Origin of the sequence: Burkholderia metallica, from assembly GCF_902832845.1 — a bacterium.
GTDB classification, from domain to species: domain Bacteria; phylum Pseudomonadota; class Gammaproteobacteria; order Burkholderiales; family Burkholderiaceae; genus Burkholderia; species Burkholderia metallica.
The window spans coordinates 519,045-623,771 of sequence record NZ_CADFDB010000002.1 but is presented as its reverse complement, the minus strand read 5'-3'; the positions used below and the strand labels follow the sequence as shown (position 1 = coordinate 623,771).

At 66.1% G+C, this 104,727-nt stretch carries 91 protein-coding genes and 4 pseudogenes; 56 read left to right on the top strand and 39 right to left on the bottom strand.

The window, feature by feature from the left end; translation table 11 throughout:
* The 6 genes and pseudogenes from HWX08_RS10105 to HWX08_RS10085 form a co-directional block, all read left to right on the top strand.
* Positions 1 to 286, top strand: a pseudogene (locus tag HWX08_RS10105) (catalase/peroxidase HPI); the annotation flags it as partial.
* A 120-nt stretch (positions 287 to 406) separates the two neighbouring features.
* Positions 407 to 803: pseudogene (locus HWX08_RS34765) on the top strand (error-prone DNA polymerase); the annotation flags it as partial.
* 224 nt (positions 804 to 1,027) lie between these two features.
* Positions 1,028 to 2,107, top strand: coding sequence for a lipid II-degrading bacteriocin (locus HWX08_RS10100; protein WP_174922720.1), 1,080 nt, complete (start codon positions 1,028 to 1,030; stop codon positions 2,105 to 2,107).
* Between the two features lie 28 nt (positions 2,108 to 2,135).
* Complete coding sequence (locus HWX08_RS34350; protein WP_244122689.1) at positions 2,136 to 2,525, top strand: hypothetical protein; 390 nt, start codon at positions 2,136 to 2,138, stop codon at positions 2,523 to 2,525.
* 23 nt (positions 2,526 to 2,548) lie between these two features.
* Positions 2,549 to 2,641 (top strand): annotated as a pseudogene (locus tag HWX08_RS34345) (H-NS family nucleoid-associated regulatory protein); the annotation flags it as partial.
* A 332-nt stretch (positions 2,642 to 2,973) separates the two neighbouring features.
* Positions 2,974 to 4,392: a glycosyltransferase family 9 protein gene (locus HWX08_RS10085; protein ID WP_174922718.1), complete on the top strand. Its 1,419-nt coding sequence runs from the start codon at positions 2,974 to 2,976 to the stop codon at positions 4,390 to 4,392.
* A gap of 157 nt (positions 4,393 to 4,549) precedes the next feature.
* Here HWX08_RS10085 and HWX08_RS34595 read toward each other — a convergent pair whose 3' ends face one another.
* A complete protein-coding gene (locus HWX08_RS34595) occupies positions 4,550 to 5,584 on the bottom strand; it encodes a methyl-accepting chemotaxis protein (protein ID WP_174922717.1) in 1,035 nt (344 codons plus the stop codon).
* A 675-nt stretch (positions 5,585 to 6,259) separates the two neighbouring features.
* Here HWX08_RS34595 and HWX08_RS10075 point away from each other — a divergent pair.
* The 3 genes from HWX08_RS10075 to HWX08_RS10065 all read left to right on the top strand — a co-directional run bounded on the left by HWX08_RS10075 (position 6,260) and on the right by HWX08_RS10065 (position 9,825).
* Positions 6,260 to 7,354, top strand: coding sequence for a DUF4062 domain-containing protein (locus HWX08_RS10075; RefSeq protein WP_208454948.1), 1,095 nt, complete (start codon positions 6,260 to 6,262; stop codon positions 7,352 to 7,354).
* Between the two features lie 341 nt (positions 7,355 to 7,695).
* Complete coding sequence (locus HWX08_RS10070; RefSeq protein WP_174922716.1) at positions 7,696 to 9,348, top strand: trimethylamine N-oxide permease; 1,653 nt, start codon at positions 7,696 to 7,698, stop codon at positions 9,346 to 9,348.
* Positions 9,349 to 9,606: 258 nt separating this feature from the next.
* Positions 9,607 to 9,825 (top strand): hypothetical protein, encoded by a 219-nt coding sequence (locus tag HWX08_RS10065; RefSeq protein WP_174922715.1) that lies wholly within the window; start codon positions 9,607 to 9,609, stop codon positions 9,823 to 9,825.
* A gap of 168 nt (positions 9,826 to 9,993) precedes the next feature.
* Here the strand turns inward: HWX08_RS10065 and HWX08_RS10060 are convergent, their stop codons facing one another.
* The 3 genes from HWX08_RS10060 to HWX08_RS10050 all read right to left on the bottom strand — a co-directional run bounded on the left by HWX08_RS10060 (position 9,994) and on the right by HWX08_RS10050 (position 11,832).
* Positions 9,994 to 10,284 (bottom strand): pentapeptide MXKDX repeat protein, encoded by a 291-nt coding sequence (locus HWX08_RS10060; RefSeq protein ID WP_174922714.1) that lies wholly within the window; start codon positions 10,282 to 10,284, stop codon positions 9,994 to 9,996.
* A 119-nt stretch (positions 10,285 to 10,403) separates the two neighbouring features.
* Entirely contained in the window at positions 10,404 to 11,183 is a 780-nt protein-coding gene (locus tag HWX08_RS10055; protein WP_174922713.1) for a molybdopterin-dependent oxidoreductase, read from the bottom strand.
* A 10-nt stretch (positions 11,184 to 11,193) separates the two neighbouring features.
* Positions 11,194 to 11,832: a cytochrome b/b6 domain-containing protein gene (locus HWX08_RS10050; protein ID WP_174922712.1), complete on the bottom strand. Its 639-nt coding sequence runs from the start codon at positions 11,830 to 11,832 to the stop codon at positions 11,194 to 11,196.
* Positions 11,833 to 12,220: 388 nt separating this feature from the next.
* On the opposite strand from HWX08_RS10050, the gene HWX08_RS10045 reads away from it, so the two are divergent.
* The 9 genes from HWX08_RS10045 (at position 12,221) to HWX08_RS10005 (ending at position 24,068) form a co-directional block, all read left to right on the top strand.
* Positions 12,221 to 13,390, top strand: coding sequence for a lactonase family protein (locus HWX08_RS10045; RefSeq protein ID WP_244122690.1), 1,170 nt, complete (start codon positions 12,221 to 12,223; stop codon positions 13,388 to 13,390).
* A gap of 431 nt (positions 13,391 to 13,821) precedes the next feature.
* Positions 13,822 to 15,207 carry an undecaprenyl-phosphate glucose phosphotransferase gene (locus HWX08_RS10040; RefSeq protein WP_174922711.1) on the top strand — a complete coding sequence of 462 codons (1,386 nt, stop codon included), beginning with the start codon at positions 13,822 to 13,824 and terminating at the stop codon, positions 15,205 to 15,207.
* Between the two features lie 126 nt (positions 15,208 to 15,333).
* On the top strand, positions 15,334 to 16,569 hold the full coding sequence (locus tag HWX08_RS10035) for a polysaccharide biosynthesis/export family protein (protein WP_174922710.1): 1,236 nt from the start codon (positions 15,334 to 15,336) through the stop codon (positions 16,567 to 16,569).
* The gene (locus tag HWX08_RS10030; RefSeq protein ID WP_174922709.1) at positions 16,566 to 17,072 is read left to right on the top strand and encodes a low molecular weight protein-tyrosine-phosphatase; all 507 of its coding nucleotides are present in this window, start codon (positions 16,566 to 16,568) and stop codon (positions 17,070 to 17,072) included. Before HWX08_RS10035 ends, HWX08_RS10030 begins: the two co-directional genes overlap by 4 nt.
* Positions 17,069 to 19,351: a polysaccharide biosynthesis tyrosine autokinase gene (locus tag HWX08_RS10025; RefSeq protein WP_174922708.1), complete on the top strand. Its 2,283-nt coding sequence runs from the start codon at positions 17,069 to 17,071 to the stop codon at positions 19,349 to 19,351. Before HWX08_RS10030 ends, HWX08_RS10025 begins: the two co-directional genes overlap by 4 nt.
* A complete protein-coding gene (locus tag HWX08_RS10020) occupies positions 19,348 to 20,559 on the top strand; it encodes a glycosyltransferase family 4 protein (protein WP_174922707.1) in 1,212 nt (403 codons plus the stop codon). Before HWX08_RS10025 ends, HWX08_RS10020 begins: the two co-directional genes overlap by 4 nt.
* Positions 20,556 to 21,719 carry a polysaccharide pyruvyl transferase family protein gene (locus tag HWX08_RS10015; protein WP_174922706.1) on the top strand — a complete coding sequence of 388 codons (1,164 nt, stop codon included), beginning with the start codon at positions 20,556 to 20,558 and terminating at the stop codon, positions 21,717 to 21,719. Before HWX08_RS10020 ends, HWX08_RS10015 begins: the two co-directional genes overlap by 4 nt.
* The gene (locus HWX08_RS10010) at positions 21,716 to 23,014 is read left to right on the top strand and encodes a polysaccharide biosynthesis protein (RefSeq protein WP_174922705.1); all 1,299 of its coding nucleotides are present in this window, start codon (positions 21,716 to 21,718) and stop codon (positions 23,012 to 23,014) included. Before HWX08_RS10015 ends, HWX08_RS10010 begins: the two co-directional genes overlap by 4 nt.
* The gene (locus tag HWX08_RS10005) at positions 23,004 to 24,068 is read left to right on the top strand and encodes a hypothetical protein (protein WP_174922704.1); all 1,065 of its coding nucleotides are present in this window, start codon (positions 23,004 to 23,006) and stop codon (positions 24,066 to 24,068) included. Before HWX08_RS10010 ends, HWX08_RS10005 begins: the two co-directional genes overlap by 11 nt.
* Here HWX08_RS10005 and HWX08_RS10000 read toward each other — a convergent pair.
* The 3 genes from HWX08_RS10000 to HWX08_RS09990 form a co-directional block, all read right to left on the bottom strand.
* Positions 24,042 to 25,058, bottom strand: a complete 1,017-nt coding sequence (locus HWX08_RS10000; RefSeq protein ID WP_174922703.1) for a glycoside hydrolase family protein — start codon at positions 25,056 to 25,058, stop codon at positions 24,042 to 24,044. The two genes, HWX08_RS10005 and HWX08_RS10000, sit on opposite strands and share 27 nt — an antisense overlap.
* A 113-nt stretch (positions 25,059 to 25,171) precedes the next feature.
* Complete coding sequence (locus HWX08_RS09995; RefSeq protein ID WP_208454947.1) at positions 25,172 to 26,410, bottom strand: dicarboxylate/amino acid:cation symporter; 1,239 nt, start codon at positions 26,408 to 26,410, stop codon at positions 25,172 to 25,174.
* Positions 26,411 to 26,938: 528 nt separating this feature from the next.
* Positions 26,939 to 28,195: a putative Na+/H+ antiporter gene (locus tag HWX08_RS09990; protein ID WP_174922702.1), complete on the bottom strand. Its 1,257-nt coding sequence runs from the start codon at positions 28,193 to 28,195 to the stop codon at positions 26,939 to 26,941.
* 332 nt (positions 28,196 to 28,527) lie between these two features.
* Between HWX08_RS09990 and HWX08_RS34335 the strand changes: the two are divergent.
* Positions 28,528 to 28,758: pseudogene (locus tag HWX08_RS34335) on the top strand (hypothetical protein); the annotation flags it as partial.
* A 148-nt stretch (positions 28,759 to 28,906) separates the two neighbouring features.
* Here the strand turns inward: HWX08_RS34335 and HWX08_RS09985 are convergent.
* A complete protein-coding gene (locus tag HWX08_RS09985) occupies positions 28,907 to 29,215 on the bottom strand; it encodes a DUF4148 domain-containing protein (RefSeq protein ID WP_174922701.1) in 309 nt (102 codons plus the stop codon).
* A gap of 2,455 nt (positions 29,216 to 31,670) precedes the next feature.
* On the opposite strand from HWX08_RS09985, the gene HWX08_RS09980 reads away from it, so the two are divergent.
* Positions 31,671 to 32,987: a replication initiation protein gene (locus HWX08_RS09980; RefSeq protein WP_069258115.1), complete on the top strand. Its 1,317-nt coding sequence runs from the start codon at positions 31,671 to 31,673 to the stop codon at positions 32,985 to 32,987.
* A 112-nt stretch (positions 32,988 to 33,099) separates the two neighbouring features.
* Here the strand turns inward: HWX08_RS09980 and HWX08_RS09975 are convergent, their stop codons facing one another.
* The 4 genes from HWX08_RS09975 to HWX08_RS09960 all read right to left on the bottom strand — a co-directional run bounded on the left by HWX08_RS09975 (position 33,100) and on the right by HWX08_RS09960 (position 38,941).
* Positions 33,100 to 34,131, bottom strand: a complete 1,032-nt coding sequence (locus HWX08_RS09975) for a ParB/RepB/Spo0J family partition protein (RefSeq protein ID WP_174922700.1) — start codon at positions 34,129 to 34,131, stop codon at positions 33,100 to 33,102.
* Complete coding sequence (locus HWX08_RS09970) at positions 34,124 to 34,822, bottom strand: ParA family protein (protein WP_069258113.1); 699 nt, start codon at positions 34,820 to 34,822, stop codon at positions 34,124 to 34,126. The genes HWX08_RS09975 and HWX08_RS09970 overlap by 8 nt, the downstream gene beginning before the upstream one ends.
* A 1,841-nt stretch (positions 34,823 to 36,663) precedes the next feature.
* Complete coding sequence (locus HWX08_RS09965) at positions 36,664 to 37,680, bottom strand: AraC family transcriptional regulator (protein WP_174922699.1); 1,017 nt, start codon at positions 37,678 to 37,680, stop codon at positions 36,664 to 36,666.
* A gap of 136 nt (positions 37,681 to 37,816) precedes the next feature.
* Complete coding sequence (locus HWX08_RS09960; protein WP_174922698.1) at positions 37,817 to 38,941, bottom strand: MBL fold metallo-hydrolase; 1,125 nt, start codon at positions 38,939 to 38,941, stop codon at positions 37,817 to 37,819.
* 83 nt (positions 38,942 to 39,024) lie between these two features.
* On the opposite strand from HWX08_RS09960, the gene HWX08_RS09955 reads away from it, so the two are divergent.
* Both HWX08_RS09955 and HWX08_RS09950 read left to right on the top strand, forming a co-directional pair.
* Complete coding sequence (locus HWX08_RS09955; RefSeq protein WP_174922697.1) at positions 39,025 to 39,678, top strand: TetR/AcrR family transcriptional regulator; 654 nt, start codon at positions 39,025 to 39,027, stop codon at positions 39,676 to 39,678.
* Positions 39,679 to 39,857: 179 nt separating this feature from the next.
* Positions 39,858 to 40,349: a flavodoxin family protein gene (locus tag HWX08_RS09950; protein WP_069258109.1), complete on the top strand. Its 492-nt coding sequence runs from the start codon at positions 39,858 to 39,860 to the stop codon at positions 40,347 to 40,349.
* A gap of 107 nt (positions 40,350 to 40,456) precedes the next feature.
* Here HWX08_RS09950 and HWX08_RS09945 read toward each other — a convergent pair whose 3' ends face one another.
* Entirely contained in the window at positions 40,457 to 41,041 is a 585-nt protein-coding gene (locus tag HWX08_RS09945) for a DUF2889 domain-containing protein (RefSeq protein ID WP_174922696.1), read from the bottom strand.
* 704 nt (positions 41,042 to 41,745) lie between these two features.
* On the opposite strand from HWX08_RS09945, the gene HWX08_RS09940 reads away from it, so the two are divergent.
* A complete protein-coding gene (locus HWX08_RS09940; protein WP_174922721.1) occupies positions 41,746 to 42,420 on the top strand; it encodes a ProQ/FinO family protein in 675 nt (224 codons plus the stop codon).
* A gap of 502 nt (positions 42,421 to 42,922) precedes the next feature.
* Positions 42,923 to 43,984, top strand: a complete 1,062-nt coding sequence (locus tag HWX08_RS09935) for a DMT family transporter (RefSeq protein ID WP_174922695.1) — start codon at positions 42,923 to 42,925, stop codon at positions 43,982 to 43,984.
* A gap of 91 nt (positions 43,985 to 44,075) precedes the next feature.
* Here the strand turns inward: HWX08_RS09935 and HWX08_RS09930 are convergent, their stop codons facing one another.
* The 7 genes from HWX08_RS09930 to HWX08_RS09900 form a co-directional block, all read right to left on the bottom strand.
* On the bottom strand, positions 44,076 to 44,666 hold the full coding sequence (locus tag HWX08_RS09930; RefSeq protein WP_174922694.1) for a nitrogen fixation protein NifQ: 591 nt from the start codon (positions 44,664 to 44,666) through the stop codon (positions 44,076 to 44,078).
* 84 nt (positions 44,667 to 44,750) lie between these two features.
* The gene (locus HWX08_RS09925) at positions 44,751 to 45,176 is read right to left on the bottom strand and encodes a TOBE domain-containing protein (protein ID WP_174922693.1); all 426 of its coding nucleotides are present in this window, start codon (positions 45,174 to 45,176) and stop codon (positions 44,751 to 44,753) included.
* 322 nt (positions 45,177 to 45,498) lie between these two features.
* A complete protein-coding gene (locus HWX08_RS09920; RefSeq protein ID WP_174922692.1) occupies positions 45,499 to 47,064 on the bottom strand; it encodes an efflux transporter outer membrane subunit in 1,566 nt (521 codons plus the stop codon).
* Entirely contained in the window at positions 47,061 to 48,056 is a 996-nt protein-coding gene (locus tag HWX08_RS09915; RefSeq protein WP_174922691.1) for an efflux RND transporter periplasmic adaptor subunit, read from the bottom strand. The genes HWX08_RS09920 and HWX08_RS09915 overlap by 4 nt, the downstream gene beginning before the upstream one ends.
* 1 nt (position 48,057) lies before the next feature.
* Complete coding sequence (locus HWX08_RS09910; RefSeq protein WP_059522018.1) at positions 48,058 to 48,270, bottom strand: DUF1656 domain-containing protein; 213 nt, start codon at positions 48,268 to 48,270, stop codon at positions 48,058 to 48,060.
* Between the two features lie 34 nt (positions 48,271 to 48,304).
* Positions 48,305 to 50,446 (bottom strand): FUSC family protein, encoded by a 2,142-nt coding sequence (locus HWX08_RS09905; protein WP_175807003.1) that lies wholly within the window; start codon positions 50,444 to 50,446, stop codon positions 48,305 to 48,307.
* Positions 50,443 to 50,922 carry a MarR family winged helix-turn-helix transcriptional regulator gene (locus tag HWX08_RS09900; RefSeq protein ID WP_069258741.1) on the bottom strand — a complete coding sequence of 160 codons (480 nt, stop codon included), beginning with the start codon at positions 50,920 to 50,922 and terminating at the stop codon, positions 50,443 to 50,445. Before HWX08_RS09900 ends, HWX08_RS09905 begins: the two co-directional genes overlap by 4 nt.
* A gap of 319 nt (positions 50,923 to 51,241) precedes the next feature.
* On the opposite strand from HWX08_RS09900, the gene HWX08_RS09895 reads away from it, so the two are divergent.
* A complete protein-coding gene (locus tag HWX08_RS09895) occupies positions 51,242 to 52,102 on the top strand; it encodes an HTD2 family dehydratase (RefSeq protein ID WP_174921456.1) in 861 nt (286 codons plus the stop codon).
* Between the two features lie 380 nt (positions 52,103 to 52,482).
* On the opposite strand, the gene HWX08_RS09890 is transcribed toward HWX08_RS09895, so the two are convergent.
* A complete protein-coding gene (locus tag HWX08_RS09890) occupies positions 52,483 to 53,415 on the bottom strand; it encodes an MBL fold metallo-hydrolase (RefSeq protein ID WP_069258739.1) in 933 nt (310 codons plus the stop codon).
* A gap of 689 nt (positions 53,416 to 54,104) precedes the next feature.
* On the opposite strand from HWX08_RS09890, the gene HWX08_RS09885 reads away from it, so the two are divergent.
* Both HWX08_RS09885 and HWX08_RS09880 read left to right on the top strand, forming a co-directional pair.
* Positions 54,105 to 54,392 (top strand): DUF1330 domain-containing protein, encoded by a 288-nt coding sequence (locus tag HWX08_RS09885; protein ID WP_174921455.1) that lies wholly within the window; start codon positions 54,105 to 54,107, stop codon positions 54,390 to 54,392.
* A gap of 51 nt (positions 54,393 to 54,443) precedes the next feature.
* Positions 54,444 to 54,899 (top strand): hypothetical protein, encoded by a 456-nt coding sequence (locus HWX08_RS09880; protein WP_157126828.1) that lies wholly within the window; start codon positions 54,444 to 54,446, stop codon positions 54,897 to 54,899.
* Between the two features lie 146 nt (positions 54,900 to 55,045).
* Here the strand turns inward: HWX08_RS09880 and HWX08_RS09875 are convergent, their stop codons facing one another.
* Entirely contained in the window at positions 55,046 to 56,746 is a 1,701-nt protein-coding gene (locus HWX08_RS09875; protein WP_174921454.1) for a dihydroxyacetone kinase family protein, read from the bottom strand.
* Positions 56,747 to 56,993: 247 nt separating this feature from the next.
* Entirely contained in the window at positions 56,994 to 58,145 is a 1,152-nt protein-coding gene (locus tag HWX08_RS09870; protein WP_174921453.1) for a sigma-54 interaction domain-containing protein, read from the bottom strand.
* 494 nt (positions 58,146 to 58,639) lie between these two features.
* On the opposite strand from HWX08_RS09870, the gene msuE reads away from it, so the two are divergent.
* Positions 58,640 to 59,203 carry an FMN reductase gene (gene msuE, locus HWX08_RS09865; protein ID WP_069258734.1) on the top strand — a complete coding sequence of 188 codons (564 nt, stop codon included), beginning with the start codon at positions 58,640 to 58,642 and terminating at the stop codon, positions 59,201 to 59,203.
* 36 nt (positions 59,204 to 59,239) lie between these two features.
* The gene (sfnG, locus tag HWX08_RS09860) at positions 59,240 to 60,343 is read left to right on the top strand and encodes a dimethylsulfone monooxygenase SfnG (protein WP_069258733.1); all 1,104 of its coding nucleotides are present in this window, start codon (positions 59,240 to 59,242) and stop codon (positions 60,341 to 60,343) included.
* Positions 60,344 to 60,422: 79 nt separating this feature from the next.
* On the opposite strand, the gene HWX08_RS09855 is transcribed toward sfnG, so the two are convergent.
* Positions 60,423 to 61,070 carry a LysE family translocator gene (locus tag HWX08_RS09855; protein WP_174921452.1) on the bottom strand — a complete coding sequence of 216 codons (648 nt, stop codon included), beginning with the start codon at positions 61,068 to 61,070 and terminating at the stop codon, positions 60,423 to 60,425.
* Positions 61,071 to 61,180: 110 nt separating this feature from the next.
* Between HWX08_RS09855 and HWX08_RS09850 the strand changes: the two genes are divergently transcribed.
* Complete coding sequence (locus tag HWX08_RS09850) at positions 61,181 to 62,032, top strand: LysR substrate-binding domain-containing protein (protein ID WP_174921451.1); 852 nt, start codon at positions 61,181 to 61,183, stop codon at positions 62,030 to 62,032.
* Between the two features lie 22 nt (positions 62,033 to 62,054).
* Here HWX08_RS09850 and HWX08_RS09845 read toward each other — a convergent pair whose 3' ends face one another.
* On the bottom strand, positions 62,055 to 62,951 hold the full coding sequence (locus HWX08_RS09845; RefSeq protein ID WP_069258730.1) for a LysR substrate-binding domain-containing protein: 897 nt from the start codon (positions 62,949 to 62,951) through the stop codon (positions 62,055 to 62,057).
* A gap of 152 nt (positions 62,952 to 63,103) precedes the next feature.
* Here HWX08_RS09845 and ydiJ point away from each other — a divergent pair, with 152 nt between their 5' ends.
* Entirely contained in the window at positions 63,104 to 66,151 is a 3,048-nt protein-coding gene (gene ydiJ, locus HWX08_RS09840) for a D-2-hydroxyglutarate dehydrogenase YdiJ (RefSeq protein WP_174921450.1), read from the top strand.
* Between the two features lie 105 nt (positions 66,152 to 66,256).
* Here the strand turns inward: ydiJ and HWX08_RS09835 are convergent, their stop codons facing one another.
* The 3 genes from HWX08_RS09835 to HWX08_RS09825 form a co-directional block, all read right to left on the bottom strand.
* Positions 66,257 to 66,559 carry a DNA-binding protein gene (locus HWX08_RS09835; RefSeq protein WP_069258728.1) on the bottom strand — a complete coding sequence of 101 codons (303 nt, stop codon included), beginning with the start codon at positions 66,557 to 66,559 and terminating at the stop codon, positions 66,257 to 66,259.
* Positions 66,560 to 66,646: 87 nt separating this feature from the next.
* On the bottom strand, positions 66,647 to 67,801 hold the full coding sequence (locus HWX08_RS09830) for a branched-chain amino acid ABC transporter substrate-binding protein (RefSeq protein ID WP_069258727.1): 1,155 nt from the start codon (positions 67,799 to 67,801) through the stop codon (positions 66,647 to 66,649).
* A 644-nt stretch (positions 67,802 to 68,445) separates the two neighbouring features.
* Positions 68,446 to 69,345, bottom strand: a complete 900-nt coding sequence (locus tag HWX08_RS09825) for a DMT family transporter (protein ID WP_174921449.1) — start codon at positions 69,343 to 69,345, stop codon at positions 68,446 to 68,448.
* Positions 69,346 to 69,402: 57 nt separating this feature from the next.
* Here HWX08_RS09825 and HWX08_RS09820 point away from each other — a divergent pair, with 57 nt between their 5' ends.
* From HWX08_RS09820 to HWX08_RS09805, 4 genes are all read left to right on the top strand, one after another.
* The gene (locus HWX08_RS09820; protein ID WP_174921448.1) at positions 69,403 to 70,389 is read left to right on the top strand and encodes a LysR substrate-binding domain-containing protein; all 987 of its coding nucleotides are present in this window, start codon (positions 69,403 to 69,405) and stop codon (positions 70,387 to 70,389) included.
* 185 nt (positions 70,390 to 70,574) lie between these two features.
* Positions 70,575 to 71,237, top strand: a complete 663-nt coding sequence (locus HWX08_RS09815) for a nitroreductase (protein WP_174921447.1) — start codon at positions 70,575 to 70,577, stop codon at positions 71,235 to 71,237.
* Between the two features lie 112 nt (positions 71,238 to 71,349).
* On the top strand, positions 71,350 to 71,805 hold the full coding sequence (locus HWX08_RS09810; RefSeq protein WP_069258723.1) for a sodium:proline symporter: 456 nt from the start codon (positions 71,350 to 71,352) through the stop codon (positions 71,803 to 71,805).
* 222 nt (positions 71,806 to 72,027) lie between these two features.
* Positions 72,028 to 72,540: a hypothetical protein gene (locus HWX08_RS09805; RefSeq protein WP_174921446.1), complete on the top strand. Its 513-nt coding sequence runs from the start codon at positions 72,028 to 72,030 to the stop codon at positions 72,538 to 72,540.
* Positions 72,541 to 72,585: 45 nt separating this feature from the next.
* Here HWX08_RS09805 and HWX08_RS09800 read toward each other — a convergent pair whose 3' ends face one another.
* From HWX08_RS09800 to HWX08_RS09785, 4 genes are all read right to left on the bottom strand, one after another.
* Positions 72,586 to 73,230 (bottom strand): glutathione S-transferase family protein, encoded by a 645-nt coding sequence (locus HWX08_RS09800; protein ID WP_174921445.1) that lies wholly within the window; start codon positions 73,228 to 73,230, stop codon positions 72,586 to 72,588.
* Between the two features lie 118 nt (positions 73,231 to 73,348).
* Positions 73,349 to 74,521, bottom strand: coding sequence for a porin (locus HWX08_RS09795; protein WP_174921444.1), 1,173 nt, complete (start codon positions 74,519 to 74,521; stop codon positions 73,349 to 73,351).
* Positions 74,522 to 74,721: 200 nt separating this feature from the next.
* Positions 74,722 to 76,575, bottom strand: a complete 1,854-nt coding sequence (locus HWX08_RS09790; RefSeq protein WP_174921443.1) for an ABC transporter ATP-binding protein — start codon at positions 76,573 to 76,575, stop codon at positions 74,722 to 74,724.
* Positions 76,576 to 76,658: 83 nt separating this feature from the next.
* Positions 76,659 to 76,967, bottom strand: a complete 309-nt coding sequence (locus HWX08_RS09785) for a hypothetical protein (protein WP_244122692.1) — start codon at positions 76,965 to 76,967, stop codon at positions 76,659 to 76,661.
* 203 nt (positions 76,968 to 77,170) lie between these two features.
* Between HWX08_RS09785 and HWX08_RS09780 the strand changes: the two genes are divergently transcribed.
* The 6 genes from HWX08_RS09780 (at position 77,171) to HWX08_RS09755 (ending at position 81,521) form a co-directional block, all read left to right on the top strand.
* Positions 77,171 to 77,737 carry a TetR/AcrR family transcriptional regulator gene (locus HWX08_RS09780; protein ID WP_174921442.1) on the top strand — a complete coding sequence of 189 codons (567 nt, stop codon included), beginning with the start codon at positions 77,171 to 77,173 and terminating at the stop codon, positions 77,735 to 77,737.
* Between the two features lie 224 nt (positions 77,738 to 77,961).
* Positions 77,962 to 78,387: an organic hydroperoxide resistance protein gene (locus tag HWX08_RS09775; RefSeq protein ID WP_069258708.1), complete on the top strand. Its 426-nt coding sequence runs from the start codon at positions 77,962 to 77,964 to the stop codon at positions 78,385 to 78,387.
* A gap of 64 nt (positions 78,388 to 78,451) precedes the next feature.
* Positions 78,452 to 79,486: an alpha/beta hydrolase gene (locus HWX08_RS09770; RefSeq protein ID WP_174921441.1), complete on the top strand. Its 1,035-nt coding sequence runs from the start codon at positions 78,452 to 78,454 to the stop codon at positions 79,484 to 79,486.
* Between the two features lie 394 nt (positions 79,487 to 79,880).
* A complete protein-coding gene (locus HWX08_RS09765) occupies positions 79,881 to 80,252 on the top strand; it encodes a CidA/LrgA family protein (protein ID WP_107311577.1) in 372 nt (123 codons plus the stop codon).
* Positions 80,249 to 80,983 carry an LrgB family protein gene (locus HWX08_RS09760; RefSeq protein WP_107311576.1) on the top strand — a complete coding sequence of 245 codons (735 nt, stop codon included), beginning with the start codon at positions 80,249 to 80,251 and terminating at the stop codon, positions 80,981 to 80,983. Before HWX08_RS09765 ends, HWX08_RS09760 begins: the two co-directional genes overlap by 4 nt.
* A 232-nt stretch (positions 80,984 to 81,215) precedes the next feature.
* A complete protein-coding gene (locus tag HWX08_RS09755; protein ID WP_069258704.1) occupies positions 81,216 to 81,521 on the top strand; it encodes a hypothetical protein in 306 nt (101 codons plus the stop codon).
* A gap of 91 nt (positions 81,522 to 81,612) precedes the next feature.
* Here the strand turns inward: HWX08_RS09755 and wrbA are convergent, their stop codons facing one another.
* Positions 81,613 to 82,215 carry an NAD(P)H:quinone oxidoreductase gene (wrbA, locus tag HWX08_RS09750; RefSeq protein ID WP_174921440.1) on the bottom strand — a complete coding sequence of 201 codons (603 nt, stop codon included), beginning with the start codon at positions 82,213 to 82,215 and terminating at the stop codon, positions 81,613 to 81,615.
* Positions 82,216 to 82,276: 61 nt separating this feature from the next.
* Positions 82,277 to 83,002, bottom strand: coding sequence for a pirin family protein (locus tag HWX08_RS09745; RefSeq protein ID WP_174921439.1), 726 nt, complete (start codon positions 83,000 to 83,002; stop codon positions 82,277 to 82,279).
* A gap of 126 nt (positions 83,003 to 83,128) precedes the next feature.
* On the opposite strand from HWX08_RS09745, the gene HWX08_RS09740 reads away from it, so the two are divergent.
* The 4 genes from HWX08_RS09740 (at position 83,129) to HWX08_RS09725 (ending at position 86,833) form a co-directional block, all read left to right on the top strand.
* Complete coding sequence (locus HWX08_RS09740; RefSeq protein WP_174921438.1) at positions 83,129 to 84,046, top strand: LysR family transcriptional regulator; 918 nt, start codon at positions 83,129 to 83,131, stop codon at positions 84,044 to 84,046.
* A 93-nt stretch (positions 84,047 to 84,139) separates the two neighbouring features.
* A complete protein-coding gene (locus HWX08_RS09735) occupies positions 84,140 to 85,261 on the top strand; it encodes a Fic family protein (RefSeq protein ID WP_208454950.1) in 1,122 nt (373 codons plus the stop codon).
* Between the two features lie 49 nt (positions 85,262 to 85,310).
* Positions 85,311 to 85,631: a CobW C-terminal domain-containing protein gene (locus tag HWX08_RS09730; RefSeq protein ID WP_244122693.1), complete on the top strand. Its 321-nt coding sequence runs from the start codon at positions 85,311 to 85,313 to the stop codon at positions 85,629 to 85,631.
* 197 nt (positions 85,632 to 85,828) lie between these two features.
* Entirely contained in the window at positions 85,829 to 86,833 is a 1,005-nt protein-coding gene (locus HWX08_RS09725; protein WP_069258700.1) for a lysozyme inhibitor LprI family protein, read from the top strand.
* Between the two features lie 37 nt (positions 86,834 to 86,870).
* Here HWX08_RS09725 and HWX08_RS09720 read toward each other — a convergent pair whose 3' ends face one another.
* A complete protein-coding gene (locus HWX08_RS09720) occupies positions 86,871 to 87,959 on the bottom strand; it encodes a LacI family DNA-binding transcriptional regulator (protein ID WP_174921437.1) in 1,089 nt (362 codons plus the stop codon).
* A gap of 241 nt (positions 87,960 to 88,200) precedes the next feature.
* On the opposite strand from HWX08_RS09720, the gene rbsK reads away from it, so the two are divergent.
* The 10 genes from rbsK (at position 88,201) to HWX08_RS09670 (ending at position 98,972) form a co-directional block, all read left to right on the top strand.
* Complete coding sequence (gene rbsK / locus HWX08_RS09715; protein ID WP_174921436.1) at positions 88,201 to 89,127, top strand: ribokinase; 927 nt, start codon at positions 88,201 to 88,203, stop codon at positions 89,125 to 89,127.
* 60 nt (positions 89,128 to 89,187) lie between these two features.
* Positions 89,188 to 90,507: an MFS transporter gene (locus HWX08_RS09710; protein WP_174921435.1), complete on the top strand. Its 1,320-nt coding sequence runs from the start codon at positions 89,188 to 89,190 to the stop codon at positions 90,505 to 90,507.
* A gap of 44 nt (positions 90,508 to 90,551) precedes the next feature.
* Entirely contained in the window at positions 90,552 to 91,496 is a 945-nt protein-coding gene (locus HWX08_RS09705; RefSeq protein ID WP_174921434.1) for a dihydrodipicolinate synthase family protein, read from the top strand.
* Between the two features lie 569 nt (positions 91,497 to 92,065).
* A complete protein-coding gene (locus HWX08_RS09700) occupies positions 92,066 to 92,479 on the top strand; it encodes a DoxX family protein (protein WP_174921433.1) in 414 nt (137 codons plus the stop codon).
* Between the two features lie 333 nt (positions 92,480 to 92,812).
* Entirely contained in the window at positions 92,813 to 93,775 is a 963-nt protein-coding gene (locus tag HWX08_RS09695; protein WP_174921432.1) for a dTDP-4-dehydrorhamnose reductase family protein, read from the top strand.
* 358 nt (positions 93,776 to 94,133) lie between these two features.
* On the top strand, positions 94,134 to 95,483 hold the full coding sequence (locus HWX08_RS09690; RefSeq protein ID WP_174921431.1) for a reverse transcriptase family protein: 1,350 nt from the start codon (positions 94,134 to 94,136) through the stop codon (positions 95,481 to 95,483).
* A gap of 327 nt (positions 95,484 to 95,810) precedes the next feature.
* Positions 95,811 to 96,140 (top strand): H-NS histone family protein, encoded by a 330-nt coding sequence (locus tag HWX08_RS09685; RefSeq protein WP_069258692.1) that lies wholly within the window; start codon positions 95,811 to 95,813, stop codon positions 96,138 to 96,140.
* A gap of 299 nt (positions 96,141 to 96,439) precedes the next feature.
* On the top strand, positions 96,440 to 97,687 hold the full coding sequence (locus HWX08_RS09680) for an MFS transporter (RefSeq protein ID WP_174921430.1): 1,248 nt from the start codon (positions 96,440 to 96,442) through the stop codon (positions 97,685 to 97,687).
* A gap of 44 nt (positions 97,688 to 97,731) precedes the next feature.
* On the top strand, positions 97,732 to 98,289 hold the full coding sequence (locus tag HWX08_RS09675; RefSeq protein ID WP_244122694.1) for an SLOG cluster 4 domain-containing protein: 558 nt from the start codon (positions 97,732 to 97,734) through the stop codon (positions 98,287 to 98,289).
* Positions 98,290 to 98,516: 227 nt separating this feature from the next.
* Positions 98,517 to 98,972 carry a hypothetical protein gene (locus HWX08_RS09670; RefSeq protein WP_174921428.1) on the top strand — a complete coding sequence of 152 codons (456 nt, stop codon included), beginning with the start codon at positions 98,517 to 98,519 and terminating at the stop codon, positions 98,970 to 98,972.
* 94 nt (positions 98,973 to 99,066) lie between these two features.
* On the opposite strand, the gene HWX08_RS09665 is transcribed toward HWX08_RS09670, so the two are convergent.
* From HWX08_RS09665 to HWX08_RS09650, 4 genes are all read right to left on the bottom strand, one after another.
* Positions 99,067 to 99,300: a hypothetical protein gene (locus tag HWX08_RS09665; RefSeq protein WP_006487081.1), complete on the bottom strand. Its 234-nt coding sequence runs from the start codon at positions 99,298 to 99,300 to the stop codon at positions 99,067 to 99,069.
* A 572-nt stretch (positions 99,301 to 99,872) separates the two neighbouring features.
* The gene (ansP, locus tag HWX08_RS09660) at positions 99,873 to 101,363 is read right to left on the bottom strand and encodes an L-asparagine permease (RefSeq protein WP_174921427.1); all 1,491 of its coding nucleotides are present in this window, start codon (positions 101,361 to 101,363) and stop codon (positions 99,873 to 99,875) included.
* 483 nt (positions 101,364 to 101,846) lie between these two features.
* Complete coding sequence (locus HWX08_RS09655; protein ID WP_174921426.1) at positions 101,847 to 102,479, bottom strand: permease; 633 nt, start codon at positions 102,477 to 102,479, stop codon at positions 101,847 to 101,849.
* A gap of 70 nt (positions 102,480 to 102,549) precedes the next feature.
* A complete protein-coding gene (locus HWX08_RS09650) occupies positions 102,550 to 103,644 on the bottom strand; it encodes an NmrA family NAD(P)-binding protein (protein ID WP_174921425.1) in 1,095 nt (364 codons plus the stop codon).
* A 230-nt stretch (positions 103,645 to 103,874) separates the two neighbouring features.
* On the opposite strand from HWX08_RS09650, the gene HWX08_RS09645 reads away from it, so the two are divergent.
* On the top strand, positions 103,875 to 104,381 hold the full coding sequence (locus HWX08_RS09645) for a winged helix-turn-helix transcriptional regulator (RefSeq protein WP_069258684.1): 507 nt from the start codon (positions 103,875 to 103,877) through the stop codon (positions 104,379 to 104,381).
* Positions 104,382 to 104,727 lie beyond the last annotated feature (346 nt).

Below are 104,727 nucleotides of genomic sequence, written 5' to 3'. Positions count from 1 at the left end.
CGACCGTCCGGAAGCGCTGACGAACGACTTCTTCGTGAACCTGCTCGACATGGGCACGGAGTGGAAGCCGGCGTCGGCCGCGAACGACGTGTTCGAGGGGCGCGACCGGGCGACGGGGCAGGTCAAGTGGACCGGCACGCGCGTCGACCTGATCTTCGGTTCGCACGCGCAACTGCGCGCGCTGGCCGAGGTGTACGGCAGCGCGGATGCGAAGGAGAAGTTCGCGCACGACTTCGTCGCGGCCTGGAACAAGGTGATGAACCTCGATCGTTTCGACCTCGCGTGAATGTCGCCGCAGGGTGATGCGGTAACGCACTAACGTAGCAATGCAAACGGCCAGTCGAGAGACTGGCCGTTTGCGTTACGGATTCAACCCGGCGTCAGTTAGACAGCCGGGCCGCCAGTGCCCGTGCGCTTCGGCTTCGCGCTGTTGCGTGGCATACGCCAGGATGTGGCCGGCCGTATCGAGCTCGCAAATGCAGCGCGGTCTTTCGTCGACGTCGCGGACCACACACGCCGCGCGCGGCTCGATCGGCGCGACCCGCAGGTGCGCGCGTGAATGCACTGCGCCCCTCGCCAGCGGCAACCGTCGCGCGACCCTTTGGCTGGCGGCCGCTACAGTCTCCAGCCGAGATCTACTGCGCGGTATCGAACGCGACGACGCCGTGCCGGCGTGCCCTCAAGCATCGGAGGGCAACGAGATCGTGGCGGCTTATCGCACGATGGGCTTCACGCTCGGCCGGCACCCGCTGGCGCTGCGGTGCGGTCGCCTGGCGCGCGATCGCCTTCAGTCGGCGGGACAACGTTCGATTGGACTCCCATCCAATTTCGCTTGTAACCTCACACGAAACAGTTAGATACTAGTAATATTGATGAAGTTAATTTGAAAGACCGCCCGGGTGGCAACAATCTCGGTCACGCGTGTCATGCCTTCTGCAACGCCCAAGGGCAAAGCGTGTTGACTTCGTCAACCTTAAAATCGGTTTGACTTTTTAGTCAAAAAACCAAACGCTACTGGGACCGTTAGATGAAAAGACGACATTTTCTTGGGGCTTCCACCGCTATATTAGCAAGCAGTCCTATTCGATCATTCGCGCAAGGACACGGTCCGGCCGACGATCTTCTGCCACCCATCAACGTTACGGCACCGACCGAACTTGCCCTCCCCATAGCCTCACCCAACGGTCCCGCCGGGGGCTATCATTGGGCAATAAATGGAGATAATATTCGTGGCGGCATATTTAAAATCGGCAAATTCAGATTAGTCAATGGAAAGAAAATTCTCGAAGCCGCTGCCGCCGGACGATCGCGCGACGTGCTTTATGAATTTGGCTATGGGATGGAACTTGCAAGCAAACAAGTTGTACAAGCGCAAATTGCAACTTATGCCCTTTTCACTTCCTGGATTGCAGACATGGGTTGGCAAGGCATCACTGGCGCAACCCAGTATGGCCTCTCCGATACGACGTTTAGCGGCCTCTCAGCAGCATTTGGGTTGTTCAGCGATTTTTATTTCAGTCACCTCCCGGCCCAACCCATTGAGAGTTTTAAATTCTACGCCACTCCGTTTTTCACCCTTTCAGCTTACTACAATTGGATTAGGGGAAACGGAGAACCCAAATCGGTCGACCTGAAATCCCTGCGACTTGGAATCGGTGTTCAGCAGATATCTCCAATAAGAGACATTATCGTCAACGAAGGCATGGGACCTGGAGTTTATCCAATAGATGCCCAGTTCAGCACAAATTTGCTGAGCAATCAAGAGTTGATTGTTGGATCGGCCCTTGGACGAGTGAGCGGCCACATCCAAGGTGAGCTATTTTTAGGAAGTGATGATAGCTTCTATTTCAGAGGCGAATACACACTTAATCCAGACAAATTCGATTTTGACGCTTCGCGGTCTCGCCCGTCGATACAAGAGGCTTTGACTACACTCGTCCGCAAAATTGGAGAATTTACTGATCACAAAGATTTCATGATCTATTTTACTGGATCGCAACCACTCAACGTCAACGGAACGAGAGCCAGTATCAAGGCAATGAATCCGGATGGTACGCCAGCGGCCGTCCATACGCCTCGGATCGGAGGTTTCGGGCGCAGATCGTAAGTCGATTTTACTGCCCCCTCGAACCGGCATGAGGAAAGCTCAGAAGCTTTCCTCACATCAGCAAACCGGATTTTTGTTTATGGAGGTAATTTTGACAAAAAAAATACTGAAGTACTCGGCCACCACCATTGGCGCATTAATAGTTTGCATACTAGTTTTATTTGCCATTTTAATTTACGTTAAAAATTGGGACGGCGGAGACGGTGTGTGCCCAAACATGCGTCGCCACGAAATAACTGGATTCGTTGAAAAATATGCCAAACAAAATGGCGCATCAAAAATTATTTTTGATGAAAATTTCGAATACGTCACCGACCTCCACCAATGGAAGGTCCCGTATCGATCGGATGGCCATCGGTATATCGCAAAAATGACGTGCCTTGGAATCATTCTTGATAATGTGGGTCCGTATGATTGACCTCCAATTGCACCCATGACAGTCGGTATCGCCACCCCGATACCGGTGCGACCTGGAGCGGTCGCGGTCGGCCGCCGGCGCGGATCGGTGGCAAAGACCGTTCGCAGTTTCAGATCGCGGCACCGATCACCCAAGGTCGAACTGCGCGCCGTCACTCGACACATTCGACCTGCCTCTCTCGCGGTGGGTATGCTCGATCCGGCCCACCGCGTATCACCCAACGTTCGCCCATGGCGCTGTTCGAAATACCCGCTGATCAACCGCTATATTGTTGACGTTCGACAGCAAGTCGACCCGTCGTCGGTTCGTCGCCTGCCGGCCACGCGCCATCCGAAAAGACGCGTATCCTTCCTGACTGAAGGACGCCCCTCTTCGGTTCGAACTGCTCTCAACATTCGCTTCGAGAGCTTCGAGAAAATAACGCCCTATCAACCACAGAGCGCGATCCATGACCAACGGTAATCCTGTGCTCGATGTACAACATCTCGTGCAACGTGGTGAGATGGACGAAGCCCGACGCTTGCTGGACAGTGTGAGAGCCGACGACGGCGATAGCGCGTTATTTTTCCACGCATGCGCTCAGTTTCACTATTTCCTCGGCGAGTTTGAACAAGCAGTCGACCTGTGCGTGGCAGTGACCCAGCGTGCACCAGGCTATACGAACCATCGCATGATCCTGTTCCATGCGTGCGCGCACCTCGGCAGAATCGACGTTCTCGACGCACACTTCGAAGCACTCGTGCATGGACTCAATGAATGGGATCGCCTGCAGATACAGTTCGAGATTCAATCCCTGTTCGGCCAGGACGACGAAATCATCACGCGATCCGCGTCGTGTCAGGCATCGCACCTCGCAGGTGCGATTCCGAACGCCACCGCCATCCAACTGCGAAAAAATCGAAGCACATCGCTGATGCGGGCTTATGGCATCGCCGCGGGCCTCAACGAATATGCATCGGCATTTACAAGCCGCGCAGCCGTCTCCGAGATATACGGGATCACAGACCCCGGCTACTGGTGTGGTGACACACCCTTGCCGCGCATTCTCCGCTACGTGCGTGGCGGCGGCTTCGGTGACTGGCTCCAGTTCGTCCGGTATCGCGCGCTGCTCGCGCAGACCGGGACAGAACTCATCCTTCATGAGCCGTGGCCGTGCCTGCCCGTCAACCCTGCGTGGTTGAACGATTACCGTGACATCGGCGCCCGCGAACTGTTGGCACCGCTATCAGGCAGCGCACCACACGACGAAATGTGGGCCACGCCGTTCTCGCTGTTCACCGCGCTTTTTCCACTGGCCGGCTATCTGCCGGCGCGACGCGCGATGTACGAAGAGACACCGTCTCCGTCCAGTGCGGACCTCGCAACACGCATTCGCCACGATGCGCGCGGGCGCCCATGCGTTGCGCTCTTTTGGTCAGGGAATGAATCTGCTCACGGAGATTTCGCGTGGAGAAGCCTGCGCCTGCATCAGATACGTCCACTGCTGGAAAATCAGGACATTCATTGGATCGTATTGCAACGTGGCCTCGAAATGCAGCGATGGCTGGCAGATGACTTGTCGCACTCGACAACCAACATCGACTCGACAACCGATCTGCATTCGCTGGCGATGCTGCTTTCGACGGCCTCGGCCGCTGTCGTCAGCGTCGACAGCGGCCCGCTGCATCTTGCGGCCAGTTTGAACCTGCCGACCATTCTGCTTTCGCCGCTGCATGGGGACTGGCGCTACGAGCGAATGCCCACGGCGACACCGTGGTATCCGAATGTCCGCATCGTTCGGCAACCGATGATGGGCGACTGGCACGCAACTGTCGAAGACGCGGGCAGGATTCTCGAAGTCTGGTGCCGCACCGGAAAGTTGTCGTGAGTGCTAAAGGAAGATCGTCGAACCGTACGAGATATGCCGTGCCGGGTGCTCATCGACGACACCGCTTTGCCATCACGCGAACGTAAAGCACGATTGCGAGTTCACGGCGTAGCGGAACGAGTAACCGGCGCAGACACTACCCGGATGCGGCCCGATCTTACGCAGGCTTCTGGCAGATCACGCCATACCAACCCAACCCGCGATACGTCTCGTACCCTGGCGTCGCGGCGAACGAGACAATCGCTCCGTCTGCTGCCCGATAGAAGCCTGTCTTCCTGCCCTCGGCCTGCACGCGGAAGCGCTCGGTCAGGAGTCCTCGTCCGTCCGACGCGGCGATCACGCGAAAAGCCGAATCGACAATCATGCAGCGAGTGCGTGTCCATTCATCGTCGCTCAGGCGTACGCCCTTGACGACAGCGCCAGCTTGCGGTGCCCAGTCGAAGAAAATAGCGAGTGCGCCGAGCACGCGGCCGCTCGCACGACCGCCCTCGCGGATCGCCGTCGCGTAGGTCGCCACTTGGGCATCATGCATCAAAGGGAGCGCCTCGACGTCGCATGCGACATAGTCCGCGCCCGAGCTGGTTTTCATCGCGGCCTTGAACCAGGCCGCTCCCACTACGTTCTGCCCGCGCACGGAATACAGACCAGGCCGGCCGTTCGCGACGACGAAGCCGCGTTCGTCGACTACCCAAATGTCACGGTAAACCGTATAGCTGTCGAGAATCACCGATAGTCGCTCGCCGGCATGCTTCACCGAAGCAGCGTCGTTGTTCTGGAGACAGTCCACGACGGCCGAGTCGGTTGCCCACCAGCGCACGTCACACGAGCGTTCGTAGAGGTTGCGGTCGATGACGTCGATCATGTTGAGCGCGAGATCGGCACAGCGCTGGCCGTCGTGCGATCGCAGGCGTTCGATCATGCTGTCGCCGAGCTGCGTAAGCGTGGACAGCGAGCCGGCGAGATCCTTGTTCAGAGCCGTGGTGATTTCCGAGATGCGGCTGGAAACGTGCTTGACCTGGTTTGCGACTACGGCAAAGCCTTTGCCCGCGTTGCCGGCGCGCGCAGCTTCGATGCGTGCATTCAGTGCGAGAAACGTGGCCTCGCGATTGATGTCGTTGATGTCGCTGATCTTGCTCGTTGCGATTCGTTTGACTTCATGCGTGAGGTCGACGATAGCCTGGGGATTCGACATGCCGTAGTTCCTGTGAACGTTGCCCGATCTGCCGGTTACGCAAGCTTTGGGCCAGTTCGAAGGGTGCGATGGCTTAAGAACGCAAACGTTGCGTTCCCGCCATTGGGGCAGCCGGCCTGTGGATATGACTCGTGTTGGCGCCCCGACGCACCGGATGCGGGCATGGGAAGTCGCGCCCGGCATTGGCGTTTTTCTCGGATATCCGAGACTCACGGCTGAGGTTGCGTGGTTGACTGGAGAGGTGCCCGAGCTTGCAACGCTGCAGGCGCCCGAATGACATGTCGGACACGGTCGCGAGTAGCGGGACTTGGCCGAACGCGGCCGGCGGACGGCCACGCCCTGCAACGCGCGACTGGCGCAGATCGACCCGTTTGAGTCAATCAGTCAACACGAGCATTAGTCCGCTACGTCCCTGATATGAGCCCTTCACACGCAGTTCTGCAATCGGTGATATCAGCACGCTCCGCGCAGCGGGATGTTACGGCCTCGGTCGCTCGTCGGACTCGGAACCTTGTGCCGCCTACGGCATAAGATAGCGGCGTCACTTTGACTATCGCGCACCAGTCCCAATGCACAAGCAATCGTTTTCCGCATATCATACAAATCGGATTGCCAGTTTCCATCACGTGTGCGATGGTTTTGATGAACTAGCCCTCGTTAAATATAGATATCCCAATGTCGATAAAAAAGAAGCTGCAAGTTTTTGTTTCATCCACTTATCGTGACTTGAAAATTGAACGTCAGGCAGCAGTTGAGGCGATCCTTAAAGCCGGCCACATCCCTGCTGGCATGGAATTGTTTTCGGCGGGCAATGAGTCGCAATTGGAAACAATTCGCCGATGGATAGACGAATCCGACGTCTATATGCTTATTTCTGGTGGTCGTTATGGCTCGGTTGAGCCTAACACCTCCCTCAGCTACACCGAATTGGAGTACGACTACGCTGTATCGCAAGGCAAACCTGTCTTCGCAGTCGTTATTACCGATGAAGCGTTGAATGTAAAGGTTCAGAAAGACGGAAGGGACGTAATCGAAACAGAGAGTACGAAAGAACTTAAATTATTCCGCGAAAAGGTGCTTTCAAGAATCTCCTCATTTTTCTCAGACACCAAGGACATCAAGCTTGCTGTGCACGAGACGCTTTCTGATTTTCAAGCTCGATATAAGTTAGCAGGATGGATTCCTGCTCGTGATTTGCCTGACATGACGTCGATGCTTGAGGAGATGCAAAAATTGCGAAAGGAGCGCGATGAGGCTTTGTCGCAATTAAGTCAAATGAAGCTATTACCGGAAAATAAGGCACCTCGATCACCGGCTCGCTGGTCAGATAACGAATTCAATGAACTAATAGAACTTCTTGAGGCAATGGAAATTAATACCAAGGCCTTTAACAAAAATCCGGAAGACCCGCCTATCAAGGTGAATGTGCTGGGCATATTTGATGTGATGCGAGACAAGTTAATTACGGGCGTCACCAACAGCATGGGAATCAAGGAAAGGGAGAGCTTGCTTTACTTCAACGTTTGCCCGAAGTTAGAAATGCATGAGCTGGCCGCGGTCGAAAAAGTGAGTGGAGTAGCGTGGCAGCGATATCGCTTAACCGCTAAAGGAAAGGCATTGTTGGTATTTATGGACAAACAGAAGCTCGCATCGGAATCCGTAAAGAAAGTGGCATCGGTAGCGCCGTCAAATCCCGATAAGCCGGACGCTCCGATGAGCGCGAAGAAGCCCGCAGCAAAGCAGACGGCGAGAAGGAAGCTAAACGGCTGAGCCGCTGTGTCGAACGTCTGCGCCTGGCCGAACACCGACGTTCCTCCCCGGCGTTCCCCCGAATTCCGCGATGAACCCAAAAAAAGCGCCGTCCAAACGGACGGCGCATCGAACGAAGACTCGCTTCGGGTACGGAGAATCGAACGCAATCACCCAACGCTCGACCCACCGCATTGTCGCGGCGCGACAGCCCGCGACGCAATCGGACCGGTCCGAGCACACGCCTACTTTCAGACTGGGCCGATTCATTTCGGCCATCCCCGCGTTCGACAATGCTTCCACCCTGCCCGACCCGCTTGCCGGTCCCGCCGGCCGGGAAATCGACCACACAGGAAAAGCATATGAACGATGCAGGATCGTCTACTCGCCATGCCGACGCCGCCGCCGATGCGCGCAGCGATTCCGGCGGCCATACGCTGCAACGCGGCCTGACCTGGAAAGACGCATTCTGGGTCACGAGCGGCGTGCCCGCCGGCGTGCTGTTCACGATCGGCGGCGTGTCCGCGACGATCGGCCACCCCGCTTGGGCCGTCTGGATCGCCGCGATCACGATGGGCCTGATCCAGAGCGCCACCTACGCGGAAATCTCCAGCCTGTTTCCGCACAAATCGGGCGGCGCGTCGGTGTACGGCGCGATCGGCTGGGTGCGCTACAGCAAGCTGATTGCCCCGGTTTCCGTATGGTGCAACTGGCTCGCGTGGTCGCCGATGCTCGCGCTCGGCTGTGGCCTCGCGGCGAGCTACGCGCTCACGAGCCTCTTTCCCGCCGATGCGGCGGTGCTGACCTGGCAGCTCAAGCTGGCCGACCTGAGCTTCATCAAGCCCGGCCTGTCGCTGCGGATCAACGCGATCTTCATCATCGCGGCGATCCTGTTGCTGATCACGTTCAAGCTTCAGCACAGCGGCGCATCGAAGGCCGCGAAGACGCAGCGCATCCTCGGCATCGCATCGCTCACGCCGCTCTTGATCGTCGGCATCGTGCCGTTCGTGTTCGGCGACGTGCCGATGTCGAACCTGCTTCCACTGCTGCCGCTCGGCCACGATGCGCAAGGCAACCTCACAGCCGCGACGTTCGGCGCGTGGAACGGGCAAGGCGTGACGATGGCGCTCGGCGCGATGTTCATGGCCGGCTGGGCGTCGTACGGCTTCGAGACGGCCGTCTGCTACACGCGCGAATTCCGCGATCCGCGCCGCGACACCGCGAAGGCGATCTTCTGGTCGGGCGCGCTGTGCCTCGTCGTGATGACGCTCGTGCCGATGGCGTTCCAGGGCGCGCTCGGCACGCAGGCGATGCTCGATCCCGCGATTCGCGACGGCACGGGTGTCGCCGCTGCGATGGCGAAGATCGTCGGCGGTGGCGCATGGGTCGCGAATGCGGTGGTCGTGATGCTGATGCTGTCGATCCTGTTGATCGTGATGACGTCGATGATGGGCTCGTCGCGCACGCTGTATCAGGCGTCAGTTGACGGCTGGCTGCCGAAGTACCTGTCGCACGTGAACGAGCACGGCGCGCCCACGCGCGCGATGTGGACCGATCTCGGCTTCAACCTCGTGCTGCTGATGATGTCGGACTACATGACGGTGCTGTCGATCTCGAACGTCTGCTACATGTTGTTCGTGTTCCTGAATTTGCAGTCCGGCTGGATTCACCGGATGGATCGCGGCGACCGCGATCGTCCGTTCCGCTGTCCGACCTGGCTGCTCGTCGCGGGCGCCGTCTGCGGCTACGCGAACCTCGTGTATGCGGGCGCGGGTGCCGATCTGCAAGGCGAAGGCACGCTGCGCAACGGGCTGATCGCGATGCTGCTGATCGTGCCGGTGTTCGTCTATCGCCACTACTGGCAGGATCGCGGCCGCTTCCCCGCGCAGATGCAGCGCGACATGGAGATCGAGTTGCCCAAGCGCAGCACGTGGCTGAACCTCGCGCCGTATGCGGCGCTGATCGGCGCGGTGCTGACGGTCGCCGGTTCTTATTACTTTGCGTGGGGCCGTTGAACACGCAACGCCGGCCGCGAGGCCGGCGGTATTGAAGCCGGGTCGACGTACATCGACGGCCTGCCCGGGTGCGCGTGATGCATCCGGGCAGGCCGTCGACCGTACGAGGCCCCGGAGCGGGTGTTCGATGGTGGCCGGTGGGCGCGGCCACGTCACGATTCAGATGCTGACCGTGCTGCGGTCTCTAAAGAAACGCTGCCAGATGCGAGCATCGAGCACCCGCCCCCGGACCTTGCCGCCGTTCGGGCGGAAACGACCATGACACCCGTTCGCGCACCGCTGCCGGACGGCGAATACCAGGCCACCTCCAAGGAACGCAACGATCTCGCCGCGGCACTCAACGGCCATGCCGCCGTGTATCCGCGTGCGCGGATGACGGTCGATCACGGCGTGGCGATTTTTCATCGCGACGGTAAAACGATGTGGACCTGCGACGCGGCGTATGCGGCCGCGCACTTCAGGATCGATCGGGTGTGAGCGGCTGCGTGGCGGGCCACGCGATTGCCGGCCCGCCGCAGATTTGGCCGGAACGGTTCTGCGACGCAAAAAAAAGCAGAGAGCGGTTCGCTCTCTGCTCAGGTGGAACGCAATTGCCAGCGGCAACTGCGTTGTGCAGCCGTTCACGGGCTGCACTTCCGGACGGCATTACTTCGACATTGCGTCCTTCGACATCGCATCTTTCGACATCGTGCTCTTCGACATCGTGCTCTTCGACATCGCATCCTTTGCCATCGAGTCCTTCGCCATGCCGTCCTTCGCCATGCCGTCCTTCGCCATCAGGCCCTTCGACATGTGACCTTCCTTGCTCATGCCGCTTTTGGCCATATGATCCTTCGCCATGCCGTCCTTTGCCATCCCGTCGGCCGTCTGGGCGAAAGCGACAGTGGCGCTCGACATGAGGGCGAGAGACAGGGCTGCAATACCAATCTTCTTCATGAAACCAACTCCGTTGATGAGATAAATGACAGGGGGGAACAAGCCGGCAACGCCGGCATTTTTTGGCCGCGCCGAACGCCTGAAGCGGCTCGACGCAGGCCAAATTCGAGTCGCGTACGTCAGGATCCGCCGAACCAGTTGTATCCGCGGTCGACCCAGTAACCGCCGGGATACGTGTTGGTCACGAAGATCTCCATGATGTGCTTGGGATTCTTGTAGCCCAGCTTGGTCGGCATCCTGAGCTTCATCGGGAAACCGTACTTCGCGGGCAAACGTACGCCGTCGTATTCGAACGCAAGGAGCGTTTGCGGATGCAGCGCCGTCGGCATGTCGATGCTTTCGTAGTAGTCGTCCGCACACTTGAATCCGACGTACTTCGCCGTCGTGTCCGCGCCGACGCGGCGCAGGAAATCGCCGAACGGCGTGCCGCCCCAGCGCCCTATCGCGCTCCACCCTTCGACGCAGATATGCCGGGTGATCTGTTCGGCGCGCGGCAGCGCGTAAAGCTCCGGCAGGGTCCAGCTTCGCCGGCCGGTCACGCGTCCGCTCACTTGCAGCCGATAATCCGACGCGTCGACGGCGGGTACGTCGTCGATGCCGTAGAACGCATTGAACGGAAACGGCCGGGTGATTTGCGCGTCGGTATAAGTCGGCGCAAGACGGTTCGGATCGAACAGCATCGCTTGCGCCCGGTCGTTCAGACGCGACACGGCGCTGAGGAACGTATCGACCGACTCGTCGTCGGTCAGCGAACAGCCGGTCAGCATCGTCAGGCCGCCCAGCGTCAGCAATTGCTTGCCGAACAGCCGCCGCGACGGCAGCGCCAGCTCGCGGCGCACATCGATCAGGATCGATGCGCGATCGAGCGCCGGACGTTTCTTTCCATTTTCTTCATTCATAGCGAATTCCTTATCGACCGCGCAGCATCGCGATCAACGAACGCGGAACCAGCGCGACCATCGTCACGTGCACGACGATGAAGGCCGCCATCAGGCTCATCGCGACGAAGTGCACGACGCGAGCGGCGTCGTATCCACCCATCAGTTCCCTCAGAAGCGGGAACTGCACGGATTTCCAGATCACGAGCCCCGACAGCAGCAGCACGACGAGATCGCAGACGATGAACAGGTAGGCGAACTTCTGGACCGCGTTGTAGCGATGCGGGTCGTCATGCGAGAGCTTGCCGGTCAGTGCGCGGGCGAGATCCCGCAGGATCGCGCGCGGCGTCACCGGCAGGAATTTCCGGAAACCGCGCCCGCTTGCGAGATTGATCGCCAGATAGGCGAGCCCGTTGAATGCGAAAAGCCACATCGCGGCGAAATGCCATTGCAGTGCGCCGCCCAGCCATCCGCCCAGCGTGATGCTCGCCGGAAACGTGAAGCCGTCGAAGATCGGCGATGCGTTGTAGATACGCCATCCCGACAGCATCAGCGTCACCGCGGCGATCGCGTTGAGCCAGTGCGTGACGCGCAACCAGACCGGATGGACCGTGCCGCCGCGCCGCGCAGGCGTGCGGGTCGAGCGTAAATCGGAGCCCGTTGCAGACATGAAATCCCTCGATCGAATGCGTTACCCGGATTGAAGAAGCGCGGTCGATCGAACGACGTGTTCGATGACGACCCGCGATACTCCCCGGGTAACAGGTAGGCGGCCGGCGAAACGGGCAGAACTGAAAGCGCCGGAACAAGGCGGTCGCGATACGAACCGCAACCGAAGGAGCCGATGGTCGCAAACGCGTCTGGCGTCCGGCAATAAGACTGATCTGATTCTTCGGCAACCTGATCGATGCATGTCGCGCTTCAAATCTGCGTGCAAAAAAAATCGGCGCGCGCCGTCATATTCGTTCGGCCGATCCGACTATTCGCTCCCCTAACCAGGACGATGAAGCCTTCGAGCCGTTGCCTCGGGCCGTGTCGTCGAATCGGAGCATGACTCGATGTTGAATAGAAAAATGCTGTACAGCGCGCTGCTGGCCCTCTCGCTCACCGCTTGCGGCAGCGGTATCGATCAGCAGAGCATCGACGCCGACAAGCTGTTTTCCCAAACCAACGAAACGGACAACGCGGTGCTGATGTTCTCGCGCCGCGCGGACGGCACGCTGTCGTCCGGCGTGCGCGTGGCGACCGGCGGACACGGCACCAACGGCGTCAATTTCTTCATGGGAGGCGCCGTCGCGCCGGATTCGCTTGCGAGCAATCACAGCGTGATCGTCACGCCCGATCGCAGCCGTCTGTTCGTCGTCAACTCGGGCGACGCGACCGTTTCGGTGTTCTCGCTCGACCCGGTCACGCACGCGCCGCGCCTGCTGCGCGTGACCCCGACCGGCGGCGAACATCCCACAAGCCTCGCTTATTACAACGGCGTGCTGTACGTCACGCACCAGACCGGCGATCAGCAGCTGCGCGCCTACCGCGTCGAAGACAACGGCGGACTGACCCAGACGGGCGCCTATCCGCTCGTCCGGGAAAACGCGCTGCCGACGTCGGTTACAGTCAGCCCCGACGGATCGACCGTCGTCGTCAACGTTCCGCTGTCGGGCCCGGGCGGCACGCAGCTCGACACGATCGTGAGCTTCCCCGTGCTTCCGGACGGCCGGCTCGGCGCCGCGTCCACCATTGCGTCGCAAAGCGGCGTTCCGTTCGGCGGCCGCTTCGCGCACGGCAGCCAGCGCGACCTCTATGTCTCGGCGGATGCGAGCGGGGCGCTCAACACCTATGCCGTGTCGCGCGGCACGTTGCAGGGCCGCAGCGGCCCGATCGCGAGCGGACAAGCAGCCAGCTGCTGGCTCGCGATTTCGCCGGACAATCGCTTCGTCTACGTCGGCAACGGCGCGGGCAGCGTGTCGTCGTACGCGCTCGATGCGAGCGGCCGCGCCACGCTCCTGAAATCCGTCGCCGCGCAGGAACCCGCGGTCAACGGTCAGGCGACCAGCCTCGCGGGCGACTCGTGGATCAGCCCTGACGGCAAGTTCCTGTACCAGAGCTATCTCGGGGCCGACAAGGTCGTGACCTATGCGATCGGCGCCGACGGGTCGCTCACGAAGCTCGACGAGAAACCGGCGGGAACCGCAAGCGGCGTCAGTCTGCAAGGGATGGCCGGCGTCTGACATCGCGCCGGCGCCGCAGACCGTTCATCGGCCGCGGCGCCGGCGATACGACACGGCGATCGCGCGGCCCTCGGCGCCGCGCCCTGCATACGCCGACCTCGCATGGGGCGGTGCGGGCCTGCCCCTCCCCCTGCCGGTCTAAAACCGGCGCGTAGCGGCAATCACCGGACGCCGGGAAATCTGCCGCGCACGGCAATGCATGCCGACGGACAGCGAAAAACAGGACTGGTCCGACATCGAAACGCCACCAAACGTCCCGTTGCCCGATGGCCCCGCCTGATCGCGGTCAATAGAATGAAACAAACGATCCGCTTCGAATCTCTCCCTTTGCGGATCAACACAACAGGAAACAGATACCCGAGGCGGACTCGAAATCCGCATGCGAACGCGATCCGCGTGTGTCGCGCCGTCATGCTTCGAGTCAACATGGAATGCAGAAAAGTCAGGTTCACCATCAAGAATTTATCGTAGTCCTCATTGATATTTGCGTAATCGCCACGATCGCGATGACGATGCTCGGCGAGTCGATGTGGTCGCTCGCGGCGCTCCGTACGGAAACGCTGCTCGTCGCATCGAGCGCGCTGTTCGCGACGTTCCTGCTGAGCCTCTCCGATCGGACCCTGAACGATACCGGCGTCCGTGCGACTCGCTACCTGCTGCGCACACTGGCCCTGTGGCTCGTCGCGCAAGGCAGCGTGTTCGCGATGATGATCGCGCTGTCCGCCGTCAGCCTCGCATCGGTTGCGTGGTTCATTCGATGGACGTTCGGCGTGGCGATCGCGCTGGTGGCGTTCCGTATCAGCCTCTTTCTGTGGCGATGCCGTCGCCTGCGCGCGCCCCGGCGCCACCGGGCGATCGCGATCGTCGGAACCGGCGAGCGCATCGCGCGACTGGCTGCCGGGATCGACGGAGCTTCGCCGTTCCGGCTCGTCGCGATCTGCCAGACGTCGCCGCACGACACGCCGATCGCCGGCGCGTTGCCCGTTCTGCACGACCTCGCCGCGTTTTCGCGGCAGGCGCGGCAACAGCGGGCGAGCGAAATCTGGATCGCGCTGCCGCTGAGCGACGAGCAGACGATCGTCAGCGTCATCGACGAATTCCGCCACGACTTCGTCGACATGCGCCTGCTGCCCGACGTCAGCCAGCTGGCGCTGTTCGGCAGCCAGGTCGACGAAGTTCTCGGCGAACCCGCGATCTCGCTCGCGGTTTCACCGTTGTCGGTGCGGGCGCGGATGGCGAAGGCCGTATTCGATCGCGCGTTCGCGGCCGCTGCACTGATCGCGCTGATGCCGCTGCTGCTCGCGATCGGCGTCGCGGTGAAGCTGTCGTCGCCGGGGCCCGTGTTCTTCACGCAGAAGCGGCGCGGCGCCGATGGCGAAACCTTCGACATCTACAAGTTCCGAACGATGAAGCTGCACGTCGAGCGGGACGGCACGGTGGCGCAGGCGACGCGCAACGATCCGCGCGTCACGGCCGTCGGCGCGCTGTTGCGGCGCACGAGCCTCGACGAGCTGCCGCAGTTCATCAACGTGCTGCTCGGCGACATGTCGGTGGTCGGCCCGCGCCCGCATGCGGTGGAACACGACGCGCAGTACCGCACGCTCGTCGACGGCTACATCCACCGCTACCGGATCAAGCCCGGCATCACCGGATGGGCGCAGGTCAACGGGCTGCGCGGCGCGACCGAACGCGTCGAAAGCATGCAGTCGCGCATCGAGTACGACCTGTACTACCTGCGCAACTGGTCGTTCGCGCTCGATCTGCGAATCATCGGCGCGACCGTCCTGAAAGGGATCGTGCATCCCAACGCTTACTGAGCGGCAGACCCGTTCGCTTGACCGGCGAACGCAGCGCGCTCTCCACTGAACCCGCTTTGCCCGGCCACCCCGGGCGGAACGCGCGCGGTCGCCGCATCCCCGGCGCCGCCATCAAGGAAGGAGCAGATGAATACCTCGAACGCCCCGACACGAGCCGGTGAATGCTGGCGCGTCATGCGCGGCCTCGCGCTCGCGACGGCGGCCGGTACGCTGTTGTCCGCATGCGCGCTCGCGCCGGGCATGCGGATGGATCATCCATTCGTCCAGAGCCTGCGGGCCGCCCCTGCATCGGATGCCGACGCGGCCGTCGCGGCCGCGAACGCGCCGGCATCGCCCGCCGCGTCGTCGCCGTCGGCGAACGTTTCGCCCGCGAGCCTGCCCGTGCCCATCGTGCGCATCGACCCGTCGCTGATCCAGCATCAGCGCGCCATGGACGCAGCGGCGCTCGCGACGCTCGCCGCCCCGGCTCCGTCGCGCGCGTCGTCCTACCGGATCGGGCCCGGCGACGTGCTGCAGATCACCGTGTGGGATCACCCCGAACTCGCCGCCGCGCAGCCCGGATCGCAGCAGTCGCCGCCGCGCGCGGCCGATCCGGTGGCCGGGTTCGTCGTCGACGATCGCGGCAACCTGACGTTTCCGTATGCCGGCCAGTTGAAGGTCGCCGGCCTGACCGCCGCCGATTCGCAGGCGCGCGTCGCGCAGGCGCTCGCGCGCGTGTATCGCGATCCGCAGGTGACGCTGCGGGTCGCATCGTACCGTTCGCAGCAGGTCTACGTGGACGGCGAAGTGCATACGCCGGGCGCGCTGGCCGTCAACGACGTGCCGATGACGCTCGCCGACGCGCTGTCCCGCGCGGGCGGCTTCACGCCCGCGGCCGACCAGAGCGACGTTACGCTGATCCGCGACGGCGTGCCGGTTCGCATCGATCTCGCCGGCATGATCCGCGCGCATCGCAATCCGGCCGACATCATGTTGCGCGCCGGGGATCTGCTGAAGATCGCCGCGCGCGACGACAACGGCGTCTACGTGATGGGCGAAGTCAACCGCCCGCTGCTCGCGCTGCCGAAGCGCAACGGCCGCCTCACGCTCAGCGATGCGCTGCTGCAAGCCGGCAGCATCAATTCGAACACCGCGGACGCCGCGCAGATGTTCGTGATCCGCGGCAGCAAGCACGGCACGCCGACCGTGTTCCATCTCGACGCGCGCTCGCCTGTCGCGATGGTGCTCGCGAACGAGTTCGAGCTGGAACCCAAGGACATCGTCTACGTCGACGGCAACGGCCTCGTGCGCTTCAGCCGCGTGCTCGCGCTGCTGCTGCCGAGCGTCAACACCGGCGCCGCCGCGGCGATCGCGACCAAATGAGCGCGCGCCCGTCCCTGCTCGTCCTGTGCGAAGGCAATCTTTGCCGCAGCCCGATCGCGGCCGCGCTGCTGGCCGCGCGGCTGCCGCACGCGACGGTCCGCTCCGCCGGCCTCGCCGCGCGCGTCGGGCATCCGGCCGATCCGCTCGCGCGCGACGTCGCGCGCGAGCTCGGGCTCGATCTCGACGCCCATGTGGCCGGCTCCGTCACGGTCGACCTGTGCCGGGATGCCGACCTGATCCTCGTGATGGACCGCGCGCAGCAGCGCGATCTCGAATCGCGGCACCTGTTCGCGCGCGGCCGCGTGTTCCGCCTCGGCGAGCACGCGCTCGCGCCCGGCGCCACGCGCGCCGGCTTCGACGTTCCCGATCCCTATCGCGGCACGCGCGACACCTTCGTGCACTGCGCATCGCTGATCTCCGCCGCCGTCGAGGGCTGGCGTCCGCTCATCCTCGCGCGCTGGCCCGACCGGCCGGCCGACCTCTCCTCTTCAACGACATCATGACCGCACCGCCTTCCCGCGAACCCGCCGCCGAAAGCGAGTTCGACCTCATTCACGCGCTCGACGTGCTCGGCGGCATGCGCTGGACGATCGCCGCGCTGACCGCCGCCGGCATCGGCATCGGTGCGCTGTACGCGTTTCTCGCGCCGCCGACCTATCAGGCCGACCTGATGATCCAGACCGACGACGGCGGCGACACCGCGGCGAAAAACCTGCTCGGCGACGCCGCGTCGTTCTTCAACGTCAACGCGCCGGCGTCGGCCGAGGCGCAGATCCTGTCGTCACGGCTCGTGGTGACGCGCGCGGTGGACGACCTGCGCAGCTACATCGTCGCCAGACCGAAGCGCTTTCCGCTGATCGGCGATTTCGTGTCGCGCTTCAACGACGGCGCGGTGCAGCCGGGCCTGCTCGGCATCGGCGGCTACGCGTGGGGCCAGGAAAGCGCGAACGTCACGCGCTTCGACGTGCCGCGGCGCGCCGAAGGCGACACGTTCAGCCTGACGCGGATCGACGCGCAGCGCTACCGGCTGTCGGGCCCGGATCTGGCCGACGACGCGATCGGCCGCATCGGTCGCGCGGAAACGTTCGCCACGCGCTACGGCCCGCTGTCCATCGAGGTCGCCGGCTTCGACGCGCTGCCCGGCACCCGCTTCCGCCTGATTCGTAACGGCCGGGCCGACACGATCGATGCGCTGCGCACGGCGCTCGACGTGCAGGAGAAGATCAAGCAGTCCGGCGTGCTCGTCGCGACGCTGCGCGGCGACGATCCGGCCGCGATCAGCGCGACGCTCAACGCGATCGCGAACCGCTATGTCGAACAGAACGTCGAACGCCGGTCGGGGGAAGCCGCCCGCTCGCTCGCGTTCCTGCAGGAGCAGCTGCCGATCGTGAAGCGCCAGCTCGAACAGGCCGAGCAGCGCTATGCGACGCTGCGCAGCAGCGGCCATTCGATCGATCTCGCCGAGGAAGGCAAGCTCGCGCTGCAGCAGAGCGTGGACGTGCAGGCGCGCGTGCTCGAACTCCAGCAGAAACGCGACGAACTGTCGCGACGCTTCCTGCCGTCGCATCCCGACATGGCCGCGATCGATGCGCAACTCGACACGCTGCGGCGCCAGCAAGGCAAGCTCGACACGAACATCGCGCGGCTGCCCGAACGGCAGCGCGACGAAGTGCGCGCGCAACTCGACGTGAAAGTCGGAACCGATCTCTACACGGCACTGCTGAACAACATTCAGCAGCTCGAACTCGTGAAGGCCGGCAAGACCGGCAACGTGCGCGTCGTCGACATGGCCATCGTGCCGGACGATCCCGTGCGGCCGAACCGGCCGGTCGTGATCGGCGTCGCCGCGCTCGTCGGGCTCGCGCTCGGCATGCTCGTCGCGTTTGCCCGCGACTTCCTCTATGGCGGCCTGGAAGGCATCGACGAGATCGAACGGCACGCCGGGTTGCCCGTGCTGGCCGTGGTGCCGTCGGCCAACGGCCAGCGCGCGGTGACGCGCGCAATCGCGCGCGGGGAAGGCGGCCCGTCGCTGCTCGCGCTCGCCGAACCGTACGAGCCGGCGATCGAGAGCTTGCGCAGCCTGCAGACCGCACTGCATTTCTCGCTCGCGCACGAAGAACATGCGGTCGTGCTGATCACGGGCCCGGTGCCCGGCGCGGGCAAGTCGTTCGTCGCGGCGAACTTCGCGGCCGTGCAGGCGGCGGACGGCAAGCGCGTGCTGCTGATCGACGGCGATCTGCGCAAGGGCCATCTGCACCAGGTGTTCGGCGTCGCGCGCGATCACGGCTTCGCCGATGCGCTCGCGGGACACGCCGCGCCCGACGGCGTCGTGCATCGCGCGGTCGCACCGAATCTCGACTTCATCTCGACGGGCACGGTGCCACACGCCCCCGCCGCGCTGCTGCAGCAGGCCAGCCTCGGCACGCTGCTCGCGCAATGGCGCACGCACTACGACACGGTCGTGATCGACGCGCCGCCGGTGCTCGCCGCCGCCGACGCAAGCTGGCTCGGCACGCATGCGAACGCGATCCTGCTGGTCGTGCGCGCCGGCCGTACCAAGGCCGGCGAACTGGTCGAGACCGCGAAGCGTCTCGCGGGCCGCGGCAGCGCGGCGCCGCGGGTCGTGCTGAACGGCATCGACCCGCGTGGCGGCCGGTGCGCGTACGGCACGAAATACGGCGGCTATCGCTATACCGAGTACCGCTATGCGAACGAATCCGACGACGCGTCCGCGCGCGGCTGGCGCGCGGCGCTGCGCCGCCTGACGGGGAGCGCGAAATGACCTTCGCCGACACCGATCTTCACGGCGCCGGACACGCCGACATCCCCGTTCGCCGACCCGACCGCAGCGGCCCGCCGCTGCGCATCGCGATGGTGGTCGAGGCGGCCGGCGGCGGCGTCGCCGTCCACCTCGTCGACCTGATCGCCGGCCTCAAGACCCGCGCGAACGTCGAGATCCACCTGATCGCGCCGCTCGGCGCACGTTTCGACGACGCGATCCTGGCCGACGCGCTGATTCACTGCGCATCGTTCCATCGGCTGCCGTTCCGCCGTTCGGTCGGCCTGCACGACGCCGGCGCCGCGCGCGCGCTGCACCGGCTGCTGAACGCGATGGAGCCGGACGTCGTCCACAGCCACAGCTCGAAGGCCGGCGCGCTCGCGCGCCTGTGCACCGGCCCGTGGAAACAGGTGTACACGCCGCATGCGGTCTACACGCTGAACCCGACGCTGTCCGCCGCGAAACGCTGGCTCTACGGCGGCATCGAGCGCTGGCTCGGCAATCGCCGCTCGGATGCGGTAATCGCCGTCTCCGGGGATGAAGCCGAGCATCTGCATGCGCTCGGCATCGCCCGCGAACGCATCCGCACGATCGCGAACGGCGTGACGCCGCCGGCACTGCTGCCGCGCGCCGCCGCGCGGGCCGTGCTCGGCGTGGCCGACGACGCGTTCGTGGTCGGCTTCGTCGGCCGCTTCGACGCGCAGAAGGGCGTCGACCGGCTGGTGCGCATCGCGCGCGCGCTCGCCGCGCGCTACGACGACCGGCTGCAGATCGTCGCGATCGGCTCTGGCGACTTCAATCGGGCGGCCGGCGCCGAAGCGAACGACCTTCCACTGAACCTGCGCGTCGCGGGGCGGATCGACAACGCGCGCCGCTACTTCTCGGCGTTCGACGCGTTCGCGCTGCCGAGCCGTTACGAAGGCTTTCCGTACGTCTGCATCGAAGCCGTCGCCGCGCACGTGCCGATCGTCGCGACCCGCGTCGCCGGCGCGACCGAACTGGTGGACGGCTACCACGTCGGGCTGACCGTCGACAACGACGACCGCCCCGGCGCATTCGCCGACGCGGTGGCGCGCCTCGCCGATTGCCCCCCGCAACTCGCGGACATGCGCCGGCGGTGCGTGCTCGCCGCCCGCCATTACTCGGCGGACGCGATGGTCGAACGCACGCTCGCCGTCTACCAGAACCTGCTCGAGGAACCCGCTCGATGAACAAGCCCGTTCATGTCGCGCTGCTGCATGCGTACAGCACGCGCAATTCCGGCGACGGCCTGCTCGTCGACCTGTCGATCGGCCTGCTGCGCGACGCGTTCGGCCCGCACGTGCGGGTCTCCGTCGTCGCGGCCGATCCGGCGTCGTTCTCGCACCTGCCCGACGTCTATCCGGCCCCCGTGCTGGCGGTGCGCGGCGCGGCGCGCATCGCGCAGGCGAGCGCGGCACCGCTGCCGCTCGTGCTCAATCCGTCGCTCGGCGCGCTGCGCGACCTGCTGAGCCGCGTCGACCTGATCGTCGGCGTCGGCGGCGGCTACCTGCGTGCGCGCAGCGCGACCGAAGCGCTGAAGCTCGAGGCCGGCCACCTGCTGCAGATGCGGCTCGCGCGCGCCGCGCGCAAGCCGACCGTCTATCTGCCGCAAAGCATCGGGCCCGCCGCGAGCCGGTCGTGGCTCGCCGCGCACATGCGCACGATGCTCGCGTCGTTCGACGACGTGTTCGTGCGCGACGACCGGTCGGCCGCGTTCCTGGCGGGCAACGCGAACACGCGGCGCACGCCGGATCTCGCGGTGCTCGAATTCGGACGCGGCCGCGCGGGGTTCGTGGCGCGCCGCCCCGCGCCCGACGCGGCGCCCGAACACGTCGCGATCGTGCTGCGCAAGCCGCCGGCGTGGAGCGCCGCGCAACGCACGCGCTACCACGCGTCGACCGGCGCACTGATCGAGCGGCTGTGCACCACGTGCCGGCTGACCTTCGCAGTCCAGAGCACCGGCCGCGGCAACGACGACAGCGCGTATTACCGCTCGCTCGGCATCGACGCCGTGCATTCGCTCAAGGACGTGCTCGCGCACGACACGCCCGACGCCGTCGTGTCGGTGCGCCTGCACGGCGCGCTCGAATCGATCCTGCACGGCGTGCCCGCGTACCACCTGAGCTACGAACGCAAGGGCTTCGGCGCCTATGCCGATCTCGGCGTCGCGGACTGGGTTGCGAACGCGGCGGATTTCGACGCAGCGGCCGTCGCGCAAACCCTGCTCGCCCCCGGCGCGCTCGAACGCTTCCGCGACGCGACGCGCGGCGGCCTCGCGCGCCTGCAGTCGGCGCGCGACACGCTCGTCGCGGCGCTGCACCACGCCGTCTACCGGCCCTGCGCCCGATGAAGGCGCTCGGGTCCCGGCTCGGGCTGCGCGTCGGCTCGCTCGCGATGAAGTTCGCGTTGACGATCGTCGTCGCGCGCACGCTCGGCTTCGACGCCGTCGCCGCCTACGGCTTCGCCGTCGCGGCATCGGTCGTCGCGTCGAAGGTGCTCGGGCTCGGCTTCAGCACCGAGCTGAACCGGCGGCTGTCGGGCGACACGCCGGCCGATGCGATCCGAACCGCCGTGCGCCTGTTCGCGCTCTACGGCATCGTGTATGCGGCGCTCTGCGCGCCGCTCGCAGTTCCGGGCTGGGCGGCCGGCATGCTGCATGTCGCGACGCTGCCGAATCTGCCGCTCGCGCTCGTCGCGCTGATCGCCTGCGCCGAACACGCGGCGCTGGAGGTCAACACCTATCTGTTTTCGCTGCATCGCGCGCGTGCCGCGTCCTGGTTGCTGTTCGTCCGGACCGGCGCCTGGGCCGGCGTCGCGATCGCGGCGCTGGCGGCCGGCGCGATCGGATCGATCGACGCGCTGTTCGCGCTCTGGCTGGCCGCCGACGTCGCGGTCGTCGCGGCGGGCTGGCTCGTCATCATGCGCGTCGCGCGCGCGCTGCCGGCGCCGCGGACGCCCGCCGGGGCGCCCGCGGCGCGCGGCCTGTCGGGCGTCTGGCTGGACGGGCTGCCGTTCTTCGTCGCGTTGCTGCTGATGTCGGTCCTGCAATATCTCGAACGCTTCGCCGCGGCCGGCGTGCTGCCGGCCGCCGAACTTGGCCGCTACGTGTTCGTCTGGTCGATCGCGAATGCGATCCAGACCGTTGCGGCGGCAACCGTCGTCGCGGTCGCCGCGCCGCGCCTGGTGCGCGCACGCGATGCGGCGCCCGGCGCGTTTCGACGCGAGCTCGTGCGCTCGATCGGCGCGTCGTTCGCGCTGACGGCCGCGACGGCCGTCGCGATCGCCGCGCTGCACGGGCCGTTGTTCCGGCTCGCGCACGAACCCGCCGATACGCTGCAGACTGCCGGCCTCGCGATCCTCTTGATGTCGTTCGTGCTGCGCGCGCTCGCGGACGTGCTGTGGGCGGCGGCCGTCGCGATGCGCGCGGGCCGCCGGGTCGCCGTCGCGATGGCCGGGCTGACGCTCGCGTGCCTGCCGGTGTCGATCGGCTTCGTCCGCGGCCTCGGCGCGCTCGGCGCGGCGTGCGCGCATCTCGCCGCGAGCGTCGCGATCGCCGCCGCGCTCATCTGGATCGTCGCGCCCGGGCTTGCCCGCACCGCGGGCGCCGAAACGGAAGCCGAACCGGGAGCCGCCGATGCTGCGTAGCCTGATGGCGAGCGGGCCGCTGCTGAGCCGGCGGCTGGTCGATGCGATCGCCGCGTGTGTCGCGCTGCTGTATCTCGCGGTCTATGCGAACGCGCGCGCGCTGCTGCCCGAGTTCATCTTCCGCGACGCCGACAAGATCGAGACGCAGATCGGCGGCGGTGCAACCTACGACGGCACGTCGTTCGATGCGGTCGGCCGCTTCTATCAGACGCTCGGCAATGGGGGCACGAGCGTGTTCGTCGCCGCGCTCGGCGTGCTGTTCATCTGGCTCGCGCTACGGCAGACCCGCCGCGCGGGCTCGCTGTGCGCGAACCTCGTGCTGATCGCACCGTGCCTGTTCTTCAACCTGTTCGTCGCGAGCAAGGACACGCTCGTCGTGCTGATCGCCGTGCTGCTGGCGTGGGTCGCGCGCCGCTGCGGCACGGTGCGCACGCTCGCGGCCGCGGTCGTGCTCTATGCGGGCTACGCCGCGTTCATCCGCAGCTATTTCGTGCTGATCGTGCTGTGCGCGGGCGGTGCATGGGCGTTTCGCCGGGTTCCCGTGCTCCTGAAGGTCATCGGGCTCCTGCTGCTCGGCGCGGCATTGATCGCGCTGCCGGATGCCGTCTACTTCCTGCTCCAGCATCCGCGCGACATGGCGGTCGACTATCTCGTCTACGAATCGCCGTTCGGTGCGCGGACGAGCTTCTACAACCCGTATCCGCCCGATTCGTTCGTGCACTTCGTCGGCAACTATGCGTACTCGGTGGTGCGGCTCAACCTGCCGATCCTGTTCTCGTTCGACGTGAAAGGGGTCGCGATGCAGGGCTTCATCGCGTTCGTGCTCGCGTCGGCGTGGCCGCGTGTCGCGCCGACGGCCGGCGCGGGCACCGCGTCGCTGCTCGGGGGCGAGGCGCTTGCCTGCCTGGTGCTTGGCCATATCGCCGTGTCGATGCTGTTCGAACCCGATCTCGGCAGCTACACGCGGCATCTGTCGAGCGTCGCGCTGTTCGTCGCGGTGCTGTGGCCGCTGCGTACGGCCCGTGCGTCAGCCGCCGCCGTTCGGCCGGCCTGAGCGCGCGTGCGGCTGCCCGGCGCGCAGCGCCTGCTCCACCGCGTCGAGCGCCGGCTTGGCCGTGCGATCCGCGCGGACGAGGCCGTAGTTTCGCTGCGCGGCGTCCGGCCCGTTCGGCGTATCGGCCCATTCGTAGATCGAGATCAGCGGCGTTTCCAGCTCGCCCGATGCGCGCAACAGCGTCGTCAGGCGCTGCACCTGACGCCTGTCGCCGTCGACGCCGGCCGACGTTGCGCCGTCCTCGGTGATGGCGACCGGCAGGCCGTAACGCGCCCGCACGTCCTGCGCCGCCGCGCGAATCTGCGCGGGCGTCATCCCGTACGCGTGATACGAGATCGCGTCGACGCATCCAGCCAGCGACGACGCCAGCGGCTCCAGCAGCCGATCCGGCGCCGACCCCGCAAAAGGCGCCCGCGAGAACGCGAAGCCGATGACGGGCACGTTCGGGCGGCGGGCGCCGAAACGCGCGCAGACAGCCTTCATGAACGGCGCGAACGTCGTGTCGACATCCCCGGTCGGCCAGTATTTGGCGAGATCGGGCTCGTTCCACAGCTCGATCGCCAACAGCCGCGCGCGGTACGCGTCGGCAAGCCGCATCACCGTGCCGGCCATGCTCGCGCCCGCTTCGGCGAGCAAGGCCGCACGCCGGTCGGGCGGCGCATCGCGCGGTGCGAGCGGTTCGAGCGCGCGAATGGTCAGCAGCACCGGCAGATGCGCGGCATGCGCGGTCGCGACTGCCGCGTCGACTGTCGCGCGATACGCGGGCTGCGCCAGCCGGTCGGTCCACACGCCCATCCGCACGAAACCGAAACCCGCATGCCGGATGCGTTGCGCGTCGTCCGCCGTAAAGGACTGCAGTTTGACCTGCACGCCGACGAGCGGCGCGCCATCGTGTACCGGCGCGGGCCACGGCGCGCGATCGCGTGCGCCGGCGTAGCCGGCCGTCAACGCGAGCGCGACGATCAGCGGATAGCGAAAGACGATATGCATGGAAGGGCTCTCATGAAGCGCGGCGTGCCGATGCACGCACGACAGCCGAAAAACAAAAGAACCGGCGCGTCGCGAAAACGTCGCCGGTTCGACCTGTCACGGGCAGCAGCGTTCTATGCCCGGTTGTATTGCTCGATATCGAGCGCGCCTTCCGCCCGCGCGACCAGCACGGCCGCCACGGTGTCGCCCGTCACGTTCGCGGCCGTGCACGCCATGTCGATCAGCCGGTCGACCGCTGCGATCACGACGATCACCTCGATCGGCAGCCCGACCGACGCCAGCACGAGGCTCATCACGACGAGCGCCGCGCCCGGCACGCCTGCCGCGCCGATCGATGCGAGCGTCGTCGTCACGACGACCATCGCCATCTGCCCCGCCGACAATTCAATGCCGTACGCATGGCTCGCGAAGATCGCCACCGTGCCGAGATAGACCGCGAGGCCCGCCATGTTGATCGTCGAGCCGAGCGGCAGCACGAAGCTCGCGATGCGGCTGTCGACGCCCAGGCGCGTGCGGCAGGTTTCGAGGTTGAGCGGGAGCGTGGCGGCGCTGCTGGCCGACGAGTACGCGAACAGTTGCACCGGCACCATCTTGCGCAGGAACGGCCACGGCTTGAGCCCGCGCAGCGCCAGCAGCAGGCTGCTGAACACGATCATCACGACCAGCAGCACGACGTAGTTGACCGCTACCAGCGAGCCGAGATGACCCAGCGCGGAGAAGCCGTGATCCGCCGTCACGTACGCGATCAGACCGAACACGCCGACCGGCGCGAACTTCAGCACCATGCCGATGAGCCGGAACACGACCGCCGACAGGCTGTCGAAGAACGCGCGCACCGGTGCGCCGCGCTCGCCGGACAGGTTGATCGCGAGTCCGAAGAATACGGCGAACACGATCGTCGGCAGCAGTGCGCCATCGGCAAACGCCTTGAACGGGTTCGACGGGATCGCGGCCATCAGCGCGTCCTTCAGCGACGCGGTCGTGCCGAGCTGCGCGGCGTCGATGCCGGCAGGCAGGCTGAAACCCTTGCCGACGCCGGCCAGCGTCGCCGCGGCCATCGCGAGCATCGCGGCGCACGCCATCAGCACCGCGTATACCGCGATCGACTTCCACGCGATCCGGCGCATCGCGGCGAGATCCGACAACGACGTGATCCCGCACACGAGGGACACGAACACGACCGGAATCACGCACATCCTGATCAACGAAATGAAAATGTCGCCGAGCGGCTGCAGCAGCATGGCCGGCTCGCCGGCGAAATGACCGACGGCGGCGCCGAGCAGCATCGCCAGCAGGATCTGCTGCCACATCGCGAGGCGCGGCAGCACGGACAGGGTACGCATCTTGTTCATGGAGTCTCCTTCTGGCGGGGTACCGGCGGTTCGTGCGCGTCGCTCACGAAACCGCGGCGCCGGGTTGATCGTCCGATTCATTGTGCGGACCCGCAGGCGATCTGGCAGTAGGACCAGGCCTATTCTCGTGTGCGGTCGATCAACCGGCCGGCGAAATCGCGACGAGGACAAGAAGGGGAGTAGACGCGACCGGCGATCGTCGCAGTGGAAAGCAGCCCTGAACGTCGAACGCGCAAGCGTGAATGCCCTGTGCTCGCATCTGGCAGCGTGAATTTTCCGAACACCCGTCGATATGAAATCGGTTTGCGACCGTGCCCACCGGTCGCCACAGGACATTCACGCTTGCACGTTCGTGCGGTCCGGCGATCCGGCGATCCGGCGGTCCGGAGAAAAAACGGGCCGCCCGATACCGGGCGGCCCGACCGGATCACCACACCGACGGCCCACCCTGCCGCCGATGTCGCCATTGTTCCGTAGCGGACCGGCGAAGTGAATCAGCCCGGTCCGATATTCGATCGGCGTCGCCGCTCAGAGCAGCAGCAACGCGGCCGTCGCGACGATCGTCGGCCCGATCGCCGCGGCCAGCAACCCGCCGACGCTCACCGATTCGTCGTGGAAGCCTTTGCGCACGATCGCGAGCCCGGCCGGGTTCGGCGCGTTGGCGATCACGGTCAGCCCGCCGCCCGCGACCGCGCCCGCCACGAGCATGTACTTCGCTTCGTCCGGGATGCCGGCGATCAGCGAGCCGAGATAGGTGATCGCCGCGTTGTCCATCACCGCCGTCAAGCCGAGCGCGCCGGCATAGAGCGCGTACGCGTCCATCGACGCGACGATCGGCTGAAGCCACCACTGCTGCAGGCCGCCGAGCACCACGAGGCCGCCGAGGAAGAATGCGACGAGCAGGCTCTCGCGCAGCATCAGCGGCGACTGGTAGCGCTCGTACGCGTGCGTGAAGCCGAGGAAGAACAGCAGCAGACCGACGAAGATCACCGGATGGTGCGCGCTCAGCACGACGCCGACCAGGAAGCCGACATGAATCAGCGTGACGCCCACCGGCACGCGCACGGCGTCCGGCTGCGCGGCCGGCGCGGGCGCGGCGGCCAGTGCGCCGCGCATCAGCACGGTCAGCACGCTCGCGTTGATCAGCACCGCGACGAGCGCCTTCCAGCCGAACTGCGCAGCCATGAACGCGCTGTCCCAGCCCCACGCGGACGCGACCATCAGCACCGGCGGCGCCGCATACGCGGTGAGCGTGCCGCCGATCGACACGTTGACGAACAGCACGCCGAGCGCGAGGTACTTCCAGTGCTCCTTGACGGGCGCGCCGAACAGCCGGTCGCGCAGGATCAGCGCGGCGAGCGTCATCGCGGCCGGCTCGGTGATGAACGAGCCGAGCAGCGGAATCAGCGCGAGCGACAGCCACACGACGGCCACGCCGGTGTCGACCGGCAGCATGCGCGCGATGCGCAGCACGATGCCGGTGACCGCGTCGAGGATCGGCTTGCTCGCCGCGATCACCATGATCGTGAACACGAACAGCGGCTCGGTGAATTCGCGCGATTCCGCATAGTCGAGCGCGAGCTTCGGGCCTGCCAGCGCCGTCATCGCGATCAGCAGCACGAGCGCCCAGAAGCCGAACACGACTTCGACTTCACCGAGGAAATGGAACAGGCCCGCGTGGCGCGGATGGCGATGCGCGAGCACTTCGAAGCGCTTCGCGAAGAAGGTGTGGAGCAGCGCGAGACCGAAGATGATCGCGCCGGCTAGTTCGACGGTGTGGGGCATGGCGGATTCCTGGATGAGCCGGCGAGCAGCCGGGCCGGTGGGGCAAAGGTGACGGACGAAGAACCGGCGAGCGCAACGACCGGCCGTTTATGGACACTCAAAGCGTATCGTGCGCACTGACGTCATTAAATCGGACCAGTCCGATACTACCGTCTCATGCGGGCGCGTTGCGATTCGTCGGCTGGATTCAGTTGTCGACGCAGGAAGGACAAGGAATTTTGCGCCGAATGGCGGTGCTTCCCGTAGTTTGGGCGGAAGCCCGTTCGGCTCGCCGAGCGCGCTCGGCGGGCTCGCTGGTCCGGTCGCATCTGCTGTCGCCGGCAATATAGGTTCCCTCGGCACTCTTCGCGGACGACATCGCCGAAGGTTGGCTCGTGCAGCCGCCGTTCGGCGAACCGGCATTGCCGCCGTGGCGTTACTTTATGTACGTGGCCTCGGCACGCGCGAACGACGACGCAATGCGGACGTTCAAGGAATGGCTGAAGGCAAGGGAATGCAGTGGCGCTGCGCGGGCACAATTGACCGCTTCCATGTGCCGGTCGTGCTTGCCATGCGCGTCATGACATGAAGGAATACGAAACAAATAACGCCGGTATGTGAATTGCGTATTGCCTTCGTCGATATCTGGAATGCGGTTTTCGATGTGCGTCGCGGAACCGCGACGCACGCAGCAAGCCGCGGACCGAGTCGCGGCTTGCTGTCGGACGACGCTTACTGACTGGCGCCGGCCGCCTTCTTCTCCGCGTTCTGCAGGTTCTGCGGATAGTTCGGATCATTGGCCGCCGGCTTGTAACCAGCGTCTTCGAGTTTCTTCAGCTCGGCGTTGTTCTTCGCACGCGCAGCCTTGCGTTCTGCCTTGTGTTGGGCCCTGGCCGCCTTGCGTGCCTGGCTCTTCGCTGCCTTGGCGTCCTGTGCGGCGGGCGCGCTGGCTTCGGTCTGTGCAAACACGGGAACTGCCGAGCCGAACAGGAACGCGGCTGCAGTAGCAGCCAGCGTGAGTTTTCTGATCTGGATTCGCATCGCTGAACTCTCTTTTCTGGTTTATCACGGATTGAACAACCATCGAAATACCGCCCCTGCCCCGACCGGGTGTCATGCCGCGTTCGGGACCTGTGCATCATAACCGCGCCGTGAAAAATGTGGCGTCAACGTGGCAATGGCGTTGGGGATACACGTATGGGAGAAACCGGGGATGCCGCTCGCGCGTCACTGGCGAAACGGAAACCGTGTGTTGGGTGTCGGCGGATCGTGCGCCCCTCATCCGACTCATTGCGACGGAGGCAAAAGCAGTCGACCTGTGAATCATGTTGTCCGTTGCTGCAGTTCGAGCGACGGTTCCTCCCATAAACGACCACGATTCGGTTCCACGGCAATCAACACAAACGTGATTGCATCGTCACAGCGCGCAACATGCGATCCGGCAACCAATCGTTGGGCTGTGATGCGGCGGGTCACCTGCGTGGGGAAGAGTTGGCGTCGCACGGTTCGTAAGACGAAAAGCGTGGACGTGTTGCGTGCGGTGAGGATATCGACCGGAATCTCATCACGAGTATGCGAACAGAACAGAATCCCATGTCGCCGCGCTCGTCTGGAAATCGTGGCACGTCGGATTGCGATCGCGCGGCAACGTTTGTGATCCGTCCGATTTGGCTCGGGGACGCGTCACGCGACGCTCGCGCATCACAGATTTTTCATTTCGAGGCTTGGGCTGCCGGGCTCCCTGGCGCGTGTCTCAAGCCGCACAGCATGCCGATACCTGTGGCCGCGTCGGGTCGGTGAGCTTTTACGGGGACCGGAAATGCCGGAAGGTGAGAATGTTCGGGATCGTCTCTCGAATTCGATGGCGGTGAGCTTTGCGGTCGCGTACCTCCTCACGTTGGTTCGCGTCGCGCACCAGATCGACCCAGGAGCGGGCGACGTATGCAAATGGCTCCGGGGGGCCGGTTCATTTCCGGAAAGCCCGCCCTGGACCTCTCCTTGCCATCGGGAGGCACAGCATTGATCGTCCGTTCGTTACGCCAAAGGTAGAAAGTTGGAAGGTCCTGGGCGGTGAGTCAGCCGCGGCGATTTCTTCTGTGCACAGGCTGCAGGCTAAATTTGACGAGTAGCACGCGGAGCAAGCCATCGGAAAAACATGTCCACAGACAGCGGAAGCCTGAGTGCAAAAAACCCTTCACGGGCAGTCGCGGATGATTTCAGACTGCTGTGAACGAGACCACGGAGATCTGCGTTTCCGGGCGTCGCTCGGTTTTTGCCGGTCGATAGCAGGTGCTCGCGAGGTGATGGAGCGGGATTTTCGATCCCATAGACGGGAACCTGTAACGTGAAATGGGCATTTCTTCCCGTTTTTCTCCCATAGGTTTCTACGTTTCGAGTCGATGTGAGTAGGTGCTCACCTTCTTCGAGACCCTTGTCGGGCCTGGAGCCGTTGGTAAACGCTGGGCGAGCGCCCTGCTTTCAGGCCTGAATCGATGCGCTGAGACGCTGACCTCACCATAGACGGCTCCCATTGGTAGCGGTTTATGGGGTTCGTCTTTCTGTGGAAGCACACGTGTGTTTACATCTTTTGTAAACAACGTTTACTTCTTTAACTACCTTTAGACGGCTCACAGCCTTATCTGATAAGGGTTTGACAGGCGTTCGGTACCCATTTATGGGAGCACAGGTGGAAGGATTTGGGGCTTAAGGTCTGTGGATTTGGGGTTTGGGGTACCGCGCTGTGGGGAGTTGGGGTTGTGGATATGGGGCAAGCGTACCCGGTTATGGGAAATCGGCCTGGAAAAGCGTCGGGTAGCCATCTATGGGAACCCCTGTAGGTAGCCTTTTATGGGAGGCGTTTTTTTGATCGCTGGATGCTGAGGAGCACAGGGATATTCTTCTGGTAGCCATTTATGGGGCGCATCAAAGGTACCCGGTTATGGGGAGCATTTGCAGCGGGTGAACGCATACCGCGAAGACATCCCATGGCCGGCTCCCATAAACAGGATCGACGGCACGGACAGGTAACCTTTTATGGGGAAACCGATTGGTTGCCGTTTATGGGAGCGATATCTCCCTCCTAGGCCAAAATCGACAGGCGCGCCATCGTCGAATCCGGTCGACAGGTACCCACCTGTGGGAGTCGTCGAAGGTAGCCGGTTATGGGACGAAAAGCCGCTGTGCTGCACGGCACCATGAATGCGCCCGACACGCTCCGTTTTGCCCGATTGCCTCCCATGGACGGTTACCTTGCCGGGGGCAAATCTCGTGCCGGGTTTCCGTGTCCGAGTATGAAAGGTAGCGGCTTGTGGGAAGCATTTTGGCGGAAAGGTAGACGGGTATGGGACGCCGAGCAGATTGTCTGAACATGATTTTTCCTTTCGTATCCGGAGCTTAGCTCTGATAGTGCAAGTAACGCGGGAACAGGGACGTTGCCCGTTGGCACGAAAAGGTATAAAGTCCGCTCTCACCAAGGTGACCTTATCCGGACATTAAGATGCCGCGCAAGCCCGCAAGCAAAGGCTCCGACAAACAGGTTTCGCTGTTTCAGACTCCCGAGCCGCCCGACTTGCTGCGCAAGGCGGTGCAGGCGATTCATATCGCGCCCAAGTCCGGAAAGATCGGTCTGCAGCAGCGCAAGATGTTCAGCTCGCTGATCAAGAACGCGCTTCGGCAGGAGGCGTTCGAGCCGGGCCGCACGAGCTTCTCGATTTCGCTCGCGTCGCTTTCGCACGAGAGCGGGTTGAACAGCAACAACACGAAGTACGTGAAGGACACGGTCAACTCGCTGATCAGTACCGTCGTCAACTGGGACTATCTGGCCGCGGATCGATCGACGGTCTGGAAAGCGTCCGGCCTGCTCGCGGGCGCGGAGCTCGAGCAGTCGGTGCTGAAGTACAGCTTCTCCGACCAGATTCGCAGCGAGTTGCTCAACCCCGAAATCTACGCACTGATCGATATGCGGATCGCCCGCGAGTTCCGGCGGTCGCACTCGCTCGCGTTGTGGGAGAACACGGTGCGCTATGAGGGGATCGGCATCACCGCGAAGATCCCGCTGCCGAAATTTCGCGACCTCATTCTCGGCCAGGACAAGGCGTCGCAGTCGTACAAGGAATACAAGCTGTTCAAGAGCAAGGTCCTGGTGCCGTGCATTCAGGAGGTGAACGAAGTATCGGATCACACGCTCGAGCTGATCGAACACAAGGCCGGCCGGAGCGTGGAAGCCGTCCAGTTCAAGGTGACGCGCAAGCAGAGCACCGACACGGTGGAAGATGGCGACGTCAAGAACGAGGCGCTCGTCGACGAGGTCGCCAAGTTCGGCATTCCGCGTTCGGAGGCGCGCCGGCTGATCACGCAATACGGCGTGCAGCGCATCAAGGCGGCGATCGCCTATACGCTCAATCGGACTACGAAGAAGAATGCGGCGCCGATCGACAACGTGGCCGCCTATTTCCGCAAGGCGCTGACGCACGGCTACACGCTGGCGGACGGGCAGGGAACGGAGACGGTCGCGCCGGCGAAGGAATCCGCGCAGAGCAAGCAGGAGCAGATTCGCGACAAATACCTGGCGGCGAAGGTCGAGGAAGCCGGCGCGTATTTCCGCGAACTGGAGATCGACGACCAGACCAAGCTGATCGAGCGTTACAACGAGACCGTGGCAGGCTCGAAGGATTTGACGCTGTCGCCGAAGAAGAAGGCGAGCAAGCTCGCGCAGACCAGCTTCTTCCGGTGGCTCGCACTGGATACGTGGGGCGAGCCGACTTCGGACGACCTGCTGGAATTCCTGCTGAAGAGCAGCCTCGCAGGCAACTGACGCGGCTGAAGCAATCGAACGAGGCCTCGCAGCCGGGTGGATGCCGCGTGCCGGACGTCGTCGTCCGGCTTCGCGATGCCACGCGGATGCGAGGCCTTCTGCTTTTCGTCCGTTACTGCTGCGTGGTCGTTGCCAGTTCGGCAACGTATGCATCGATGACGGTCTTGAGCTTGTCGGCGAGCGCCTCCTGGTGCGATGCGTCGACGCCCTTGAGCTGAAGATCCACACGTCCGTCCGGATAGGTCTTCAACTGACCGATCGCACGCGATTCGAGCGCGAAGTCGTGCCGAACGCTGTAACGCGTGCGCCCCGCTTTCTTGCTGCCGTCGCTTTGCGCGCGCAGGAAATTCTCGAGATCGCGAACCGATTTTTTCCGGTCGATCACGGCCGTGAGCAACCGGTCGGCCGTCGGCTCGCCCAGGCGTTCGAAGATCAGCTTCAGGAAGTACGCCGCCTGCAGGCCGACCACGTCGCTCGCGCTCGCCATCCGTTCCAGCAGCGTGTTCGGGAGAGCATTGAGCGACAGCGTCTTGCTGATCGATGCCTTGTCCTTGCCGATCTTCTCCGCCAGCGTGTTCTGGTCGGAAAAGACTTTCTCGTCGAGTAGACGCTTCCACGCGACCGCGTCGTCGAAGATCGTCTGGCGTTCGTGGTCGTGGTTCGCGCGATACGCGATCGTATAGAGCTGTTCGGGCGTGTGATCCGTACGGAACGTGGCGTTGATGGTTTCGTCGCCGTTGATGCTCGTCGCGCGGAGCCGGCGCTGACCGTCGATCACCACGAGCTTGCCCGGAAACTCCGGAAGCCGCGTCACCTTGATCGGCTCGATCTGCCCTTCCCGTTTCAGCGTCAGCGCGAGCTCGTGCAGGCTCGATTCCGAGTAGAAGACGCGCGGGTTGAACGGGTTCGGGATGCAATCCTTGACCTGCACCTTCTGCGGCGCGCCGAGATCCTGCGAGGCGGCGGATGTGGCCGCGGACGGAACGTTCGTGGGCGCCGTTTCGCCGACGACATCGGGTGCGGCCGCAGGTTCGGGCAGCCGCGTTTCGAGGGCGGCATTTTCCTGCGCGAGTCCGCGCAGCAGGCCGGCTGCGAGATGCAGGTTGCCGGTCGGCTTCTTGTCTTTCGAGGTGTCCTTAGCCATGGGCGGCGGCTCCTGTAGCGCGCGTCGACGCGATGTATTGGGCCATTTCCGTGACCAGCTTTTCGATTTCCGCACGGGCTTCTTTCAGGCCCTTCAGGTATCGATTGTGATGATGGATCGTGGTGCCGAGCGCAAACGTCTGACGGTAGACCTCGCGTTGCGCGATCTGGCTGTCGAGCAGATGCTCCCCTATTTCTTCTGCTCTTAGAATTTTTAAAATTTCTTCACGCATTTTAGTTTTTCCATTAACGCTATTCAGCATTAATGCAGAAGAAAGATTGGGGTTACGGACAGATCGCATCGACTCGATCATCCGGATCATCGCGACGGTGCTGTAGAGATCGGCCGGCGACGGCGACAGCGGCACGAGGCAGAAATCGGCGACTTCGAGTACCGATGCGATACGCGGATCCTCGAGGTTGCCGGGACAGTCGACGACGATCACGTCGAAGTTCGCGTCCTGCTTCTTGATCTCGCCGCCGATGCCGCGACCGGCAGGGGCCAGCGAGAGGACCGTCATCGGCAGCGTGTTCTCGCCGCTCGTCACCCATCGGACGGATGTGCCTTGAGGGTCGGCATCGATCAGCGCGACCTTGTTGCCGCCCGCTTCGAACGCGGCAGCGATGTTGACGGAGATGGTTGTCTTTCCAGTCCCACCTTTTTGATTACTGACGGCGATCTTGAAAGCCATTAAATTCCTCCAGGGAGTTTTGCGTAATATATGCAGTTATTAGAAAAATGTCCAGAAAAGCGTTCGATTTGGTGTATGTCTCGATGTGTGTCTAGTGGATCGATGCGGTTGTCACGTGACAAGTTGGCTGAATGGCTAGTTCTCCAGCCATGGTTAGTCGCTGAGTAAAAATAAAATTTGCGACGACGCTAGACGATTGAAAACATCAACAAAAATCTAGAGACAAAATCCGAGGGGCGGCAGCGGCGATTGAGTATTCGCACATAGGGTTGCGGCTTTTGATTCTGCGTATCGTTCTTGACGAGGCTCGTCGCGATTCCGGGAATTGTGTTTCGGGAGCTGCCGAGGAAAACGTAGTTGTCACGTGACAAGCGACAAGAGTTCGATCCCCTCAGGGCTATCCATCGTCAGGAAATCGTCGTCTCAATGCGGGTCACGGATATGACGAGATCGTTTAGATGCTCGCCTTAGGCATTGGATAGATCCAGCCGCCGTCAGTAAGGCGAGTTGTCACGTGACAATCGAATCGGGTGGAGGTGGCTTCGGCACGGAGTCTTTTTAGCGCTGTCACGATCGAACTCGGATGGCGATGAGCTGATCGACTGCAGTGACGTCATTTGCAGTCGTTGATACGTTGCGTAATGCGCCTATCCGAGTCGGTCGAGTGATGCGTTGTCACGTGACAACCGGGGCGATCCAGAGGGTAATGGGGTGTCGAAGTGACACGTTAGGCCGCGTGTCGAGTCGGTGCGCATCTCTGTTGAGGATTCGAGCGCGTCAATGAGTCGGCAATCCCAGAGGCGCTTCTTGCCGCCCGTCGTCTTCATGATCCAGCTGGGAGGCGCAGGCCAATACGTTGAACTCCACGGCGAAATGTCTGCGGGGTATGATATGTCCCCAATTAACGACACGCATTCGCATCCACTTCGTTCTATGTTGACTAGGAGGGGAGGGGAGCGGTTTTGTTACACGTGCCCGCCATTACGGCCGGTGCCTCAAAGGCCCGTGTCTGAACTCCGTCTGCGAGTCAAATATGCGACAAATTTCAGCCCTGAAGGCCGTGTGACACGTCAATCGGGCCGGATCGTGAAACATTTTCGAAAAATGACGTCTTGACGGAAATCCTTGTCCAGCAATGGGTTGCGCCATATTCTTCATGTTGTTTCACGCCAAACGATCGAGATCGGCCCCATAAATAGGGGCGTATGATCATTTCCGGCACCATGTCCAAAAACCGGAGTGACAATTCCCGGAATTGTGTCATTTAATACGTGATATGTAGTATTTAGAACGTATTCGTCGTGCCTGGCGCTGGCAGAGCCCAAACTACCAAGACCACCCGCCTTGCGGCACGCCGCCGAGTCTCCGATTCGATGATCCGCGTCGATGATCCGCGTCGACGATCCGCGCGCGAGTTGTCACGTGACAACGCACCAGCTGCCCAGCCTGATTGATTTGCAGAGTCGCGTGAGAATAGCGGCATCGGAGGACTTCCGGACCGGCCCGCGGAAGAGAGTGAAGCGACCTGATCGTTGAAGGCAGGGTAGAGGCGCAGACCTTTCCGGTTCACTCCAGCGGCATTGGCGAGCTGGCTTGTCGCCGACCTTCGCTCGCGAGTCTACGAGGACGTCTGCCTTCAGGCGTCTCCCACCCGCCCTTCGACATTCGATTTCAAATTCCCACGCACGCGCTGAGCCATGAACGGTGAGTCGGCAAGAACCGCAATTCCCGCAGCGGTCGTCCGCCGCGCCTGAATCGATCCCTCACACCTGGGGACGATCCAGCCATTCCGCAGATGCCGTCAAAATCGACATCGCGCCTTTACAGTACTGTCCACGAGTTCAGTAACTCGCTGCCGCGGACAGAACGACATCCATTCCGCCCCGCAGGTTGTCGATATCTCTTCTCGGCGAATTGCCGAACAACCGGCTGTATTCTCGATTGAACTGGGTCGGGCTCGCATATCCGACCCGGAACGATGCCGACGCGGCATCAAGCCGCTCCGACAGCATCAGCCGCCGCGCCTCGTTGAGCCGTATCCATTTCTGATACTGCAGCGGACTCATCCCGGTGAGCTGGCGGAAGTGATGATGGAAGGTCGAGCTGCTCATCTGAACCCGCGCCGCCAGATCGTCGACTCGCAGCGATTCGTCGTAATGCGTCCGCAGCCACTGGATCGCCCGCGACACGCGATTGCCCTGACTGCCCGTCGACGCGATCTGACGCAGACGGGCACCTTGGTCGCTCGTCAACAGCCGGTAGTAGATCTCCCGCTCGACATACGGTGCGAGAACGGCAATGGCGCTCGGGTCATCCAGCATCGCCAGCAACCGGTTCACGGCATCGTAGAGCGGTTCGCTCATATCGCCGACGACGAGGCCGCGGCCCGCCGGGGCTTCGTCGTGATCCGGCGCGACCTGCGCCATCACTTCGGCCATCACGCGGAAATCGAGCTTGAGACCGATTCCGAGGAACGGCTTTTCGTGGCTGGCCTCGATGACCTGCGTCGAACCGGGCAAGTCGAGCGACGTGATCAGAAAGCGATTGGCGTCGCAGAGATACACGTCGCCGCTCTGAATGAGCCGTTTCGTGCCTTGAACGACGAGACCAAAGCTCGGCTCGACCATGCAGTCCATCGGTTGCGTCGGCGCCTCCCTTCGATGGAGGCTCAAGCCGGGAATTGCCGTGGCGAGGTGATCGACGCCTTTCGTCCATTTCGCGACGCGCTCGGCGAGCGTTTGCCGCAGGTCGTCCTCCCGACGCTGGCGCGTAGCTCGGGCGCCGGCAGGGTTGATTGCAGCGATGGTGACGTCGTCGGCGCGCTGGCCGGATGCGTATCGGGCGGGTGCCGGAAGCATGACTTCTCTATTCAGGTAATCGGGTCTACAGGCGGGTATGGCGAGAGGCGGGTGCGCCGGTAATGCACAGGTAAACGCCCATCCCGGAGTCGCGGCATGCCCGCGCTCCGGGAAAATCGAGCAATGATCGGCGGATCTACTTCGTCGCTTGCGATGCGCAAAGCGTCCAGCGGCGCGATTTCGGCGCAACGGCCGTCGCACGCTCGTCCACCGTGCGCCACCATCGCTCGCCGCGATGCGGATCGTCGAGCGCGAGGCGCTCGCCCATCCTGGGCGTCGACAGCTCGATACCATGCACGAGCGCGAGTGCTGTTACGCGCTCGAACGGATCCTGCCAACGATGCATCGCGAGATCGAACGTGCCGTTGTGGATAGGAACCAGCCAGCGTCCGCGCAAATCGATGTGCGCCTGCACGGTTTCTTCCGGCTGCATGTGCACGTACGGCCATTGCGCATCGTATGCGCCGGTTTCGATCAGCGTGACGTCGAACGGCCCGAGGCGCTCGCCGATTGTCCGGAAACCGTCGAAGTAGCCCGTGTCGCCGCTGAAGAACACGCGCAGGTCGTCGTCGACGATCACCCAGGACGCCCATAACGTACTGTTGCCGTCGAACAGGCTGCGCCCGGAAAAGTGCTGGGCGGGAGTCGCAGTCAGCGTCAGGCCGGCCACGTCGACGCTCTGCCACCAGTCGAGCTGACGGACCTTCTTTGCGTCGATGCCCCATTCGATCAGGCGGTCGCCGACCCCCAGCGTTGTCACGAACACGTCGGTGGTCGCCGCGAGCGCGAGCACCGTGTCGCGGTCGAGATGATCGTAGTGATCGTGCGACAGGATCACGCCGCGCAGCGGCGGAATATCCTCGAGCGCAATCGGCGGCGCATGGAAACGTTTCGGGCCGATGCGCCGGAAGGGCGACGCGCGCTCGGCAAACACCGGATCGGTCAGCCAGAATTCGCCGCGCAGCTTGAGCAGCAGCGTCGAATGCCCTAGCCGGTACAGGCTGCGGTCGGGGGCCGCGTCGAGTTCCGCGCGGGTCAGCAAATCGACGGGCAGCGCGCCTGCCGGTACGGTATTGCGCGGCTTGTTGAACAGCATGTTCCAGGCAATCCCGAGCGTCTTGCCGAACCCCTCGACCGGACGCGGTGCGGCATTGCGGAAGCGCTCGCCATTGTGTTGCGGCGAATGGCCCGACAGCGCGCGGCCGCGTCGGGCGGCCGCGAAACCCAGAAGGCGATGAATCAAAACGAGAGGCGATGCCATGTCGGTTCGTCCGATGGATAAAGTACACTAAACAGTGTAGTTTATTTTTGGGATAAGTAAACTGCCCGGTGTAAAATTTCTGAATGGATACCAGCACTTCCCCTCAGCGCCTGACCGATCGAAAGCGCGCGGCCATCGTCGACGCGGCCATCGAGGAATTTCTTGCCGCGGGCTACGACGCGACCAGCATGGACCGCATCGCCGCACGCGCGGACGTGTCGAAGCGCACGATCTACAACCATTTCCCTGGCAAGGAAACGTTGTTCGCCGCGATCCTGCAAAAAATGTGGGAGGCGACGCAGACAGGCAGCTCGCCGACCTATCGCGCCGACGTCCCGCTGCGCGAGCAATTGCTCACGTTGCTGGATCGCAAAATGCGCTTGCTCAGCGACGAGGCATTTCTCGCGCTCGCACGCGTCGCGATCGGTGCCGCCATCCATTCGCCGGAACGGGCGCGCGACATGGTCGAGCGTCTCGGCGAGCGCGAGGAAGACATGACGGTCTGGGTGCGGACGGCCGCGGCGGCCGGGCGCCTGTCGGTCACCGATCCGGTCTTTGCCGCGCATCAATTGCACGGTGTCGTGAAGGTATTCGCGTTCTGGCCGCAGGTCACGATGGGCCAGCCGCCGCTCGCGGCGCCGGAGCAACGCAAAGTCGCCGAATCCGCTGCCGACATGTTTCTTGCGTACTACGCACGGCCGGAAGACGGCGGCGCATCACGCGCCGCAACGGACTGAGCGCATATCCGGGCGAACAAGCGCGAACCGAAGCCGGCGCAGCGCGCATGATCGATGCGCGCGAGGCAGCGGCGAACAGGCGACCCGCCGAAGGGCGCATGGAACATGCCTTCATATGAGGGCCAGCCGATACCGGCGATGCCGCCGATTCATTTGAAACCGAACGCGAGTAACGACGAATGAAGACGCTGCTGATCGTCTATCACACGATGACCGGGGGCACGCAGCAGATGGCCGAAGCGGCTGCCGGCGCGGCGCGCGAGCAAGCCGGCGTCGACGTCAGGCTGCAGCGCGCGGATGCGACGAGCCCGGACGACGTGCTCGCCGCCGACGCCTACCTGTTCGCGACCCCCGAGAATCTCGCGGCGATGTCCGGGCTGATGAAGGATTTCTTCGATCGCTGCTACTACGCAGCGCTCGATCGCGTGAACGGTCGCCCATACGCGGTGATGATCTGCGCGGGGAGCGACGGGCAGAACGCACTGCGCCAGATCGACCGGATCGCGACAGGGTGGCGGCTGAAGAACGTGGCGCCGGGCCTGATCGTCTGTACGCATGCGCAGACGCCGGAACGTATTCTCGCGGCGAAGACGATCGAGCACGACGATCTTGCGCGCTGCGCCGAACTGGGCGCCGGTATTGCCGCGGGACTTGCGCTGGGCGTTTTCTGATCATCGACACCATGACGGCGAAGTCCGGTTCCAGCGGCGCCGGACCGAAGCACGCGCGCATTGTCGAGCGTCCCGATCCGGGCGCGCGATCGGTCGGAGGCCGGCCCTCAGTTGCTTTTTGTCGTCGACGAAGGCCGGTGGTATTCGGGCCAAAGACGTTGCACGAGATCGCGCGACGCACCATAGGCATGGCAACTGTCGATCTTGAGCGGCTTACCGTCGCTGTCGCGGTCCTCGAGCGACGACTTTCGCATGCCGACCATCGTCTGATAAGCCGTGGTGGCGATCGGGCCGAGCAATTCCTTCAGGTGCGTGCACGTATCGCAGGACGGCAGGCGCTTGCGAACCTCGCTGTTCCAGCCGGCGCCGATGCGCAGTCCGACGAGCGCCTGCAGCGAGTCGCCGCCGCCCGGACATTGGGCATACGGATGCGATCGAAGGAACGTGGAGACGGCGCGGACGATCATGTCGGCATCGAACACCAGCGTTACCCCGAGGTCGTGGATCGGCGACAGCGCAGCGACCGTCCGCGTGCCGCCCGGCGGCGTGAAATCAAAGGTCTTGCGGTCCGCGAGGCAGGCCGTCACTTCGAACTGGCCGTCGCTGCGTCGATAGCCGCGCATGTCGATCTGCCGATGGTGAATCTCCTCGCGCGTGATGCCGTCGTGCGGGATGTCGTGTGGGGGCACCATGTATCTGCTCCGTTTCGTGCTACCGGTTCGTTCTTTGGACAGGCAAGCGGGATGTCGACGGCGGGCTGCGTGCGCAGCGAAACGGCCAGACGTCTGCTGCCGACGACATCGATTTGGCCATACTACGCACTTTCCGGCGCTTTCGTGCGCAACGGAATCGATGTGGGCGCAACGAGTCACACAGGGTCACCGATGCAATGGAAGGGGCACGCCCCCAGTGCAGATTCATCGCCATGCGCGTCACGTTGGCGCGATTACCAAAACACTGAAACCTCGAAACGCCACGATCGCGTTCACCGTCTAACCGGTAAATACCCCCGCACGGCGCGTCGACAATTGCCACCGTCAGGGCAATCCCGACACGCAAGATGGCCCCGATTTCCACTGTATGGAGAGCGAACGGCATGACTTCCGCGAACGTATCCCTATAATGCGCAACACGACCGTACGGACGCCTTTCCGGTGCCCCGAAAGGGGCCGATGCAGACCGGCGAGTCGACCGGCCGTCGCGCGTACCGGTATACTTCCACTCCTGCCTTGTCCGGCATCGTGGCCGGGTGCCTGAAAACAGAGTGGCGTGCGCGATGCGACCCCGTCGGGTTCCGCATCGGCGGCAGACGGGTCGCCCGCATGGCGGTGAAGCTTTCGCGCCGCGCGGCATGGCCGCACGAACCACACCTTATATATCCTGGTGGATTGAATTTATGGGTTTTGAACAACTTGCCGAATTGCGGGCGCAGCTCGCCGCGAAGGCCAAGCAGGAGCGCAATGCGAAGCGGCCGGCAGCGCCGGCGGACACCGGCGCGAAGCCGAAGTCCGGCGACCGGCCGCAGCGTGGCGCCAAGCCGGCTGCCGACGCCAAAGCACCGCACCGCGGGAAGCCGGCTTCGGCCAAACCCGCTTCGGCGAAACCGTCGGCGCCGGTCGATCCGGTCATCGTTGCGATCGGCAAACTGCAGCGCAAGTTTCCGCGTGCGTTCCCGAAGAATCCGGCCCCCAAAGTGCCGCTCAAGGTCGGCATCTGGGACGACCTCGCACGTGAAGCCGAGGCCATCGGGCTCAACGAAGCCGAACTGCGCGACGCGATGTCGACGTGGTGCCGCGGCAACCGCTACTGGTCGTGCCTCGTCGAAGACGCGGTGCGGGTCGATCTGCAGGGCAACGAAGCAGGTCGCGTCACGCACGACGACGCGGCTCGGGCGCGCCGGCTGAAGGCTCGCCGCCCCGGCAAGGGTGCGGCGCAATCGGCGAAGGGCGCGCAGCAGGCGCCGAAGGTCGAGCAGCAGGCGGACGCCGCGGCCGAACCGCAACCGGCGAACGTGGACGCGCAAGCCGACGCAGCGCCGCAGGTCGAGCAGCAAACGGCCGGAAACGAGTAACCCGGCCCGCGCCGCTGCATCACGCACGGCGCTGATCCGCACGCGCTTCGCATGCGGCGAATACACGACAGGCTGACCTGCGTCGACACACGCGGGTCAGCGCTGTTCTCACCGGCACGACACGACGTGCCCGGCCTTTACCTGTCCCGCCCCGAACAGACCCTGCGACCGGACGAAGAACGTTCGCCGATCGACGCTGCATGCGCGATGTTTCGACTGCGTCGTTTGCGCATGGACGGTATGCATGCCGCGAATGCGGCAACGCTTCGATCAATTAATTCGGTTTCCTAAAACAAGAACATACCGGCACGCATCGACCGGCGTGCGAGCGCTCGCGCCCGGTGTCGTGACATGATGACGGTCGATAATCCCGACGGAGTCGTCGGGTTGCCTGAAAATCGGCCGAAGCGTTGCTGCCCGCATTTCGAACAGCCCGGCAAATCAACGGCGACACCACCCGAAGCACGGGCTTGCCCCTTTCAACTTCCATTCAAACCGGATCATGCACACGAGACATTCCGCGATTCTCGTCGCGCTCACCGCCGCCGCGCTGTTCGGCGCCGCGACACCGCTCGCGAAGGCGCTGATCGGCGCGATGTCGCCGTTCATGGTCGCAGGCCTGTTCTATCTCGGCAGCGGCGTCGGGCTTGGTATCGGGATCCTGCTTCGCCGCCTGCACGACGGACGTACATCGGCCGCGGGCGCCGCGCCGCTGCAGCGCGCCGATCTGCCGTGGCTGGCCGGTGCGATCGCGGCGGGCGGGGTGGCCGGCCCGGCGTTGCTGATGCTCGGGCTATCGAGCACGCCCGCGGCGACGAGCGCGTTGATGCTCAATCTCGAAGGCGTGCTGACGGCCGTCATCGCATGGGTCGTGTTTCGCGAGAACGTCGATACGCAGGTGTTCGTCGGGATGGTCGCGATCGTCGCCGGCGGCACGTTGCTGTCGTGGACGCCCGGTCGGGCCGGCGTGCCGGTCGGCGCATTGCTGATCGCCGGCGCCTGCCTGTGCTGGGCGATCGACAACAACCTGACCCGCAAGGTAGCCGCGAACGATGCGATGGTCATCGCGTGCGTGAAGGGGCTGATCGCCGGCCCCGTGAATATCGGCATCGCGCTGGCGAACGGCGCGACGCTGCCGGCCGCGCCGGTCACGGCCGCCGCGATGCTGACGGGGCTCGGCGGCTACGGAATCAGCCTCGTGCTGTTCGTCGTCGCGCTGCGCCATCTCGGCAGCGCCCGCACGGGCGCGTATTTCTCGATCGCGCCGCTGTTCGGCGTCGTGCTGTCGCTGCTGATCTGGCCCGCGCTGCCGCCCGCAACGTTCTGGACCGCGGCCGCGCTGATGGCACTCGGCATCTGGCTGCACGTTCGCGAACGGCATGAACATACGCATACGCACGAGCGGCTCGAACACACGCATTGGCATCGGCATGATGAACATCACCAGCATGCGCATGACTTTGCGTACGACGGCCGCGAACCGCACTCGCATCCGCACGTGCATTTGCCGATCACGCACAGCCATGCGCATTTTCCGGACATTCATCACCGGCACCGGCATTGACCGCATCGGTGACGGTGGGCAAGACGGCACACAAGGTAACCGTTTATGGGGTGTGCGCTGAATCGCGCGGGCAGCAGTACCGCCGTGGCGACTATCGTGCGTGAGGAAAACAGAAGCCGAAATCTTCACAACCCGGACACCCGGGCGCAGGTCCGGGCGGCACACCGAGCGAAGCGGCCACTTCCTGCGCGAGAAATTTTTTCCAGCGCAACTGAGCGACGTTACGCGCGGCGAGCGCGGGGAAATAGCGGTCGAGCATCGCGGATACCGCGTCGCGCCCGTCGAGCCCGAGATCGCGCCACAGATGATCGGGGCGCAGACACGCGTGCGCGATGATCGACGCGAGACAGTCGGCGTCGTCATGGTCGGCAGCGGGATGCGCGTCGTTCATCAGCCGCGCGTGCAGCGTCGCGACGAACGTCGCATGCGGGGATGACAGCAGGGCCATCGCGGCCGTCGGCGCGAGTGCCGCGGCGTCGGCCGCAGGCAGGCGCGGAAAGTGCCGCGCCAGCAGGCCGGCCAGTTGCGCATGAGACAGGCCGAGCAGCCCGAGTTCGTTGCGGTGCGCGCGTGCCGCAACGAGTGCGCCGAACAGCCGCGCATCGGGCGTGTCGGCGTCGGCCGCCGCGGACAGCAGCGCTTGCAGTGCCCGTTGTCGCGTCTGATCGGACGCGGTTGTCATCGCGTGTACCGGCCCGACAGCCGGGCGGCGCGATCCGTGCGGATGCGCGGCGCCGGCCGGATCGCCATCGCGATCGTCACGCGTTCACTCGACGCCGACGATCACGCTCGATGCCTTGAAGATCGCGGACGCAGCCGTGCCGCTCGCGAGGCCGAGGCGAGCGACGCTGTCGTTGGTGACGATCGCGACGATCTCGGCGCCGGCGGCGGCCTTGATCACGACTTCCGAATTGACCGCACCCTTTTCGACCGACGAGACGGTGCCCGCGATGCAGTTGCGGGCCGACACCTTGCTGCTGTCGACGTCGACCATCACGATGACCGACGACGCCTTGATGAGCGCGAACGCCTTCGAGCCGGCCGCGAGGCCCAGCGCTGCCGCGCTGCCGTGGGTGATCACGGCGACGATGTCGAGGCCGTCCTGCGTGCGGAGCGTGATTTCGTCGTTGACGGCACCGGTCTTGACGGCGCTGACCTGGCCGGCGAAATGGTTGCGGGCGCTGGTTCGCATGATGAATCTCCGGAAAATGAGTCGCCCGGCGCGAGGCGAGCGGCGGGTAAAAGACGGGAAATTGCGGATGAGTTTACCGTCTATGCCGGCGAAATACGGCCGGGATTTGCGATGCCCGGCATCCGTTTGCGAATGATCGAGCGGCTGCCCGGCGTGTCGTTCGTCGGGCGCTTCCGGCGAACCCGGGCGGGTGTGCGCGTCGTCCGGCAAGCAGAGCGACGACGATACGCCCCCCATGCTGCCCGTCGTCGGGCGAGCAGAACGACGGCGTTACGCCGGCTCCGCCTGCTGCGCCGCGAAACAACCTGAAGCGCCCGGCGGCTTACTCGGCTGCATCAACTGCGGCCGAGGCCGCCGACGCACCGCTTGCCGGCGCCTGCTGCGACATCGGCTGCGACATCGGCAACGGCGTCGACTTCGCCGCCTCGGGCGCCGCATCGTCCTCCCACCCGCCGCCGAGCGCGAGAAAGAGCCGCACCTGGTCGGCCGCGACCTGCCCTTCGGCAGCCGCCACCTGCGCCTGCACGCCGGTGAGCGTGCGCGTCGCGTCGAGATCGGAGATGAACGATTCGCGGCCGGCCCGATAGAGACGATGCGTTTCGTCGGCGGAACTGCGGGCCGATTCGTAGGCCGTGCGCAGCGCTTCCGTGCGCTGCACGTCGGCCGCATAGGTCGCGAGGCTCGACTGCGTCTCGCGCAGCGCGTTCAGCACGACGCCGTCGAAGTGCGCGAGCGCGCCGCCCGTCGCCGCTTCGGCTTCGCGCACGCGTGCACGCTGGCCGTTGACCGGGAACGACCAGCTGATCAGCGGGCCGAACGACCAGCGATTCGTCGTGGACGAGAACAGGTCGGCGGCGACGCCGACCGAGCCGGCCGACGCGCCGATGCTGATCGACGGGTACAGCGCGGCGGTTGCCACGCCGATGCGCGCGGTCGCCGCGGCGAGCTGCCGCTCGGCGGCACGCACGTCGGGCCGACGGCGCAGCAGCGCGGCGCCGTCGCCGATCGGAATCGGCTGGCGCAGCTTCGGCAGGCGCTCGCATTCGGTGACGGCCTTCGGCAGATCGGCCGGCGAGCGCGCGAGCAGCGCGGCAAGCTGGTATTGCGCGACCTTGCGGCGGCCTTCGAAGCGCGGGATGTCGGCGGACAACGTACGCACCTGCGTCACGCCGCGCGTCACGTCGGTCTGGTTGCCGCGTCCCGCGTCGCGCAGCCGCTGCGACAGTTTCACGCGCTGCTGCTGCAGCGCGAGCGACTGCTTCGCGACAGCCAGCTCGTCGCCGGCCGAACACGATTCGACGTACGCGCGCACGACATCGGCGACGACCGTGATGCGCGCCAGGTCGCCGGCCGCGCGGACGGCCTCGCTGTCCGCGCGCGCGGCTTCGACGCCGCGCCGCAGCTTGCCGAACAGGTCGATCTCGTACGACACGTTGATGCCGACCGAGCCTTCGTTGACGACCGGCAGCTTGTTCTCGAGCAGGTATTGCTCGGCCGATTCCTGCGCGCGCTGCACCGCGGCTTCCGCGCCGCCCGAGAAGCCGCCCTGCCGGCTCGCGACTTCCAGCGCCGCGCGCGAGCGCGCGAGGTTGGCCGCGGCGACGCGCAGGTCGGTGTTCGACTTCAGTGCGTCGCGCACGAGCGCGTTGAGCACGGGGTCGTCGTAGAGCTGCCACCAGTTGCCGGGCACGACGTCGCGCGACACGAGCGTGGCGTTCGCGTCGTCGAGCGCATGGTTCGCGAGCGGCGCATTCACGTACGCCTGCTGCGGCAGCGTGTAGTCGGGGCCGACGGATTTGCACGCGCCGAGCGCGAGCGCAAGTGCAAGCGGGGCAAGTGACGTGAGCGACGCGAGCGGCGCGGCGACGCGCGGGGCGTGCCGGCTCATTGCGATGCTCCTGCCGCGCCGGCGGCCGTGCCGGAAGCCGTCGCTACCGGCGTGACGGCCGACGCGGTGCCGGCGGCAGCTGCCGACGCGCCGGCCGTCGGCTTCGCGTTGTCGTTGCGGCGCGTGTCGGCGTCGCGCATCGACACGGTCGCGGTGCGGCCCGCGATCATCCGGAAATCGTCCGGCACCTCGTCGAGCACGACGCGCACCGGCACGCGCTGCGCGAGCCGCACCCAGCTGAACGCCGGGTTCACGTTCGGCAGCAGGTTCGCGCCCTGCGTGCGGTCGCGATCCTCGATCGCGGCGACGATGCTCTGCACGTGGCCGCGCAGCGCATGCGGCTCGCCCATCACGATGATGTCCACCGGCTGGCCGATGTGGATGCCGCGCAGCTTGGTTTCCTCGAAGTAGCCGTCGACGCGGAACGAGTTGCGGTCGACGACCGACAGCACCGCGCGGCCGGCCGGCACGTATTCGCCGACGCGCGGCGCGCGGTCGTTCAGGTAGCCGTCTACGGGGCTGACGATGGTCGTGCGCTGCAGGTTCAGCTTCGCGGTGTCGAGCGACACCTGCGCGTCGGCGACGGCGGCTTCGCCCTGTTCGACGCGCGTGCGGCTTTCCTCGACCTGTTCGCTCGCGACCAGGTTGCCGAGCTGCAGGTTGCGCGCGTATTCGCGCTTCGCCTGGGCGAGCGTCGCGCGGCGCTGCGCGAGCGTGGCTTCGGCGAGCCGTTCCGCGAGCGCGTAGCGCGCCTGGTCGATCACGAACAGCACCTGGCCGCGCCTGACCTCCTGGTTGTCGACGACCTGCACCGACGTGATGAGGCCCGCCACGTCCGGCGCGACCTGGATCACGTCGGCGCGCACGTGACCGTCGCGGGTCCACGGCGAGAACATGTAGTAGTTGACGATGCGCCACAGCACGATGGCGGCCACGACGACGACGATCAGGGTGAGCAGGATTTGCCCTGCCGAGAGCCAGGTTTTTTTCACGTTAGGTAGCCACGAGACGGTGGGAAACGATCACGACGGCGGCAAACACGAACACGTAGATGCCGAGGTCGAAGATCGAACGGTGCCAGACGAGGCGGTAGAAGCCGACGCGCTCGAGCACGGCGCGCACGACGATGTTGATCAGGTACGCGATCAGCATCAGTACGAGCGGGGCCGGCACGAATACGCCGAAAATGTCGATTTCGCCGATCATGGTCGCGGTCGGAAGGACGGATGGGAAAGCGGGATCATGCGCGTGCTCCGTCCGGCGCCTGCGGCGGATGCCCCGCCTCGGCCGGATACAGCGACAGGCGCAGGCCGACGAGCGCGTGCAGCGTGTCGCGCAGCCGGCGATGCGTGGCGGGCGTGGCCGGTGCGGCGGGCGCGGCGCTCGCCGTGCCGTCGCCGGCCGGCGCGGTGCCCGGCAGGTTGCGGCCCGCGACGCGGCGCAGCGCGTCGTCGATCGTCGCGAGCAGCGCGGGCGGCGCCGGCTGGCGCGCGTTCGCGGCGGCGCAGCGCGCATAGTGATCGGTGACGCCGGCCAGCACGCGGTCGATCGCATCGGGCACGTCGCCGGACAGCCGGCGGCGCGAGCGGCGCAGGTCGAGCGCATTGAGCGCGATGCGCAGGTCGCGGAAGCTTTCGATCGACGGGTGGCGGTGGTCGTCCGACGCGCCGAGGCGCGGCAGCAGCTGCGTGACGCGATCGAGCATCCGCGACGCGTGGTTGCGCTGGTCGTCGAGCGGTTGCGTCGACGCGGAGCGCGCGACGTCTTCCCAGCCCGAGCGCAGCAGGCGCCGCACCGCGAGTTCCGCGCCGAACGGCCGCGTCGCACGCGTCCACACATAGGCGAACAGCAGCCCGGCGACGCCCGCGAGGTTGCTGTTCAGGAACACGAAGAAATCGGCGTCGTACGCCCCCTGGATGCTGATGAAGGTGGCCGTGTTCACGGCGACGAGCATCGTCACCATGTTGAACTGCGGGCGCGGCAGCAGCGTGCCGATCAGGATGAACGGGCCCGCGAACATCACGACGAGCATCGCGAAATCGTGCACGTGCGGCAGCACGACGAACAGGTACAGGCCCGCGAACACGACGCTCGCGGTCGTCGCGAGGAAGAACTTGAACACGAGCGGCGCCGGCTCGTCGAGCGCGGCGAAGAAGCTGCACGACACGGCCACGAGCGTGACGGCCGCGGCGCCGTCGTGCCAGCCGGACGCGATCCACAGCCAGCTCGCGAACACGATCGCGGCGACCACGGTCAGCGTCGAGAACAGCATCATCCCGCGATCGAAGAAACGCTCGGTGCCGCCAAGCCGCCAGTGCCGGTAGCGCGGCTGCCAGACGCCCGCTTCGTTGCCGATCAGCGCGCGCAGCGAGCGGCAGTCCTGCCAGATGTCGATGACCTGGCGCAGCCGCCACAGCGCGTTCGACAGCAGCGCGCCGTCCCAGCTCGTCAGCGCGTGGTCGGCCGGCTGCAGTGCGGCAATGCGTTCGCGCAGGCGATCCGCGACCGGATCGGCGGGCATGTCGCCGTCGCTGCCGGCGCGCACGGCCGGCAGCGGCGCGTCGAACCATTTCGCGGCATCGGCGAGCAGCTCGTCGAGCCCGGCCGGCCGGACGTGCAGGTCGCGCATCAGCGCGATCAACGGATCGGCGAGCGACGACATCAGCGGCAGGAACAGCTGCATCCGGCCCGCGAGCGCCTGTGCGCGCGCGAGGATGCGCGGATGCGCATGGTCGTAGCTCAGCTGGCTCAGCAGGAATTCGAGGCCGGTGATGGTCGCCGCGAGGCGCTGCCGGCACGCGGACAGCGCCTTGCCGGCCAGGTGCCCGGACAGCGTCTCGCGGCCGTAGAACGCGGCGTCCTTGAACCACGCGTCGGTGCGCTCGATCAGCGTCGGCGCGAGCCGGTTCGGGAAGATCGCGCTGCCCACGACGCTCGCGCACACGATGCCGAGCACGATCTCCTCGGTGCGCGCGATCGCGACGTCGAACACGGTGGACGGATCGGTCACGGTCGGCAGCGCGACGAGCGGCATCGTATAGCCGGCGAGCATGAACACGTAGCTGCGCGCGGTGCGATCGGAGATCGCGAGGTACAGCAGCGTGCCGCACCAGGTGGCGACGATGATCGCGAACAGCAGCGGCGTCTCGACGAACGGCGGCACGAAGAAGATCGCGGCGGCCGCGCCGAGCGCGGTGCCGAGCGCGCGATACAGCGCCTTCGAGCGCGTCGCGCCGACGAACGGATTCGACACGATGTAGACGCTCGCCATCGCCCAGTACGGGCGCGGCAACTGGAAATACAGGCCGAGGTACAGCGCCAGCATCGACGCGGCGAACGTCTTGCCCGAGAACAGCCAGTCGCGGAGGCTCGGATAGGTCATGACGTGGCGTCGCCGGTGTGGGAAGCACGCGCGGCGTGCGTGTGCGACTCGGACGCATTGAACGCGGCGAGCACGCGCAGCGTCGCCTCGAGATCGGCGCGCGAGACGCCCTTGAGCACCTGCGCGCGCAGCACGCGCAGGTCTTCCTCCATCTTCGCGGTGACCGCGCGGCCGGCGGCCGTCAATGAAATCGTTTTCGCGCGTCGATCGTGCGGATCGTCGTCGCGGCGCGCGAGGCCGGCCGCGCACAGCTGGTCGAGCAGGCGCACGAGCGACGGCCCTTCGATGCCGACGTGTTCGGCGAGCGTGCCTTGCCGCACGCTCTCGCCGAGACGCCCGGCGATCAGCAGCGGCGTCGCACACGCCTCGGACACGTTGTACGCGGTCAGCACGCCGTCGCTGGTACGGCGCCACTTGCGCGCGGACAGCACCAGCAGGCTGCTGACGGCGAGGCGGAGGTCGTGCAGATTGGTCATGGGCGAGATGATAGGGCCAAATTAATTCGATAGCAAACTATCGTTTTTTGAGGCGCGAATGAAACGTCGCGTGCGGCACGGCCGGCCCGTTCGAAGCAATTTAGGTGGCGTGCGGGGGATGGTCAAGCTGTAAGGTTTCCGGCGCCGTCCGGGCGCGCGGCGGTTGCGATCGAAGGTTCAAATGATCGGACGAAAGCCGTCCGGCGGGGCTGCCCGGCGGGTCAGGCTGATTCGAAGCCGGGGTTCGGGAAATCCGGCTTCGCGAAACGGCGGACTGCGTGCATATTGGGCCATTGCCTGCATCCCGGAGATTCCGCACGTGTCCACCTCATCCTCGCAGCCCCCGGCCTCCGCATCGCTCGACGCGTGGCTCGGCAAGACCGAAACCCTCGGCGACGACATCACCGCGTTCCCGCTGAACGCGCTGGCCGCCACGCTCGACCGTCCGTCGCCCGGCGACGTCGTGCCGCCGATGTGGCACTGGCTTTATTTCCTGCCCGTCGCGCCGCTGGCCGAAGTCGGCCCCGACGGCCACCCGAAGCGCGGCGGCTTCCTGCCGCCCGTGCCGCTGCCGCGCCGCATGTGGGCCGGCGGCCGCCTGACGTTCCATGCGCCGCTGCGCACGGGGCGGCGCGCGACGCGCGAATCGACGGTCGCGAACCTCGAGGACAAGACGGGCCGCAGCGGCCGGCTCGTGTTCGTGACGGTGCAGCACCGGATCGAATGCGACGGCGCGCTGTGCGTCGAGGAGGAGCACGACATCGTCTATCGAGACGCGCCGCTGCCGGGCGCACCGGCGCCGAAGCCGGTCGCGGCGCCGGCGGGCGAGGCGTGGGCGCGCACGGTAACAGCCGACGCCGTGATGCTGTTCCGCTATTCGGCGCTGACCTTCAACGGTCACCGCATCCACTACGACCGCAGCTACGTGACGCAGGAGGAAGGCTATCCGGGGCTCGTCGTGCACGGCCCGCTGATCGCGACGCTGCTCGCCGATCTCGTGCGCCGCGAACGGCCCGACGCGACGCTCGCGAGCTTCGCGTTCCGCGCGGTGCGCCCGACGTTCGACGGCGAGCCGTTCACGTTGTGCGGCAAACCGTCGGACGACGGTACGACGATCGAGTTGTGGGCGAAGGATCGCGACGGCTGGCTGACGATGCAGGCCACCGCGACGCTTGCATGACATGTGACGCGTGCCGTGTGTCGTCGGCTTCATCGACGAAGAACCCGGCACGCGCCACGACGGAACGGGCACGCTGCGCGCTCGTCGGTGAAGCGTCGCGTCCCGTTCGGCCGACCGCTCGTGGCGACGAAAGAGGCAGCGGACGAAATCGTCGGCGTCGTGAAGGCCGCGGTGGACGCGGTCGCGGAGTGAGCAGAGCAGGGTTCAGACGGACTGACGCCGCCGCACGAAAGTGCGGCGGCGTCCTTGTTCGGGCGGATGCCGATTCGCGCGACGTCGCTCGTCGTCACGACGCGCCGGCGATGTCTGCGGGAAGAATCAGCGCAGACCGGATATCGCCGGTGCGGCGCAGGCGACGATCTTCATCCGCCTGCCAATGTTCAGTAATCCCACGTAACAGGAACGAAGCGGAAGCCGTCCCCGTCTCGTGCGACGTGCCCGATCGACGGGAACGCGACGTGCGCGGCGGCGAGCATCGCACCGGTCTCGGCGGCTTCCTTGAACAGTGCGAGACGCACGTCGACGGACCCTTCGGGATCGTGCTCGAAGCCGTTTTGCCACTCGGGATGGTCGAAGTTGACTTCGAAGATCGCGTCGCCCACGAACGTCAGCCTTTCGCCGTTCGACGCGATGTCCACCACGCAGTGTCCGGGCGTGTGCCCGCCCGTCACGCGCGCCGACACGCCCGGCGCGATTTCCGCGGTCTGCTCGAACTGCACGAAGTTCTCGCGATAGAGTGCGACGAACCGGTCGGCAGCCTTGCGCAGCGCCGGCGGAACGGCTTCCGGCATCACCGTCTTGCTGAAGTCGGGCTGCTTCCAGAACGCCACTTCCGCTGCCGATACGTGAATGCGTACGTCCGGGCGCAGCTTCGCCTTGACGCCGTCGTTGTTCAGCCCGCCAACGTGATCCATGTGCATGTGCGTGATCACGATATCGGTGATGGCCGCGAGGTCGATGCCGGCCGATTCCAGACGCATGACCGAGCGCCCGGCGCGCGTGAAATAGTCGAAGCCGTCTCCCACGCCCGAGTCGATCAGGATCAGGCGATCGCCGCTGCGCACGAGCGCGATGTTCAGCGCCCAGTCGAACATGTCGCGCTGCAGGAAGCGGCCGTCGAACCAGGCGTTGCGGTCCGCTTCGCTCGCGTTGGTGGACATCGTGGAAGTCGGCAGCGGCAGCACGCCGTCGCTGATCAGCACGACGTCCACATCGCCCACGCGCACGGCATAGCGGGAAGAAACGAGCTCGCCCGAACCGTCGTTGCCCAGCGGGGCGGTAACCGGTCGTACGTTGCGGATTGATGCGCTCATGTTGAAATGTCCTGTTCATCGAGTGGGTAAGCCGCGCAGCGCAGCGCGGTTGGCGAGTGCGACGTCAGGTGTCGTGCACCGCGTTTCGCTCGTCTGTCGATCGAGCGTGTGGACGATTGTAGGTAGCGGCGGCGCGCGCCAGTAGCGCTGCACGGGCGCACATGATGTTGTCCTGGAGACAACAATCGACGGCGAAGCGGCAGCGGACGACGATCGCGCGCCGAAGCGGGGTGACCGGATTCGGCGAGCGGGGAGCGCGCGACGATGTCCGTGCACGACCACGCGCAATCGCGACGCCGTCCCGATACCCGAAAAGCCCATCACTCGCTGTTCGTTGCAGGGCGATGGGCGAGGTAATGGATGCCGTTTATGGGAAGCCGCGAACGGCCGGGGCGTATTCCAGGCGAGCTGGCCGCGAACCGCGTTCCGTTCCGTGAGGACATGTGCGGTGGTATCGACTTCCGTTCGGGCGGCGAACCCCGCGCCGTTCGTTGCCGGTCGCCGAAGGATGATGCGCGACGCACGCATGCGACGCGCCGCCACCGGTCCCGACGCGCTTCGCCAAACCGCTGTAATCTGCTCGCTGGCCGCGCACGCTGCATGCGCGGTCGCGGTACGCACGACCCGCGCGGCTTCCGATGGCGCCGCGTGAGTCCCCCTTTTTACGCATCGCATCAGGAGCACGTATCTTGGCCACTTACATCGTGTTTACACGTGAAAGCATGCAGGACCAGCAAGAATTCGACCGCTACCAGAGCAAGGTCGGCGCGACGCTCGCCGGACATCCGGTGAAGGTGCTTGCCGCGTACGGGCCGCAGGAAACGCTGGAAGGCGAGGGCCCGGAAGGCGTCGTGATCGTCGAGTTCCCGTCGAAGGAAGCGGCGCACGCGTGGTATCACGGCCCCGAATACCAGGCCATCGTCCAGCACCGGTTCAACGGGGCGCGCTATCGCGCGGTGCTGGTCGAAGGTGTCTGAGCGGCCCCGCAGGGCGTCGACGCGACGCGATGCCCGCGTACGCGCCCACTCATGACGACGACGACTTCCGCGCCCGTTCGCCCGCCGATGGGCCGCGCCACGACCGGTCTGCTTGCGATCAGCGTGGTGCTGTATCTGGTCGCGATGTTCACCACGCCGTTTCGCACCGGTTCGCCCGATCCGCAGCCGTGGGCCGATGGCTGGGAGGTGCTGCTGACCGGCTGGTTGGGCGTGTTCGACGGCATCTGCGCGTGGCTCGCCAATCCGCTCGTGCTTGCCGCGTGGCTGCTGACGGCGAAGCGCTACCGCACCCAGGCGGTCGTGCTGGCCGTGCTCGCGTTGTTGTTCGGGATGAGCTTTCTGGCGCAGCAGCGGATCATCGTCAACGAAGCGGGGGACGTCGAGCCCGTGCATCTCGACGCGATCGGCTACTGGTGCTGGCTGGCGAGTTTCGGCGCCGCGTCGGTCGGCGCGGCGTTGTTGCCCGGTCGGACGAAGCCGCGCTGATCGATGGCGGGCGCTTCGATGCGGACGTCGACGCAGGTGAAGGCGCCGGGCCTCGCAGCGATCCGCGGCATCGGCACGCGGCGCGACATCGCGTCCCGCGTGTCGATGCATCGAACGCGCGACGCCGCGCGTTCAGCCTTTACCCTTCACCCGATGTGCGGCTGCAACGCGCGCAACCAGTACGACACCGCCACCGCACCGCCATCCGGCGTGCCGATCGCGCGCTCGCCGAGATAGCTGGCGCGCCCCGCGCGCGGCGTCATCCGAGCCGTTTCCTCCGCACCTCGTTCGGCCGCTTCGACGGCCGCCGCCCATGCAGCCGACGCATCCTTGTCGCCATCGAGCGCGCGCTCGAACGCGGTGACGGCCGGCACCAGCGCATCGAGCATCGTCCGGTCGCCGGCGTGCGCGCCGCCCAGCTCGCTGATCGACTCCACCGCGCCGCGGAACGCCGCGGCCCAGTCGCGCGCCGACGGCTCGTCGATCCCGGCCAGCCGGCGCGATGCGCGCAGCAGCGCGGTCGCGTAGAACGGCCCCGAGCTGCCGGCGATCGCGCGGCGCAACGCGGCGCCGAGCGCCGCGAGCGTACCGGCCGGCGTGCCGTATGCGGCGTCCGGCAGCGCGACGATCGCCTGCGCGGCGCGCAGCATGCTCGCGCCGAGATCGCCGTCGCCGGCCGCCGCATCGAGGTCGGTCAGCGTCTGTTCGTGATCGGTCAGCGTCTGCGCGACCGCGTGCAGCGCCGGTTGCAGGCGCCCGGCCCACGCACGGCCGGCCGCATCGAGCGGCGGCAACGGCGCTTCCTGCGCGGCGGCCGTGGCCACGCGGATCTGCGTATTCACCGCGCCGCCGCCCGGCCACGCGCGCGCCTGCGTGGGCGCGTCGAGCAGGCCCGCGCGTTCGTCGTTCAGCCGCAGCACGGAAATCGAGCAGCCGGGCATGTTCAGCGCCGACAGGAACGTGCCGGCCCACGCGCGGGCGACGACGATGCCGCGCCGGTGCAGGTTGTCGTACGCGGCGCGCAGCACGATCGCGAGTTCCATGTCCGGCGTCGCGCCGAGGCCGTTGACGAACAGCGCGACGCGTTCGCCGCGATCGAGCACGAGGTCGGCGACGATGCTCGACAGCAGCGTGTCGACGAGCGCGTCGGCCGGCAGCGGCGCGCGGCGTTCGACGCCTTTCTCGCCGTGGATGCCGAGTCCGAGTTCGATCTCGTGATCGCCGAGGCTGAAGCCCGACTTGTCGGCGCCGGGGATCGTGCAGCCGTCGAGCGCGACGCCCATCGTGCCGAGTTCGGCCGCCGCGTCGCGCGCGATCGCCGCGACGCGGGCGAGTGGCAGCCCGCGCGCGGCAGCCGCGCCGGCGAGCTTGTGGATCAGCACGGTGCCGGCGATCCCGCGCCGCTGGCCGCGCTCGACGCGGCCGCGCAACGCGACGTCGTCGGCGACGATGACCGTTTCGACCGGAATGCCTTCGGCGCGCGCGAGTTCGGCGGCGAGCCCGAAATTGAGCCGGTCGCCGGTATAGTTCTTCACGATCAGCAGGGCGCCGTTCGGGCCGGCGCTCGCGCGGATCGCGGCGAGCACGGCGTCGATGGACGGCGACGTGAACACTTCGCCGCACACGGCCGCGCTCAGCATCCCTTCGCCGACATAGCCGCCGTGCGCGGGTTCGTGGCCGCTGCCGCCGCCGGAAAGAACGGCGACCGGGCGCTGCGCCGGCTCGGGCAGCGGCTGGCGGACGAGCACGTGCTCGTCGCCGAGGATCGCGAGATGGGGCGACTGCCGCGCGATGCCTTCCAGCATTTCTCGCACGACATCGGACGGGCGGTTGACGAGCTTTTTCATGGCGATGGATTCCGGACGGGTGAGCGCGGCGCGGCCGGGCCCGCTCGGGCGCCGGGCGGCCTCGCATGGTGCGCAGGATCGTGCGGGCGCGCTGTCGCCGGACGCACGCGATCGGGTAACGGAGGACCGGATGCGGGAGGAGGACGCGGCGCACGCTTCGCGCCACGATACATCAGGTTCGGACGTTGCTGCACGGATCGCGGCGCGATCGCGCCGGAACGGCGCGGCGGCGCGCTCCCATGAACGGCTACTTCGTCGCCGCGATCGCCTTCGCGCGAATCAGACGCGCACGCAACACGTTGCGGCTGATGCCGAGCAGCCGCGCGGCCTGGATCTGGTTGCGGTGGCTGAATTCGAACGCGACACGCATCACGGTGTCCTCGACACGTTCGAACAGGTTGCCGTGATCCTCGTCGAACAGCGCGCGTAGCGCGTGTTCGAGCGCGGCCTGCGCGCCGGCGCCCGGTTCGGGCACGGGGACGGGCGGCGTGCACCCGGCGGCCGTCGGCGCGTCCGGCGCCGCGATGGGCAGGTCGGCCTCCCGCAGCACGTCGTCACGGCTCACGAGCAGCGCGTGATGGATCACGTTTTCGAGTTCGCGGATGTTGCCGGGCCAGCCGTGCGCCTCGAGCCGGCGTTCGGCGCGCGGATCGATGCTGCGCGGCCCGTAGCCGAGGCGGCTCCGGTAGACGTCGAAGAAGTGGCGCGCGAGCGGCAGGATGTCGCCCGGGCGCTCGCGCAGCGTCGGCACCGCGAGCTGCACGACGTTGAGCCGGTAGAACAGGTCGCCGCGGAACCGCCCGTTCGCGACGGCCTGCTGCAGATCCACGTTGGTCGCGGCGACCACGCGCACGTCGATCGGCACGCCCGTGCGCGAACCGAGCCGCACCACCTCGCGTTCCTGCAGCACGCGCAGCAGCTTGACCTGCATCGACAGCGGCAGGTCGCCGATCTCGTCGAGAAACAGCGTGCCGCCGTCCGCGGCTTCGAACCAGCCGGGCTTTGCGCTGAGCGCGCCGGTAAACGCGCCTTTCTCGTGGCCGAACAGTTCGCTCTCGACGAGCGTTTCGGAGAACGCGCCGCAGTTCACCGCGACGAACGGCCCGTCGCTGCGGCGGCTGAGGTCGTGCACGTGTCGCGCGATCAGTTCCTTGCCGGTGCCGGTCTCGCCGACGATCAGCACGTTCGCGTCGCTCGGCGCGACGCGGCGAACCTGTTCGAGCAGCCCGATCGAACGCGGATCGGCGAACACCTGCCCGCGCGCGCGGCCCGGTACGTGACGTTCGGGCGGAGCGGTCACGGGCGCCAGGCGTTGCGCGGGCGTAAGCGCGGCCGGCTCGCGGGATGCGGCGACGACACGCAGGTTGGGCGGGCGCGGCGATGCGGAACTCGAAGTCATGGCGGTAAACCGTAGGAAGGCTGAACGAAGCAGACCCGCGCGAACGGGCGGCACGGCCCGGCTGCTGCGGGATCAGCAAAGTGTTCAATGTTTTGCCGCACGCGGAAAGCATCGATTTCTGATAACCAAAGCGCGATTGCTGCGGAACCCGCAACGGTGCGGAAGTACGGCTGCGCCGCGACGTCATCGCGGCGAATCCGGCGCGATCGCGTAGGCGCGCTGCTGCCTGATCAGCAGCCTGCCAGCAGCGCCGCTTCACCCGGTTCATCACGTCCGCGCATATCGATGTGACGGCCGCGCGGGAACGCTTGCCACTTCACGGAATGTGCGCGAGCGCCTGCTCCGGCGAGGCACGACGCATACATTTCGCGATGCAGATGATCGCGCCGTGATGCAGTCACGATGATGGCACGCTCCTTGCTGACCCGAAGCGGACTCGCGGCAATCGACACGCGGCTCAACAGCTCAACGGTTCAACCATGGGAACGCATCGCATGAGCAATACCCCCCTCAACGTCGTCGCGATTTCGGGCAGCTTGCAGCGACCGTCGCGCACGCTCGCGCTGACCGACGCGATCGTCGCGGCGCTCGGCGCCGCGCTGCCGATCGATACGCGGCTGATCGAACTCGCCGAAATCGGCAGCCGGCTGGCCGGCGCGCTGACGCGCGCGCAGGTGCCGGCCGACCTCGAAGCGCACCTGCGCGCGATCGAGACGGCCGACGCGCTGGTCGTCGCGAGCCCCGTGTATCGCGCGTCGTACACGGGCCTCTTCAAGCACCTGTTCGACCTCGTGCATCACGACGCGCTGATCGACGTGCCCGTGCTGCTCGCAGCCACCGGCGGCAGCGAGCGTCATGCGCTCGTGATCGAGCACCAGCTTCGCCCGCTGTTCGGCTTCTTCCAGGCCCGCACGCTGCCGATCGGCGTGTACGCGTCCGAAAGCGATTTCGATCGCTACCAGATCGCGAACCCGGCGCTGCGCGCGCGCATCGCGCTGGCCGTCGAGCGCGCGGTGCCGCAACTGCGCGCACACGCGCTTTCCGTCGCGGCCGCGTAGGCCGCCTGCGTTTTCTCTTCCGACCAGGACACACTCATGAGCCACACCGATCCTTCCACCGACGGCGTCAAATTCGCGTACTGGGTACCGAACGTCAGCGGCGGCCTCGTCGTCAGCACGATCGAGCAGCGCACCGACTGGAGCCTCGAATACAACCAGCAGCTTGCGCGCACGGCCGAGGCGGCCGGCTTCGAGTATGCGCTGAGCCAGATCCGCTTCACGGCCGGCTACGGCGCCGAATACCAGCACGAGTCGGTGTCGTTCAGCCAGGCGCTGCTGCATGCGACGACGAAGCTGAAGGTGCTCGCCGCGATCCTGCCGGGGCCGTGGCATCCGGCCGTGGTCGCGAAGCAGCTCGCGACGATCGACCACATCTCGAACGGGCGCATCGCGATCAACGTCGTGAGCGGCTGGTTCAAGGGCGAATTCACCGCGATCGGCGAGCCGTGGCTCGAGCACGACGAACGCTACCGGCGCTCGAAGGAATTCATCCAGGCACTGAAGGGCATCTGGACGCAGGACAACTTCACGTTCAAGGGCGACTTCTACCGCTTCAACGACTACACGCTGAGCCCGAAGCCGGTGCAGAAGCCGCATCCGGAAATCTTCCAGGGCGGCAGCTCGCGCGCGGCGCGCGACAACGCGGCGAGCGTGTCGGACTGGTACTTCACGAACGGCAATACGCCGGAGAACCTGAAGGCGCAGATCGACGACATCCGCGCGAAGGCCGCGGCGAACAACCATCGCGTGCGCATCGGCGTCAACGCGTTCGTGATCGCGCGCGACACAGAGGAAGAGGCGAAGGCCGTGCTCGACGACATCATCCGCCACGCGCACGTCGAGGCCGTGCATGCGTTCGGCGATGCGGTGAAGCAGGCGGGCAGCGCGTCGCCGGAGGGCGAAGGCAACTGGGCGAAGTCGACGTTCGAGGATCTCGTGCAGTACAACGACGGCTTCCGCACGAACCTGATCGGCACGCCGCAGCAGATCGCCGAACGCATCGTCGCGCTGAAGGCGATCGGTGTCGATCTCGTGCTCGCGGGGTTCCTGCATTTCATCGAGGAAGTCGAGTATTTCGGCAAGCGCGTGCTGCCGCTCGTGCGCGAACTCGAGGCGCAGCGGCAGGCGGTGGCCGCGTGATACGGAGGTCGGCGTGCGGCGGCCGGCCGGCGATGTCGTCCCGGCCGGACGATTCCGTTTAGAGGGCTCTCTCGCGCCGTTACGCGACCCCGGCCATCTTCGACGCATCGACCACCATCTGCACGCCGAGGCCGCCGAGAATGAGTCCCATCGCCCAGCGCTGCGCGAGCAGCAGCGTCGGGCGTCCGTGCAGGAATCTCGCGATGCTGCTCGAACAGATCGCCACCAGCCCGTTCGCGCAAGCGAATGCGGTGATCAGCAGCGAACCGAGAAACAGCGATTGCCCGAGCACGCTGCCGTTCCGGTAGTCGATGAACTGCGGCAGCAACGAGATGAACAGCATCGCGAGCTTCGGGTTCAGCACGCTGGTCGTCGCACCCATCGCGAGCAACCGGAGCGGCCGCTCGCTGGGCAACGCCTGCACCTCGAACGGCGAGCGGCCACCGGGCCTGACGGCCTGCCACGCGAGATACAGCAGGTATGCCGCACCGACGACGGCCAGCCCGCTGCCCGCATAGGGCACGCTCATGAACAGCGTCGTGATCCCGAACGCCGCGCCGAACATGTAGAACAGGTAGCCGATCATCACGCCGCCGAGTGAAATGAGCCCCGCCGTGCGACCTTGCGCGATCGAGCGCGACATCACGTAGACCATGTTCGGCCCGGGCGTGACCGCGAGCATGCCGCCGATGACGAGAAATCCGTAGAGCGATCCGGACGTATGCATGTCTGATGATTCCTGCAACGAGTGAGGGCTGACGAGATGCATTGTCCGGCCGTGGAGGAGAACAGTAAAACGGGATAAACTGAATTGATTAATCAGTTTTTCTGAATTCCATGAAAAGGCTCGACCTCGATGTGCTCGCGATGGTGGTGGCCGTCGCGGAATCCGGATCGTTCGCGCAGGGCGCGCAGGCCGTGCACCGGTCGCCGTCGGCGGTGAGCATGCAGATCAAGGCGCTGGAAGACGCGCTCGGCAAGCCGCTGTTCATCCGCGACACGCGCAACGTGACGCCGACCGACGACGGCACGATGCTCGCCGAATACGGTCGCCGGATGCTGGCGATGCGCGACGAGGCATGGGCGTCGGTCGTGCGCCCGGAGATCCGCGGCCGCGTGACGATCGGCGTGCCCGACGACTACATTTCGTCGCTGCTGCCGCAGGTGCTCGGCAAGTTCGCCGCGATGCACCCGCGCGTGGAAGTGCGCGTGATCGGCCAGCCGAGCAGCGCGCTCGTGCCGATGCTGAAGGACAACACGGTCGATCTCGCATGCCTCACGCGGATCAAGGGCGTGACCGGCGAGCTGATCCGGCTCGAACCGCTCGTCTGGGTCGGGTCGCCGAAGCGCAACGTGTGGGAGGAGCGGCCGCTGCCGGTGGCGTTCTTCACGCACGGCGGCAGCATGGCGCGCGATCAGGCGGTCAAGGCGCTGAACCGGCGGAAGATCCCGTACCGGATGTCGTACGAAAGCCCGAGCCACCTTGGCCTGCTCAGCATGGTGGAGGCCGGGCTGGCGGTCGCGCCGCTCGCGCGCTGCTGCATTCCCGATCATCTCGTGCAGCTGTCGGAAAGCCACGGGCTGCCGTCGCTTGGCGAACTCGAGGTCGTGCTCGCGCGCAGCGCGCAATCCGCGCGCCCGCCGTGCGACTACCTGGCCGAGCAAATTCTCGGCGAATGGCGCACCTGAGCGGCCCGCCGGCGGTCGTGGTTCAGCACGACTTCAGCAGCCATTCGCGGAACGCGACGAGCGAGGGCAGCGTGTCGTTTCCCGGCGGGTAGACGAGGTAGTAGCTGCGCTGGCTGGTGATCGCGTCGCCGATCGACACGAGTTCGCCGCGGCTCAGTTCGTCTTCCACCAGCACTTTCGGCACCAGTCCGATCCCCATCCCGGCCCGCACGGCCTGGATCAGGTGCGACGTCAGCTCGAAGCTTGGGCCGATGCGCATCTGCCGATGGTCGAGCCGATAGTGCGAAAACCATTCCGCCCACGCCTGCTGGTTGCTCGTCACGCCGAGCAGCGTCTGCTTCGCGGCCCAGGCGGGCGGCCGTGCGCCGGCCTTGCGGCGGCTGCCGCTGCCCGCGTCCGGCGGCGCGATCGCGATCAGGAACTCGTTGTACAGCCGGTGCGCGTGCAGGCCCGGCCAGTCGCCCGCGCCGACGGTGATCGCCGCATCGAGGTCGTCGTTGAGGAAATCGATCGCGCCGATCCGCGAATGAAGGTGCACGGTTACGCCCGGATGCGCGGCGTAGAAGTCGTGCAGGTGCGGCAACAGCCATTTCGAGCCGAAGGTGGGCAAGGTCGCGAGGCGCAGCGTGCCGGCGCCCGCCTGGTGCGACATCGCCTGCAGTGTCGCGCCGCGGATGCGCCCGAGCGCGCCGCTCAACTCGACGAAGTAGCGCCGCCCAACCTCGGTCAGTTTCACCGAACGGCCCTCGCGCCGGAACAGCGGCACGCCGAGCTGGTCTTCCAGCGTCTGGACTTGCCGGCTGATCGCGCTCTGGCTCAGCGACAGCTCGTCGGCCGCGCGTGTATAGCTTTCGTGCCGCGCGGCGGCCTCGAACACGAGCAGCAGCGACATCGACGGGGTGAGGCGACGGTAATTCATGAGTTTTATGCAATATTCGCCGGAGCAGAATTCGTTTGTTTGTCGCGAAGTATCCAAAGATACTGGAATTCCCGGCCGCGCGGAAACTTGCTGAAAATTCATGTTTCGTCCACGCGAACCGGTCGGTTCCACCCACACTGCGTCTTGACCCCATGTCGATTGCTCCGTTGCCCCGTCCCGCCAGCCCGCCCGCGCACGCGTACCGCGCCTTTCTCGCCGCGCTGCAAGCCGCCGGATTCGCCGGGGAAATCCGCGCGGATCATGCGAACCGGACGGTGCAGGCCACCGACAACTCGATCTACCAGCGCCTGCCGCAAGCGGTGATCTGCCCCGCGCATGCGGACGACGTCCGGCTGCTCGCGCGGCTGCTCGCCGAGCCCGCGCATCGCGACGTCGCGGTGGCGCCGCGCGGCGGCGGCACGGGTACCAACGGGCAGTCGCTGACCGACGGCGTCGTGGTCGACCTGTCGCGCAACATGAACCGGATTCTCGAAATCGACGTCGAGCGGCGCTGGGTGCGCGTGCAGGCCGGTGTCGTCAAGGATCAGCTCAACGCGGCGCTCAAGCCGCACGGGCTGTTCTTCGCGCCGGAGCTATCGACGTCGAACCGCGCGACCGTCGGCGGGATGATCAACACCGATGCGAGCGGGCAGGGCAGCTGCACGTACGGCAAGACGCGCGATCACGTGCTCGAGCTCGATTTCGTGCTGATGGGCGGCGAGCAGCTGCACAGCGACGTGCTCGACGACGACGAACTGGAACGCCGCTGCGCGCGGCAGGACCGCATCGGCAAGGTCTACCGCACCGCGCGGCGCATCAGCGACGACAAGGCGGCGCTGATCGAAGCGAAGTTTCCGAAGCTCAACCGCTGCCTGACCGGCTACGACCTCGCGCACCTGCGCGAACCCGACGGCCGCTTCAACCTGAACAGCGTGCTGTGCGGCGCCGAAGGCTCGCTCGGCTTCGTCGTCGAGGCGAAGCTCAACGTGCTGCCGATCCCGAAGTATTCGGTGCTGGTCAACGTGCGCTACGCGGGCTTCATGGACGCGCTGCGCGACGCGCGCGCGCTGCTCGCGCACCGGCCGCTGTCGATCGAGACGGTCGACTCGAAGGTGCTGATGCTCGCGATGCAGGACTTCGTGTGGAGCAGCGTGGCCGAGTATTTCCCGCAGGACGACGCTCGGCTGACGCTCGGCATCAATCTGATCGAATTCAGCGGCGACGACGAACACGACGTCGACGCGCGCGTGCGTGCATTCGTCGACCATCTGCGCACCGACACGGGCGTGGAGCGCCTGGGCCACACGCTCGCGGCCGGCGACGACGCGGTGAAGCGCGTGTATGCGATGCGCAAGCGCGCGGTCGGCCTGCTCGGCAACGTGCAGGGCGAGGCGCGCCCGCAGCCGTTCGTCGAGGACACCGCGGTGCCGCCCGAGAACCTCGCCGCGTACATCGCCGAATTCCGCGCGCTGCTCGACGGCCACGGGCTGCAGTACGGGATGTTCGGGCACGTCGATGCCGGCGTGCTGCACGTGCGTCCGGCGCTCGACATGAAGGACCCGAAGCAGGCGGCGCTGGTGCGGCCCGTGTCGGATGCGGTGGCCGAGCTCACGCAGCGCCATGGCGGGCTGCTGTGGGGCGAGCACGGCAAGGGCGTGCGCTCCGAATACGCGCCCGCGTTCTTCGGCGAACTGTATCCGTCGCTGCAGCAGTTGAAGGCCGCGTTCGACCCGCACAACCAGTTCAACCCGGGCAAGATCGCGACGCCGCCGGAGCCCGCGATGCGGCTGCTGAAGATCGACGAAGTGCCGACGCGCGGCGACCACGACCGGCAGATCGACGAGCGCGTGTGGCAAAGCTACGGCACCGCGATGCACTGCAACGGCAACGGCGCGTGCTACAACTTCGATCCGGACGACGCGATGTGCCCGTCGTGGAAGGCGACGCGCGAGCGCGTGCAGTCGCCGAAGGGGCGCGCGTCGCTGATGCGCGAATGGTTGCGCCTGCAAGGGCAGGCCGGCGTCGACGTCGTCGCGGCCGCGCGTGCGCGGCAGCCGTTCCTGCGGAGCCTGGCCACGCGCTGGCGCAACAGCCGCGCGGCGCGCAACGGTGAAGCGGACTTCTCGCACGAGGTGTACGACGCGATGGCCGGGTGCCTCGCGTGCAAGTCGTGCGCGGGGCAGTGCCCGGTGAAGGTGAACGTGCCGGAGTTCCGCTCGCGTTTTCTCGAGCTGTATCACCAGCGCTACCTGCGGCCGTTGCGCGACTACCTGATCGGTTCGCTCGAATACACGATGCCGTGGATGGCGCGGGTGCCCGCGCTGTACAACGGGCTGATGCGGGCGGGATGGGTGCGCACGGTGCTGGAGCGGCACGTCGGCATGGTCGACAGCCCGCTGCTGAGCCGCTTCGATCTCGCGGCCGTGATCCGCGAATGGCAGGTGAAGCCGGCCGACCCGCAGGCGCTCGCCGCGCTGAGCGACGCGCAGCGCGCGCGTAGCGTCGTCATCGTGCAGGACATGTTCACGCGCTATTTCGAACCCGAGCAACTCGCGACGCTGATCGAGCTGGCGGCGCGCACGGGCTTTCAGGTGTGGCTCGCGCCGCTCGCGCCGAACGGCAAGGCGCTGCACGTGCAGGGCTTTCTGCGCGCGTTCGAACAGGCGGCGATCCGCAATGCGACGCACCTGGCCGCGCTGGCGCGCTCGGGCGTCGCGCTGGTCGGCCTCGATCCGGCGATGACGCTCACGTACCGGCAGGAATACCTGAAGGTGACGGGGCTCGCCGACGTGCCGACGGTGGCGCTGCCGCAGGAATGGCTGCTACAGGCGCTGCCGGAAGCCGCCGGCGGCGACCTGCCCGTGTCGTACCGGCTGCTGCCGCACTGCACCGAGAAAACCAATGCGCCCGACAGCGGCAAGCAATGGGCGCAGGTGTTCGCGCGACGCGGGTTGCGCTTGCAGGTTCAGGCGGCCGGGTGCTGCGGCATGTCGGGCACTTACGGGCACGAGGCGCGCAATCTCGCGACGTCGAAGACGATCTACGCGCAGTCGTGGGCCGCGCACGTCGACGGGCCGGACACGCAAGGCGAGGCGCTGGCGACCGGGTATTCGTGTCGCAGCCAGGTGAAACGGATGTCGTCGAAGCCGATGCGCCATCCGTTGCAGGCGCTGCTCGATCACGTGCGGGCGGTGGGGTAACGGTGACGATCGGGCGGCGCGCGGCCCGTGGCCCGTGAGAGGACTTCCCGTTAGCGTCGCGCGGCTGGCGGCAAACGCCGCGCCGCGGTCGACGCGCATCCGGGCTCAGGCGTCGGCCTTGGCCGTTTTCCGGGCGCGCGGCTTGTCCGCCGCGGAAAACACGCCGCCGCCGCGCGGCCGTTTCGGATCGATCCGCATCTGCCGGATCACGCGCCGGAAATCGATCTCGTGCGCGGCCAGCGTGCCGATCAGTTTCGCGATGACCGCGAGGTGGGACGGGACGGTGCCCTTGCTCGAATAGTTCGTGATCGAACTTTCGTTCATCCGGATCAGGCCGGCGAACTCGCGCGCCGTCAACTGCGCCTTCTTCAACTCCTGTTGGAATTCCGCATACGCCATTGCGCACATGATGCTTCGTCTCCGTCAATCAGAAATCGGCCTGCGCGGCGCCAGCGCCGACGGGTGGCGTTCCCGTCGTGCCGGCGCGGCGGCGGGTTACATCTTCACCTGGTCGAGGAAGGTCTTCTTGCCGCTCTTGTAGCCGTAGATCGAGATGATCCCGTGCGTCAGGTCGCCCTTCGAATCGAACGTCGTCGTGCCGATCACGCCGTCGTACTTCGTCGCCGGCATCGCCGCCAGGATCTTCGCGGGATCGGTCGAGTTCGCGCGCTTCATTGCGTCGACCGCGATGTAGACCGCGTCATACGCGAACGGCGCATCGAACTTGATGCCCTGGTTGAAGCGCTTCTGGTACTTCGCGAGGAAGTCCGCGCCGCCCGGCATCTTCTCGAGCGCGGCGCCCGCCTGCGAGCACAGCACGTTGTCGGCCGCCGGGCCGGCCAGGTCGGCCAGCGAGTCGGTGCACACGCCGTCGCCGGACAGGATCTTCGCGCGCAGGCCGAGCTGCTTCGCCTGCTTCGCGAGCGGGCCGCCGGTTGCGTCCATGCCGCCGTACATGATCGCGTCCGGGTTCTCGCCCTTGATCTTCGTCAGAATCGCGCGGAAGTCGACCGCCTTGTCGTTGGTCGCGTCGTGCGACAGCACCTTCAGGCCGAGCGCCTTCGCCTTCTTCTCGAACTCGTTCGCGAGGCCCTGGCCGTACGCGGTCGAATCGTCGACCACCGCGACGCTCTTCACGCCCTTCGCCTGCGCGTAGCTCGCGAGCGCCGGGCCTTGCTGCGCGTCGGTCGCGACCACGCGGTAGGTGGTCTTGAAGCCTTGCTGCGTGTAGGTCGGGTTCGTGGCCGACGGAGAAATCTGCACGATGCCCGCGTCGCTGTAGATCTTCGACGCCGGGATCGACGTGCCCGAGTTCAGGTGGCCGATGACGGCGACGACCTTGTCGTCGACGAGCTTCTGCGCGACCTGCGTGGCCTGCCGCGGGTCGGCCGCGTCATCCTGCGCATCGAGTTGCAGCGTGATCTTCTTGCCGCCGATCACGAGCCCCTTCGCGTTGATCTCCTCGACCGCGAGGCGCGCGCCGTTCTCGTTGTCCTTGCCGAGGTGCGAGATGCCCCCCGTCGTCGGTTCGACGCTGCCGATCTTGACGACCTGGTCGGCCATCGCGGTCGATGCGGCCGCGAACGCGGCGGCAGCCAGTGCAACGGTGATCAGGGGTTTGCAGCGCATGCCGACAATGCTTCGTTCCATCTGCCATCTCCGAATTGAATGTCTTTCTATTGACGTCTCGACCGGCCGACGGCGAGGTCGGGGCGATCGGGCGAGTCTCCATACCCATCACGGGTTTCACTTGCATCGCCTCCTGCCTTTCGACGTGCGACCCGAACGGGCGGACGAAACGGGGCCGGATACGGTGCAATTCATATGAATATATATGAACCCGATTTGGCGCGCTGCGGCGCATCGCGTAGCGGAGCAGTGACGGCGTGGCCGGCGGCCGACATTCGAAGGCGCCGGATCCCGGAAATCGTGCGTCGCGGCAGGCCACCGGCTGCGACTCGCTGTCGATGCCCCGATGGCTGCATCCATTATTCGGCGGGCGGCCGGGACGAAGCCATGGACACTGATGTACGGTCAATCCGGAACTGTTCGGTCGATTCGTCTGCACAGTTTGGACGACTGTGCGTAGGCATCGGGTTACGTGCCGTGTTTCTTCGCAGTCGATGTCTGTGCATTAATGCAACTAACGGTCAAGTCCGCGCACGTCTGCGAGTTGACGCGCAGACGCGACCGCCCGCGCCACGCATTCAGCTTTGCAGAGGCCGGGGTTCATCCCGGCCGGCTCGCCGGCGGAGCGCCGGGCGCGACGGCGCCGTCACGACACGGCGCCGAGCCTACGAACGTCCGCGCCACGCGACGAAGATCACGCCGACGATCGCCAGCAGGCCGCCGCACACCGTCTCGATGCCGGGCTGCTCGCCCGTCAGCGCCATCGACAGCAGCGTTGCGACCGCCGGCGTCAGATAGAGGAAGTTGGCGGCGCGCGCCGCGCCGAAGTAGCCGAGCGCGAAGGTCCAGGTCGCGTAGCCGAGCGCGGCGGGGAAGATGCCGAGCGTCAGGACAGCCAGCGTCGTGTCGCGCGACCCGTAGTCCAGCGCCACGAGCGCACCTGGCAGCCACGGGGCGAGCAGCAACGCGCCGGCCAGCAGCGTGTACGCGGTGCACGCCAGCGCGCCGTATACCGGAATCAGCCGACGCTGCAGCACGAAATAGCTGGCCGAACACAGTGCCGCGCCGAGAATCAGCGTGCTGCCCGCACCGAGCACGAGGCCGCCCGGCTGCCCGCGTGCGATCACCGCGATGCCGGCGAGGCTGACCAGCGAGCCGAGCCAGCCCCAGCGATTGAAGCGCTCGCCCAGGAACACGGCGGCCAGCAGCGCCGTGAAGATCGGCAGCGTGTTCACAATGAAGCTCGCGGCGCCGGCCGATACCGTCTGCTCGCCGGTATTGAGCAGCGCGTTGTAGAGCGCGATGCCGAGAAAGCCGCACAGCCCGAAGCGCAGCGCGTCGCCGCGGGTCGGCACGCGCGGCCGCCGCACGGCCAGCCACACGACGATGAGCACGGCCGCGGTGGTGAAGCGCGCGGCCGCGAGCTGCAGCGGGGTCAGGCCGTGCAGGCCGATCCGGATGAACGGGAACGCGGACGCCCACGAAACGATCGTGAAGGCGACCGCACCGGCCGCGATCAGCGGCTGCCGCGCACGGCGCGACGACGGGATGGAGAATGTGTTCATGCGCCGATGATGCGGCGTGGCGAGATGCTAAGCTAGCGCACAGATCAGCATCCGGATATGAACATGATTCACAGCTCGAACCGGCGGCCGACCGGTGCTTCAGTCCGCGCGAAGCAGGGCACGGCGGCATTGCCCGCCGCCGTACCGACGCCGGGTGCGCGGCCGCCGCTCGCGAGCCTCGAGACGGTCTGCACGGTCGCGCGCGAGGGTTCGTTCCTGGCCGCGGCCGACGTCTCCGGCGTCACGCACGGCGCGATCAGCCGGCGCGTGGCCGCCGTCGAGAACTGGCTCGGCCTGAGATTGTTCGAACGTCATGCGCGCGGCGTGCGGCTGACGCCGGACGGCCAGCGCTTCGTCGGCCGGATCGAACAGGCATTCGCGATCATCGACAGTGCGGCCGATCAGTGGCGCTCGCCGCGTACGCCGCGGCTGGTCAGAATGAGCGTGGTGCCGGCATTCGCGCAGCTCTGGCTGCTCGAGCGCCAGCATGCGCTGGAGAGCGCGGCGCCCGCGTTGCGGATCGAGCTCGGCATCGATCTGCGCAACGTGGATATCGCCGGCGGGGAAGCGGACCTGTCGATCCGGTACGGGCGCGGCAACTGGCGTCAACTCGAGACCCGCACGTTCATGCCCGAACGGCTCTATCCGGTTGCGCATCCGCGGCTCGCCGCGCAATTGGCGACGGCGCGCCGCCGGCGCGGCGATGCCGCGCTGCTCGACCTGCCGCTGCTGCACGATTCCGACGTGACCGGCTGGCGCACGTGGTTCGACGCATTGGGCGTGCCGTTCAAGCCGCGCGTGCAGGATCGCCGTTTCGAGGATTACAACCTCGTGTTGGCCGCGGCCGAGGCGGGGCTCGGCGTCGCGCTCGCGCGCGTGCCGCTCGCCGATGCCTATCTGAAGCGCAGCGAACTCGTGCGCGTGAGCCGGCATGAGGTCGATTCGGTGCTTCGCTATTACTTCGTCCACGCGAAGGGGGAGAATCGGCCGGAAGTGCTGGCGTTGATGGAGCGAATGCGGGCGGCGGTGGAAGAGGGCGGCTAGCCCGGGACGGTATGCGATGACGGCCCGCCGCGGCGGCCCGTTTGGACGATGGAAGCGGTTCGCGCTACGCGGCACTAGGCCGCGGGTGCCGGATCGACGACAATGCGACCGCGAAAGCGATGAGAGGAAGAGATGAACGTGAATCGAACATGTATGCAGTCGTGGGGATGTCCAGGAGGACAACGATGAACAGGCCGGACAAATCGTCGAAAGCGCGTGCCGCGCTCGACCAGCTGTTTTCGGGCATGGCGCCCACGGACGAGACGCGCACGTCGCGTCCGGGCAATCCGTTCGAGGCGAGCGCGGGCGATGCCTCCGCCGACGGGCGTGGCGGGATCGAAGTCACGCTGTCGACCCGGATCCAGTTGCGCGGCTATCCGAATGCGAACGCATTCATGAAGCGCATGGCCGAAGCCTGGGGGCTGGAATGGGGGATGTACGACAGCGTCAAGGCGATCGCGACACTGCCGGCCGGATGGCGCGCGCGCCGGCTTCCGGACGTCACGCAGATCGTCGACGGACGCGATGTGCTGCGCGCGGAGAGCAGCCTGCAGGGCGGCGAGATGTCGTACCTGAAAGTGCATCCGCGGTATTACATCGATGCGCGTAAAGGGTTCGGCTGGGGCAAGTCGTCGAAGGCGTCCGACGATCCGGATCTCGACGGCCCCGACTGGAACTGCTTCGTGGTCGATCGCGAAAAGTCCGGCGAAGTGCACGAACTGACGACCTCGTCGCTGAAAGCCGACATGGACAATGCGCGCGCGACGCTGCTGAAGTGGCTCGACGAGAACTATCCGAAACATCGCGATCCGTTCGCATACTGGACGGATTGCGAACAGGCATCGTGACGATGCGCGGCTGCTCCACCCGGTATCGCGGGCACGCGTTACGCGACCGGCGCCGCAGCGAACGGCGCGCCTGCCGCTGCGACGCATCGGCCGGTTGCGATGGGAGCGTCGATTGAAACGGGCCGGTGTCGTCCCGGTGTTTTGGGCCGCGTTCGGCGCGGCGGTCGGCTCGACCGTCGTCGAGCTGCTGCTCTGGCCGATCGTCGGCGAGGACGCCATCGGGAACCTGTTGCGCGACACCCGGCTCACCGCGGCCATCGTGATGGGGCCCGGCGTGCTCGGCGCGTCCGCCGGCTTCGATCCGTGGGTCATGGCGGTGGCGAGCGTCGTGCATCTGGCGCTGTCGCTGGCCTATGCGGCGGTGCTGGCGACGGTGATCCGCACCCTGTCGCTTACGGCGGCGCTGCTCGCAGGCGGCGCGTTCGGCCTCATTCTGTACGGCGTCAACCTGTACGCGTTCACCACGATTTTTCCGTGGTTCATCCCGGTTCGCGGCGCGGTCACGCTCGTGGCCCATCTGGTTTTCGGGATCGCGGCTGCGGCTGCTTACCGTTTCGCGACGCGTTAGGCCGCACGCCGCACGCCGGCTAGCGGTTCCCCGCATCGATCATTTGCACCGGACCCCTGGAATAACCGGATGCGCCGCATCGTTTAGCCGTCAGGAGACCGTATTCGATGCGGCGGCGCGTTGCGGCCGCGTGGTGAATCGTGCGCGAACGATCCGGTCTGGCGTGCGGGTCGAGCCGCGCCGGCGACCGAATCGTCGGGGGCAATCAGGCAGGAGCCGATCATGTGCAACTGGTTTCGATCCGGGATGGGAATCGTCTGTCTCGGCTGTTCCGCGGCGGTCTTTGCGCAAACGTACGACGATCTGGCGGACAACACGGCGAACTGTCGTGCGGTCGTCGCGCAAGCGAACATCGACGGCACGGAGCAGCAGATCGTCGGGCGTGCGTGCCTGCAGGACGACGGCACGTGGCAGTTCGTGCAGCGTCCCGACGGTAGCATTCCATGGTATCCGGTGGCGGACTATCCGTATGCCGACCTGTGGTACTGGGGGCCGCCGCTATTCATCGGTGCAGGCGTGGGCTTCGTCTTCGTCGATCGCTTGCGCCACTTCCACCATTTCCACCACGTCGATCACGTTGGCCCGTTCAACGGGATCGAGCATCGCCGCTTCGGCATGCCGATCGGCGCGGGCTTTCACCGTGGCGCGTTCCCTGCCGGCACCGCCGGCCGCGGATTCGGCGGCATGCATTCGTTCGGCGGCGGGAGCGGATTCGGCGGCATGCGGCGACGTTAGGCGGTGGGGTGGTTTCGGGCCGATCCATCGTCGCGGGAGCGGCGGTTAGTCGAGCCGCCCGCGCAAGTCGTCGAATGGAATCATCACGTGCGTGCGATACGCGGGGCGTGCTTTCAGCCGTTCGTACCACGCTTGCACGTGCGGGAGGTCCGGCCGTGCGATGTCGAGTTCGAAATAGCGGTACAGGTGCGTGCCGGCCGCGATGTCGGCGAGCGTGAGCGCATTGCCCGCGAGAAACGGCTGCGCGGCCAGCACCGCATCGAGCTGCCGGAAATACTGCGCGCACTGCGCGATGCTCTGCGCGACGCGCGCCATGTCGCGCTGCTCGGGCGGCGTGCGGTAGTAGCCGCGGAACACGCCGTTCAGGAACGCCGGCTGCAGCGCAGTCTGCGACCAGTCCATCCAGCGATCGGCGCGCGACTGTTCGGCCGGATCGTCGTGCCAGAAGCCGGGGCGTCCGTAACGCGCGGCGAGGTAGCGCAGGATGCTGTGCGATTCCCAGACGACCGTGCCGCCGTCGTCGATTACGGGGACGCGCCCGTGCGGGTTCATCGCGAGAAAACCGGGCGTGTCGAGCACGCCGAACCGCCCGCCGGCCGGCACGTGCCGATGCGCGAGCGCGAGCTCGTCGACGAGCCACATCACCTTCTGGACGTTGAATGCATTGCGGCGCCCCCATATGGTCAGCATGCCGGCCTCCTCGTGTCGTGCGCAACGGATACGCGGACAGTGTATGCGCCGCAGGCGCGCACCACGGTGCGCGCCTGCCGGCTGTCGTCGTCGTTGCCGCAGTCGTGCGGCGACGCGATCAGAACTTGTGGCGAATCCCGACGATCGCGAGTTCCTGCGTATCGGTGCCGGAGTTCACACCGTACGAGCCGACCGACGCGGCGGCCTTCACGACCGCGCCGTTCGCATTGAGCGTGTTGCCGCTCGCCTTCTGGTAGCCGAACAGCGCATACAGGTCGGTGCGTTTCGACAGCGCGTAGTCGGCGCCGAGGTTGACCTGGTTGTAGTGCGCGGAAGCCGGGCCCGTGAGCGACGTGTAGTTGTAGCCGACGCCCGCGCGCAGTGCCGGCGAGAACTGCCAGTTGAAGAACGCCGAACCGTTGTTGAATTTCGCGTTCTGGCGGAAGGTCGACAGCGTGTCCGCGCCGTACTGCGTATTCGAATACGCGAGGCCGAAGGTGGCGGCCCCGGCCACGTACTGGCCGGCCACGCGCACGATCTGGATCGACTTCGCGCTCGAGAAGCCCTGGTTGATCACGGTGTTGAACAGCGTGTCCGAGCTGCTCGACCACGTGCGTACGCCGTTCGCGACGGTGGAGCCGCCGTTTGCATAGAAGAAGCCGGCGCCGAGCGACAGCGGGCCGTTCGCGTAGCTGGCGCCGAAGCTGTACGTGCGGCCGCTGCCGGTGGCGCCCGCGACGCCGCCGAAGCCGTACAGCCCCTCGAACTGGAAGCCCGAGATCAGCGGGCTCGTGTACTTCACCGAGTTGCTGACGCGCAGGCTGTTGTCGTAGTTGTCGAGGTCGCCCGGCGTCGCGAACACGCCGCCGAAGTAGTTGTCCTGCGTGAGACCCTGCACGAGATCGACGACCGGGTCGTACTGGCGGCCGAGCGTGACGGTACCGTACGTGCTGCTCGACAGGCCGACGACTGCCTTGCGGCCGAACTCGCGCGAGCCCTGGCCGAGCGCGCCCGTGCCGACGTTGAAGCCGTTTTCGAGCTGGAACAGCGCGGCCAGACCGCCGCCGAGATCCTCGGTGCCGCGCAGCCCCCAGCGGCTGCCCGACAGGTTGCCGCTGCTGAACTTGACGAGGTTCGACGCGTTGCTGCCGTTCGCGTTCTGCGCGTTGTGCACGTACGCGATGCCCGCATCGACGATGCCGTACAGCGTGACGCTGCTTTGCGCGTGAGCGCCGGCGGCATGGAGCGCGGCCGGCAGCGCGAGCAGTGCGAGTGAACGGATCTGTTTCATTGTTGGATTCCCCCGTTGGTCGATTGGTCTGACGAGTCGGTGAACGATACGGACAGCGCGTCGTCGAGGGAACCAATAATTTGTCGGATCGTTATGAGGCGAGGGTGGAGATGGGTGCGCGCGCAACGGATCGGCGGTGGGTGCGCAGAGTAGCAGCGGAGCGCGACGGACGTGCCGCCCTGTTGCCGCAGCGTTCCCGCTTACTGCTCCGCGTTCTCCGCCTCCGCGGTTTCACCGAGGAACCCGCCGCTCTGGTGCGCCCACAGCGCCGCATAGATGCCGCCCGCCTGCAGCAGCTGCTGATGCGTGCCTTCCTCGACGATGCGCCCTTCGTCGAGCACGATCAGCCGGTCCATCGCCGCGATGGTCGACAGCCGGTGCGCGATCGCGATCACCGTCTTGCCGCTCATCAGATCGTCGAGGCTGCGCTGGATCGCGACTTCAACCTCGGAATCGAGCGCGCTGGTCGCTTCGTCGAGCACGAGAATCGGCGCGTCCTTGAGCATCACGCGCGCGATCGCGACGCGCTGCCGCTGGCCGCCCGACAGCTTCACGCCGCGCTCGCCCACCTCGACGTCGTAGCCGCTGCGCCCGTGGCGGTCGCGCAGCCGCGCGATGAACTCGGACGCTTCCGCGCGCACCGCGGCGGCGTGCATCTCGCGCTCGGTGGCGTCGGGGCGGCCGTACAGCAGGTTCTCGCGCATCGTCCGGTGCAGCAGCGACGTATCCTGCGTGACCATGCCGATCGCGCTGCGCAGGCTGTCCTGCGTCACGTGCGCGATGTCCTGACCGTCGATCCGGATCGTGCCGCCGCCCACGTCGTAGAAGCGCAGCAGCAGGTTCACGAGCGTCGACTTGCCGGCGCCCGAGCGGCCGATCAGGCCGATCCGCTCGCCCGGCCGGATCGTCAGGTTCAGCCCGTCGAACACCGCGCGGTCGTTGTCCTCGTGCGCGAACTGCACGTTGTCGAACACGATTTCGCCGCGCTGCACCGCGAGCGGTGTCGCGTCGGGCGCGTCGACCACGCTGCGCACTTTCGTGAGCGTGTTGATGCCGTCCTGGATCGTGCCGACGTTCTCGAACAGCTCGGTCATCTCCCACATGATCCAGTGCGAATAGCTCGACAGGCGCAGCGCCATCGCGATCACCGCCGCGACCACGCCCGCGCTCGCCTCGCCGTGCATCCACAGATACAGCGCGAGGCCGCTCGAGCCGACCAGCAGCAGCGTCGACAGCAGGTGGTTGACGATCTCGAACGCGCTGACGAGCCGCATCTGCGCGTCGCCGGTCGCCTTGAACGCTTCCATCGCGCGGCGCGCGTGGTCGGCTTCCCGCCGCGTGTGCGAGAACAGCTTCACGGTCGTGATGTTCGAGTACGCATCGGTGATGCGGCCCGTCATCAGCGCGCGCGCATCGGCCTGGCGGCTGCCGACGGCGCCCAGGCGCGGCACGAAGTACGCGCACGCCACACCGTAGCCGAGCGCCCACAGCGCGAGCGGGATCATCAGCCGCCAGTCGAAGCTGGCGGCGAGCGCGAGGATGCCGACCAGGTACGCGGCGACGCCGATCACGACGTCGACCGACATGAACAGCGCGTCGCGCACCGCGAGCGCGGTCTGCATGATCTTGGTCGTCACGCGGCCCGCGAACTCGTTCGCATAGAACGACAGGCTCTGGTCGAGCATCAGCCGGTGAAACAGCCAGCGCAGCCGCATCGGGAAGTTGATCGCGAGCACCTGGTGCTTGACCATCGTATGCAGCGCGATCAGCAGCGCGCTGCCGGCGAGGATCGCCGCGAAACCGGCGAGCGTGCCGACGTGACGGCCGCCGAAATCCGCCGGTGTCGACGACGACAGCCAGTCGACCACGCGGCCCATCATCGCGAACAGCGCGGCTTCGTAAGCGGCCAGCGCGGCCGACGTCAGCGCGATCAGCAGGACCCAGCTGCGCGCGCCTTGCGTGCACGCCCAGACGAACGAGAAGAATCCCCGCGGCGGTGTAGCAGGATCTTCGAGCGGGAAGGTCGGCAGGCGCCGTTCAAACCACGAAAACATTGAAACCTCTCCTTGATGCGGCCACGCCGGCCGGCGCGGCCGGTATGGCCCGTTTCATGCACGGCATCGTATTGCACACGTGTTCACTGCGCGCGGATCGGCCGGCACGTCCGCGCGGGCGAAGATTGCGTCGTCGCCGCATCGCTCGGCGGCCAGTGTCGCATCGATTCAGTCCGGTTGCAGGGCGGTTGGGTGGTGCTGCCGCCGCGTCGGGTCTTTGCGTTGCCGGCGTCGCCGACGACCACAGAGGGCGCGGGCCGTACCGCGTTCGCCACGCGCGGTACGACCCGGCCGGGCTGCGAGAAGCCGGGCAGGCCAATCTCGTGCGCGGGACCGACGGCGGCGCGCACGTGCGCCATCGCGACGATCGTTTCGTTCGCGCGGTCCTGCATCGATGGCGCGAGCCGGTCGCCGCTGCTGCGGCCGGTACCTGCTTGTCCCGCGCGAATATGCCGATGCAGGGGGCGAGCGGGCTATTGACGCTCGGCAGCATCTCCCCGTCCGAAAGCGCGTGCCCGGCCCGTTCGACAGGCCGCGCATCGCGCTCTCAAAAAAGTCCTTGACTATCTATCTATGAGTAGATAAAGTTCAACCCATGGAAACGAAACCGACCGTCCGCGAACAGATTCTCGACCACGCGATCACGCTGATGATGCTGCGCGGTTACAACGGCTTCAGCTATCGAGACCTGTCCGATCTGGTGGGCGTGAAGACGTCGAGCATTCACTACTACTTCCCGTCGAAGGACGACCTCGTGCTGGAAGCGGTGTCGGTGTATAGCGACGACGTCCTCGCGGCCACGCGGGCGATCGATCCGGCGCTGCCGGCCGACGTGCAACTGAGCCTGTACACGAAGCTGTTCGGCCGCACGCTCGGCGACGGCAACATGATCTGCCTGTGCGGGATGCTGGCGGCCGATATCGAATCGTTGCCGGAGAACGTGCGGCAGGCCGTGCAGGCGTTCTTCAAGGCCAACGAAACCTGGCTCGCGGCATTACTGGCGCAGGGCGCGAAGGACGGCACGCTGCAGTTCAGCGGCAAGCCCGAAACGGCCGCCCGCACGTTGTACGCGGCGTTCCAGGGCAGCGTGCTGGCCAGCCGGCTGTTCAACACGCGGGCGCGTCTCGAGGATGTCGAGGCGGTCTGGAAAACGCGGCCCTGACGGGCGGCGCAAGCGGTCAGGCGGTTCGCCGCCTTTTGTTGGGTTTTATTGTCTATCTGTTAGTAGATAGATTGAATGGGCAGGTGGCTCGACCCCCTGCATTTTTTGGGGATGTTTATCTATCTATGAGTAGATAAATTGACGCGATACCGGCTGCCGGGCAGCCGGCGAGCGGTCCCCGGTTGGAAGGCTGTTTCACTCACTGATTGAAAAAGGAGTCTGTCATGTCGATCGAAAAAGTGCTGTACCGCGCTCATGCAAAAGCCACCGGCGGCCGTGACGGCCGCGCCACGGTGCCCGAAAGCGGCCTCGACCTGAAGCTGACCACGCCGCGCGAGCTTGGCGGCGCGGGCGGCGCAGGCGCGAACCCGGAGCAACTGTTCGCCGCCGGCTACAGCGCGTGCTTCATCGGCGCGATGAAGTTCGTCGCGGCCCGCGACAAGATCGCGATGCCCGCAGACGCCGCGATTGAAGGCAGCGTCGGCATCGGCGCGATTCCCGACGGCTTCGGCATCGAAGTCGAGCTGAAGATCTCGCTGCCGGGCGTTGACCGCGATGTCGCCCAGACGCTGATCGACCGTGCGCATCGCGTCTGCCCGTACTCGAACGCGACGCGCGGCAACATCGACGTTACGCTCACGCTCGTCTGATCGTACGCATTCCGAATCATTCCCGTCCCATCGTCATTCACAGGTTGAGCCAAGGAGTTACATCATGAAGATCGTCAAGCCGCTGCTGATCGCCGCCGCCGTTGCTGCCGCGCTGTCCGCCGTGCCCACCGCGTTTGCCGCCGGCACCGAAGCCGCCCGGCCCGATACGACGACGAGCGCGTTCCTCGCCGCGCTGAACGGCCAGAAGGGCCCGGGCCTCGAAACGCTGAGCCCCGCGAAGGCGCGCCAGGTGCTGGTCGATGCGCAGAACGGCACGAAGGTCGATCTGTCGGGCGTCGACGTGTCGAACCGCACGATCGAGCAGGACGGCGTGTCCGTGCCGGTCACGATCGTCCGCCCGCAAGGCGCGACGGGCGTGCTGCCGGTGTTCATGTTCATTCACGGCGGCGGCTGGGTGCTCGGCGATTTCCCGACGCATGAACGCCTCGTGCGCGACCTCGTCGTGCAGTCGGGCGCCGTCGCGGTGTTCGTGAATTACACGCCGTCGCCGGAAGCGCATTACCCGGTCGCGATCAACCAGGCGTATGCGGCGACGAAATGGGTGGCCGCGCACGGCGACCAGATCGGCGTCGACGGCAGCCGCCTCGCGGTGGTCGGCAACAGCGTCGGCGGGAACATGGCGGCCGTGGTGGCGCTGATGGCGAAGGACAAGGGTGGCCCCGCGATCCGCTTCCAGGGGCTGATGTGGCCGGTGACGGACCACAACTTCAACACGGGTTCGTACAACGCGTATCAGCAAGGGCACTTCCTGACGCGGCCGATGATGCGGTGGTTCTGGGACGCCTATACGAAGAACGAAGCGCAACGCAACGAGATCTACGCGTCGCCGCTGCGTGCGAGCACCGCGCAGTTGAAGGGCCTGCCGCCCGCGCTGATCCAGGTCGCGCAGTTCGACGTGCTGCGCGACGAAGGCGAAGCATACGGCCGCAAGCTCGACGCGGCGGGGGTGGACGCGACGACCACGCGCTACGACGGCACGATCCATGATTTCGGGCTCCTGAACGCACTGGCCGCGGATGCGCCGACGAAGGCCGCGACGAAGGCGATGGCGAATGAAATCGCGACGCGGTTGAAGTAACGTCGCAGGTTTGCACTCGTGCTGTTCGCGAAGCTGCGGGCGGCGCGGGTGCGAATGACGAGGAGGCGGGCGCGTGCCCGCCTTTGTTGCGTGCGGCGTGCGAGCGGGGCGAATGCGCGGGTCTGCACACCGCACATCGCACACCGTACGTCCGGACCGTCCGCGATTTTCGGTCCCGGTTCGGCAGCACGATCTCTTTCAGGAACGGCGCCACATCGCAGGCTTTGCGCTGAGCTTCACGTCGCGGCCCGACCCGGCTTGGCGTCGTCGCCGAACCCCGTGCCGCGGGCATTGTTGGTACGATCGCCCCTATCGTCCACGCCGGCGCCTCAATCAGCCGGCCATCGGTCGCGCGGCCGCCCGGCAGCGCGGCCACGTTCGGGAGAAGCGGTCCATGTTGCAGGCGTTCGCGGTATTGCTGGTCTTTCAGTGTCTCGGGGAAGGCGTGTCCCATCTGTTCGGTTTGCCGGTGCCGGGCCCGGTGATCGGCATGCTGCTGCTGTTCGGCTTCGTGATGCTGCGCCCGCAGGCGGCCGACGCGATCGAGCCGACCGCGCTCGAGCTGCTGCGCCACCTGTCGCTGCTGTTCGTGCCGGCCGGCGTCGGCATCATGGTGTCGGCCGACCGCGTGCGCGGCGATGCGCTCGCGGTCGTCGTCGCGCTGGCCGTCAGCACCACGCTCGCGATCGCGGTGACGGCGCTCGTCACGCGTGCGCTGCTGCGCCGCCAGCGGCGCGCGGGCGGCACCGCGGAGGGCGCGCAATGACGGCCTTCCCCACCCTCGGCGCGATCTGGGTCTATCTCGCCGCGACCCCATTGCTGGGCCTGACGATCACGCTGGTTGCGTATCTGGTCGCGCAGGCCGTCTATGCGCGGGCGCGCTTCAACCCGCTCGCGAATCCGGTGCTGATCGCGGTCGCGCTGATCGTCGTGGTGCTGACGGTCACGCATACGCCGTATCCGACGTATTTCGAAGGCGCGCAGTTCGTCCACTTCCTGCTCGGCCCCGCGACCGTCGCGCTCGCGCTGCCGCTGTACCGCCAGTGGTCGAAGCTGCGCCGCGCGGCGGTGCCGCTGCTGGTGGGCCTGCTCGCGGGCTCGCTGACCGCGATCGTGTCGGCGGTCGGCATCGCGGCGCTGTTCGGCGCCTCGCACCAGACCATCGCGTCGCTCGCGCCGAAATCGGCGACGACGCCGATCGCGATGGCCGTCGCCGCGGAAATCGGCGGGATTCCGTCGCTCACCGCGGTGCTCGTGATCTCGACCGGGATCTTCGGGGCGGTATGCGCGCGCGGCATTCTCAACGCGCTGCGTATCGAGGAGCCGGCCGTGCGCGGATTCGCGCTCGGCGTCGCATCGCACGGGATCGGCACCGCGCGCGCGTTCCAGGTCGGCGAGGAGGCCGGCGCGTTTGCCGGGCTCGGGATGGGGCTGAACGGCGTGCTGACGGCGTTCGTCGTACCGATCCTGCTGCCGGTGCTGTCGCGCTGGATCTGAGCGCCGGCCACGGCGGCTTATCGGTTTCCCTGATGGCGCGGGCGCGACGCCGGAATGACGGCGTGCTCGATGTGCATGTATCGTGGCCGTTATCGGGAGAATTCAGGAACGCACACGGACAACCGAATACTGTTCGGCTAACGTTGCATCGGCGCCAGTGTCGCAAGCGTTCGCGTGCGCGCCGGTGTCCGACCCATAACCAACATTCGACAATCGACAAGGAGATCCCGCCATGAAGCAGTCTCGCGTGGTTTCGGTGGCAGTAGCAGTAACGGCGTCGTTCGGTCTGCTGTTGACCGCCGCGCCGGCGGCATACGCGCAGGATCCGGCGTCCGCGCCGACGCAGAAGCAGCTCGACAAGGCGCAGAAGAAGGCGGCCCGCAAGGCGGCCCGGGCGCGACACGCGTCGGATCTGAAGGCGATCGGCACGGGTAGCGGCTACCGGCTGACCAACGACCAGAGCAACTATCCGCAGAACGCCGCAGCGAAGGCGCCCGCGACGAAGGCGGCGCCGGCCGCCCCGGCGTCGGGCCAGTAACGGCCGGACCCGGTACACAGCGCAAACGGCGCCGGTCGATCCGGCGCCGTTTGCGCTTGTGCGGGGCTGCCCGAACTGCCGGGCCGGCGCGTTACGACGCGAGCTTGCTCGCGAGTTCCGCGACGTGCTTGCCCTGGTAGCGCGCGATGTCGAGCTCGTTCGCGCTCGGCTGGCGGCTGCCGTCCGCGCCCGCGAGCGTCGTCGCGCCGTACGGCGTGCCGCCGGTGATTTCGTTCATGTTGACGAGCCCGCTGCACGCATACGGCACGCCCACGATCACCATCCCGTGGTGCAGCAGCGTCGTGTGGAACGACGTGATCGTCGTTTCCTGGCCGCCGTGTTGCGTGCCGGTGGACGCGAACACGCTGCCGATCTTGCCGACAAGCGCGCCCTTCATCCACAGGCCGCCGGTCTGGTCGAGAAACGTGCGCATCTGGCCGGCCATGTTGCCGAAGCGGGTCGGCGTGCCGAAGATGATCGCATCGTAGTCGGCGAGTTCGTCCACGGTCGCGACCGGTGCGGCCTGGTTGACCTTCACGCCGATCGCGCGGGCCTGGTCGACGGGAATCGTCTCCGGCACGCGCTTGAGCGTGACCTCGACGCCCTGCACCGATCGCGCGCCTTCCGCGATGTGCTGCGCCATCGTTTCGACGTGCCCGTAGGACGAGTAATACAGCACGAGTACCTTGGCCATGTTGCGAATCTCCGATTAAAAGGGCCCCGCGTTCAGCGGAGCCCGGTTTCCCGAACGGGTTTTATGCCCACTCGGCCGTTACTTCGACCGGACGCAGGTCGAACACCAGCACTTCGGCATCCTTCCCGTCGGCGAACGTCAGCGCCTGTTCGCCCCGGATGCGCGCGCCGTCGCCTTCGCCGAGCGTCACGCCGTTGACCGTCACGCTGCCGCGCGCCACATGCACGTAAGCGAAGCGGCCCGGATCAAGTGCCAGTGTCGCGCTTTCGGCCCCGTCGAACAGGCCCGCGTAAATCCGGGTGTCCTGCCGGATCTTCAGCGAACCGGCGTCGCCGTTCGGCGATACGACGAGTGCGAGCTTGCCGCGCTTGTCGTCGGCCGCGACATTCGTCTGCTGATAGCGCGGCTCGGCACCTTTCTCGGCCGGCCCGACCCAGATCTGCAGGAAGTGGACCGGCGTTTCCGGCGAGTGGTTGAACTCGCTGTGGCGTACGCCGGTGCCCGCGCTCATCAACTGCACGTCGCCCGGCACGATCACCGAACCGGTGCCCATCGAATCCTTGTGTTCCAGCGCGCCGTCGAGCACGTACGACAGGATCTCCATGTCGCGGTGCGGGTGCGTGCCGAAGCCGCGGCCCGGTGCGACGCGGTCGTCGTTGATCACCAGCAGGTCGGAGAAGCCGACTTGCTTCGGATCGTAGTAATTCGCGAACGAAAACGTATGACGGGAACTGAGCCAGCCATGCTCCGCACGGCCACGTTGGTTTGCTGCACGGACTTCGATCATGATTTTTTCCTCAAGACGCCGGACCTCGGAAGTGGGCCCGGCCGTTCGTTGAGATGAATCTTAGGTCAATCGATTTGACAAATAAATGGCTGTAGAGATAATGACTGTCGCTATGGAGTGGACAATATGGAACTCAACGATCTGAGGATCTTCGTCGCGACGGTCGATGCGGGCAGCTTCACGGCGGCGGCCGATCAATTGATGCTGTCCAAGCAGTTCGTCAGCCGGCGCACGATGGCGCTGGAGGCGTCGCTCGGCGTGCGGCTGTTGCACCGGAACACGCGCAACCTCGCGGTGACCGAATCGGGGCAGGAGTTTTATGTGCGCGCGCAGCGGATCCTGGCCGAGATCGCCGACGCCGAGCAGGCGATGTCGGTGCGCAGCACCGAGCTGCACGGGTCGCTGAAGATCAGCGCGCCGCTGTCGTTCGGGATCACGCACGTGTCGCCGCTGGTCGCCGAATTCCTGTCCGCGCATCCGGCCGTGCGGCTGAACCTCGACCTGACCGACCGGCGTGTCGACGTGATCGGCGAGGGTTTCGATCTGGTGCTGCGGATCGGCTCGCTCGAGGATTCGACGTTGATCGCGCGCCCGCTCGGCGCATGGCGGATGATCGCGTGCGCGAGCCCCGCCTATCTGAAGCGGCACGGCACGCCCGCGACGCCGGCCGACCTCGCCGGCCATACGTGCGTGCTGTACGGGCGCGAGCGGCGCGTGGGCTGGGAATTCCGCGTCGACGGCGCGGCGCGCACGTTCGACGTGCAGGGGCCGCTCGTCGCGAACAACGGCGAAGTGGTGCGCGACGCGGCGATCGCGGGGCTCGGCATCGCGCTGCTGCCGCACTTCATCGTCGGCGCGGCGCTCGACAGCGGCGCGCTCGTGCCGGTGCTCGACGCGTACGCGCCGTCGCCGATCACGCTCAATGCGGTGTTCCCGCAGCATCGGGAAGGGTTCGTCACGCTGCGCACGTTCATCGGGTTTCTTGCGGAACGGTTGGGGGAGGGGGGGCCGGCGGAGCAAGGCGGGGCAGGCAGCCGGCGGTAGCGGGCGGTGTGCGGCGAATGACGGTGCTATTCTCCGCATAATTTGCGGAGAATATTGAGTCATGCGGGGAATCGGTGGGATAATCTCCGCATCATGAGCGGAGATTACACCTACATCTGGGAGTCGGCCGACTGGCCTGCCTGGCGCTTCGACGTCGCTGCACTGGCGACGCCACTCGCCGACGTCAGCCGTGCGCAAGGCATGCTGGCCGGGCGGCTGGCGGATGTCGGCCTGGCGTTGCGCGACGAGGCCAGCCTGGCCGCGCTGACGGAGGACGTCGTCAAGACCAGCGCGATCGAGGGCGAAAACCTGAACGTGGCATCGGTCCGGTCGTCGATCGCTCGCCGGCTCGGGGTCGATATCGGTGCGCTGGCGCCGGTCGATCGTCACGTCGAGGGCGTGGTCGACATGGTGCTGGACGCGACGGCCCATGCGGCGGCGCCGGTCACGGACGCCCGGCTGTTCGGATGGCATGCGGCGCTGTTTCCGACCGGCTACTCGGGGATGTCGCGGATCACGGTCGGCGGCTGGCGCACGGATGCCACCGGGCCGATGCAGGTCGTGTCCGGTCCGATCGGCCGGCAGCGCGTGCATTTCGAGGCGCCGCCCGCCGTGCGCGTCGCCAGCGAGATCGCGCGTTTTCTCACGTGGCTCAATGGCCCACCGGCCGAGCCCTTGCTGATCCGCGCCGGCCTGGCGCACCTGTGGTTCGTCACGCTTCATCCATTCGACGATGGCAACGGCCGGATTGCGCGCGCGCTCGGGGATCTGGTCCTCGCGCGCGCCGACCGCAGTCCGCAGCGCTTCTATAGCCTGTCGGCGCAAATCCAGCGCGAGCGCAACGCGTACTACGACGTGCTGGAGCGTACGCAGCGCGGTTCGCTCGACGTCACGGAATGGCTCGCATGGTTCCTGACCGCGCTCGGCAGGGCCATCGATCACGCGCACGTGACACTCGACGCGGTGCTGGTCAAGGCGCGCTTCTGGCAGCGCTGTGCGGGCTTCGCGATGAACGAACGCCAGGTCAAGGTCATGAATCGCCTGCTCGACGGCTTCGAGGGGAGGCTGACGACCACCAAGTGGGCAGCGCTGGCGAAGTGCTCGCAAGATACCGCGCTGCGGGACATCACCGAACTCGTCGAGCACGGCGTGCTGCGTCGCTCGTCGTCCGGCGGGCGGAGCACGAGTTACGAGTTGATGGCGATCGACGGCTGATGCCGGCCGAGTTTGCGCGTTCGTACCGCGGGCGATCGGACACGACGCGATGCCGGCGTTCGCGAGCGTCACCGTTGCCACGCCGGACGTGCTCGACAAGGCGCGGCTGAAGGCGTTGCCGCGCACGATTCTGCGTGCGAAGGGCATCGTGCGCGTGGCCGATGCGCACGGCACGGTCGCTACGCGCGTCTGTCAGGTCGCCGCGCGGCGCATCCGGTTCTCGTCGATGGAAGACGAAGGGCGGGCCGCGCACGAAGGAGACGGCGGGATGGGGTTCATCGGTGCCGCCGTGGAAGCCGCATTGCGTGACGGCATCGTGCGATGCAGCGTGGCAACCTCGACGGTTGCGCCTGCATCGAACGTCGATTGATCGACGTCGCGCATTCAGGTTAGGCTTCGGCGAGCAACGGCATGCGCCACGTGCCGGGCCGGGCGTTTTTACCTCGAATGCCGCGTGCAGGTAGCTTCTACAGGCGCGCGATCCAGCGACGATCCAAGCCGATGACCATCCCGAATCGATCGAATGCGCGCGGGCAAGCCGCGACTCCCGCACGTGATGCATCACACATGCATCTGCGATCCATCGCGTCCGCCGCGTGGCTGGCACTGCTGCCGCTCGCCACGCATGCGGCCGGCTTCGACTGCACGAAAGCCGCTTCACCAACCGAGAAGGCCATTTGCGCAGATGCCGCGCTGTCGAAGCTCGACGGCGACCTCACGGCGGCGTGGAAGCAGGCGCTCGCAAAAGGCGGCGATACGGCCGCGCTGAAGGCCGCGCAGTTGAAGTGGCTCAAGCAGCGCGACCGGTGCGACGCCGACGCATCGTGCCTGGGCGACCGCTACCGCGAACGCCTCGCGAGCCTGAACGGCAAGCCGCTGGCTGCCGATCGCTGGCAGCAGACGTGGTACTTGACGAACGACAACCCGTCGTTCGGCGGCGCGCTGACCTTCACGGGCTCGCCGCCGCGCCTGCATTTCGAACTCAGCGGCAACAACGGCGCGAACACCGGCGGGCTCGACGGCGACATCGTGCTGCACGGCGAAAGCGGCACCTATCGCAAGGACACGTGCCGGCTCGATTTCGAACGGAAGGGCGCGCGCATCCGCGTCACGCAGCACGGCGCGGATGTCGATTGCGGTGCCGGCTCGGGCGTGTTCTACGGCGGCGAGTATGTGACCGCGGCGCAGTTCCAGGCGAAGCCGGCGGCCGACCTGCTGAGCCTCAAGGTCGTTGATGACGCGACGCAGAATGCGGCCGCGCACAAGCTGCTCGGCGCGGATTATCAGACGCTCGTCGACATCGTCAATTACAGCGCCGACGAGAAGGATCTCGACGGGCTCAACGCGCGTGTGAATTCGTACTGGGTGCGCGGTATCGCGACGACGAATGCCGCGATCGTGATGCACCGCGGTAGCGATCTGTGGATCGGTGTGCTCGTGTTCGACGCGCAGAGCAACGTCCGGATGCGCTATTACACGAACGTGCCGGCGTGGAAGAAGCGCGTGCCGAAGACCATCCTGGCGTGGCATGACAATCTCGACAAGACGCTGCCGGTCGACGTGATGCAGTGACGGGCGGGCCGGGCGGCTGAAGCCGCCCGGCGCACCTTCATTTCTTTCGCGCTGCGCGCGCCTGCGCCGGCGCCGCAACCGATTCCCGCGTGCGCAACTCCGGCTGCACCGCATGACCGGGCCCCGTTGCGCCGTTTTCGAGTGCGTCGAGCAAGGTCTGAGCGGCCTGGCGCCCGATCGCGTCGGTGTCGACCCACATCGTCGTCAACGGCGGCTGGATCTCGCGTGCGAGTGCGATATCGTCGAACCCCGTGATCGACAATTGTGCGGGCACGTCGATGCCGAGCGCCTGCGCCTCGAGCAACGCGCCCAGCGCGAGCGCATCGTTGCCGCAGATCACGGCCGTCGGTCGCGTTGCTGCGTCGCTGCCGACGATCGCGCGCAGGCTCGCCCGCCCGAACGCGATCGTGCCCGCGCCTTCGTGCTGATGGACAGGGCGTACCGCGAGCCCGTGCGCGGCCAGCGTGTCGTGAATGCCGCGCAGGCGGGCCTGCACGCGGTCGTTGTCCGCCGACGGCTGCATGATGATCGCGAAATCGCGATGGCCGAGGTCGAGCAGGTGAGTGGTGAGCCGCGCGAACGCCGCGCGGTTGTCGAAGCCGATGCAGCAGTGCGGGCTGTCGTCGCGATATGCATACGTGACGACGTACGGCACGCGGTGCATCGCAAGCAGTTCGAACAGTTCCGGCGGATACGCTTCGCCGACCAGCGACACGGCTTCCACGCCGCGCGACAGCATCGCGCGCACCTGGGCCAGCGCCTGCGCGGGATCGTAGTTCGAGCAGCCGAGGAACAGCGTGATGCCGTGCTCGGCCATGACCGTCTGCATGCCCGCGACCTGCGATGCGAACACCTGGTCGTCGAGCGTCGGAATGATCGCGCCGGTGATGTGGGTGCGCGTGGACGCGAGCGCACGCCCGGCCGCGTTCGGAATCCAGTTCAGCGTGCGCGCCGCGTCGTGCACGCGCTGCTGCACGTCGGCCGACACCTTGCCGGGATCGTTGTACACGCGCGAGACGGTCGCGGTCGACACGCCGGCCAGTTTCGCGACATCGCCGAGCACCGAGCGGCCGCTGCCGCGGCGCGCGCGGGGCGCGCCGCCGCGTGACGGAGGCGTGCTGCTCATCGGCCGGCTCCCGGCGTGGCGGCGGTGGCGGCGCCACGCGTGGTCAAATGCGTCATTGTTTACCCTCGATTCATGGTGGCACCGCTTGCATTCTCGCGAGACCCTGTGAGAATGTAAGCGCTATCTTGACGTGCGTCCATATTATGTCAGTCCTGCATTCTATCCATATCGTGAAATTTGTATCGACGACGGTCGCTCCGGCCGTTTTGTCGATCGAAAATGTAAGCGGTTACATTCGGAAATGAGCAACGCCTACCCACCTCGTATCGCCGTCGTCGGCAGCGTGAACATCGACCTCGTCACGCGCGCGCCGCGCCTGCCGGTGCCGGGCGAGACGCTGCTCGGCACGGATTTCCAGACCGTTCACGGCGGCAAGGGGGCGAACCAGGCGGTCGCGGCCGCGCGCCTGGGCGCGTCGGTCGCGATGATCGGCTGTGTCGGCGACGACGCGTTCGGCGCGCGCCTGCACGACGCGCTGGCGGCAGAGGGCATCGACCTGACGCATCTCGACCGAATCGGCGGTGCGGCGACCGGGGTGGCCACGATCACGGTCGACGAAGGCGGCGCGAATAGCATCGTTGTCGTGCCCGGTGCGAATGCGCGGCTCGATGCCGACCGGATCGACGTGGCGCGCGAAGCGATCGCCGGGGCCACGATGCTGGTGTGCCAGCTCGAAGTGCCGGTGACGACGGTCGCGCGCGCCATTGCCTGTGCATCCGCGCACCACACGCCGGTGCTGCTCAATCCCGCGCCCGCGCAGCCGCTGTTCGACGCGCTGCTGGCACGGGTCGACTACCTCGTCGTCAACGAAACCGAAGCCGAGTCGCTGACCGGCATCGCCGTCGGCGACGACGCGTCCGCCGTGCGTGCCGCCGAGGCGCTGCGCGCGAAGGGCGTGGGCAACGTGCTGGTCACACTCGGCGCGCGCGGCGTGTGCTGGCGCGGCGGTGCGGGCAACGGCCGTCTGCGGGCGATGCCGGTGGTCGCAGTCGATACGACCGCGGCCGGCGACACGTTCGTCGGCGGGTTCGCGGCCGCCCGCGCGGGCGGCGCATCGATGAACGACGCGATCGACTTCGGCCAGCGCGCCGCCGCGATCAGCGTGACGCGCTACGGCGCGCAGACCTCGATCCCGACGCGCGACGAAGTGGCGCGCGTGGAATCCTGAATTCCGCATCAGACGGACAGGCCGGAACCGGCCGACACCAGTGACATGGAGACAACCGCAATGAACGAAACCCCGACCGTTCCGCCCGCACCGCCACGTATCCGGCGCGGACAACGTATCGCGCTCGCGCTGTTGATGGTGAGCGGGATCGTCAACTACCTCGATCGCGGCACGCTGGCCGTCGCAAGCTCGGCGATCCGCGGCGATCTCGGCCTGTCGCTCGCCCAGATGGGGCTGCTGTTGTCGGCCTTTTCGTGGAGCTATGCGTTGTGCCAGTTTCCGGTCGGCGGGCTGGTCGACCGCATCGGGCCGCGCCGGCTGCTCGGGATCGGCTTGATCGTGTGGTCGTTCGCGCAGGCGGCGGGCGGCATCGTGTCGACGTTCGGCTGGTTCATCGTCGCGCGCATCGTGCTCGGCATCGGCGAGGCACCGCAGTTCCCGTCGGCCGCGCGGGTGGTGAGCAACTGGTTTCCGCTGCGCGCGCGCGGCACGCCGACCGGGATCTTCAACGCGGCGTCGCCGCTCGGCACCGCGCTCGCGCCGTTGCTGCTGTCGGTCCTCGTCGCGTCGTTCGACTGGCGCTGGGCGTTCATCGCGACGGGCGCAGCCGGTCTCGTCGTCGCCGTCGTCTGGTTCGCGCTGTACCGCGATCCGGTGCGCGCGCAACTGACTGCCGCCGAGCGCGATTATCTCGACGCCGATGCGCAAAGCACGGTCGCGGCGCCGAAGCTGACGTTCGCCGAATGGCGCGGCCTGTTCTCGCACGGCACGACCTGGGGGATGCTGATCGGCTATTTCGGTTCCGTCTACCTGAACTGGGTGTACCTGACCTGGCTGCCGGGCTACCTGACGATGGAGCGGCACATGAGCCTGATCCGCACCGGCTTCGCCGCGTCGGTGCCGTTCCTGTGCGGATTCGTCGGGTCGCTGCTGGCCGGCTGGTTGTCGGATCTGGTCACGCGCCGCAGCCGTTCGCCGGTCGTGAGCCGGCGCAATGCGGTGGTGGTCGCGATGCTCGGGATGGTCGCGTTCACGATTCCCGCCGCGCTCGTGCAGAGCAACACGGTCGCGCTCGCCTGCATTTCGGTCGTGATCTTTCTCGCCAACGCGGCGTCGGCCTGCTCGTGGGCGCTCGCGACGGCGGCCGCGCCGCCGAGCCGCATCGCGTCGCTCGGCGCGATCCAGAATTTCGGCGGTTTCATCGGCGGCGCGCTCGCGCCGATCCTGACGGGCATCATTGCGCAGAAGTGGTCGTTCGTGCCGGCGCTGCTGACGGCCGCGGCGATCGCGTTCGCGGGCGCGATCGCGTACCTGCTGCTGGTGCGCAAGCCGATTCCCGAGCAGGCCGCGAACGCCGCGCCCGGGCCGTTGCCGGCCTGAGCACGCAGTATGCGCGCCGCATTCACTGAAGCAAGGAGAAACAGATGCAACACCCGCAGCAATCGAACGTGACCATCGAGGGCATCGTCCCGGTGATGCTGACGCCGTTCGACGACGCCGGCGCGATCGACTACGCCGGGCTCGAGCGGCTCATCGAATGGTATCTGGCACACGGCGCCGACGCGTTGTTCGCGGTCGCGCAGTCGAGCGAGATGCAGTTCCTGAATCTGGCCGAACGCGCGGAACTTGCGCGTTTCGTGGTCGAACGGGTGGCCGGGCGCGTGCCCGTCGTCGCGTCCGGGCACATCAGCGACGATCTCGACGCGCAGGTCGACGAGCTGTGCGCGGCGGCCGAATCGGGCGCGCAGGGCGTCGTGCTCGTGACCAACCGGCTCGATCCGCAGCGCAAGGGCAGCGCCGCGTTGCTCGACCATCTTCACCGGCTGCTCGCGCGATTGCCGTCGGATCTGCCGCTCGGGCTGTACGAGTGTCCGGCGCCTTACCGGCGGCTTCTTTCGGATGACGAACTGCGTGCGTGCATCGACACGGGTCGCTTCGTGATGCTCAAGGACGTGAGCTGCGACCTGGAGACGGTGAAGCGGCGGGTCGCGCTCGCCGAGGGCTCCCCGCTGAAGATCCTCAACGCGAACGCCGCGATTGCCCGGGAAGCGATGAAGGCGGGTTCCGCCGGCTTCAACGGCGTGTTCACCAACTTTCATCCGGACCTGTACCAGTGGTTGCGCACGCAAGGGGATAAGAATCCGGCGCTGGCCGACGAGCTCTCGACGTTCCTCGTCGTTTCGGCGGTGTCGGAGGCGCTCGGGTATCCGGCGCTCGCGAAGCTCTATCACCAGCGAATCGGCACCTTCGCGTCGATTCGTTGCCGCGCGATCGACTACGACGTGCGTGAACGGTTCTGGGCGCTCGATGCGGTGCTCGACAAGATCGTGGCCGGGACCGAACATTTCCGTCGACGGATCGCTGCGTAACGGGGGATGCGGTGCGCCGTTCGAGGTTTGCCGCGCGGGGTGGGGGGCGTGCTGGACGAATGACCGCTTTCGCGCGGGTTCGTCGGGACCGCGTAGTGGCGGCGCGCGGCGGCTGCAAGCACGGTCTGCTCGTCGCGATGCGTTGCGACAAGCGGCGCCAGGAGTGTATCGGCCATGCCCCGGATGATGTGAACCCGGCGCGGCGTTCGGGCCGAACGTGCGATGCGGCGAATCCATCGGGGTTTTCAATGCTGTCGAAGGCGGCTAAGCCGCCTGTCGCAGCCAGGCCGCTGCACTGACCAGCCGGCTCCGATTGTCAACTTAATCGAGACAGCGAATCATGTTCTGACTGATTGATGATCCTGCGGGAGACAGTAGACTTGCATCCGTGCTTCGCCAGAACCGAACCGAAGCGCGCCACGAAAGGCGCGACCGGACGGATTCTTCGGCGGTGGGCCAGCCGGCCTGCCATCCGATTGCGCGAGGAGTGGTTCGTTGCCGACCTGGCGCGCCGATGCGGCGCGTATCGGCACCGGATGCATCAAACCGTCAATTCAAGGGTGAGTGTCATGCGTTACGTTTCGCTGGAATCGAAGAAAAACGAGCTGCTGCTGGCGGCTCGCGTGCTGATGATGATCCTGTTCGTGCTGTTCGGCTGGCAGAAGCTGAACGGCTTTTCGGGCACGGTCGCGTACATGGCGTCGACGGGCAACCCGGCGCCCGAGCTGGCGGCCGCGATCGCGGTGGCGGTCGAGCTGGCCGGCGGCCTGCTGATCGCGATCGGCTTCTATACGCGTCCGCTCGCACTGGTGTTCGCCGCCTATACGCTCGCGACCGCGTTGATCGGCCATCGCTACTGGGCGCTGCAGGGGATGGACCAGTACATGGCGATGATCAACTTCTACAAGAACGTGAGCATCATCGGCGGGCTGCTGTTGCTCGCGCTGACCGGGCCGGGCCGCTACTCGCTCGACCGGAAGTAACAGGGGGCGGCGTTTCTTGCCGATGTAACGGGCCCGGTGCGCGAAAGTGCACCGGGTTTTGCTTTTCTGGCGAGGGCCAAGGTGGGGCGGCGCTGGGCATCGCGTGTACCGGCGTGGCCACGAGTTGTACCGACGCCGGCAGCCCGACGGACGGCGTGCGCCGTGTCGGGCACCGTTCGCAGGCCGGCGAACGTGACGAACGTTTGTCGCGTGGGGGAGCCTCGATCTGCCAGGACGGTCTGCCGGCTGTCATACTCGGCTATGCTCCGCACGACCGTCGCCCGAACGTCGCTTGCGACTTCGCGCGCCCCTCAGTCACCCGAATTGCCCCCCATGCCGAACCCGACCACGTCCACCGATCACCCGACCGTTCTCCTCATCGGCGCCGCCGGCCTCCTCGGCCGCGCGGTTGCCGCGTCGCTGGCCCGCGAATCGTTGAATCTCGTCGCGACGATCCGCAACCCGCAACGCGCAGGCGCAAAACGCATCGCGCTGCCCCCGGAGAACATCGCCGAACTCGACGTCCTCGACGAGCCGGCCCTCGACCACTTGTTCGCCACCCGCCGCCCGGCCGCCGTGATCGTCTGTGCGGCCGAGCGCCGCCCGGACGTCTGCGAACGCGATCCTGCCGGCGCACGCGCGATCAACGTCACCGCGCCGGCCCGCATCGGCGCGCTCGCCGCGCGCCACGGCGCGTGGACGCTCGGCATCTCCACCGACTACGTCTTCGACGGCAACGTGGCCCCGTACCGCGAGGACGACGCGCCGATTCCGCTGAACATCTACGGTCGCACGAAGCTGGAGGGCGAGGCGGCGCTCCTCGCCGCGTCGCCGCTGTCGTGCGTGCTGCGCCTGCCGCTGCTCTACGGCCCGATCGTCGACTGGAGCGAATCGGCCGTCACGAGCCTCGTGCCGGCGATCGTCGCGTCCGCGCAGCCGGGCGCCGACGCGGTCGGCATGGACGCATGGGCGATCCGCTACCCGACGTATACGCCGGACGTCGCGGAGGTCATCCGCGACCTGACGCTGCGGCATCTCGAGGGCGCGTCGATCACGGGCCTTCGCCACTGGTCGGGTGAAGAACCGATGACGAAGTACGACATCGCGCAGCGGATCGCGGTCGCGCTCGGCATCGAAGCCAAGCTCACGCGGATCGACCAGCCGACCGACGCGACGCCGCGTCCGTACGATTGCCATCTGGATGCATCGCGCTTGCGTGCGGCCGGGATCGATCACGCGACGCCGTTCGACAGCGCGCTGCGTGCCGTGCTGCGCGATGCGCCGCAGGGGCTTTAGGACCGGGCGCAAATCGCGGCCTGTGTTGACCGTGCTACTCGTGTCGCCCGCGTGGCCTGTGCGGCCTGTGTGGCCGGCACGCGCGATCGCGCTTCGCGGACCATCAGGCCGGCGCGCCGCGCCGGCGCCGGATCGCCGCCCAGTTTGACACGCCGCATTCGCGCCCATTAAAGTCGCATCGCGGGCCGGTGGGTCAAGCACACGCCCGGAACAGGCAGCCGATGTTCCGGGACTACGGGGCTACCCCGTGGGTCAGATCGACACCCCGATGCGTCGCAAGGGGCCGGGTTGCGCGTTGCGTAACGCCACCCCTCGCAGTACCGGTCACGTTGGCTCATCGTCCCGCCCATCTTTCTCCATGCATTCATCCCTGCGCGATACCACCCGCACGATTGCCGAGGCGATGCTCGCCGGGCCGCCCGAGCGCGGCGGCGTCATCGCGCGTATGGCCGCTGTACTCGGCGACGCGAAGCCGTGGGCGCACGAATGTGCGGACGCCGCGCTCGCCCGCTTCGGCGCAAACTGGGACGACGTCGACATCGACGCGCTTGCGGCGGTTCTGGCCGACGCGGCCGCGTTCGTGCGCGCCTGGTATCGCGAGGATCGGCCGACCGTGATCCGCGTCGTGCGGCGCCCGCCCGTCCAGCGGCCGCTACCGGCGCCGCTCGCCGGCTGCGACGTGCCGCAGTGGGCGACGCCCGGCGACCTTGCCGGCTGGCTCGGCGTGAGCGCGCCCGAACTCGACTGGCTGTCCGACCACTGGCGCGTCGGCGCGCGCAGCAGCGCCACGCCGCTGCATCACTACACGTACGTCGCGCACGACAAGCGCAGCGGCGGCAGCCGCCTCGTCGAAATTCCGAAAGGCCGGCTGCGCGAAGCGCAGCGCCGCATCCTGCACGGGCTGCTCGATCGCATCGCGCCGCACGGTGCGGTACACGGCTTTCGCAAGGGGCATGGCATCGTGTCGTTCGCGGCGCCGCATGCGGATCGCGACGTCGTCGTCCGTTTCGATCTCGCGGATTTCTTCGTATCGATACGCGCTGCACGCGTGCATGCGCTGTTCGTCACGCTCGGGTATCCGGCCGAAGTCGCGCGCACGCTCACCGGCCTGTGTACCAACCGCGTGCCGTCCGCGCGGCTGCTCGCGCCGGACCTGCGCGACCGGTTCGACTGGATCGGCCGCCAGCGGTATCGCGAGCGGCATCTGCCGCAGGGCGCGCCGACGTCGCCGGCGCTGGCGAACCTGAGCGCGTTCCGGTTCGACCTGCGGCTCGCCGCGCTCGCGCGTTCGCTCGGGGCAACCTACACGCGCTATGCCGACGATCTCGCGTTTTCCGGCGACGGTGCGCTGACGCGCGACGTCGAGCGGCTGCAGGTGCGGGTTGCCGCGATCGCGCTCGAGGAAGGCTTCGCGCTGCAACTGCGCAAGACGCGCGTGATGCGGCGCGGCGTGCGCCAGCAACTGGCCGGCGTGGTCGTCAATCGTCACCCGAACCTGGCGCGCGATGAGTTCGATCTCCTGAAGGCCATCCTGACCAACTGCATCCGGTGCGGCCCGGCGTCGCAGAATCGCGATGCGCATCCGGACTTCCGTGCGCATCTCGCCGGACGCGTCGCGCATGCGGCCGCGCTGAACGCGGCGCGCGGCGCGAGGCTGCGCGCGCTGTTCGACCGGATCGCGTGGGACGCGTCCGACACCGGCCGGTAAGCGTTCCGGGGTCGCATCGACGCGGGCCGTCGACTTCTGCAATACGACGCCGAGCACTGCTATCATTCGCGCCATGCCGCGCCCGTGCCAGGGGCGGCGCTTGTTTGCCGCAGCCGTTCGCCGCGCCTTCGCACCGGGCGGGCTGCGCGTTGCCGGCCCGCTCCTGTCCGTCATTGATTGACGCGCGACGTCGTTTAGTGCGTATTGCGCAAGCCATGCCGGCTCGGGCAAACGATTCATATATTTGCCAGCCCCTATCGGCGGAACTTCGTGGTAGGTTCCGCCATCGGAGCTTTTTGCGAAAACATGCCCAAAGAGGATGAATACATGACCCAGGCCCTGCAGGAACTCGAAGCACAACTTCGGGACCTGAATATCAAGCTGTCGGATGCGAAGCAGAAGGAGAAGCAGGCCGCGCTCGCGGCATTCAAGGAACAGGTCGAGCTTTTGGGAATTTCGCAGCAGGAAGTGCTGAGCGCGCTGGGCTATATCGTTCAGCGAAAACGCAAGGCGCCGGCCAAGTATTACGATCCGACGACCGGCCGTTCCTGGTCGGGCCGCGGCCCGCGGCCGAAATGGCTCGAAGGCAAGGATCTCGACACGCTCGTCGTCGACCGCGAGGCCAAGACCTGGTGGCCCGGAGACGACCAGGGCTGATGCCGGCCGGGCCGCCGGGCCGCCCGGCGCCGTCCGGTTCGCGCAAGCGGACCGGGCTGCAACACCCCGCCAGTCCGTCGCGTTTCATCCGGTGTCCGGCCTAAGCGCGACATCATCGGCCTTGCCGCCGACACCGGTTCACCGCTTTCCCCTCCCGTTCATTGCCCGCTGGTTCCCGCGTTGCCGTCCCGCAAGCGGATGCCGGCACGCACGCGCACCCGCGCCGGCGGCTGGCCGGCCGGCCTTTCGCGCACCGGCACAGGCCTTAAAATGTCGCCGGACAATCGTGGCAGGACACCATGGCAGCAAACATGAAATCTTCGGCGCTCGGCGGCCCGTCGGCCCCGTGCGTGGAGCAGGTCGGCGCGTATGCGTGGAAAGCGCTGGCCGGATCGGCGATCGGCTATGCGATGGACGGCTTCGACCTGCTGATCCTCGGCTTCATGCTGCCGGCAATCACGGCGGCGCTGCACCTGACGCCCGGGCAGGGCGGCGCGCTGGTCACGTGGACGCTGATCGGCGCCGTCGCGGGCGGCATCGTGTTCGGTGCGCTGAGCGACCGTTACGGGCGCGTGCGCGTGCTGACCTGGACGATCCTGCTGTTCGCGATCTTCACCGGGCTGTGCGCGTTCGCGCAGGGCTTCGCGGATCTGCTCGTGTACCGCACCATCGCGGGCATCGGGCTGGGCGGCGAGTTCGGGATCGGCATGGCGCTCGCGGCGGAAGCGTGGCCGGCGAGCAAGCGCGCCCGCGTGTCGTGCTACGTCGCGCTCGGCTGGCAGGCCGGCGTGCTGCTGGCCGCACTGTCGACGCCGTTCCTGCTGCTGCACATCGGCTGGCGCGGGATGTTCGTGGTCGGCGTGCTGCCCGCGCTGCTCGCATGGGCGATGCGCAACAAGCTGCACGAGCCGGAAGCGTTCGTGCAGCGGGCGGCGCAGCCGACAGCCAATGCCTTCCGCCTGCTCGTCGCGGACGGCCGCACCGCACGCACGAGCCTCGGCATCGCGATCCTGTGCTCGGTCCAGAATTTCGGCTACTACGGGATCATGATCTGGCTGCCGACCTTCCTGTCGAAACAGATGGGCTTCTCGTTGACGAAGTCGGGGTTGTGGACGGCGGCAACCGTCGTCGGGATGATGATCGGCGTCTGGGTGTTCGGGCAACTGGCCGACCGCATCGGGCGCAAGCCGACGTTCCTGCTGTACCAGTTCGGCGCTGTCGTGACGGTCATCGCGTATGCGCGGCTGTCGGACCCGACCGCGATGCTGTGGGCCGGCGCGCTGATGGGCATGTTCGTCAACGGGATGGTCGGCGGCTACGGCACGCTGATGTCGGAAGGCTATCCGACGGCCGCGCGCGCCACCGCGCAGAACGTGCTGTGGAATATCGGCCGCGCGGTCGGCGGCTTCGGCCCGGTCGCGGTCGGCGCGCTGGCCGCGCACTACTCATTCCAGGCGGCCATTGCGCTGCTCGCCGGCCTCTACGTGCTCGACATGGTCGCGACGCTGTTCCTGATTCCCGAGCTCAAGGGCGTCGAGCTCGAATGAGCGCGGCGCTCGCGCGCAACCCGACGACTTCACCGGAAACCACGATGCAACACAGGAACAGGACGATCGGTGTGATGGGCTCCGGCAAGGAGCCGTGGCCCGCGTTTTCGGAGCCGCTCGGCGCGTGGCTCGCGCAGGCCGGTTTCAACCTGCTCACGGGCGGCGGGCAGGGCGTGATGCTGGCGGTCGCGCGCGCGTTCGCGGGCGTGCCGGGGCGCGCGGGCCGGTCGATCGGCATCCTGCCGACGCAGGCCGATCCGGTCGCGGGTTTCGTGCCGCTCGACGGCTATCCGCATCCGTTCGTCGACATCCCGATCCTCACGCCGCTGCCGCGCCGCGAGCCGGACGCCGCGCCGGACACGCTCAACCGCAACTACGTGAACGTGCTGAGCAGCGACCTGATCGTCGCGCTGCCGGGCGGCCACGGCACGGCCGAGGAAATTGCGCTCGCGCAGCGCTGCCGCAAGCCGCTCGTCTGCTTCGGGCCGGACGGCGCGTTTCGCGAGCTGGCGGCGGGGGCCGCGTGCACGTCGTCGCTCGACGACGTGATCCGGTTCGTCGAGGATGCGTTTGTAGTGGAGCCGGCGCAGGCGCTGCGATAGATCACGCGGCGGCGGCACCGTGCGTTTGCACTACACGTGCGATTCACGAGGAATCGAGTCGTCGGATAGTCGGTAGGACCGCATTGACCGATTTCTCGGCCGGGCACGAGGGGCTCCGTGCTATCTCGGCTGCAATAGGAGTACACAATTACCGCGGTGAATGATCTTCTTTCTCGTGCCAAAGCAGCTTGCGGAGTGCAAAAAGACTGAAGACAGGGAACACTGCCATGCCTCTTGAAACGGTGCGACTGGATCGCGTTTTTGGTGTCGTACAGACGTCGCAGAACCGCAAGCAGGTCACTCTATTCGGTTTCGAAAATGCAGGCCGTAAGGAGTACTCCGTAGCCGCACCCGGCGCACCCCGTATCGAATCCGGAATGACGATTACCGCCTATCTCAAAGAGACCGGAAACTGGCAGACTTTGATCGGGTGGCGTGATCATAAGAACGGTGAGATCGTGTGCGAGCCCGAAGGTGGGGCAATTTTCTTTTGCGTGTGGAGCATCCTGGTTTTTTGCGCGACAGTGCGCGGCTTTTGGGACCAGTCACTAACTCTGTCGATAATCGCGGTAGTGATGATAGCTGTATTCGGGTGGAGCATTCGGAACATTCGCTTTCTGCGGAAAGTTCGTCGCGAGCTGGAGGCGTCGGCGCTTCTCTGTGATATGCAGCACAGGTCCTAGCCGAAGCGAGTTCATCGGGCTCGATTCGGCTACGAACGGCCGTTCGAACAGCTTTTTAGATCGTCGACAATCGGTGCGGATAAGGGCGTAGCCTTTAGCGGTTACCGTCGATCAGATCGTTCAGCAGCGCATCGAACGCGGCCTGTGCGTCTTCAAGTTCCTGCAGGGCGGCATCAAAGGTTTGCAGCGCGAACGGCGAAGGCTCGCCGCTGCCTTGCGGCGGAAATTGCTTCTGCATCGAGGCGAACGTACTCTGCACGCGCAGCGTGGCGGCCACCATGCGCTCCATCGCCTCGGTTTCTTCGGCTCGGGCCTGTTCCGGATTCATTCCTCTCTCCTTGGATGGTTTTCTTGAAGACCAGATCGTACACGCTGTGTCCGTTCTTGCCGCCCTTGGCAGAACGACTCCGTTGAAGGTTCCAACGGCACGCTGCGGGAGAAGCGATTTAATCGGGAATGATTCCGCAGTCGCGCCGAGGCCAAGATACTCATCGAGCGTGGCTATAAAATCCCGCCGCAGGTCGCAACGATTGGCCGCTTTGGATAAATCTGAAGGGCCGTTCTGGGTCGCTAAGAGTCATTCTCGTCGCCGCTGAACCGCCATTCGCTGTCGTGCGCCGTTCCTAGCGTCGGGGTCGACGCGACAGCGAGATAGTGAACCTTGCCGCTATAGCCTGATTGCTCGCTCAAACCCGGATGTCGTACAGCGCGTGACCGCGGCTGTGCGCTGCGACGGCAGCTCGGGGGCGTCAGTTCCAGATCCATGCGTTCGCGCAGCTATGGGCCGAGCGGCGTCGACCGCCGTCATACGGTCGGTCGGCGTGACGGGATTTCCCCGAACGGGGCGGGTGGCCGCCACCGCTGCGTCGGCCGCCACCCGCTTGTCGGGCGTCGCATGGCTTAGCTGTCGCCCTTTTCGAGGACGTTCTGCGTGAGCGTGACCGACGGAATCGTCGGCTTGAGCAACGCGCGGCGCGCGCGGCCGCTCAGCCAGGTCCAGCCGGCGACGAGCAACAGCGCGACCAGCGGAATCGACGCAATCGTCCACGTGCCGTTCGGGTAGTCGAATGCCATCAGGATCAGCACGCCGAGCAGGAACAGCAGGGTCAGCCACGACGTCAGCGGCGCGCCGGGCATCCTGAACGACACGTCGTCCACGTCGCCGCGCTTGACGGCCGCACGGAATTTCATCTGGCAGACGACGATGAACCCCCACGTGCTGATGATGCCGAGCGATGCGATATTCAGCACGATTTCGAACACGCTCGACGGTACGAGATAGTTGAGCAGAACCCCGATCACGTAGATTGCGACCGTCACGAGAATGCCCGCGTACGGCACGGATTGCGCGCTCATCCGCCCGAGGAACGCGGGCGCAGAGCCGCCCATCGACAGCGAACGCAGTACGCGCCCGGTTGAATACAGCCCCGAGTTGAGACTCGACAGCGCCGCCGTCAATACCACCAGGTTCATCATCGAACCAATACCGGGAACGCCGAGCGCGCCGAAGAACGTGACGAACGGGCTTTGCCCCGCCTTGTACGCGCTCCAGGGCAGCAGGCAGACGAGCAGGACGACCGATGCGACGTAGAAGATCGCGATGCGCCAAATCACGCTGTTGATCGCTCGCGGCAGCACCTTGCGTGCATCCTTGCATTCGCCGGCGGCCGTGCCGACCAGTTCGACGCCCGCGAACGCGAACACCACGCCCTGCACCAGCACGAGTGCGGGCATCAGTCCATGCGGGAAAAAGCCGCCGTTGTCGGTGATCAGGTGCATGCCCGTGTCATGGCCCGCGACGTGTCCGCCGGTGCCCAGGATCACGGAGCCGATGCCGAGAAACAGCACGATCGCAGCGACCTTGATCAGCGCAAACCAGAACTCCATTTCGGCGAACCACTTCACGCCGATCAGATTCATCGTGGCGACGATGCACAGCGCGATCAACGCGAAGATCCATTGCGGAATCCCCGCAAACGGCGTCCAGTAATGCATGTAGAGCGCGACAGCGGTGATGTCGACGATGCCGGTCATCGCCCAGTTCAGGAAATACATCCAGCCCGCGACGAACGACGCTTTCTCGCCGAGGAATTCGCGCGCGTACGACACGAAGCTGCCGCTGCTCGGCCGGTGCATCACCAGCTCGCCGAGCGCACGCAGGATCAGGAACGAAAACACGCCGCACACCAGGTAGACGATAGCGAGCGACGGCCCGGCCATCTGCAGTCGCGCGCCGGCTCCGAGAAAGAGCCCCGTGCCGATCGCCCCGCCAATCGCGATCATCTGGACCTGTCGATTGCCGAGCGTCTTGTGATAGCCGGCCTCGTGGGATTCGAGCCAGCTGCGTTTGTTGGTATCGCCGGTCGGCGACGGTTCGGGGATCGATGCCATGGCTGCACCCTCTTGCATTGCGGGATCGCGTTCATCCCGATCGGGTGGCGATCGGGACCCACCGGCACCTGCAACCACGGCGCACGAGCGCGCGTCGGGCTTCCTGGTCGCAGCTCGCCGATGGCGGCGAGAGGCACGGTCGGAGACGACAGTATTCAGCCGTTATTCCGCTCACAAATAGCATGCAAATTTGGACTAAGCCTGTTCGAATCCCTGCATAGGGAAGGAAGGAGCCCTATCACTTTGTTCCGATTGCCCGTTCAAACGCGGGTTCCGCGGAAAGGATGACGGTGATTACCGACGGTGCGACGGCGTCCCCGGCAGGTTGCCACCTGTCTTCGCAGCGCCGGGACCAGGTGACGAGTTTGTCGCGCGACACTCAAGCCCACGAGTTTGCGACAGCTTTCCGTTTCACGATCGATGCCGGCCGGCGAAGCGACACTTTTACTTCGCAAACGGTGACGACTTTAGTGTGGTCTACGATCACGGACATCGCCGATCGCACGCGTACCTGGGGGCGTTAGACAGGCCTGAACGGCGACGCAGCAGGTCGAACGTCATGATGTGGCTCGCCCCCGAAATTCCGACGCCATAGAACGGGATCAAGGCCATCGGCAGCGTCTGGATGCCGGACATGCGGGGATCGTTGAGCAGGAAGTAGGTCAACCCGGTACCCACTGCCACGACGAAATCGGCAAACCCGAACAGGTGGAAGACCAGATACCGGTTGCGCGTCTTCGGCAGCAGCGTGACGCCGAGGGCCAGCAATCCTGCGATGAGGTCGCCCCATCCCGCGTTCCGCACGAAGGCCTCCGGCAGGAGGTCATGCGCCCCGTACCAGAAGAAGACCAGCGCGGCCCCGATGCGCCAGATGTGGAATGCGGTCAGCGTCCGCAACCCGATGGTCTCGATGTATGCGCGAAACGCGCTGGACAGTGCGTATACAACGACCGGCGCCACGATTCCCAAAGCGATGAGGCCCGCGAGCGACAGCGGGTAGACAGCACGATAGACGCCCGCTTCGGCAGCGGCGGCAACAGCCAATCCCCAGACGATCAGTACCGCCAGCAAAACGCGCGGCCCGCCGCCTTTTCCGCCTTCAGCTATCTGATTCATCGTAAACATCCGTTAGTAAAACTAAATGGTAGATTCGCTTCAAGCACCTTACAGAAGCGATGCCGGAGCGTTACAGTTCGCCCTTTCTACCGTCTTCGGAGAGCTTCAGAAGCGGCGTCGAGTTGAACAGGTTTTCCGGCTGCACACGTTCCCATAGGCTTCCCTTGCCTTGCTGCCGGCCGCGCTCGTCTTCGCGACGGAGCCACTGTTCGACGGTCCGGATACGGTTCGGATGGATTTCGTCGAGCAGTGCGTAGTCACGCTGGATCACACCGTGCTTCCAGATGTTCCAGAACCCGGTGAAATTTTCTCGAAAGCTCATCGTGCTCTTGTCGTTCGGATCCGCGTTGTATCCGGCAGGCAGGCTCGCGGCCATCTTGAGCGGGCCGTTCCAGTACGTCTCCAGATCCGTGTCGATATAGCGGGCCGGGTGCCCGGTCACCTGCTCGAACGCCTCGGCTAGTTTGTGGTACTCGACCTGCTCGATCGCAACTTCGAGATCCATGCCGTTCGAGCGCTCGGGATGGTCGAACAGCCAGCGGGCGTAATAGCCGCAATCGTCCAATGCGACGTGGGGCACCGAGCCGTTGCCGAGCGGCACGCGCCAGGTCAGCACGCCGTCCTCCACGAGCGGCATCATTGGCGTCATGCCCGAAATCGCCATCTCCATGTACGGCCCCGTGGTGAACACGGCCGCGCCCATGCGGTCCCCGTTCGTCTGGTTCTGGAACAGGATCCATTCGCCGATGCGGCCTTTGCCGTCATAGTGGCCGGCGCGGAAACGGGAGTCGTAGCCGGCTTTCTTGAGTGCGTAGTCGAGGTTGCCGTACACGAAGAACTTGATGCCTTCTTCCAGCGCGATTTCGTAGCATCGGATCGCCCAGTAGATCTCCGTTTTCTCTCCGGTGTTGAACCCGTCGAGATTGATGTATGCGCCGTCGCAGCCGCGGAAGCCTTCTCGCAGGACGGCTTCGTCGGCGAAGGTGCCTTTCAGGATGGATACGTTGCCGAGTGCGAGCAACGCCTTGGCCCGCCGGGAATCCGGATTCCGGCTCAAAGCCCGAACAGAATATTTGCCATCGGCGACGAGCGCGCTGACGACGGGCAGGCCCTGCGCGCCCGTGCCGCCAACGACGAAAATCCGGGAAGTGGCGTAGGAGGTCATGGTCAATTCCTCAAGTTTGATTGAACGGGCATCGGCACCGGCAACACCGGGCATCGGGGCGGCCACTCACTCTTATAATAAGAGTGAGTGGCCGCCCCGGCAAGTACTTTCCAGTTCCCCGGAATAAGGAGGAGCCGGCGGCGCCTGGCGGAATCGTTCTGCGTGGCCATCGCCACTCTTATAATGAGATTCACCCGGCGAAGATCGTCGGACTACTAGGGACACAGCGCATGCGCTCGAAAGGTTTTGACGGAATGGTGTGCTCGATCGCTGGAGCCATGGCGGTGATCGGCGACCGGTGGGGTTTGCTGATCCTGCGCGATCTCGTCCTCGGCCTCAGCCGATATGACGAGTTTCGCCAGTCTTCGGGCATAACCAATGCGACGCTCAGCGATCGACTCAAGCATCTGGAGGCCAATGGTCTCGTCGAGCGCCGACGCTATCAGGTCAATCCGGATCGATATGAATATCTGTTGACCCGAAAGGGCTGGCAGATCGCTCCAGTGATGCCGGTGCTCGCCGAGATAGGGGATAGCCTTGGTGTTTCCGGCGCATCGGCGCCGCCGATGAAGTTCGTGAATCGAAAGACTGGGGCCGAGGTACGGTGGAGCTTTGTCGATCAAGAGACAGGTGAGCCGGTCAGCGCCCCGGATGTGGTCATCAAGGAAGGCCCCGGGGCGGACGATCTGCTCCGCTGGCGCTTGTCGCAACGCGAGCGCCGCCACCAGAAAGCATGATCAGGACAGCGAAATCTTCCGCGATAGATATCGTCTCCGTCATCGGACCATCCCGCCCGTGCCTTATTGCACCCACTGGCGAAACGAGAGACAAACCTCTCGAGGCATGAATCTGCATCGACAGGAATCCCGGCCCACGGCTACGGCGCGAATGTCCGTTGCACTTTGCAGCACCGTCAACGTTATCAGCGCCCTGCTGGGTGCCAGCGGCGCGGCATGAATCGCTTCGGCTGTCATCAAGATCTCGCTTGGTGCACTCAGTCCGATTGAATGCCGGACGACCCTCGGGCTGACGACGTAAACCAGTCCAGGAATTCCACCGCTCGCCAAGGCGAGAACCGGCCCG

Coding starts and splice junctions, on each gene's coding strand:
- HWX08_RS10100 (WP_174922720.1), top strand. CDS start 1,028: ATGAAAAGACGACATTTTCTTGGGGCTTCCACCGCTATATTAGCAAGC.
- HWX08_RS09995 (WP_208454947.1), bottom strand. CDS start 26,410: ATGAACAAGATGCGTACCCTGTCCGTGCTGCCGCGCCTCGCGATGTGG.
- HWX08_RS09965 (WP_174922699.1), bottom strand. CDS start 37,680: ATGCTTCCGGCACCCGCCCGATACGCATCCGGCCAGCGCGCCGACGAC.
- msuE (WP_069258734.1), top strand. CDS start 58,640: ATGAGCAATACCCCCCTCAACGTCGTCGCGATTTCGGGCAGCTTGCAG.
- HWX08_RS09705 (WP_174921434.1), top strand. CDS start 90,552: ATGCAACACCCGCAGCAATCGAACGTGACCATCGAGGGCATCGTCCCG.
- HWX08_RS09690 (WP_174921431.1), top strand. CDS start 94,134: ATGCATTCATCCCTGCGCGATACCACCCGCACGATTGCCGAGGCGATG.
- ansP (WP_174921427.1), bottom strand. CDS start 101,363: ATGGCATCGATCCCCGAACCGTCGCCGACCGGCGATACCAACAAACGC.
- HWX08_RS09960 (WP_174922698.1), bottom strand. CDS start 38,941: ATGGCATCGCCTCTCGTTTTGATTCATCGCCTTCTGGGTTTCGCGGCC.
- HWX08_RS09990 (WP_174922702.1), bottom strand. CDS start 28,195: ATGCCCCACACCGTCGAACTAGCCGGCGCGATCATCTTCGGTCTCGCG.
- HWX08_RS09815 (WP_174921447.1), top strand. CDS start 70,575: ATGAACAGGCCGGACAAATCGTCGAAAGCGCGTGCCGCGCTCGACCAG.
- HWX08_RS09950 (WP_069258109.1), top strand. CDS start 39,858: ATGAAGACGCTGCTGATCGTCTATCACACGATGACCGGGGGCACGCAG.
- HWX08_RS09970 (WP_069258113.1), bottom strand. CDS start 34,822: ATGGCTTTCAAGATCGCCGTCAGTAATCAAAAAGGTGGGACTGGAAAG.
- HWX08_RS09795 (WP_174921444.1), bottom strand. CDS start 74,521: ATGAAACAGATCCGTTCACTCGCACTGCTCGCGCTGCCGGCCGCGCTC.
- HWX08_RS09685 (WP_069258692.1), top strand. CDS start 95,811: ATGACCCAGGCCCTGCAGGAACTCGAAGCACAACTTCGGGACCTGAAT.
- HWX08_RS09730 (WP_244122693.1), top strand. CDS start 85,311: ATGCCGGCGTTCGCGAGCGTCACCGTTGCCACGCCGGACGTGCTCGAC.
- HWX08_RS09680 (WP_174921430.1), top strand. CDS start 96,440: ATGGCAGCAAACATGAAATCTTCGGCGCTCGGCGGCCCGTCGGCCCCG.
- HWX08_RS10050 (WP_174922712.1), bottom strand. CDS start 11,832: ATGTCTGCAACGGGCTCCGATTTACGCTCGACCCGCACGCCTGCGCGG.
- HWX08_RS09770 (WP_174921441.1), top strand. CDS start 78,452: ATGAAGATCGTCAAGCCGCTGCTGATCGCCGCCGCCGTTGCTGCCGCG.
- HWX08_RS09780 (WP_174921442.1), top strand. CDS start 77,171: ATGGAAACGAAACCGACCGTCCGCGAACAGATTCTCGACCACGCGATC.
- HWX08_RS09875 (WP_174921454.1), bottom strand. CDS start 56,746: ATGAAAAAGCTCGTCAACCGCCCGTCCGATGTCGTGCGAGAAATGCTG.
- HWX08_RS09735 (WP_208454950.1), top strand. CDS start 84,140: ATGAGCGGAGATTACACCTACATCTGGGAGTCGGCCGACTGGCCTGCC.
- HWX08_RS09710 (WP_174921435.1), top strand. CDS start 89,188: ATGAACGAAACCCCGACCGTTCCGCCCGCACCGCCACGTATCCGGCGC.
- HWX08_RS09745 (WP_174921439.1), bottom strand. CDS start 83,002: ATGATCGAAGTCCGTGCAGCAAACCAACGTGGCCGTGCGGAGCATGGC.
- HWX08_RS10015 (WP_174922706.1), top strand. CDS start 20,556: ATGAACAAGCCCGTTCATGTCGCGCTGCTGCATGCGTACAGCACGCGC.
- HWX08_RS09700 (WP_174921433.1), top strand. CDS start 92,066: ATGCGTTACGTTTCGCTGGAATCGAAGAAAAACGAGCTGCTGCTGGCG.
- HWX08_RS09930 (WP_174922694.1), bottom strand. CDS start 44,666: ATGACAACCGCGTCCGATCAGACGCGACAACGGGCACTGCAAGCGCTG.
- HWX08_RS09665 (WP_006487081.1), bottom strand. CDS start 99,300: ATGAATCCGGAACAGGCCCGAGCCGAAGAAACCGAGGCGATGGAGCGC.
- HWX08_RS10005 (WP_174922704.1), top strand. CDS start 23,004: ATGCTGCGTAGCCTGATGGCGAGCGGGCCGCTGCTGAGCCGGCGGCTG.
- HWX08_RS34350 (WP_244122689.1), top strand. CDS start 2,136: ATGAGGAAAGCTCAGAAGCTTTCCTCACATCAGCAAACCGGATTTTTG.
- HWX08_RS09855 (WP_174921452.1), bottom strand. CDS start 61,070: ATGCATACGTCCGGATCGCTCTACGGATTTCTCGTCATCGGCGGCATG.
- HWX08_RS09870 (WP_174921453.1), bottom strand. CDS start 58,145: ATGACTTCGAGTTCCGCATCGCCGCGCCCGCCCAACCTGCGTGTCGTC.
- HWX08_RS09785 (WP_244122692.1), bottom strand. CDS start 76,967: ATGCAGGACCGCGCGAACGAAACGATCGTCGCGATGGCGCACGTGCGC.
- HWX08_RS09880 (WP_157126828.1), top strand. CDS start 54,444: ATGACGACGACGACTTCCGCGCCCGTTCGCCCGCCGATGGGCCGCGCC.
- HWX08_RS10060 (WP_174922714.1), bottom strand. CDS start 10,284: ATGAAGAAGATTGGTATTGCAGCCCTGTCTCTCGCCCTCATGTCGAGC.
- rbsK (WP_174921436.1), top strand. CDS start 88,201: ATGAGCAACGCCTACCCACCTCGTATCGCCGTCGTCGGCAGCGTGAAC.
- HWX08_RS09940 (WP_174922721.1), top strand. CDS start 41,746: ATGGGTTTTGAACAACTTGCCGAATTGCGGGCGCAGCTCGCCGCGAAG.
- HWX08_RS09670 (WP_174921428.1), top strand. CDS start 98,517: ATGCCTCTTGAAACGGTGCGACTGGATCGCGTTTTTGGTGTCGTACAG.
- HWX08_RS09645 (WP_069258684.1), top strand. CDS start 103,875: ATGCGCTCGAAAGGTTTTGACGGAATGGTGTGCTCGATCGCTGGAGCC.
- HWX08_RS09980 (WP_069258115.1), top strand. CDS start 31,671: ATGCCGCGCAAGCCCGCAAGCAAAGGCTCCGACAAACAGGTTTCGCTG.
- HWX08_RS09790 (WP_174921443.1), bottom strand. CDS start 76,575: ATGTTTTCGTGGTTTGAACGGCGCCTGCCGACCTTCCCGCTCGAAGAT.
- HWX08_RS10075 (WP_208454948.1), top strand. CDS start 6,260: ATGTCGATAAAAAAGAAGCTGCAAGTTTTTGTTTCATCCACTTATCGT.
- HWX08_RS10035 (WP_174922710.1), top strand. CDS start 15,334: ATGAATACCTCGAACGCCCCGACACGAGCCGGTGAATGCTGGCGCGTC.
- HWX08_RS09760 (WP_107311576.1), top strand. CDS start 80,249: ATGACGGCCTTCCCCACCCTCGGCGCGATCTGGGTCTATCTCGCCGCG.
- HWX08_RS09900 (WP_069258741.1), bottom strand. CDS start 50,922: ATGACCAATCTGCACGACCTCCGCCTCGCCGTCAGCAGCCTGCTGGTG.
- HWX08_RS10085 (WP_174922718.1), top strand. CDS start 2,974: ATGACCAACGGTAATCCTGTGCTCGATGTACAACATCTCGTGCAACGT.
- HWX08_RS09825 (WP_174921449.1), bottom strand. CDS start 69,345: ATGAACACATTCTCCATCCCGTCGTCGCGCCGTGCGCGGCAGCCGCTG.
- HWX08_RS09655 (WP_174921426.1), bottom strand. CDS start 102,479: ATGAATCAGATAGCTGAAGGCGGAAAAGGCGGCGGGCCGCGCGTTTTG.
- HWX08_RS10020 (WP_174922707.1), top strand. CDS start 19,348: ATGACCTTCGCCGACACCGATCTTCACGGCGCCGGACACGCCGACATC.
- HWX08_RS09675 (WP_244122694.1), top strand. CDS start 97,732: ATGCAACACAGGAACAGGACGATCGGTGTGATGGGCTCCGGCAAGGAG.
- HWX08_RS09925 (WP_174922693.1), bottom strand. CDS start 45,176: ATGCGAACCAGCGCCCGCAACCATTTCGCCGGCCAGGTCAGCGCCGTC.
- HWX08_RS09830 (WP_069258727.1), bottom strand. CDS start 67,801: ATGGAACGAAGCATTGTCGGCATGCGCTGCAAACCCCTGATCACCGTT.
- HWX08_RS09945 (WP_174922696.1), bottom strand. CDS start 41,041: ATGGTGCCCCCACACGACATCCCGCACGACGGCATCACGCGCGAGGAG.
- HWX08_RS09720 (WP_174921437.1), bottom strand. CDS start 87,959: ATGAGCAGCACGCCTCCGTCACGCGGCGGCGCGCCCCGCGCGCGCCGC.
- HWX08_RS09985 (WP_174922701.1), bottom strand. CDS start 29,215: ATGCGAATCCAGATCAGAAAACTCACGCTGGCTGCTACTGCAGCCGCG.
- HWX08_RS09800 (WP_174921445.1), bottom strand. CDS start 73,230: ATGCTGACCATATGGGGGCGCCGCAATGCATTCAACGTCCAGAAGGTG.
- HWX08_RS09905 (WP_175807003.1), bottom strand. CDS start 50,446: ATGACCTATCCGAGCCTCCGCGACTGGCTGTTCTCGGGCAAGACGTTC.
- ydiJ (WP_174921450.1), top strand. CDS start 63,104: ATGTCGATTGCTCCGTTGCCCCGTCCCGCCAGCCCGCCCGCGCACGCG.
- HWX08_RS09955 (WP_174922697.1), top strand. CDS start 39,025: ATGGATACCAGCACTTCCCCTCAGCGCCTGACCGATCGAAAGCGCGCG.
- HWX08_RS09835 (WP_069258728.1), bottom strand. CDS start 66,559: ATGTGCGCAATGGCGTATGCGGAATTCCAACAGGAGTTGAAGAAGGCG.
- HWX08_RS09975 (WP_174922700.1), bottom strand. CDS start 34,131: ATGGCTAAGGACACCTCGAAAGACAAGAAGCCGACCGGCAACCTGCAT.
- HWX08_RS09765 (WP_107311577.1), top strand. CDS start 79,881: ATGTTGCAGGCGTTCGCGGTATTGCTGGTCTTTCAGTGTCTCGGGGAA.
- HWX08_RS09805 (WP_174921446.1), top strand. CDS start 72,028: ATGTGCAACTGGTTTCGATCCGGGATGGGAATCGTCTGTCTCGGCTGT.
- HWX08_RS34595 (WP_174922717.1), bottom strand. CDS start 5,584: ATGTCGAATCCCCAGGCTATCGTCGACCTCACGCATGAAGTCAAACGA.
- HWX08_RS09910 (WP_059522018.1), bottom strand. CDS start 48,270: ATGATCGGCGAAATCGACATTTTCGGCGTATTCGTGCCGGCCCCGCTC.
- wrbA (WP_174921440.1), bottom strand. CDS start 82,215: ATGGCCAAGGTACTCGTGCTGTATTACTCGTCCTACGGGCACGTCGAA.
- sfnG (WP_069258733.1), top strand. CDS start 59,240: ATGAGCCACACCGATCCTTCCACCGACGGCGTCAAATTCGCGTACTGG.
- HWX08_RS09935 (WP_174922695.1), top strand. CDS start 42,923: ATGCACACGAGACATTCCGCGATTCTCGTCGCGCTCACCGCCGCCGCG.
- HWX08_RS09650 (WP_174921425.1), bottom strand. CDS start 103,644: ATGACCTCCTACGCCACTTCCCGGATTTTCGTCGTTGGCGGCACGGGC.
- HWX08_RS10055 (WP_174922713.1), bottom strand. CDS start 11,183: ATGAATGAAGAAAATGGAAAGAAACGTCCGGCGCTCGATCGCGCATCG.
- HWX08_RS10030 (WP_174922709.1), top strand. CDS start 16,566: ATGAGCGCGCGCCCGTCCCTGCTCGTCCTGTGCGAAGGCAATCTTTGC.
- HWX08_RS10065 (WP_174922715.1), top strand. CDS start 9,607: ATGACACCCGTTCGCGCACCGCTGCCGGACGGCGAATACCAGGCCACC.
- HWX08_RS09845 (WP_069258730.1), bottom strand. CDS start 62,951: ATGAATTACCGTCGCCTCACCCCGTCGATGTCGCTGCTGCTCGTGTTC.
- HWX08_RS10000 (WP_174922703.1), bottom strand. CDS start 25,058: ATGCATATCGTCTTTCGCTATCCGCTGATCGTCGCGCTCGCGTTGACG.
- HWX08_RS09740 (WP_174921438.1), top strand. CDS start 83,129: ATGGAACTCAACGATCTGAGGATCTTCGTCGCGACGGTCGATGCGGGC.
- HWX08_RS10010 (WP_174922705.1), top strand. CDS start 21,716: ATGAAGGCGCTCGGGTCCCGGCTCGGGCTGCGCGTCGGCTCGCTCGCG.
- HWX08_RS10070 (WP_174922716.1), top strand. CDS start 7,696: ATGAACGATGCAGGATCGTCTACTCGCCATGCCGACGCCGCCGCCGAT.
- HWX08_RS09775 (WP_069258708.1), top strand. CDS start 77,962: ATGTCGATCGAAAAAGTGCTGTACCGCGCTCATGCAAAAGCCACCGGC.
- HWX08_RS09890 (WP_069258739.1), bottom strand. CDS start 53,415: ATGAGCGCATCAATCCGCAACGTACGACCGGTTACCGCCCCGCTGGGC.
- HWX08_RS10040 (WP_174922711.1), top strand. CDS start 13,822: ATGCAGAAAAGTCAGGTTCACCATCAAGAATTTATCGTAGTCCTCATT.
- HWX08_RS10045 (WP_244122690.1), top strand. CDS start 12,221: ATGTTGAATAGAAAAATGCTGTACAGCGCGCTGCTGGCCCTCTCGCTC.
- HWX08_RS09725 (WP_069258700.1), top strand. CDS start 85,829: ATGCATCTGCGATCCATCGCGTCCGCCGCGTGGCTGGCACTGCTGCCG.
- HWX08_RS09920 (WP_174922692.1), bottom strand. CDS start 47,064: ATGAGCCGGCACGCCCCGCGCGTCGCCGCGCCGCTCGCGTCGCTCACG.
- HWX08_RS09820 (WP_174921448.1), top strand. CDS start 69,403: ATGAACATGATTCACAGCTCGAACCGGCGGCCGACCGGTGCTTCAGTC.
- HWX08_RS09850 (WP_174921451.1), top strand. CDS start 61,181: ATGAAAAGGCTCGACCTCGATGTGCTCGCGATGGTGGTGGCCGTCGCG.
- HWX08_RS09695 (WP_174921432.1), top strand. CDS start 92,813: ATGCCGAACCCGACCACGTCCACCGATCACCCGACCGTTCTCCTCATC.
- HWX08_RS10025 (WP_174922708.1), top strand. CDS start 17,069: ATGACCGCACCGCCTTCCCGCGAACCCGCCGCCGAAAGCGAGTTCGAC.
- HWX08_RS09755 (WP_069258704.1), top strand. CDS start 81,216: ATGAAGCAGTCTCGCGTGGTTTCGGTGGCAGTAGCAGTAACGGCGTCG.